This window comes from Azospirillum sp. (assembly GCF_035628975.1).
Classification (GTDB): domain Bacteria; phylum Pseudomonadota; class Alphaproteobacteria; order Azospirillales; family Azospirillaceae; genus Azospirillum.
In genome coordinates this window covers 1-115343 of record NZ_DASPIS010000006.1, presented here as the reverse complement: position 1 = coordinate 115343, position 115343 = coordinate 1, and the positions used below count along the sequence as shown (strand labels likewise).

Here is a 115343-nt window from a genome sequence, read left to right as displayed (position 1 = left end):
ATCAGCATGTTGTTGAAGTCATGGGCGATGCCGCCGGTCAGCTGGCCGACCATCTCCATCTTCTGGGCGTGGGCGAGCTGCCGCTGGGCCTGGCGCGTCTCGGTCACGTCCAGAATGGTGCCGAACAGCTCGGCCGGCTGGCCGTCCTCGTCGCGCACCACCACCGCCTGGTCCAGCAAATGGCGCTCGCTGCCGTCCGGGCAGCGCCAGCGGTATTCGACCGTCGTCAGCCCGGTGTCGTGGATCGACTCCAACTGGCGCAGCACGCGGTTGCGGTCGTCCGGATGAAGCCCCGCTTCCCAGTAGCCGGGATCATCGATGAAGCGGGCGGCCGGACAGCCCAGCACCGACAGCGCCGTGTCGGACAGGTAGCGGAAGGGAATGCCCGGCGTCAGATCCGCGGTGTAGAGCACGATCGGCAGCTGCCCCAGGATCAGCGCCTGCCGCTCCTCCGACCGGCGCAACGCCTGTTCGGCCTGCCGCATCTCGCGCCGCACCCGCTCGTTCTCGTCCAGCAGGCGCTGCTTGGCTTCGACCTCGCGCTTCACCGCCTCCGTCTTGCGGTAGAGGTCGACGAAGACCGACACCTTGCATTTCAGGATGTGCGGATCGACCGGCTTGAACATGTAATCCACGGCGCCGCTGGCATAGCCGCGGAAGATGTGCGTCTCGTCCTTGTTGATGGCGGTCAGGAAGATGATGGGGATGTGGCGGGACTTCTCGCGCAGACGGATCAGCTCCGCCGTCTCGTAGCCGTCCATTCCCGGCATATGGACGTCGAGCAGGATCAGCGCGAAGTCCTGCCGCAGCAGGTGCTTCAGCGCCTCTTCCCCCGACCTCGCCAGGACGAGCTGCGCGTTCATGTCCTCCAGCGTCTCGCGCACGGCGAACAGGTTCCGCGGGTCGTCATCGACGATCAGGATCGCCACGTCGGCCTTGTCAAGCTGCGGAGGAACGTCGGTGGTCATGCTTTCCCATCCCGCGGGGGCACCGGCCGCCGGTGCGGGTGTGGCGGCCGGAACGGGTGCGGCCGCAGGCAGCGCCACATCCGGCGGAAGAAGCGTCTGGCGGACGGCGTCCTGGTCGGCGCTGGCCGGCTGGACGCTGGTGGTGCCGAGCAGGCGCGAGCGGCGGACCGCCGGCACCGGGAAAGCGGGCGGCGGCACGAACGGCCCGCGCCGCGCCACCCGCGCCGGGCGCAGCTTGCGGCGGGTCATGCCTGAACTCCGCCGCGCAGCTGCGGCCTGCCGCCCTTGGCGGTCCAGATCCGCAGCAGGGACAGCAGATGGTCGATGTCCACCGGCTTGGCGATATAGTCGGTCGCTCCGGCTTCGATGCACTTGTCGCGGTCGCCCTTCATCGCCTTCGCGGTGACGGCGATCATCGGCAGGCCGCGGAACTCGTCGATGCTGCGGATCGTGCGCATGGTTTCGTAGCCGTCCATTTCCGGCATCATGATGTCGACCAGCACCACGTCGACGCCAGGGTCGGCGCGCAGCCGTTCGATCCCCTCGCGACCGCTTTCGGCATGCAGGACCTCGATCCTGTGGGCCTCCATCACGCTGGCGAGCGAGAAGATGTTGCGGATGTCGTCGTCGATCACCAGCACCCGCTTCCCGGCCAGCGACGGATCATGCTGGCGCAGGTCCAGGATGCTGCGCCGCTTGTCGTCGGGCAGCTTGTCGACGGCACGGTGCAGGAACAGCGCGGTCTCGTCGAGCAGGCCGGCGGGCGACCGGGCGCTCTTCAGCACCACGGTCTCGGCCAGCCGGCGCAGCCGCGCCTCGTCCTCCACCGTAATGTCGGGGGCGACATAGACCACCACCGGCATCCAGGCGAGCGTGTCGCGGGTGCGCAGCCATTCCACCAGTTCGAAATCGGCGGCGGAGGGGCCGGGCAGCGCCGGGCTGGACAGATCCAGCACCATGCAGTCGAAGCGGTCGGCCGACAGCGCCGCCATCGCCGCTTCGATGGAGGTGACGGTGTGGGTCTCCACGTCGCCGTTGCCGATCAGGGCGGCGACGGCGCCCGGCTGCGGATTGTCCTTCTCCACCACCAGCAGCTTGCGGTGATCGCGTTCCTTGAAGCTCTTCACCCGGTTCAGGGCGTCGAAGATCGCCTCGCGCTCCACCGGCTTCTCCGAATAATCGAAGGCGCCCATCGACAGGCCGCGCCGCCGCTCGTCCTTGGCGGAGATGACGTGGACCGGGATGTGGCGGGTCTGCGGGTCGCGCTTCAGCAGGTCCAGCAGGGCCCAGCCGTCCATGTCCGGCAGCCCGATGTCGAGCAGCACGGCGTCCGGCCGGTATTTGCGCGCCAGCGGCAGCGCCGCCGCCCCGCCGGCCGACAGAACCGTGCGGAAGCCCTTCTCCCGCGCCAGATCGATCAGGATGGAGGCGAAGGTGGCGTCGTCCTCCACGATCAGCACCACCGGCTCGCCAGCGCGGATGCGTTCGCGGTCGTCGCCGGCCGGCTGCATCTCCAGCAGGGCGAGCCCTTCCTGCGGGCCGGACGCCACCACCGGGCGGGTGCCCGCCTCCGGCCGCTTGGTCAGCAGGCCGGCGGGCGCCAGCGCGGTGCTGGCAGCGGCGACCAGCGGGTTGGCGGTTTCCTCCGCGACGTCGTAGCTGCGCGGAACATAGAGCGTGAAGGCGCTGCCCTTGCCGGGCGTGCTGGTCACCCGGATCTCGCCGCCCAGCAGACGGGCGATTTCGCGGCTGATCGACAGGCCGAGGCCGGTGCCGCCGTATTTGCGGCTGGTGGTGCCGTCGGCCTGCTGGAACGCCTCGAAGATGATGCGCTGCTTGTCCTCGGGGATGCCGATGCCGGTGTCGACCACGGTGAAGGCCAGCACCGACGACGCCGCGTTCAGCGTCGGGTGCGCGGCGCTCCAGCCCTCCGTCGCCGGGGCGACGCGGAAGGTGATGCCGCCGGCGTCCGTGAACTTGAAGGCGTTGGACAGCAGGTTGTTCAGCACCTGGGCCAGCCGCTTCTCGTCGGTCTGGATGCTGGCGGGCAGCGTCTGGTCCATCTCGATGGTGAAGGCCAGCTTCTTTTCCTGCGCCACCTGCGAGAAGGTGCGCTCCACATGGTTGCGCAGGTCGCCCAGCACGACCTCGCCGATCTCCAGCGTGACGGTGCCGGATTCGATCTTCGACAGGTCGAGGATGTCGTTGATCAGGCCCAGCAGGTCGGAGCCGGCGGAGTGGATGGTGCGGGCGAACTCCACCTGGCGGTCGGAGAGGTTGGTGTCGGGGTTGTCGGCCAGCAGCTTGGACAGGATCAGCAGGCTGTTCAGCGGCGTGCGCAGCTCGTGGCTCATGTTCGCCAGGAACTGCGACTTGTACTTGGAGGTCAGGGCGAGCTGTTCGGCCTTCTCCTCCAGCGCCGCCTTGGCGAGCACGACCTCGCGGTTCTTGCGCTCCACCTCGATGTTCTGCTTCTCCAGCTGCTCGGCTTTTTCCTCCAGCGCTTCGTTGGTGGTGGTCAGCTTCTCCTGCTGGGCCTTCAGCAGCTCTTCCGACTTGCGCAGCGAGGCGGCCTGCTGTTCCAGCCGCTCGTTGGTGGTCTTCAGCTCTTCCTGCTGGCTCTGCAGTTCGGTGGTCAGGCGCTGCGACTGCTTCAGCAGCCCTTCGGTGCGCATGTTGGCAGCGATGGTGTTCAGAACGATGCCGATGCTCTCGGTCAGCTGCTCCAGGAAGCTCTGGTGCGTTTCGCTGAACCGGCCGAAGCTCGCCAGCTCGATCACCGCCTTCACGTCGTCTTCGAACAGCACCGGCAGGACGATGATGTTCAGCGGCGGCGCCTCGCCCAGGCCGGAACTGATGGAGACATAGTCGCGCGGCACGTTGGTCAGCAGGATGCGCTTCTTTTCATAGGCGCACTGCCCGACCAGACCTTCCTTCATGTGGAAGCGGTTGGACAGGTTCTTGCGCTCCTTCAGCGCGTAGGAGGCGACCAGTTCCAGCAGCGGTTCGTCGCGGTCGCGGGTGGCGACATAGAAGACGCCGTGCTGCGCGTTCACCAGCGGCGCGATCTCCGACAGGATCATGTTGGAGACGGTGACCAGATCGCGTTCGCCCTGCAGCATGCGGGTGAATTTGGCGAGGTTGGTCTTCAGCCAATCCTGCTCCGCATTCTTCAGCGTCGTGTCGCGAAGATTGCGGATCATCTCGTTGATGTTGTCCTTCAGCGCCGCGACCTCGCCCATCGCCTCGACGGTGATGGAGCGGGTCAGGTCGCCCTTGGTCACCGCGGTGGCGACCTCGGCGATGGCACGCACCTGGGTGGTCAGGTTCGCGGCCAGCTGGTTCACGTTCTCGGTCAGGTCCTTCCACAGGCCGGCGGCGCCCGGCACGCGGGCCTGACCGCCCAGCTTGCCTTCGATGCCCACTTCGCGCGCCACGTTGGTGACCTGATCGGCGAAGGTCGCCAGCGTGTCGATCATGCCGTTGATGGTGTTGGCGAGTGCCGCGATCTCGCCCTTGGCGTCCACCGCCAGCTTGCGCTTCAGGTCGCCGTCGGCGACCGCGGTGACGACGCTGGCGATGCCGCGCACCTGACCGGTCAGGTTGGCCGCCATCATGTTCACATTGTCGGTCAGGTCCTTCCAGGTACCGCCGACACCTTCCACCTTCGCCTGACCGCCCAGCTTGCCTTCGGAACCCACCTCGCGCGCCACGCGCGTCACTTCCGAGGCGAAGCTGTTCAACTGGTCCACCATGGTGTTGATGGTGGATTTCAGTTCGAAGATCTCGCCCTTCACGTCGACGGTGATCTTCTTCGACAGGTCGCCCTTCGCGACCGCGGTGGTGACTTCGGCGATGTTTCGCACCTGACCGGTCAGGTTGGCCGCCATCATGTTCACGTTGTCGGTCAGGTCCTTCCAGGTGCCGGCAACGCCCTTCACCTGCGCCTGACCGCCCAGCTTGCCCTCGATGCCCACCTCGCGCGCCACGCGGGCGACTTCGGAGGCGAAGCTGTTGAGCTGGTCCACCATGGTGTTGATGGTGGATTTCAGCTCAAGGATTTCGCCCTTCACGTCGACGGTGATCTTCTTCGACAAGTCGCCGTTGGCGACCGCCGTCGTCACTTCCGCGATGTTTCGCACCTGACCCGTCAGGTTCGTCGCCATCGCGTTCACATTGTCGGTCAGGTCCTTCCAGGTGCCGGCAACGCCCTTCACCTGTGCCTGACCGCCCAGCTTGCCTTCGGAACCCACCTCGCGCGCAACGCGCGTCACTTCGGACGCGAAGCTGTTCAGCTGGTCCACCATGGTGTTGATGGTGGACTTCAACTCCAGAATCTCGCCCTTCACGTCGACGGTGATCTTCTTCGACAAGTCGCCATTGGCGACCGCCGTCGTCACCTCTGCGATGTTTCGCACCTGCCCTGTGAGGTTGGTGGCCATCGCGTTCACGCTGTCGGTGAGGTCCTTCCAGGTGCCGCCGACACCCTTCACCTGCGCCTGACCGCCGAGCTTGCCCTCCGAGCCCACCTCGCGCGCCACGCGTGTCACTTCCGAGGCGAAGCTGTTCAGCTGGTCCACCATGGTGTTGATGGTGTTCTTCAGCTCAAGGATTTCGCCCTTCACCGGCACGGTGATCTTCTTCGACAAGTCGCCGTTGGCGACCGCCGTCGTCACGTCGGCGATGTTGCGGACCTGACCGGTCAGGTTCGCCGCCATCAAATTCACGCTGTCTGTGAGATCCTTCCAGGTGCCGCCGACGCCCTCCACCCGCGCCTGACCGCCGAGCTTGCCCTCCGAGCCCACCTCGCGCGCCACGCGCGTCACTTCCGAAGCAAAACTGTTCAGCTGGTCCACCATGGTGTTGATGGTGGATTTCAGTTCAAGGATTTCGCCCTTCACGTCGACGGTGATCTTCTTCGACAGGTCCCCCGTCGCGACGGCGGTGGTCACGTCGGCGATGTTGCGGACCTGACCGGTCAGGTTGGCCGCCATCATGTTCACACTGTCGGTGAGGTCCTTCCAGGTGCCGCCGACGCCCTCGACCTTCGCCTGACCGCCCAGCTTTCCTTCGGAACCCACCTCGCGCGCCACGCGCGTCACTTCCGACGCGAAGCTGTTCAGCTGGTCCACCATGGTGTTGATGGTGGATTTCAGCTCCAGAATCTCGCCCTTCACGTCGACGGTGATCTTCTTCGACAGGTCGCCCTTCGCGACCGCCGTCGTCACTTCGGCGATGTTGCGGACCTGACCGGTCAGGTTGGCCGCCATCATGTTCACGTTGTCGGTCAGATCCTTCCAGGTGCCGCCGACACCCTCGACCTTCGCCTGCCCGCCGAGCTTTCCTTCGGAACCCACCTCGCGCGCCACGCGCGTCACTTCGGAGGCGAAGCTGTTCAGCTGGTCCACCATGGTGTTGATGGTGGATTTCAGCTCCAGAATCTCGCCCTTCACGTCGACGGTGATCTTCTTCGACAGGTCGCCCTTCGCGACCGCCGTCGTCACCTCCGCGATGTTGCGCACCTGACCGGTCAGGTTGGCGGCCATCACGTTGACGTTCTCCGTCAGATCCTTCCAGGTGCCGGCGACGCCCTTCACCTGGGCCTGACCGCCCAGCTTGCCCTCGATGCCGACTTCGCGCGCGACGCGCGTCAGTTCGGTGGTGACGGTGACCAGCTGGTCCACCATGGTGTTGACGTTGCGGGCGGTGCGCAGGAATTCGCCCTGCAGCGGACGGCCTTCGATCTCCAGCGCCATGGTCTTGGACAGGTCGCCCTTTGCGACGGCACCGATCACGCGCGCAATTTCCGTCGTCGGCTGGATCATGTCGCCGACCAGCGTGTTGATGCTGTCGACGCAGGTTTCCCATCCGCCGGATGCGTTGTTCAGCTTGGCACGCTGGCTGATGCGGCCTTCCTTGCCGATGGCGACGCTGAGCCGGCTGACCTCCGTGGTCATGTTCTGGTTCAGCTCGACCACGTCGTTGAAGGCGGCGGCGATCTCGCCGTCCATGCCCGTCAGGTCGAGCGGCAGCCGCACGGAGAAATCGCCCTTGCGCAGTTGACGCAAGGCCATCAGCAGAACCTTCGGATCCAACGCGTCCGCCGTCTCCACCATCGCCGTCATGCCGTTCCCCATTAGCGCGCCGGCCCACCATGGACCGCATTCCGCCACAGCAATGGACCGCCCCGGCACCATCCCGGAGTACGATCCAGTAAATGCAACCCGTCTCAGCCAGAAAACCGAATACCCGCAGCAAGCCTGCGCGCGCCCGAGCCTGAGCCGGCGAGTGACCGCGCAGTCCTACATCCCCGCACGATGAAGTAAAGGCGATTCCGGTCAATTTAGCCTTTCGTAGGAAATCCGACTTCCGGCGTAGCGACCATGCCTATGACTTAGGATGGAGGTTGCAGTTTCTTCAGCTTGGCTGCGTTACTCACGCGATTTACCACAGAACAAGACAACCTTCGCTTTAAACGGCGAAATTTCATTCGCTGACACAGGCCATCGACGCCACGAAGTTGCCCACCGGAAAAGCCCTGCTCAACCATCGTATAAGGGCCGGAACGATTCGGTGACCGACCTCGTTATGGATCCGAACCACAGCGGGATCATTCGGCACGGAGCCATCTCCCGCAGGGCGAGACCAATTCGACTGTCGTCACAGCCCGGGGCTTGACCATGATTCTCTGGACGATTCCCATGCAGGCATCGATGTACTGCATGCTTTCCTGGATGCGCGCCTGCAGCAGCGGCGCAACCCTGGCCCACTCCTTTGCCGGACTGCCGGCGCTCGGCCCACCCAGGCCGGCGGCGGACGTGCTGCCCTTCCCGGTGCGGCGGGTGGCTCGCGGCGGCGGCCTCGGCGGTCCCGCCATCGTGATCCCGCTCGGCCGGCGCTGAAGCGTTTTCATCGACCGCTCACGCAATCGTGTAGAGAGCGTGATTTGCCGGCGGCCTGCCGCAGACCTATGGTTACTGGCAGGAATGGTCCGTTCGGGAGAGGTCGATGCTGTTCAAATTCCCCGCCCCCTCGCAGGCCCGCGAGGACGAGGTGACTCCGCGGGACCTGTTTCTCACCCGCCGCAGCCTGATGGCCGGCGGTGCCGCGGCGATGGCACTGGGCAGCCTGCCGGTGTGGAGCGGCAACGCCTTGGCAGCGTCCTTCCAGGTGCCGACCACGATCAAGCCGGCCGATCCGAAGTTCGACCCGACCACGCCGATGAAGTCGGCCACGACCTACAACAACTTCTATGAGTTCGGCACCGGCAAGGATGATCCCGCCGACAATGCCGGCACGCTGAAGACAAGGCCCTGGGAGATCGCCATCGGCGGCGAGGTCGCCAAGCCGATGACCATCGGCATCGAAGACCTGCTGAAATTCCCGATGGAGGAGCGCATCTACCGCCTGCGCTGCGTTGAGGGCTGGTCGATGGTGATCCCCTGGGTCGGCTTCTCCCTGGCCGAACTGCTGAAGCGGGTGGAACCGACCGGCAACGCCAAATACGTCGCCTTCCAGACCCTGAACGACCCCAAGCAGATGCCGGGCCTGCGCTCCTGGGTGCTGGACTGGCCCTACACCGAAGGGCTGCGGCTGGACGAGGCGATGCACCCGCTCACCATGCTGGCCGTCGGCATGTATGGCGAGGTTCTGCCCAACCAGAACGGCGCGCCGATCCGGCTGGTGGTGCCGTGGAAGTACGGCTTCAAGTCGATCAAGTCGATCGTCAGGATCACGCTGGTGAAGGACCAGCCGCCGACCGCCTGGAACAAGTTGCAGCCGCGCGAATACGGCTTCTACTCCAACGTCAACCCCGAGGTCGACCATCCGCGCTGGAGCCAGGCGACCGAGCGGCGCGTCGGCGAATTCTCCCGCCGCAAGACCCTGCCCTTCAACGGCTATGGCGAGGAGGTCGCGTCGCTCTATGCCGGGATGGACCTGAAGGCGAACTACTGACCATGGCCGACCCTGCATCCGCCGCCGGCGGCGTCGATCTGCGCGCCGCCGCCAACGCTGCGCTCGCGTCGCGTTGGGCCAAACCCGCAGTCTTCATCCTCTGCCTCGTCCCGCTGGCCTGGACCGTCCGGCTCGCCTACACCGGCGAGCTGGGGGCGGAGCCGGTGCTGGAAAGCGTCAAGGCCAGCGGCTTGTGGGCCTTGCGCTTCCTGCTGATCGCCCTGGCGCTGACGCCGCTGCGCATGCTGACGGGGGTGGCTGGGCTGGCGCGCTTCCGGCGGATGCTGGGGCTGTTCGCCTTCTTCTACGCCACCGTCCACCTGTCCACCTATGTCGGGCTGGACCAGTTCTTCGACTGGGCGGCGATCTGGAAGGACATCGTCAAGCGGCCCTACATCACGGTCGGGATGGGCGCCTTCCTGATCCTGACGGCGCTGGCCGCGACCTCCACCGACGGCATGGTGAAACGGCTGGGCGGCAGGCGGTGGCGCGCCCTGCACCGGTGCGTGTTCGTCGCCGGACTGGCCGCCTGCCTGCACTTCGTCATGCTGGTGAAGGGCTGGCAGACGGCGCCGCTGGTCTATGCGCTGATCTGCATCGGGCTGCTGGCCTTCCGCCGCTGGCCGATCCGGCTTGGACGCCGGAAGGAGCCGCGGATCGGAACGGGACCGGTCAGAACACGGCCCGCAGCAGCCCCACGGTCCGCCGAAGCGCCAGAACCGCGCTTTCCGGATGGAAGCTCCCCCGCTCGTCGCAGTTGAAGCCATGGCCGGCCGGGTAGACATGCACCGGCAGCCACGGATAGCGTGACCGCACGCCCTCCGCCACCGACAGCGGGATGGCATGGTCCTGGTCGCCGAAATGCAGCAGGGTCGGCACCCGCGGGGCGCTGTCCAGCGTCTTGCCGATATCGCCGCCGTAATAGCCGACGGCGGCCCGCACCGGCAGGATCGCCGCCGAGGCCCAGGCGATGCTGCCGCCCCAGCAATAGCCGACGATGGCAGCAGCCCCGTCACCGCCCAGATGGGCCAGCGCCGCCGCGACGTCCTGTAGCGCGTCCGCCGTCGGCACCGCTCCCTTCAGCGCGATGCCCCGCTGGATGCCGGCCTCGTCATAGGGCAGTTCCACCCCGCGTTCGGCACGATCGAACAGATCCGGCGCCACGGTGGTGAATCCCTGCTGGGCGAAGCCGTCGCACACGCTGCGGATATGGTGGTTGATGCCGAAAATCTCCGGCGCCACGATCAGGCGCCCGATCTCCTCGCCCTTGGCCGGTGCGCGATAGGCGCGAAGCCGATGGCCGTCCGCGGCCTGGAGTTCGATCCAGCCCGCCGTTGCGTCATTCATGTCCCGAACCCTTCGTCTTGCGAGACCGTCCATGCGGTCATTGCCGCCAATCATAAGAGGCGCGGTCCGAAGGGCAACTGGCGACAGGGCAGCGCTGAAGCTCGCATGTCATATATGCCCTTCCGTTGGGATTATTGCTTCGTCATCGTATGGATTACCACCAGTGATGGCGGGCTCTCAACGACGAGGTCGACCGTGCGCAGATTCGCTTTTCTCGCCGTTTTCGCCGCCCTGGCCGGCGCGGCCGCTTCCGCCCAGGCCGCGGACACCTACAAGTTCAATCTCCACAACAAATCGTCCGAGTACGTCATCAACGGTTTCCGCACCTTCGAAGGCGGGGCGTGGAGCAAGAACTGGATCGACTTCAAGTTGAAGCCCGGCGAATCCGCCGAGATGGACTGGGGCAGCGACGAAGGAAACTGCGTCGTTCCGTTCAAGGTCGATTGGGTCGGCTATGAATCGGAAAAGTTCAGCGTCGACTGGTGCAAGGTGAAGAACGTCTACATGAAGGATCAGGGCTTCAGCTTCGACTAACGGCTGATGGGCGCCGCGGCCGGCCGCGGTGCCCCTCCGGCTTCCGGGCTATTCTGGTCAACCGGCTGGCCCAGTAGTTTCGCCAATTGCAGGAATTGTGCGGCCAGAGGATTTGTCTTACGCCAGATCATGCCGATGGTCCGCGACGGTTGCGGGTCCTTGAAGCGGACCACCGACACCGTGCCGGAGCCGGTCTCCATATCGACAGCCATCTCCGGGACCAGCGTCACGCCCATTCCGGCCCTGACCATCTGGACGAGCGTGGAGAATGAATTCGCCTCCAGCGCCTTGCGTGGCGACGAGGACGGCATGTTGCAGAAGGACAGGGCCTGGTTGCGGAAGCAATGCCCCTCCTCCAGCAGAAGCAGCCGCATCTCGCGCAGCATTTCTCCGCTTGGCACCGGCTTCCCCGCTTCCTCGGCCGGCCGGACCAGCAGGAAATCCTCCGTGAACAGCACCGCCTCGGTCAAGGACGGCTCGAACACGGGCAATGCGGTGATCGCGGCGTCAAGCCGCCCCTCGGCGAGCTCTTCGATCAGCTTCGACGTCAGCGCCTCACGCACCTCGATCTCGACATGCGGGTGTTCCCGTTTGACGACCGCGATCACCGCCGGCAGCAGATAGGGTGCGATCGTGGGGATCATGCCGATGCGCAACCGGCCGCTGATCCGGTTCTTCGACAGCCGTGCAAGCTCCCCCAACTGATCGACGGAATGCAGGATGTCGCGGACGCGCAGCGACGCCTCCTGCCCGAAAGCCGTCAGCCGCACGCTCCTGCTGCCCCGCTCGACGAGTGCGGCCCCCAATGCCTCTTCCAGTTCCTTGATCTGCATCGACAGGGCCGGCTGTGAAACGGCACAGGCGGCTGCCGCACGCCCGAAATGGGCGTGATGCGCCAGCGCATCGAAATAGCGAAGCTGCCGGAGAGTCACGGAACCGGGAATCATAAGATCACCTTATCGCAGCGATCAACAAAGACCATTTTACCTGATCATTGGCCAGACATACAGTTTTGCTTTGAAGCAAACTTGCCGCCCTGTGAATGCCGAGACGTGAACCCATAAGCGTTGCAGGAGGAAACGATGGACGCGAGGACCGACGATAGCGCAGGCAAATGTCCATTTACCGGGGGTGGAAACGGAGGCGGAAGCGGTGGCCGCAGCCACAGGAATCGCGACTGGTGGCCGAACGCCCTCGATCTCGAGATGCTTCACCGCAATTCGCCGCTATCCGACCCGATGGGCAGGGACTTCGACTATGCCAAGGAATTCCAGTCACTTGATCTCGATGCGGTGATCAAGGATCTGAACGCCCTGATGACGGACTCCCAGGATTGGTGGCCTGCGGATTTCGGCCATTACGGCGGGTTGATGATCCGCATGGCGTGGCACAGCGCCGGCACCTACCGCATCACCGACGGCCGCGGCGGCGCCGGCACCGGCCAGCAGCGCTTCGCGCCGCTCAACTCCTGGCCGGACAACGCCAATCTCGACAAGGCGCGCCGCCTGCTCTGGCCGATCAAGCAGAAATACGGGCGCAAGCTGTCCTGGGCCGACCTGATGGTCCTGGCCGGCAACGTCGCTTTGGAATCGATGGGCTTCAAGACATTCGGCTTTGCCGGCGGCCGCGTGGATGCGTGGGAGCCGGAGGAGCTGTTCTGGGGTCCGGAAGGAACCTGGCTCGGCGACGAGCGCTACAGCGGCGAACGCCAGCTCGCCGATCCGCTGGGCGCGGTGCAGATGGGGCTCATCTACGTCAATCCGGAGGGGCCGAACGGCAATCCGGACCCGGTGGCGGCGGCCAAGGACATCCGCGAAACCTTCTACCGCATGGCGATGAATGATGAGGAGACCGTCGCGCTGATCGCCGGCGGCCACACCTTCGGCAAGACGCACGGCGCCGGCGACCCCTCCTTCATGGGTCCGGAACCGGAAGCCGGAGCGCTGGAGGACCAGGGCCTCGGCTGGAAATCCAAGCACGGAACGGGGTATGGAGCCGACGCCATCACCGGCGGCCCGGAAGTGATCTGGTCCCAGACGCCGACGACATGGAGCAATCACTTCTTCGACAACCTCTTCAAATTCGAATGGGAACTGACCAAGAGCCCGGCCGGTGCGTGGCAATGGCAGGCGAAAGATGCGGAGCCTTCGATCCCGGGCCCCTGCCCCGGATCGGCAAAGCGCCTGCCCACGATGCTGACGACCGACCTGTCGCTGCGCTTCGACCCGATTTATGAGAAGATCTCCCGGCGGTTCTACGAGAATCCGGACCAGTTCGCCGATGCCTTCGCCCGTGCCTGGTTCAAGCTGACCCACCGCGACATGGGGCCGGTGGTGCGCTATCTCGGTCCGCTCGTTCCGAAAGAGACGCTGATCTGGCAGGATCCGATCCCGCCGGTCGATCATGCGCTGGTCGACGATGCCGACATTGCGGCGCTCAAGGCGCGGATCCTCTCCTCCGGCCTTTCGGTTTCGCAGCTGGTCTCGGCGGCCTGGGCGTCGGCCTCCACCTTCCGCGGGTCCGACAAGCGCGGCGGCGCCAACGGTGCGCGCATCCGCCTCGCCCCACAGAAGGATTGGGAGGTGAACGAGCCGGCGCAACTCCAGACCGTGCTGCAGACGCTGGAGGCCATCCAGACCGACTTCAACGCCTCCGCCGGCGGCGGCAAGAGGATCTCACTCGCCGACCTGATCGTCCTTGCCGGCGGTACAGCGATCGAAAAGGCGGCACAGGATGCCGGCCTGACCCTGCAGGTCCCGTTCTCCCCCGGACGCATGGACGCATCGCAGGACCAGACCGATGTCGATTCCTTCGCGGCGCTCGAACCGCGGGCCGACGGCTTCCGCAACTATATCCACAGCAGGAAGCAGCAGTTCATGATTCCGGAGGAGGCCATGGTGGACCGGGCGGCACTGCTGCGGCTGACCGGGCCGGAGATGACCGTTCTTGTCGGCGGGCTGCGCGTGCTCGGCGCCAATTCCGGCGGCTCCAGGCACGGTGTTCTGACCGAGCGGCCGGAGACGCTGACGAACGACTTCTTCGTCAACCTGCTCGACATGGCCACGGAATGGCAGCCCCCGAACGCCGACGGCATCTATGAAGGGCGGGACCGCAAGACCGGGGAGAGCAGATGGACGGCCACCCGCGTCGACCTGATCTTCGGATCGCATTCACAGCTCCGGGCCTTCGCGGAGGTCTATGCGTGCGGCGATTCCCACGAGAAGTTCGCGAAGGACTTCGTTGCCGCCTGGACGAAGGTCATGAACGCCGACCGCTTCGATCTCGCCAGGCCTAAGCACTGACGTGTCTGGGGAGGCGGCCCGCCGAATGGCGGGCCGCCTCCTGGATATCCGGCCATCTTGAACTCGGGAGGGCATGCCCACAGCCGGAAACAATAAAGGAAAAGGGAGATTCGATCATGAACGACCGCGACATACAGACCGATCGCGACTGGCTGATGTTCATCGAGAAGGACATCGATGTTCTCGATCAGCAGATCTACCACGCGACATGGACGATCAGGCAGTCGCAAACAGCCCTTGAACGACTGTCGGCCGCGCGAGACTCGCTCCTCACCCAGGCGCAGGAGATTCTGGACCGTCTAGACGGGAAGCCGACGGCCTAGACATCGTCCAGCCGGCTGGCGCCCCCGGGTGCGGAGGCGCCTTTCACGGGCCGACGTCACGCGGCGTTCCGATCGGCTTTCGCGTACTGGGGCGCCGGATCCCCGGCTTTCCGCGACACGAGGCGCAAAAGCAGGGCGCCGGCGGTCGCGGAGAGAAGCGAACCGGTGAAGACACCGACCTTGACCGCATCGCCGAGTTCGGGCGACGTGGGGAAGGCCAAGGCTCCGATGAACAGGCTCATGGTGAAGCCGATGCCGCACAGCAGGGAAACGCCGAAAAGCTGCGCCGTGTTCGCATTGGCCGGCATGTCGGCGAACCCCAGGCGAATGGTGAGCCAGGCGGTTCCGAACACGCCGACCATCTTCCCCAGGAACAGGCCGAGCGCAATCCCCAGCGGGAGAGAGCCCGTCAGGATCGACGCGTCCATGCCGGCGAAGGACACGCCGGCATTCGCGAAGCCGAAGACGGGGACGATCAGGTAGGCCACCCAGCCGTGGATGCCGTGCTCCAGCCGGTGCAGCGGGGAGTGCATGTCGTCCGGCTTGCCCGGCGCGGGGCGAAGCGGAATCGTCAGCGCAAGGGTAACGCCCGCCAGCGTCGCATGGACGCCCGACAGGAGAACAGCACCCCACAGGCCCGCGCCGAGGATGAGGTAGGGCCAGAGCGTCTGGACGCCGAAGCGGTTCAAGGCGATCAGCGCCGCCAGGATGAGCGCCGCCGCACCCAGGGCCGGAATCGACAGGTCGGCGGTGTAGAACAGGGCGATGATGATGACGGCGCCGAGATCGTCGATGATGGCCAGGGCCGTCAGGAAGATCTTGAGGGAGGTCGGCACGCGCGGCCCAAGGAGCGACAGGACGCCCAGGGCAAAGGCGATGTCCGTCGCCGCCGGAATGGCCCAGCCGCGGATCGTTTCCGGATCGCTGCTGTTGAAGGCCACATAGATGAGGGCGGGCACCACCATGCCGCCAGCCGCCGCCACGCCCGGCAGAATCCGGCGCGACCATGAAGAGAGTTGCCCATCAAGCATCTCCCGCTTGATCTCCAGCCCGACCAGCAGGAAGAAGACCGCCATCAGTCCGTCATTGACCCAATGCCCGATGCTCAGCCCCAAGACATAGCTGTGCAGCGTGTCGAAATAGACTCCCGACAGGGGAGAATTCGCAACGATCAGGGCGAGCGCCGCGGCGACCATCAGAAGAATACCGCCCGACGCTTCGCTTTTCATGAATTCCCTGAAAATGGAAATTGGGCGCCGAAGAGAGGGTTGCGTCTTTTCCACCATGGAATTCCGTCCTTATACGATTTCTATCAGAGCTGCTCCATGCCTGCCATTTTGCCGCAGACAGCGTTTCTCCGACTATATGGGCCTGCGATCACGAAAAACAGGGTGTGGCGCCCTGAAATGCTGGCTCCAGAGCGTCACAAGCCGGGTTTCTACACGGCCTTGGGATCAGGTCAGGAATTATGGTCGGCAAGTACAGCACCGGCGAGAGGACCAGCGCCATCTCCGGGGCGACCCGGACCACCAAGAGCTCCGGCAGCGCTGGATTATGGGCGCTCTCGGAAGCGCTTATGGTTCCATCCGGATCAGACGCGGTCCTTCACCGCCCCGATCAGGAATTCCTTGTTGCCCTCCGGCCCGGTGATCGGGCTTTCGGTGATGTCCAGCACACGCCAGCCCGGCCTTGCGTCCAGCCAGGTGCGGATGCGGTCGCAGACCTCCCCGTGCAGTTCCGGTTCGCGCACCACGCCGCCCTTGCCGACGCGGCCTTTCCCGACCTCGAACTGCGGCTTGATCAGGGCGACCAGCCGGCCACCGGGCACGACCAGATCCAATGCGGCCGGCAGCACGATTTCCAGCCCGATGAAGCTGGCGTCGCACACGACGAGGTCGATCGGGTCGGGGATTTCGGCCGTGGTTAAATGGCGGGCGTTGGTCTTCTCCAGCACCACCACGCGCGGATCGTTTCGCAGCTTCCAGGCCAGCTGTCCGTGGCCGACATCGACGGCATAGACCTTGGCTGCGCCGCGGCTCAGCAGCACGTCGGTGAAGCCGCCGGTGGAGGCGCCGACATCGACCGCGGTCAGGCCGGCGGGATCGATGGCGAAGACGTCCAACCCTTTCACCAGCTTCAGCCCACCCCGCGATACCCAGGGATGATCCTGCCCCTTGACCGCCAGAGGGGCTTCCGCCGCGATCAGGTCGCCGGCCTTGTCGATGCGCTTGGTGTCGGAATAGACCAGCCCGGCCAGGATCAGCGCCTGCGCCTTGGCCCGGCTTTCCGCCAGCCCGCGCTCCACCAGCGCCACATCCGCCCTTATCCGTGCCATGCCGTCAGCCCTTCGCTCATGCCCTTTGCCGGCGCATTCCTGACGCGGAACGGCCGGAAGGGCAAGCCCCGGGGACCGGATTCGTCAGGCGGCGGGGAAGTCGACGGTCACACGGGTGCCATAGGGGCTGCTGTCCGCGGTCAGCTTGCCGCGCAGTTGGCCGACGAAGGCACGGACCACCTTCAGCCCCAGCGTGGCTGCACGGGTGATGTCCAGCCCGGCCGGCAGGCCGGTGCCGCGGTCGGAGATCTCCAGGCGGACGGTACCGTCGCCGGCTCGGCCGAGCCGCACATCGATGGTACCGGGCGCCCCGGCCGGAAAGGCGTGGCGTGCGGCGTTGCCGACCAGTTCGCTGACGATCAGGCTGAAGGGGATGATGGAATCCACCGGCATCTCCGTCGCCTCCGCGGCAACCTGGATGCGGTGGGCGCCGGGAAGCGTCGCCTCCAACTCCTGGCAGAGTTCGCGCAGATGCGGCGCCATGTCGACGGTGCCGGCGCGCAATGCGCCGTGGGTGCGCTGGTGGGCCTGGGTGACGATGCCGACACGGCCGCCGGCGCTCTGAAGGGCGCGGCGGACCTCGGGATCCTTGCTTGATAGCGTCTGCAGGGTCAGCAGGCTGGAGACGAGCTGCAGCGTGTTCTTCAGCCGATGGCTGACGTCGCGCAGGCGCCGGTCATGCTCGGCGACCGACTCCGGCGTCTCATCCGCAGTGACGATCAGGGCCCGGACGACACCGTTGAGGCCCAGCATCGGGGTGACGCGCACATCCCAGAACCGTTCGCCGTCAGGCGCGCGGTCGCTCGCGGCCCGGCTGCGCTGCGGCCGGCCGCTGTTGCGCGCTTCCGCCAGCAGCGCCGGGGACAGGGCGGGAAAGCTGTCCGTCATACCGGAGCCCGCAACCACTCCCAGGGCGCGGAAGGCGGCGTTGGCGAAGCTGCAGCAGTCGCCCTCCCCCTCCACCAGGGCGGTCGGGGTCGGCGTCTGGTCCAACAGGCAACGCAGCAGCGCCGGATCGTCGATGCCGGAGCCGCTGGCTTCCGCCGCCCGTCCCGCGCCGGGATCCGTCCCGAACTCCGCGTTCCGGTACGCCGTGACCGCCATGATGTGCGCCATCGCTCCTGATCCCGTAGCCGTCCCGCATGCTGCCGACGCATCCACCGTTACGGAGGAGCTACCATTCCAGCCCGGGCAGTGTAAGGCGTCGCTCGTGCTCGGCACCAGTCCAACAACCCGAAACTTCCCTAGACAAATGGCATTACGACATTCGGGTGGTTTCGGGTGGAATTGCGGTCTGGAGTGGCCGCCTGGAGAGGGGATCAGGCTCGTGCCGCTGCGCTCTCGATACCCAGAGCCTGCAGCGCGGTACGGACGATGTGCTGGGCGGTGAGGCCGGCCGTCTCATACTGCTTGGCCGGTGAATCGTGGTCGAGATAGAGGTCGGGCAGAACCATCGGACGGATCTTCAGACCGCCGTCCAGCAGGCCCGCCGTCGCCAGGAACTGCAGCACGAAGCTGCCGAAGCCGCCGACCGATCCCTCCTCGATCGTGATCAGCACCTCATGCTCGAGCGCGAGGCGGCGGACCAGATCCTCGTCCAGCGGCTTGGCGAAGCGGGCGTCGGCCAGCGTGGTCGACAAGCCGCGCGCCGCCAGCTCCGACGCCGCACGCCGGGCCTCGCCCAGCCGGGTGCCATAGCTGAGGATGGCGATCTTGGTCCCTTCCTGCAGGATGCGGCCCTTGCCGATCGGCAGGATGCTGCCGCGGTCGGGCAGTTCCAGACCGACCCCCTCCCCGCGCGGATAGCGCAGGGCGGAGGCGCGGTCGTCGATGGCGGCCTGGGTCGCCACCATGTGCATCAGTTCCAGCTCGTCCGCCGCCGCCATCATCACGATGTCGGGCAGGCAGCCGAGATAGGCGGTGTCGAAGGACCCGGCATGGGTCGCCCCGTCCGCCCCCACCAGACCGGCGCGGTCGAGCGCGAAGCGCACGGGCAGATGCTGCAGCACCACGTCATGGATGACCTGATCGTAGGCACGCTGCAGGAAGGTGGAATAGATGGCGCAGAAGGGCTTGAACCCCTCCGTCGCCATGCCCGCGGCGAAGGTCACCGCATGCTGTTCGGCGATGCCGACGTCGAAACAGCGGTCGGGGAAGCGCTCCCCGAACATGTCCAGCCCGGTGCCGGACGGCATGGCGGCGGTGATGCCGACGATGGTCGGGTCGGCCGCTGCCTCCGCGATCAGGCTCTGGGCGAAGACGCGGGTGTAGGTGGGAGCGTTGGACTTCGGCTTGGACTGGGTGCCGGTCACCACGTCGAACTTGGCGACGGCGTGCAGTTTGTCGGCCGACTCCTCCGCCGGGCCGTAGCCCTTGCCCTTCTTGGTGACGACATGGATCAGCACCGGCTTGTCGTCGTCGGCGTCGCGGACGTTCTGCAGCACCGGCAGCAGATGGTCCAGATTGTGGCCGTCGATCGGGCCGATGTAGTAGAAGCCCAGCTCCTCGAACAGGGTGCCGCCGGTGACCATGCCGCGGGCGTACTCCTCCGCCCGGCGGGCGGCGTTGCGCAGCGGGCGCGGCAGCTGGTCGGCGATCTCCTTCGCCAAGTGGCGCAGGGACAGATAGGGCTTGGAGGAAATCAGCCGCGACAGATAGGCGCTCATCGCGCCCACCGGCGGGGCGATGGACATGTCGTTGTCGTTGAGGATGACGATCAGCCGCGACTTGGTGGAGGCGGCGTTGTTCATCGCCTCATAGGCCATGCCGGCGCTCATCGAGCCGTCGCCGATCACGGCGATGACGTTGCGCTGCTCCCCCTTGATCTTGCTGGCGACGGCCATGCCGAGCCCGGCGGAGATGGAGGTCGAGCTGTGGCCGGCACCGAACGGGTCGTACTCGCTCTCCGACCGTTTGGTGAAGCCGCTCAAGCCCCCGCCCATGCGCAGCGTGCGGATGCGGTCGCGCCGCCCGGTGAGGATCTTGTGCGGATAGCACTGGTGCCCGACGTCCCAGATCAGCCGGTCATAGGGCGTGTCGAACACGTAATGGAGGGCCACCGTCAGCTCCACCACCCCAAGCCCGGCACCGAGATGGCCGCCGGTCACCGATACGGCGTCCACGGTCTCGGTGCGCAACTCGTCTGCGAACTGGCGGAGCTGCTCGGGCTTCAGGGCCCGCAGCTTGGCTGGCGTCGGACAAAGGTCGAGCAGCGGAGTCTTGGTGGCAGTCACGTCGTGATGGTCCTCAAGCTCTGGTCAGGCGCGGCGCGCGACGACGAAGTCGGCGACCGCCTTCAACATATCGGCACGCCCATCGAAAATGTCCAAGTGCTGCGACGCCTGATTGGCAAGCATTTCCGCCTGGGCACGGGCACGGTCGCGGCCGAGGATCGACACGAAGGTCGCCTTGCCGGCCTGGGCGTCGCGGCCGACAGTCTTGCCGGTCTCCTCCGCCGTGCCTTCCACGTCCAGCAGATCGTCGACGATCTGGAAGGCGAGCCCGAGGTCGTGGGCGTAGGCGCGGAGCGCCGTGCGCTGCGGCGGATTGGCCTTGCCCAGGATGCCGCCGGCCTCGCAGGAAAAGGCGATCATCTCGCCGGTCTTCATGCGCTGCAGCCGGGTGGTGGTGCCGAGGTCGAAGGTCTCATGCTCGGCAATCAGGTCCAGCATCTGGCCGCCGACCATGCCGTGGCCGCCGGACGCCTTGGCCAGCGCCGTCACCAGCTGGCAGCGGATGTTGGGGTCCTCGTGCGTCGCCGGATCCGCCAGCACCTCGAAGGCGAAGGTCAGCAGCCCGTCGCCGGCCAGGATGGCGGTCGCCTCGTCGAACTGGCGGTGGCAGGTCGGACGCCCGCGCCGCAGCTCGCCATCGTCCATCGCCGGCAGGTCGTCGTGGATCAGGGAATAGCTGTGGACCATCTCGACGGCCGCGGCGGCACGGATGGCGCAGTCCGGGTTGACGCCGAAAAGGGCGGAGGACTGCATCACCAGGAAGGGGCGCAGCCGCTTGCCGCCGTTCAGGCAGCCATAGCGCATGGCGTCGAACACCCGCGCCTCGGCCAGGTCGGTGGTCGGCAGCAATGCGTTGATCTTGAGCTCGACCGCCTCGGCGATGTCGGCCAGCGCGGCTTTGAACTCGGTCTGGGAAATGGTCTGCACGTCAGTCGATCCGGGCGGGTTCGGTGCCGAGGGAGCCGTCGGCGCTCACGGTGATGCGGTCGATCTTGGCCTGCGCCTCGCGCAGCTTCATCTCGCAATGGCGCTTCAGCGCCGTGCCCCGCTCGTAGGAGGAGATGGCGTCGTCGAGCTTGCCGCGCCCTTCCTCGAGCTGGCGGACGATCCGCTCCAGTTCGGCGAGCGCATCCTCGAAGCTGAGGGCGGCGATGTCGGGCGGAATGGCGGCGCCTGAAACAGGGGGCGAAGACGTCGTGGAAGGGGGCATGTGGGGCAGAACCATCGATGGGACCTCAAGCCCGCGAAGGTATGCCCCGCCCACGTCCGGCGCAAGGCCCGAGGCACTCCGCTACCCCGGCCATTGCGGCCTATGTGCGGCCTATGCGTTCGGGCAGCCCCTCCCCCTTTCGGGAGAATGGGGCGCCCGCCCAATAGGAACGCCGCCGGTCAGCAGTACATCAGTTCGCGCACATGGGCGGCGCTGGCGGAGGCAAGGGCGCGCAGGTTGTAGCCCCCCTCCAGCACCGAGACGATGCGCGCCCCGCAATGGGTGCGGGCCAGTTCGCCCAGCTTGCGGGTGGCCCAGACGAAATCGTCGTCGATCAGGTGCAGACCGGCCAGCGGATCGCGCGAATGGGCATCGAATCCGGCAGAGATGATCAGCAGGTCCGGCTTGAAATGGTCGATGGCCGGCAGGATGACGTGGGTCATGGCATGCCGGAACTCCGGCGATCCCGCCATGGCCGGCAGCGGCGCGTTGACGCAGTTGCCATACTCGCCCTTTTCACCCGCATCCCCCGTACCGGGATAGAGCGGCGACTGGTGGGTCGAGCAATAGAGCATGTCCGGGTCGTGCTGCAGGATGTCCTGCGTGCCGTTGCCGTGGTGGACGTCGAAATCCATCACCGCCACACGCTGCAGTCCGTGCGCGGCGCGGGCGTGATAGGCACCGACCGCGGCGTTGTTGAACAGGCAGAAGCCCATCGCCTTGTCCCGCTCCGCATGGTGGCCGGGAGGGCGCACGGCGCAGAAGGCGTTGCGCGACTGGCCGGTCGCCACCGCGTCGACCGCGGCGCAGACCGCGCCGGCCGCACGCAACGCCGCCTCCCCCGACCCGGGCGAGACCACCGTGTCGGCATCGACGCCGGCATGCTCCACCTCGGGGATCAGCGACAGCACGCGGTCGATGTGCGACTGCGGGTGTGCGCGCAGGAGCTGTTCCACCGTGGCGCACGGCGCCTCCTGCCGTTCCAGCATATGGAACTCCTCCGTCTCCAGCGCGGCGAGCACGGCGCGCAGGCGGTCGGAGCATTCGGGATGACCGAGACCCGTGTCGTGCTCCAGGCACGCCGGGTGGGTGAACAGGGTGGTGAACATCGATTTTTCGGTCGTTATCGTTGGTTTTCGGGCGGCGTTCGCAGCGTTTCCGAAAACCATTCTTCCCGGATCGCTAATGAAAGTACAGGCTGAATCCAGGACGATTCGTCACAGCCCACTTTCGGGAGCCGGGGCAATCCGTGACACGATACGATGGTAACGGCAACGATGGGGCGACGGATCGATGGGCCGACAGGAACGGCGGGCAGGAATCACGCCGTCCGTTCAATGACGAAGCGGAGGATGCCGCCCTCCTCCCCGACCGACAGCAGGCGGTTGCCGGTCGCCTCGCAGAAGGCGGGGAAGTCCTTGCGGGCGCCGGGATCGGTCGCCTCCACGGTCAGGGTGTCGCCGACGGCGATGGCCCTGATCGCCTTGCGGGCGCGCAGGACGGGAAGCGGGCATTGCAAGCCCTTGGTATCCAACGGATGATCGATCATGAACGAAATGCTATCCCACCTGAAAACCGGTGTCATCGGCCGATGATGGACATGGAGCGTCGGACTGACGAACGCAACCACCGGATGTCTCATCCTTCCGCCTATTGTTCCGTTATGCGAGAAAAAAGCGCTGATCGGCGGTAATGGCAACGCCCAAGTCGGCACGGTGACAATCAGTGCCAGCGTCGGAATGACGGAATCCCACAGGTGGACAATTCCCGTGCGGTACGAATATACTAGGATACGAGCATTTTTCTTTGCCGGGCCGCATAACGACAGCCCGGTTGTAAAACGAATCGGAACGGACAGGGCAACGGGAAAGCGATGAAGATCGAGGATTTGCAGGCAAACGCCCGCCGGGCGAGCGCCCTGCTGAAGGCGATGTGCAATGAGCGGCGCCTTCTCATCCTGTGCCACCTGAGCCAGGGCGAACGGTCGGTGGGCGAGCTGGAGGATCTGGTCGGGCTCAGCCAGTCGGCGCTGTCGCAGCATCTGGCCCGGCTGCGCAACGACAATCTGGTCCGCACACGGCGCAGCGCCCAGAACATCTACTACTCGCTGAACGGGCACGAGGCGCAGACGATCATGACGACGCTGCACGGCCTCTACTGCACTACGGCGGAGAATGCGGCCGACGGCCGCGACGGCGACTCCGCCAACGAGACTGCCAACGATCCCGGCAGCGACTGCTCCGACCTGCGTGCGGCCGCAGCCGGCTGAACAGCCGGACGGCACACCCTCATGAGGGGCGCAAGCCTCAGTCGCGCGCCAGCAGCGCCGCGGCCGCCAGCGCCACCCATCCCAGCATGAAGCTCCATCCTCCGGCTGGCGCCGTCATCGGCACCGGCAACGGCCCGACCGTGGCCAGCGCATAGAGCGTGCCGCAAAACAGCAGGATTCCGGCACAGAACAGCCACCCCGCGACCCGCAGGGCCAGCTTTCCACCCGCCCGGCCGCTCAGCCGGCCGGCAAGCGCCACCAGAAGCACCAGCGCCAGCGCATGCGCCATCTGATACATCCCGGCGGTGCGGAACCACTCCTGTGCCTGCGGCTGGCCCGCAAGTCCGTGGCTGGCATAGGCCCCGGCGGCGACCGCGACGGCGCCGTTCAGCGCAGCGAAGACGATCCAGATGCGGTCGGTCACTCCCACGGACGTTCTTCCCTTCCTTCCGATCACCACCGGCCCACGGGCGGTGCTATCCTGACGCCTGTCTACACGCAGGGCGCCCGCACGGGCAAGAAACGACCATGACCACGATCCCCTCCCCCGCTACCCCGCTCGTCAGCATCATCACGCCCACGTGGCAGCGGGAGGATTTCCTGCCCCGCCTGCATGCCTGCATCAAGGCGCAGACCCATCCCGAGATCGAATGGCTGGTGTTCGACGACAGTCCACGCCCGTCGGCCTATCTCAAACCGCTGGCGAACCCGCGGCTGAAGTATCTCTACTCCCCCAGCCGCTACGCGATCGGCGAGAAGCGCAACATCCTTGCCGAACATTCCAAGGGTTCCGTGATCGTCCACATGGACGACGACGATTTCTATGCGCCCACCTATGTGGAGCGGATGCTGGACCGGCTGGAGCAAGGCTACGATCTGGTGAAGCTGTCCGGCTGGTTCCTCTACAGCGCGCAGCACCGCCGGTTCGGCTATTGGGATACCGCGCAAGGCGGTTCACACCATCGCTGGGGACGGCAGGGCTGCAGCTATGTCGAGGCGCCGGACGCACCACCCTCCCCGGAGAATCTGGACGGTTACGGCTTCTCCTACGCCTACCGCGGTGCGGTCTGGGAAGCGGAGCGCTTTCCTGCGGTGAATGCCTGCGAGGATGCGCCGTTCGTGAAGGCCGCGCGCGAACGCTTCCGCGTCGGCATATTCCCGGATGCGGAAGGGCTATGCCTGCACACGCTGCACGCCCGCAGCACCAGCCTATGCCTGCCGCAGTACGAGCTTCCGCCGGTGCTGATGGAGCGCCTGTTCGGGCCGGACGTGGCGGCCTACACCTGAACGTCGAGGAACATGCCGCGGCGGTAGTTGCGCGGCAGGGTCAGCACCCCGTTGACCACCAGGGCTGCCAGTTCGCGCAGGCTCGGGATGCGCTGCCGCCCCTGCGGGACGATTCCGTCGGCCCGCGCACGCGCACCGGCCGCGGGAACCCGCCCGCCGCCGGGGTCGGGGCGGATCGGCTCGTTCGAACGATCACCAGTGCGTCGGGTCTCTACCATGTGCGCCTATTTACCATAAATGCGGCAGATGGGGAAGAGGGGGGGCTTTGCCGTCGTGGCACAGCCCCCCCCTACCGGTCTCAGGTTTCGGGCCAATGGTGGACGAAGCCCGCCTCCCGCTCCAACAGCCGTCCCAGGCGGATCAGGCGCCGCTCCTCGCCCGGCCGGGCGATCAGCTGGATGCCGAAGGGCAAATCCTCCCCGCCGACCGGCCCACCCACTGGCAGGGTCAGCACGGGGAATCCCACCAGCGTGATGATGGCGGTGACGCCGAGATAATCGAGGATGGTCTCCACCGGCCGGCCGTCGATCTCCGTCACCTCGCCCTCTGCGTTCGGCCAGGGCAGCACGCCGCAGGCCGGTGCCGCCAGCACGTCGATGTCCTCGAACAGCGCCACGAAGCGGCGGTAGAGAGCGGTGCGGGCGGCCTGCGCCTCCAGATAGGCATCGGCGGTGATGCCGGCGCCGGCCTCGATGTTCCAGCGGATGGTGTCGGTCAGGTCAGCGCCATGCTTCGCCAGCATCGGCCCGAAGGCGTGACGGGTCTGCGCGGCGCGCAGCGTGCGGAAGGTCGCCATGGCGTCGCCGCAGTCGGGGTGGCGGCGCGCCACCGGCCCGACGGTCCGCTCCAGCCGATCGACCGCCGCGGCGAAGCGCTCGCGCACGGCCTGGGACACCGTGGCCACGCCGAAATCGGCGGTGGCGCCCAGCCGCGACTCCGAGCCGTCATCCCGGTCGCCGAACAGGGAGGTCGGGTCACGCAGGTCGCTGCCGGCCATCGCCGACAGCAGCAGCGCGCAGTCCGCGGTGTCGCGTGCGAGGACGCCGTGGGTCGCCAGCGTGTCCCAGCCCAGCGCGCGGCCCGGTGCCGGGATCAGCCCCGGTGTCGGCCTGATCGAGGCGATGCCGCAGAAGCTCGCCGGAACCCGCACAGATCCGCCGAAATCGGTGCCGTGCGCCAGCGGCGCCATGCCGACGGCCACCGCCACCGCCGATCCGCCGCTTGACCCGCCGGAGGTCAGAACGGGATCGACGGGGTTGCAGGTCGGCCCATACAGGCGGTTGCGGCAGACGGCGCCGAAGCCGAATTCCGGCGTGTTGGTCTTGCCGATGACGATGCCGCCCGCCGCCTCGATCCGCGCGACGGCGATGTCGCTGGTGGACGGCACATGATCGGCATAGAGCGCCGAGCCGTAGGTGGTGCGGATGCCGGCGGTGTCGGTCAGGTCCTTCACCGCCACCGGCAGCCCGTGCAGCGGCCCCACCGGTGCCGGGGCTGCGTCCAGCGCCTCGGCACGGGTCAGCGCCTCGTCGGCGGCCACAGTGATGAAGGCGGACAGTGCCGGCTCCATCGCCGCGATGCGCGCCAGATGCGCCTCAACTGCCTCCCGCGCCGACAGTTCCCGCCGCGCCAGTCTTGCCGCCAGGCCGGCGGCACTTTCCCGCCACAGGGCGCTTCGTCCTTCGCTCACTGCATCCTCCCGTTTCCGGCCCGAACCGTAGCGCGAAACCGGTGGTATGCGAAACAATGCCGAGCGCCGTCAGCGCTGGCTGCCGGCCGATGCGCGGCAGTCGTTCAGGATGTTGCCGACGGTCACCCGTTCCCGCTCATCCATGGTGAGGCCCCAGCGTGCCTTCACCAGGATCCAGTCGGCGACATAGAGGCAGATGCCGTCGCGCTTCGGCGGCAGCCAGTCCTCCGGCCCCTTGGAGCCCTTGGCGCGGTTCGCCTCCCGGCCGGAGACCAGCAGAGTCAGCGGATCGCTGGTGTCGTTGGCGTAGGCAGCGCGGCGTTCCCGGCTCCAGTCGTAGCCGCCGCTGGCATAGGCCTCCTGCAGCGGCACCCGGTGGTCGATGTCGACCATCTGCGGATCGGTGAAGCGCTCTCCGGTGTAGGGGTCGAGCCAGTCGCCGGACTTCACGCTGCACCCCTTGGCGTCGAGCGTCGCCGGGCGGCGCGAGTCGCGGATCAGAACCTTTTCGCGCGCATTCAGGCAGCCGCCCTCCAGCGCCAGCCAGTGCGGCCATTCCGAGCGTTCGTAGCCGCGGCCCCGTTCGGGCTCCACCCGGATGGAGTCGAGCCGGCGGGTCACCTCGGCATAATCGATCCGGTCGGATGCACGGGCGATGATCGGCGGCGGCGGTTCGGCGGTCTCCTGCTTGCGCGGCTGGCGGGGGCGCTGCGTCTCCTGACCCAGCAGACCGTCGAGCGTTCCCGGCGGCAGGATATGCAGCCGCTCCGCCAGCGCGACGGCAGCGAGCACGGCGAGGACGACGAACAGGCCCCGCAGGGTCAGGGAGCGGCGGCGGGCCACGTCAGCGCACCCAGGACCGATCCCCTCTCCCCCCCGGGGAGAGGGTTAGGGTGAGGGGGGTCCGATGGCCGAACGCATGTCGCGGCGCATCCCCCTCACCCCGACCCTCTCCCCGGCCCTCTCCCCAGGAGGGAGAGGGGGATTCCGTCGCCGCCCTCGTCATGCTCTGCTCACCTGAATCTTCCGTCCCCCTCATACTCCGGTAGCGGTCCCGACCTCAAGGCATGCGGCCGGTCAGGGTGGCGCTCAGCCCCTGGAGAAGGCCGACCTGACAGACGGTGTCGAAGATGGAGCGCATCAGCGACGGGTCGCCGATCGACACGCGGATGTCGCCGGCCCGCGGTTCCGAGTGGCGGCGGCGGACCTGGCTGCCGCACAACTCCTGCAGGACGTCCAGCAGCATCACCAGCGAGGTCGCGCGGCCGGTACAGAGGTTGAACACCTGCGCGCCGGCGAAACGCCGCTCCATCGCCAGCGCCAGGATGCGCACCACATCGCCGACGAAGACGAAGTCGCGGACCTGCTGGCCGTCGCCGTGGATCTCCACATCCTCGCCGCGCGCCACCCGGCGGGCGAAGATGGAGATCACGCCGCTGTAGGGCGACATCGGATCCTGCCGCGGTCCATAGACGTTGAAGAAGCGGAAGCCGACCGTCGGCACCCCCTGGATCGACCATGCGACGCGGGCATGCATCTCGCAGCCCAGCTTGTCCACGCCATAGGCGGACAGCGGACGCGGAAGCTCGTCCTCCTTCAGCGGCGTGTTGGTGTTGTCGCCGTAGATGGCGGCGGACGAGGCGTAGACCACGGGGATCGGGCCGCCGCGCTTGGCATCGCGCGCCGCCTCGAACACGGTGACGGTGCCCAGCAGGTTGGTGCGGTGGGTCTCCGCCCACAGCTCCCGCGATTTCTGCACGGAGGCGACGGCGGCGAGGTGGAAGACGCCGTCCACCCCTTCGCCATCGTCGCCGGCCATCGCCTCGCGCACCGCATCTGGATCGGCCACGTCGCCCACCACCAGCTTCGCCGCCTCCGGCTTGTTGTCCAGCCGGCCGCTCGACAGGTTGTCGAGGATCGTCACCCGATGCCCGTCGGCCAGCAGCCGGTCGGCCAGATGCGAGCCGATGAAACCGCAGCCGCCGGTGATGAGGTAGTGCGCCATGGTCCGTCCAAGCCCTTCCTTCGTTGTGACCGGCCCCGCCGCAGCGCAGCAGAGCCGCCGGAATTCCCACCCTAAGGGTCGGGACACAACCGCAGGATCGCCAGCCCATCTTCGGGATAGGGCTGCGCCTCAACCGGAGATCCGCGCCGCCCGTTCGGCGACTCAGGGGGCGAATCGGCCCCGCTTCGGCCACTGCGGTTTCCGGATAGGCGCGATCGATGGTTCAACAGGGTTATCCACCACCTTGTCCACGGTTCTGTGGATAACCATGGTCAAGCTTGCCAGCCCGCATGCCGCGTCGGGCCGGACACACTGGTGCAGAAATGCTGCTGTGTACGTATGGTTCCTTGGCCGGATCCTTTGCTGCACAGCACAAAAACGCTCAACGCAAAAGGCCCCGCTGTGGCATTCACGCCACGGCGGGGCTCAGGATCCGAGTCGGACAGGCCTGTGGACTAAGGCCCGGCTTACGCTTCGTGCTTTGCTGCGCGCTGCATCAGGCCTGCTTGGGGCCGAGCATCTCCGCCTTGACGGTGGCGAAGGCCCAGTCGAGCCAGGGCAACACTGCCTCCATATCGTCGTTCTCCACCGTCGCCCCGCCCCACAGACGCAGGCCTGGAGGGGCGTCGCGATAGGAACCGGCGTCGAAGGCGGCCTCCTCCTTCTCCAGAAGCGCAGTCAGCTTCTTGGCGAAGGTGGCCTGGGCTTCCTCCGACAGGGCGGTCACCTCCGGATCGGTGAAGCGCAGGCAGATGGAGGTGCAGGAGCGGGTCGCGGTTTCCTTGGCGAGGAAGCCGGCCCAGCTGCTGGCCTCCGCCCACTCCGCGACGATGCGCAGGTTCTGTTCCGACCGGCGGATCAACTGGGTCAGGCCGCCAACCGACAAGGCCCAGCGCAGGCTGTCGATCGCATCCTCGACGCAGAGCATCGACGGCGTGTTGATGGTGTCGCCTTCGAAAATGCCGTCGATCAGCTTGCCGTTCTTGGTCAGGCGGAAGATCTTCGGCAGCGGCCGGTCGGGCTGGAAGCTCTCCAGGCGCTCCACCGCGCGCGGGCTCAGCACCAGCATGCCGTGCGCCGCCTCGCCGCCCAGCACCTTCTGCCAGGACCAGGTGGCGACGTCGATCTTGTTCCAGGGCATCGCCATGGCGAAGGCCGAGGAGGTGGCGTCGCAGATGGTCAGGCCTTCGCGGTCGTCCGCGATCCAGTCGCCGTCGGGCACGCGGACGCCGGCGGTGGTGCCGTTCCAGGTGAAGACCACGTCGCGGCTGAAATCGACCGCCGACAGGTCCGGCAGTTCGCCATAGGGGGCGATCAGGTTGCGGACGTCCGGCAGCTTCAGCTGCTTGGCGACATCCGTCACCCATTCCTTGCCGAAGCTTTCCCAGGCCAGCATGTCGACGCCGCGGGCGCCCAGCATCGACCACAGCGCCATTTCCACCGCACCGGTGTCGGAGGCCGGGACGATGCCGATGCGGTAGTCGCCGGGGATGGCCAGAACCGCGCGGGTGAGGTCGATGACCTCCTTCAGCTTGGCCTTGCCCGGCTTGGAGCGGTGGGAGCGGCCGAGCAGCGCGCCATCCAGCGCATCGAGCGACCAGCCCGGTCGCTTCGCGCACGGACCCGAGGAGAAGAGCGGATTGTTGGGGCGGCGGCTGGGCTGGCTGATCTTCATGGGCGGACTTCCTGTCCCGGAACGGGAATGTGCGGAGGTCCGGACCTTAAAAGCTGCGCCCCCGCCCGTCAATCGACGGGCAGCGACCCCCAGCCACACCGGATGCGCAGCCCTGCCGACACCTCTGCCCGTCGACTACTTCGTGCGGCCGATCTTGCCGTTGCGGTAGGTCCAGGCGGCTTCACCGCCGCCTGCCGGCTGCGGCATCGAGACGGTCAGCATGTCGTTGTCGATGGTGACCTGGGCGGCGTCGCTGCAGGAGCCGAAGGGATAGGAGACCACCGGCTGCGGCCCGCCGACCTCGAGGATGCGGAAGCGGGTCGGGCAGTCCTTGGCGCCGGTGTCTGCCTGGAACAGGGCGATCCAGCGGTCTTTCAGGGAATAGGCGCCGACGAAGGACAGCATGTCGCTCTCCTTGTCCTCGAAGACCGGCTTGTCGTTGACCGAGACCTGCGTGTGCTTCGGCCCGATGTCGGTCATCGTCAGAATCGTGTTGCCGAGCGCCGCCATCAGGCGGGGCTCCGCCGCGCCGGCGGAGGTGGCGATCAGAAGGCTTCCCGCCACCGCGGCACACACACTAAGAACCCGCAAAGGCCGTCTCCCTGGCTGCTGCGCCCCGGCGGGGCGGCTGTCCGAACCGGGCGCACCATAATGCGGCACGCGCCCGGCCGGAAGCCGTCCTTTTTCGCCGGTGGAGGCCGGCCGCCCGATCAGCGGATGTTGACGCTGAAGCCGAATCCGGGGGCGACGGGTGCCGGCGCATAGATGACCGGCGGCGGCGGCGCATAGATCACCCGCGGCGGCGGGGGCGGAGCGTAGATGACCGGCGGCGGGGCATAATAGACGTCGCGCTCGCGCCAATGCCTGTGGTGATGGCGGGGACGATCCCAGCGGCGCCACTCCGGGCCGCCACGGCCGGGACCATACCATTCGCGGCCGTGATCGCCGCGCCCGCGCCAGCCGTCATGCGCTTCCGCTTGGCTGACGGTCACGCCCAGCATCGATCCGGCGACCAGAGCGCCCAGAACCACGGCTTTCAATCCAAACCCAAAACGGCCAGTCATTCCGGCGTCCTCCTGGTGTCGGGAAGCGGTTGTTCCCCTTTGATCGGATGAACGCGAAGGCCCCCGCTTTCATTCCACCTCTGCGAAAAAGATTTCTTCCTACGACCTTGGTCGGAGCGGTCAGACCCGGCTGTCGGCGAAGCCGGGGCGCGGGCGCGGCGGAGTGAACAGCCCAGGTGCCTGATACACGGGCTGGTCGGCGGGCCTGCCGAAGTGATAACCCTGGGCCAGTTCGAAGCCCCAGGCGTTGAGCTGCGCCGCCTGATCGGGGGTTTCCACCATCTCGGCGATCACCTGCACGCGGACTTCCCGGCACAGCCCCACCATGGCCCTCAGAATGGCGTCGTCGCGCGGACTGCCGCCCAGCCGCTTCACATAGCTGCCGTCGATCTTCACGAAATCGACCGGCAGCGCCTGGATATAGGGGAAGGAGGCGGCACCGGCGCCGAAATCGTCCAGACAGATGCGGTGCCCGGCGCGGCGCAGATCCTCCAGGATGCGGGCGGCGCGCGGCAGGTCGGTCAAGCCGGTCGACTCCGTCACCTCCACAAGCAGGCGGGACCGCAGCGCCGGATTGCGGGCGACCAGTTGCTGGAAGGCGACGACGAAGATGTCGCTGCCCAGCGACGCCGCCGACATGTTGACGGCGATCTGCAGGCCGGGATCGGCGGCCAGAACCTCCAGCGCCTTCTCGCAGACCAGCAGGTCGACGTCATGGACCATGCCCACCTGCTCGGCGAAGGCGATGGTCGGGCCGGGGGCGCCGTTGGGAAAACGGGCCAGCGCTTCGTAATGGTGCAGCCCGCGGGTGGCGAGCGAGACGATGGGCTGGAACTGCAGCTTCAGCCGGTCGTCGGTCAGGGTGGAGCGCAGGCTGGTCACCCGCGTCACCGTCTGGTCGACCAGCAGCTTCACCGCGTCATGCATGGTGGCGATGTCGAAGCCGGTGCCATCCTCGGCGAAGCTCTTCACCGTGAACATCAGCACGCGCCCGGCATCCTCCCGGCTGAGGCCGGGCGCCGCCATGTCGAGCGTCAGGTTCTCCGAAGCCACGGGCAGGCCGTCCGGCAGCAGGCCGGCTCCGGTCACCGCGATCTCGCTCGCCAGCGCGCCGGCCGATACGTCGCTGCCATGGACGAGGCCGAAGCGGTCCTCCCCCAGCCGGGTCGCCAGCGTGTCGTCGGCGGCGTGGACGCGCAGCAGCGCCCCCACCTCCCCCAGCAGGCGCAATGTCAATTCGGGTCCGAGCCGCGACTTCACCTCGCCGAAATCGGCGATCTTGATCAGCGTCAGCTTCGGCGGCGCGTTGCCGACATGGACGCCGAACCGCTCGCCCAACTGCGCCTGGAAGGCGTCGGGGTCGAGAAGCCCGGTCTCCGCATCGCGGGCCGGCTGCGTCGTGCTGCCGGCGCCGCTCTCCGACCGCGTGAGCGTCAGTTGCACGTTCGGGGAACGGCCCAGCCGGTAGCCGGACAGATTGGCTTGGACGCCGCCGGCAAGCTCGACGGCACGCGGCTGCAGCCGGCGGTTGGACCCGGCGGTGCGCAGCAGGCGCCGCACCAGCCCGCGGTCGCCGGCCGCCACCACCCGGTCGATGGGCTGGCCGATCAGCTCCGTGTCCGTGATGCCCAGAAGATTCTGCAAGGCCCCGGCGGCAAATCCGATGGTCCCGCGCGCATCCACCTCGATCAGCACGTCCGCGTTGGCGAACGCGAAGCCAAGGAAGCGTGCGACGTCCGATGTCATGGGGCCTCGACAGGGATCGCTGTGGGACAGGCGGTTTCCGACGCATCATATCGCCGGGAGCGAAATAATGTGTCTACTTAAGGTTCGCACCCTAAACGTAAAGGAAACCCTACCACTATCTAAATTTCGCGGAGCCTGTCACCGGAAGCGCGGATGTGTTGCGGCGGTCGGAACCAGCCGGATGGTCATTCTCGGCCGTAACCGCCGCAGTGGCGCTACAGGATGCACACAACTCAGAGCGATAATAAGTCTCTGGAATAAAAGGAACTTTTCGTCATCCCCGCGAAGGCGGGGATCCAGGAAGCTCCGCAATGAAGCGGCTGAAACGGCTGGATTCCCGCCTTCGCGGGAATGACGGCCAAGAAACGCTCATGATCAGAGCCGATGCCAAGCAGTTCAAACGCAGGGCTTCTCTCAGACAAGCGCCGCCCACAATCCGCCGGCGTCTCAGGCCGGAACCATGCTTTTGCCGAGGAAGGCTTCGAACTGGTCGACCGGCAGCGGCCGGCTGATCAGGAAGCCCTGGATGCGGGTGCAGCGCTGCTGGCGCAGCATGTCGGCCTGCTCCTGCGTCTCCACCCCTTCGGCGATGGTGTCGAAGCCCAGGCTTTCGGCGAGGTTCACGATGGTGCCGACGATGGCCGGATCGGTGGTGGACTTGACGATGTCGCGGACGAAGCTGCGGTCGATCTTCAGCGTGTCGATGGGGAAGCGCTTCAGATAGGCCAGCGAGGAATAGCCGGTGCCGAAATCGTCGATGGACAGGCGGACGCCGATGTCCTTCAGCCCGTTCAGGATGGTCACCGCCTTTTCGATGTCGCCGATCATGGCGCCCTCGGTCAGTTCCAGTTCCAGCCGGCCGGGCGGGATGCCGGCCGACTCCACCACGCTGCGGACGAAGCCCACGAGGCGGGCGTCCTGGAACTGGCGCGGCGACAGGTTGACCGAGACGGAGGGGATCGGCAGGTCGCGCCTTATCCAATCGGCCAGCCGGCGGCAGGATTCGATCAGCGTCCAGGCGCCGATTTCCCAGATCAGGCCGGTTTCCTCGGCCAGCGGGATGAACTCCGCCGGGCTGACCATGCCGCGGATCGGGTGGCGCCAGCGGATCAGCGCCTCCGCCCCGATGGTGCGGTTGCCGGCAAGGTCGATCTTCGGCTGGAAATGCAACTCGAACTCGCCGCCGCCGCTGGCGCGGCGCAGGTCGCTCTCCAGCCCCAGCGTGAAGCCCGACCGCTCGCGCATCCCGCCGTCATAGAAGACGTATTTGTGCTCCGGGTTGCGCTTGGCGTGATACATGGCGAGGTCGGCGTTGCGCAGAAGCTGGTCCGCCGTCTCGCCGTCGTCGGGATAGAAGGCGATGCCGATGGACGCACCGCAGAAAAGCTCCTGATTGTGGACGGCGAAGGGCTCGTCCATCGAATAGAGCACCTTTTCCACCAGCCGGGCGCCGGCAGAGCGGTCGGCGGCGTCGGGTGCGACGATCAGGAACTCGTCCCCGCCCAGCCGGCCGACGGTGTCGGTCATGCGGGTGCAGTTGCGCAGGCGCCGCGCCACCAGCTTCAGCAACTCGTCGCCGGCATGGTGGCCCAGCGTGTCGTTGACCTGCTTGAAGCGGTTGAGGTCGAGGAAGGCGACCGCGACCTTGCTCTTGCTGCGCTGGGCGCGGACGATCGCCTCCTCCAGCCGCTCGCAGACCAGCCAGCGGTTGGGCAGGTCGGTCAGCCGGTCGAAGCTGGCCTGATAGCGGATCTGGTGTTCCTGCGACTTGCGCTGGCTGATGTCGGCGATGGTGAGGACGTAATGTTCCAGCACGCCGTTCGGCGCCCGGACCGACGTCACCGACAGGGCGGCGGCGAAGGCGTCGCCGGAATGGCGGAAGCTGGTGACCTCCCCCTGCCAGCGGCCGGACTGGCGGGCGGTGGTCCAGATGGCGTCGATGAAGTCGCGCTCGTGCGAGCCGGGGGCGAAGAGGACCAGCGGCCGGCGCAGCAGTTCCTCCCGCTGGAAGCCGGTCATGATCTCGTAGGCCGGGTTGATCGCCTGGACGGTCAGTTCCGGATCGACGATCAGGATGCCGTCGGCGACGCTGTCGAACACGGTGGCGAGCAGCCGGATCTTCTCCTCGTGCTGCTTGCGTTCGGTGATGTCCTGAACGGTGCCTTCGTAATAGCGGATGCGGCCGTCGGTATCGCGCACGCAACGCGCGCTCTCCGAAATCCATATGATGGATCCGTCGCGGCGGAAGACGCGCGCCTCGAAACTGTGGACGCGGTCCTGGCGGGCCATCAGCTCGGCGAAGGCCTCCCGCTTGCCGGGATCGACGTAGAGCTGGCAGGCGATGTCGGTGAGGTTGGCGATCAGGTCTTCCGGCGACGCGTAGCCATAGATGTCGGCAAGCGCCGGATTGACCCGAAGGTATCGCCCGTCGACAGTGGTCTGATAAATGCCCTCGACGGCATTTTCGAAGATGCTGCGGTACTGCTCTTCCGTCTCGTGACTCATTGCACGCGCCTCATCCGACGCCAATCCCGAACCGCCTGGAAACAACATAAGCGTACAACTCAAACAACGATTGTGGAATCTCCACCTTTCCGCAATGCGGCAAAGTAGACGTCGGCCCGACAACGCCCGTCAAGCGTCATCGGTCATACTGTGGCATAGTACGAAGGGAAAATATAACAAAAAGGTAACCCATCCTGTCCAATGAGCGCGGGTCTTGCCGATGCAAGGAGGCAAGCCGTTGATCGGTAAAGATCATTTGTACTCACTATATTGAAAAACTGAAAGACTTGGTCCCGAGGAGGGGATGGCGCCCCCTGCCCTACGATCACAGTCATTCCTATGCGAATGGCTGATTTTTACTCACCACCGCACAGTGTTTGAGCAATCGCCACAGCCGGCGTCGGCATCGACAATCCACCCGGCTGTGGAAATCGCTCCATTTCCGCGCATTCGGCGGACTGGCATGCCCCGTGCAGGGTTGTCGGCGGCAAGCCAACGGCGGCTTGACCAGCGCGAGGCCAAAGGCTCGGCTCGCACCCAAAACCACACGCAACGCGTCTGCCATTCCCTGGCCCCCGCACCGGACCGGTGCCGCGCGGGCCGGACCCGACGCTGCTTGCCGTTCCTTCAGCACATGTTCCAAGGGGACTTGTCATGTCGTATTTGGTGCCCTCCGAGTTCGTCACCAAAATGGTGGATGCCGGCGAATCCAAGATTTTCATGTCCACCCGCGACACGGTCATCCGGGCCTTCATGGCGGGTGCGATCCTGGCGCTCGCAGCGGTCTTCGCCGTCACGGTCACGGTCCAGACGGGGTTCCCGATCATCGGCGCCATCCTGTTCCCGGTCGGCTTCTGCATGCTGTATCTGCTGGGCTTCGATCTGCTGACGGGCGTGTTCGTGCTGACGCCGCTGGCGCTGATCGACAAGCGGCCCGGCGTGACCGTCGGCGGCATCCTGCGCAACTGGGGGCTGGTCTTCCTCGGCAACTTCCTGGGCGCGCTGACGGTGGCGGTGATGATGTCGATCGTCTTCACCTACGGCTTCTCCACCCCGCCGGACAAGGTCGGCTCGGTCATCTCGCACATCGGGGAGAACCGGACGCTGGGCTACGCGCAGTATGGCGCCGCCGGCATGCTGACCATCTTCCTGCGCGGCGTGCTGTGCAACTGGATGGTCTCCACCGGCGTGGTGGGGGCGATGATCTCCACCTCCGTCAGCGGCAAGGTGATCGCCATGTGGATGCCGATCATGCTGTTCTTCGGCATGACCTTCGAGCATTCGGTGGTGAACATGTTCCTGTTCCCGTCGGCGATGCTGATGGGCGGCAACTTCTCGGTCATGGACTACATGATCTGGAACGAGCTGCCGACGGTGCTCGGCAATCTCGTCGGCGGGCTGGCCTTCACCGGCCTGACGCTCTACGCCACCCATGTCCGCACCGCGCCGAAGCGCCGCCTTCAGCAGACCGGTCTGCAGCCGGCCGAGTAAGGCCCCTCTTCCAGCTTTTGAAACGACCCCGGTCCGGTTCGGGCCGGGGTTTTCGTGACGGGGCCGGCATCGTGAAAGAGTTGCGAATCTCCATCGGCCAATGGTCCGACAAGGGGCGGAAGAACGCCAACCAGGACTTTCACGGCGCCTTGATCCCGGTGGCGCCGCTGTTGGGAATGAAGGGCATCGCCGTTGCGCTGGCCGACGGCATCAGCAGCAGCCCGGTCAGCCACATCGCCAGCGAATCCGCGGTGAAGAGTTTCCTGACCGACTATTACTGCACGCCGGAAAGCTGGTCGGTGAAGACGGCGGGGCAGCGCGTGCTGACCGCGACCAACTCCTGGCTTCACGCCCAGAACCGGCGCAGCGAATACCGCTACGATCAGGACCGCGGCTATGCCTGCACGCTGAGCGCGCTCGTGCTGAAATCGGCCACGGCGCACCTGTTCCATGTCGGCGATTCCCGCATCTACCGCATCGCCGGCCGGTCGCTGGAACAGTTGACCACCGATCACCGGGTGGCCGTCTCGTCGGAGGTCAGCTATCTCGGCCGGGCGATGGGCGTGGCGCCGCATCTGGAGATCGACTACCGCGAGGTGGCGGTGGAGCCGGGAGACGTCTTCCTGCTGGCGACCGACGGCGTCTACGAGCATATCGATGCCGATTTTTTAATCAGCACGATCGCCGAAAACCCGGACGATCTGGACCGGGCGGCGCGACTCGCGGTCGAGGAGGCGCTGCGGCGCGGCAGTCCGGACAACCTGACGATCCAGATCCTGCGCATCGATGCCGTGCCCGATCCGGATGCCGGCGACCTGTTCCACCGCCTGTCCGACCTTCCGCTGCCGCCCCTGCTGGAGCCGCGGGCGGAGTTCGAGGGGTACCGGATCCTGCGGGAGTTGCACGCCAGCAGCCGCAGCCACGTCTATCTGGCCCAGGATGGGGAGCGCGGCCCGGCGGTGGTGCTGAAGGTCCCGGCCATCGACCGGCGCGACGACCGCGCGCACCTGCGCCGCTTCCTGATGGAGGAATGGATCGCCCGGCGGGTGAACAGCCCCCATGTCCTGAAGCCGCCGCCGCAAAGCCGTCCGCGCCGTCACCTTTATATCGCGACCGAGTATATCGAGGGGCAGACGCTGACCCAGTGGATGCGCGACCATCCCAGCCCCGACCTGCCCACCGTGCGCGCCATCGTCGAGCAGATCGGCAAGGGGCTGCAGGCCTTCCACCGGCTGGAGATGCTGCACCAGGACCTGCGGCCCGACAACGTGATGATCGACCGCACCGGAACCGTGAAGATCGTCGATTTCGGCTCCGTTCTGGTGCCCGGCATCCTGGAGACCATGCCCGATGCCGACCGCGGCGAAATCCTGGGCACCGTGCAGTACACGGCGCCGGAATATTTCCTGGGGGAAGGCGGGACGCCCGCGTCGGATCTCTATGCGCTGGGGGTGATCGCCTACCAGATGCTGACCGGCCGCCTGCCCTATGGCGGCGATGCGGCGACGGCCACCACGCGGGCGCGCCAGCGCAAGCTCGTCTACCGCACCGCCCTGCACGACGAGCGGGACATTCCCGTATGGCTGGACGGGGTGCTGCGCAAGGCGGTCCATCCGGACCCGGCCAAGCGCCATCAGGAATTGTCGGAGTTCCTGTTCGACCTGCGCCACCCGCGCAAGCATGGCCAGGGCGCACGGCACCGGCCGCTAATCGACCGCAACCCGCTGGCCTTCTGGCAGGGGCTGTCGGCGCTGCTGGCGCTTGCCGTGCTGGTCCTGTTGGCCGGCCGCCCGTAACCGGGGCGGCCCGGCCGAAGGCCAGTTAATGCCCTTGGGTCAATGACCGTGGGCGACCTTGGCGCCTTCCTTCAGCTTGTAGATGCGCGAGCAGTAGGGGCATTCCACCTGCCCTTCGCGATCCAGCGTCAGGTAGACCAGCGGATGGCCCAGCGCGCCGCCGCCGCCGTCGCACCCGACGGTCGAGGTTTCAACAAGGATCGTCTCGGTCGGCTGCATGGCAGTCATCCTCTGTTTTGACAGGCGCGCCGGTTCACGCCATCGTGGACACGCCCGCTGTCCGGGCCCCCGTTCAGGGTTCCGCGCGCGCGGGCCGGATGATACCCATCGCGCGCCGCGGATCAACGGGGGAAACCACCGGATCGCCGGGCTTTTTCGCCAACCGCAATCATCATGGTTCAGGATCAATGGCCGCGCCCACCGATACCCCCACGCCCGTCTCGCTCCCGGCCAACGCGGTGGAGCTGCGCGGCCTGACCAAGATCTACCAGCCGACCGGCAAGGCCGGGCCGAAGCATGCGCTGAAGGGCATCGACCTCGCCATTCCGCGCGGATCGCTGTTCGGGCTGCTCGGCCCCAACGGCGCCGGCAAGTCGACGATGATCAACATCCTCGCCGGGCTGGTGAACAAGACCGGCGGCACCGCCAGCATCTGGGGCCACGAGGTGTCGGAGCAGCCGCGCCGCGCCCGCGCCTCCATCGGCGTGGTGCCGCAGGAGCTGAACATGGATCCCTTCTTCACCCCGCGCGAAATGCTGGAGCTTCAGGCCGGCCTCTACGGCGTGCCGAAGAAGGAGCGCCGGACGGAGGAACTGCTGGACGCCGTCGGGCTGGCCGACAAGGCCGATGCCCATGCCCGCTCCCTGTCCGGTGGCATGAAGCGCCGGCTGATGGTGGCGAAGGCGATGGTGCACACCCCGCCGGTGCTGATCCTGGACGAGCCGACCGCCGGCGTCGACGTGGAGCTGCGCCGCCAACTCTGGGACTATGTGCGCACGCTGAACAAGTCCGGCACCACCGTGCTGCTGACCACCCACTACCTTCAGGAGGCGGAGGAGTTGTGCGACACCATCGCCATCATCAACCATGGGCAGGTGGTGGCCTGCGAACCGAAGCGGACCCTGCTGCGCCGTGTCGACAACAAGGCGCTGTGCCTGACGCTGGAGCGCGACCTGTCCGCCGCCCCGCCCTCGCTGGAAGGCTACACGGTTGAGTTGCCGGAGCCGCGGCGGATGGTCGTCCGCTACCAGCCCAGCCGGCAGCGCGCGGGCGCCATCCTGTCGGCGCTGGCCGCATCGGGCATCGGGATCATCGATGTCACGACCGAGGAATCGGATCTGGAGGATATATTCCTCCAACTGACGGGTGGTGCACACGGCAACACAGGGGTAGTCCATGCGGCGTAGCGGATTGGCGGCTGTTCTCGGGTTGGGACTTCTGCTTGGCGGCTGTGCCGCGAATTTCCAGCCGATGGGGACGGCCGTCGTCCAGCCGCAGTTGAATGACAAGGTGCTAATCGCCGCCGACGGCTTCGAGTTGCCGATGCGGTCCTGGCTTCCGGCCGGGGGCCACGTGCGGGCCGCCGTGGTGGCCCTGCACGGCTACAACGACTATTCCAACGCCTTCGACGGCGCCGGCCGCGAATTCGCCACGGCCGGCATCGCCACCTACGCCTACGACCAGCGCGGCTTCGGCGCCACCCGCGACCGCGGCGTGTGGGCCGGCACGCCGACCCTGGTCAGCGACGCCGGCACCGCGGTGGAGATGGTGCGCAAGCGCCATCCCGGCGTGCCGGTCTACCTGATGGGCGAAAGCATGGGTGGAGCTGTGGTGCTCACATCCATGACCGGTCCCACCCCGCCCAAGGTCGACGGCACCATCCTTGTGGCTCCCGCGGTCTGGGGCCGGCAGGCGATGGGCTTCTTCCCGCGCGCCGCCCTGTGGGTCACCTACAATCTGGTGCCCGGCATGGTGGTGCACCCGCCGCGCGACATGAACATCAAGCCCTCCGACAACATCGAGATGCTGCGGGCGCTGGGCCGCGACCCGCTGGTCATCAAGGGCTCGCGCGTCGATGCGCTGGAGGGGCTGACCGACCTGATGGGGGCCGCGCTCGACGCCTGCCAGCAGTTGCAGACGCCGTCGCTGGTACTCTACGGCGCGCATGAGGAGGTGCTGCCGACGCGGCCGGTGGAGCGTGCGCTGAAGGACTTCGAGGCCGGCGGCCGGCACGTCGTCGCGGTCTATCCCGACGGCTATCACATGCTGCTGCGCGACCTGAAGGGCGGGCTGGTGGTGAACGACATCGTCGCCTGGATCGGCAACCCGAAGATGCCGCTGGCGAGCGGCGCCGACCGCGCCCCGCGGGCTCTGCTTGCCGCCAAGTGAGAGGCTGTGGGACAAAGCTGCGACATGGTGACATGCTCCGATAGAATGTTCGGGCAATCGGCCGTCGCCACCATGCCTAGGCACCTCGGTCAGCGCATTGGAAACGCTAATATTATCTGATCCGCCTATCCGAAGGATGCCCCGGCACCATTCGGCTTTGCAGCCAAAGGTATAGTACCCGTTAGGACCAAAGCAACTCTGCCCCTTCCGGCGGTTGAGGGATAAGGTACCGCGCAGGCGGACACCGAATGTCCCCGTTGGGAGGAACCATGCACAGCGTCGAATCCCAGGTTACCCCGTCCGGTGCGGCCCGCGCCGGCGCCACGACGACTGCCCAGACGACCATGACTTCTACCCTGGATGTTCAGGTTATCGCCGACCGTTACGGTTGGACGACGCCAATGGCGCGCTGGTGGATGGCCTTCGCCGCCTCTTCCGTGGGCCACAAGCCGGACACCATGATCGCCTTCCTCGACAAGACCGTTGGCGGCGTGACGATGATCCGCCGCCGCTGATCGGTGGGTGGAGCGAACTGGAAAGAACGGCCCTTCGGGGCCGTTTTTTGTTGAAGGTCTTGCGGCGGTTGCCCCCTCCCCATCCCTCCCCCGCCCTCGGCCGGCCGTAGGCCGGTCCGATCGCGGGAGAGGGGGTAGGAGCTTTGCGGGAGAGTTGCGGCAGTCCCCTCTCCCGCGCAAGCGGGGGAGGGTTAGGGAGGGGGCAACCGCCGCCAGAACCCTCACACCCCCGGCGGCACGATCCGCCAGATCGCCGCGGGGTTGCGGTGGGGGTCCAGCCAGACATGCTGGAACTTGCCGATCCAAGTGAAGCGGTGGCCGCTGAACAGATCCTCCACCTGGACATGGGCGCCGTCGGGCAGGCCCAGTTCCCACAGCGGCACCTCGATGGTCCCGCCATGGCCGTTGTGGGGGTCGAGGTTCACCGCGATCAGGATCACATTGTCCTTGGCCGCCGTCATCTTGCCGTAGAGCAGGATGTTGTCGTCGAAGGCGTTGTAGAAGCGCAGGTTGGTGAACTGCTGCAGCGCCGGGTTCTCGCGGCGGATGCGGTTGATGGCGGTGACGTAGTCGCGGATGTTGCCGGGCTGGTTCCAATCCCAGTGGCGGACCTCGTACTTCTCTGAATGGTTGTATTCCTCCTTGCCGGGATAGGCTTCCGCCTCGCACAGCAGGTAGGGACCGTACAGGCCGTAGACGCCGGCCAGCGTCGCCGCCAGCACCGCCCGCATCATGTGCGCCGGCCGCCCGCCCTGCGTCAGGATCTTCGGCAGGATGTCGGGGGTGTTGGCGAAGAAGTTGGGGCGCATGTACTCCTTCGATTCACCCTGCGTCAGTTCGGTCAGATACTCGGTCAGTTCCGGCTTGGTGTTGCGCCAGGTGAAGTAGCTGTAGGATTGGGTGAAGCCGACCTTGGCCAATCGCTTCATCAGCTTCGGACGGGTGAAGGCCTCGGCCAGGAACAAGGCGTCGGGATAGCGGTCCTGCACCTCGCGGATCATCCATTCCCAGAAGGGGAAGGGCTTGGTGTGCGGGTTGTCGACGCGGAAGATGCGCACACCCTCCTTGCACCACATCAGAACCACGTCGCGCAGCGCGTACCACAGGTCCGGGTAGGACTGGCGGTAGAAGCTGACATTGACGATGTCCTGGTACTTCTTCGGCGGATTCTCGGCGTAGCGGATGGTGCCGTCCGGCCGCCAGTAGAACCAGTGCGGATGTTCCTTCACCCAGGGATGGTCGGGGGAGCATTGGACTGCGAAATCCAGCGCGATCTCGATGCCGTGCCGCTTGGCCTCGCGCACCAACCGGCGGAAGCCGTCGAAATCGCCGATCATCGGGTCGATGGCGTCGTGCCCGCCCTCCTCCGCGCCGATGGCATAGGGCACGCCGGGATCGTCGGGGCCGGGGTTCAGCGTGTTGTTCCTGCCCTTGCGGAAGGCACGGCCGATGGGGTGGATCGGCGGGAAATACAGCACGTCGAATCCCATGTCGCGCACCATGGGCAGCAGGTTCACCACGTCGTCGAACGTGCCGGGACGCGACGGATCGGGCGAGGCTGACCGCGGGAAGATCTCGAACCATGCCGAATAGGCGCCGGCAGTGCGGTCGACATAGACCTCCAGCTCGCGCACATAGCGGGACTTGTACTGCCGCTCGCCATAGAGCGCCATGACCCGGCGCGGCTCGTCCGACAGTGCGTAGTCGATGGCCTCGCGGCCGGCCAGCGACTGCATCCGCTCGATGACCGCCTCAAGCGCGGCGCGCCCGTCACCATGGTTCAGGTCCAGCGCCTGCTCGACGAAGCGGCGGCCCTCCACCAGTTCCAGGTCGACGACCATGCCGGCATCGACCTTCTTCTTGAAGTCGGCGCGCCAGCTTTCCCAGACGTCGCGCCAGGCTTCGATGCTGTAGGTGTAGCGGGCGTTGCGGGTCAGCGGCACCCGGCCGACCCAGCGGTCGTTCTCGTGGAAGCGCATCGGCGCTTCGCTCCACTCGTCATCGCCATCCGCCTTGTACATGACGGAGGCGGCGAGGACGAAGGTGCCGTCGGTGTAGATGTCGGCCCACACCTCCATCAGGTCGCCGACCGCCCGCTTTATGGGGAAGCGGCCGCCGTCCAGCTCCGGATAGACGTTCTCAATGGTCATGCGGCCGGCCGCGATGGAATCCATCCACTCCCGCTCCTCCACGTCGTGGAGTTCGACCGGGTGGCTGCGGGCGGCGCGGGCACGGAAGACGCGCAGTTCCATCGGGCGCAGCATCATCGGCGCGCCGGGTTCCATCGGCAGCGGATCGGCCTCCGGCGTCACATCCTCGAACGCCTCATAGGTGCCGCCGGTGGCGGCCAGGATCGGGCCGACGTCCAGCGTGTGCGGCCGGTTCTCGTCCGGATTCAGCACCAGGATGGCGCAGCCGTCGGGCTGGTCGAGCGCGGCGCCGTCCACCTGCCGGATCAGCCCGAGCACCGGGCTGTGGGGGGAGGTCACGCGGCGCTGCGGACCTTCGACGTTCAGGGCGGGGGTTGCGGCCTTCATCGCATTGACGGCACCGATGAAGCCGGTCAGGTCCAGCTTCGGCTGTTCCCAGTCGGCGGGGCTGCTGCGCACCACGTCCAGCTTGCGGGTGAAGCCGTATTCATAGCCGACCGGCATCAACACGCCGGTGGAGAAGCTGGCGGCGAACAGGTAATGCATCTTCAACTGGGCGGCGAGCCGCACCGCGTCCTGGCTGCCGACCTCCGCCGCCAGTCGGTCGGTGTCGTGGCTTTCCGGGAAGGCGATGGACGGCGCGATCCAGCGGAACTCGTCATACTGGTCCAGCAGCCAGTCTGCCTTGAAGTCCCACCATTTGGCGCTGTTGAACAGGAAATCGAAGCCGGCACCGCACAGCTCGCGCACCTGTTCCACCGTGCAGCCCAGCGTCTCGGCGAAGAACTTCACCTCCGGATTTACGGCGTGGGCGGCGTCGATCAGGCTCTTCCACACCTCGGCCGGGACCTGATAGGCGGCGTCGCAGCGGAAGCCCTTCACGCCCAGCCCGATGTAATGTCGCAGATAGTCGGACCAGTAGCCGATCAGCCCGGCGCGCGAGTCCGCCCGGTCGTAATCCAGCGAGGCGAGGTCGCCCCACACCGTGACATGCGCCGTGTTGTTGGGATCGACTGCGCCCGGGCGATGCAGGTCGCCATCCGCGCCGCGCTTGTACCAGTCGGGGTGGCGGTCGACCAGCAGCGCATCGCGGGAGGTATGGTTGATGACGAAGTCCATCATCACCGACTGGCCGTGCGCCCCGGCATCGGCCGTAAAGCGGCGCAGCAGCTCGTCGTCGCTTTCGTGCGATCCGCCGCGGAGCGCGTCGTGCAGCCGGTAGGGGTCCTTGACGGCATAAAGGCTGCCGGAGAATCCCGGCTGGTGGATCGGGTTCAGGAAGATCCAGTCGAATCCCATCCCCTGGATCCGCGGCAGGTGCCCGGCCCAATCGCGCACGGGACCAGCCAGGGTCGGAAACAGGTTGTAGATGCGCGGTCCGGCGATGCTCATGGAACCCCCTTACTTGGCCTGCTTCTCCGTTGACAGCCCGCCGGTCCCGTTGTGGGATCAACCGTACGGGTTGTACTCCTCTCCCCAGCGGAGGCACCCGGACCGGCGCCACGGCCGGCACATGCCCCCGCCGGACAACCCGGCGGGGCGGTGAAGGTTCCGCCCGCCGCGCGCGACACACCAACCGAACCCACCAGAACAGGATGCCCCGCATGGCCGAGAAGCCCGGCAAGGTCGCGAAGATCCGCCTCGGTAAACTGGACCAGAACACGACGAGGTACGACAGCGCGGAAGAATACGACCGCCGACTCGGCAAGCTGCAGAAGGAACTGCTGCGCATCCAGCAGACCTATTGGCATGAAAAGCGTCGGGCCATCGTGGTCTTCGAAGGCTGGGATGCCGCCGGCAAGGGCGGGGCAATTCGCCGCATGACCGAGCCGCTCGACCCACGCGGCTTCCATGTCTGGCCGATCTCCGCCCCGACGGCGGACGAGCAGAGCAAGCACTATCTCTATCGCTTCTGGACCAAGCTGCCGGGCGCCGGCACCTTCGCCATCTTCGACCGGTCCTGGTACGGCCGCGTCCTGGTGGAGCGGGTGGAGAAGTTCGCGACCAAGGACCAGTGGCGGCGCGCCTATGACGAGATCAACGAGTTCGAACGGCTGCTGACCGACGACGGCGTGCGCATCGTCAAGCTGTTCCTGCACATCACCCCGGAAGAACAGTTGGAGCGCTTCCGCGAGCGGATGAAGAACCCCTACAAGCGCTGGAAGCTGACGGAGGAGGATCTGCGCAACCGCGCCAAATGGGACGACTACGTCAAGGCGGCGGAGGCGATGTTCGACCGCACCTCCCCCCCCCACGCGCCCTGGCATGCGGTGGAGGCGAACTCCAAATGGCATGCCCGCATCAAGGTGCTCGAGACGGTCACCGCCGCCCTGAAGGAGGGCGTCAACATCGCCCCGCCCCCGGTCGACAGCAACGTCGCCAGGATGGCCGCGGAGGTCCTGGGCATCCACCCCGACCTTGCGGGCGTGGACGGGCAGAACGGGTAGGATACAGAACGGGTAGCCGCCCGAACGGCGGTGGATGCTGGCTTTACAGGTTGGAAAGCGCCAGATCCACCGCGGCCTCGGCGTGGATGGCCGTGGTGTCGTAGAGCGGCACCCGGCTGTCTTCCGGACGGACAAGAAGCATGATCTCCGTGCAGCCGAGGATCACCGCCTCCGCCCCACGCTCGACGAGGCGTGCGATCACGCCGCGGTAGGCCTCCCGCGATGCCTCCTCGATGCAGCCCTGGACCAGTTCGTCGTAGATCACCCGGTGCACGGTGGCGCGGTCCGCATCGTCAGGGACCAGGACCTCCAGCCCATGCTTCTGCACGAGGCGGCCCTTGTAGAAGTCCTGTTCCATCGTGAAGGCGGTGCCCAGCAGGCCGACGCGCCGCAGGCCGGCGGCGCGGATGCGCTCCGCTGTGGGGTCCGCGATGTGCAGCAACGGCAGGCCGATGGCCGCCTGCACCTGATCGGCCATGCGGTGCATGGTGTTGGTGCAGATGACGACGAAGTCGGCCCCTCCCCGCTCCAGCCGCCGGGCGGCGTCGATCATCAGGGCCGTCGCGTCGTCCCAGCGGCCGGCATGCTGGAGCGCCTCGACCTCGGCGAAGTCGAAGGACCACATCAGACAGCGAGCGGAGTGCAGCCCGCCCAAGCGGTCGCGAACCCGCTCGTTGATGATGCGGTAATATTCGGCCGAGCTTTCCCAGCTCATGCCCCCGATGAGGCCGATGACTTTCTGCGACACGCTGTTCCGCTCCGCAACCGACGACGTCACCGGACCTTGCCTGCGACGGAGGAGGCTTGCAACGGGCTGAAGGGTGGTCTTGCCGTACGCAACCGTCCCGGCGGTCAGTAGGCGCCCAGCGAACGGGCGATGGCGGTGAATTCCTCCGCCACCCAGCCTTCGCGCTCGATCAGGTATCCCATCAGCTGCTTCAGTGCCGCTTCGCAAGCCTCCGCACGCTCGGCCTCGGACAGGCCGGCGCCGGCCAGACGGGCGACGACGTCATCAACGACCTGTTGGGCCTTGCTGGAATCGGCTTGGCTCATGACGGGGAACAACCTGAGGGTGGTGTCGGCGATTTGCTGCGGGACCATGGGGGCGGCCTTCATGCTGGACGCGTTGCCTGCCCTGATAATGGGCTTACAACCACTGCGCGGGAAGGCGCGATTTAGCACTTAAATGAAATAAATTTAGGCAGCATTTGATACAAGTCGTTTCAGTGCCGCCCCACAGGTGCCGAACGGCCGCCACGTACACCGCGCGGCGCCGATCCGACACAGCTCGACAGAATATGTCACCACATATCAGTAGCAATAATCGCTGCTTGTACCTAAAATTGCGCCAATTCAGCAGCGCCCGTGAACGCCATGGCCGGCCGCCCCAACCGCAGCGCCTCCCTTCAGACCGTCCCGCTTCACGCTGCCGAACCCGATCCGGCGGCCGTGAGCCTCGACAAGGTCAAGGCGATCCTGGCCCCGCTCGACCGCGCGCAGAAATCCAAACTGTTCGAACTGGTGCAGGCCGGGCATCTGGAAGACGACCAGATGACGGTCGAGATCGGCCGCCTGATCGTCGCCATGCTGAACGGCCCGCGCACCGAACATGCCCGCCGCATCTGGACCGGCTGGTTCGATCCGGTGATGCTGCGCACCGATGCGCTGATGCTGGCGGAAACGCGGCCGCCCGGCTGCATGCATGTGGTCGATGCCAGCGCCTGGTGGTTCGCCCTGCTGCCGCACCTGCGCGAACTGGCCGGCCGGGTGCAAACCGACATCGCCGCGCGAGCCAGCGAGCATCCGCTCGATGCCGTCCTCGCCTCCCCCGCCGCTGCGGACTGGGCGGAGGAGCTTCGCGTCCGTTCCCTTGCGGTTCTGCGCCAGCGCGGCGGGGCCGGCACGCTGCTGGCGACAGCCAATGCCGAGCGGATCACCCTGCTGCGCAAGCGCGGCCTGGCCAGCGTGGCGCCGCTGTCGATGGGCGATCTGACCATGCTGGACGCGATGCTGGAGCACGCGCCGCTGTGGCGCGGCGCGGTGCGCCCGCGCGACACCATCGGCATCCTTCACGCCGTGTCGGAGATGGCGCAGCATGCCGGAACGCCGGATGGCGCCCTGTTCTACGCCCTGTCCCTGGTGAACGGGTCGCGCGATCCCGACCAGGCGCTGGCGCTCTACGGCCTGTTCCCGAACTCGCCCCTGGTGGAGGCGGCGGTGGGCCATGTCCAGTTCGCCTGGCAATGCCTGCGCCAGAAGCTGGAGGATCTCCATCTCGGCCGCGCTGCCCCGCCGCAGCTGACCGCGGGCGAGACGGTGGACCGACTGCAGGAACGGGCCTTCCGCTGGTACGACGCGCTGCAGAGTTTCGGGGTGGAGCGCGGCGGCCGGAACTGGGCCGCGGTGTCCGCCGCCGTCGGCCGCGTCACCGGTCTGGTGGAGGGAGAGGTGGTGCCGGTGCTGAGCCATCGCCTGCTGACCCTCAACGCCAGCGCGTCGGCCCGCCCGCTGATCGAACCGGTGCGCTTCATCAACGGCTTCAATCACCGGCTGCGCCGCCGCGGCATCGCCGCCTCGACCAACCCCTGGCTGACCGCCATCGGCGAGCATCTGGCCGGCCTGTTCCGCCAGATCGGCAGCTATGGGCGCGACGACGCGCTGTCCGCCATGGCCGAGCTGTGCGAGTTGGCGGAGGAGACCGGCTACCCCATCGAGATCACCGCCATCGACAAGACGCTGCTGGCCATCGTCGAGCGGGCGCTGCGCGACGGGCGCGAACTCAACGCCGGGGAAAGCCGGCTGATCGAGCGGGTGGTGACCGTCGCGACGGAAGAGCGGCGCAAATGCCGCTGGTGGGTGTCGGGCGAACTGGTCAGCCTGCTGGACGCCGCCCAACAGCGTGGGATCGGCCCCATCGCCTCATAAGGGCAGCGTCGTCAGGTACGGTGCGGATCAGGACTGCAGCTTGATTCCCGCCCGAACGGTGGCAAGCGCCAGCTGGGTGCGGTTGCGCACGCCCAGCCGCTGCATCACCGTGCGCAGATGCACCTTGATCGTCCCCTCCAGCACGCCCAGGGCACGGGCGATCTCCTTGTTCGACTGACCTTCCAGCAGCAGCCGCAGCACCTCGCGCTGGCGGTCGGTCAGGCCGTTGACGGCGTCGATCTCGGTCTTCACCGGCGCCGATGCGGCCATGGCGATGCGCACCGGTCGGCCGTCGCGCGCTCCCGGCGGCGCCGGGGCGAAGATGCCGCCGTCCAGCACGATGGGAAGCGCCTGGTCCAGCACCACCCCTTCACAGCCCTTGTGGACGAAGCCGCGGGCGCCGGCACGGATGCAGGACGCGATGACGGTGCCGTCGGTCGCCCCCGACACCACGATCAGCGGCACATCGCCCGCCGCCTCCAGCATATCGGCAAGGCCGCTGTGCTCGTCGCTGTCGCCCATCTGCAAGTCGTAGAGAATGGCGGTGAGGTCGCTTTCGGCCTTGACCTTGCGCATCGCCTCGGCCAGCGATCCCGCCTCCACGATCACGGCTCCCTCATAGCGCTGCCTCAGAGCCAGCGACAATCCGTATCGGACAAGGGCATGGTCGTCGACGATCAGGAATTTGAAGGGATCGTCGGACGGGACCCGGCGGTCGGACACCAGTTCCAGTTCCGCAGAGCCATGGACATGCTGTGCATGATGATCCACGTTTGTTCCCTTTCATTCATCCAAAATGCCGACACCCGCTGGACAACCGAGGGGCGTAGCAACCTCAGTGCCAACAGATGTACAGGATGGACCTTTCCTTCTGCGAACCTAAAGGTGCATAGGGATAGGAACTACTCAAACCGAAGGTGACAAGCCGAAGGAGGCAGTACCGGTTCCGGGCACTCTCGCTTCAGCTGGCCTGTCCTGCGCGTGACCGGCCACGGCTGGTACTGTGCTTCGGGGCAAGTGGAACAGTCACCGAAAAGACGGACCCCCGCCCAGGCCATGACCGCACACCGATCCGATGGTTCAACTGCTTGGCCAGCCGTGCCACGATCGCAAGGCCAAGCCCCACCCCGCGCGTCTGGTTCCGGTCGCGGTTGTCGAGCTGCCGGAACTCCTCGAAAATGGCCCTCAGGCTGTTCTCGGCGATGCCGGGGCCGGTATCCCAAACTTCGATGCGCAGGTGCCTGCCGCCTTCCGCAGCATGGCACTGGCGGCAACCCAGCAGAATACCGCCGGTGGTGGTGTATTTCAGCGCATTAGCGACGAGATTCCGCAGGATGCGCTCCAGAAGCTGGGCGTCGCTGGACACGGTCGCGGTGCAGGGCATCACACGCAACCGGAGCCCACGCATCTCCGCCTGAAGCATGAACTCGCCTTTGATGACGTCCAGCATGACTGCGATCGGCACCGGCTCGATCGTCGGATCCAGTGCACCGGCGTCGAGCCTCGCGGTATCCAGCATACCGTCCAGCAGGGTGCGGATTGAGACATGCGAAGCTAACAGCCCGCCGAGAATCGGACGTTCGGCTTCGCCTATACGATGGCGCAGCACATCCAGGAACAGCCCCATCGACATCACCGGCTGGCGCAGGTCGTGGCTGGCCGAGGCGAGCAGTTGAAGCTTGTCGGCGTCCGCGGCCCGCAAACGGCGAAGTTCCTCGTTGGAGCGGGCCAGATGCACATTGGTCACAGCCAATTCGCTTTGCTGCCGCCCGATCAGGTCATTCGCCTTGGTCAGGTGCCTTTCCAGCGTCTGGATGCGCGTCTGCGCCTGTTCCAGTTCATCCGAATCACGCCGGAGAACGGCGTGCGAAGGGTTCTCCTTCAGGTGTTCGGCAACACAGATGAAATGCTCGGTCTCACCCGTCGGCCCGATCAGCGGGGTGATGACCAGGGCACACAGATAATCGGTACCGTCCTTGCGGCGGTTGGTCAGCGTGGCGCGGCAGAAATCACTTTCGTGCAAGTCGCGCCTGATCGTCGCCACCACCCCCCGATCGGTGCGGGAGCATTGCAAAAGGCGAGGCGACCGGCCGATCACCTCGTCTGCCCGGTAGCCTGTAAGGCGGGTGAAAGCGCGGTTCACGTAGCGGATGGTGGGACCGGGTGCCGTCAGTTCGCAGTCCGTCACGATGACCGCATGGTCGAGCCGATCCCAGATCGGCTGGACGATCAACGGCTTAGCTTTCACAGCACGGCCGGCCTTCAGTCCATGCGTGTCCGACATGCCACCACGCTCCTTCCGAACCGATGTCGGTCGACGGTGCACCAGGCGTTCAGCTTAAGCCAACGTATATTGAAATATCCAAACCATTCATGTGAACTAAAGTTTCTACGTTGATCCGGCGGCCATGCCGGTCCATCGCCTCCACCCCATCGGTTCGGCGGGAGCCTGGGTTTTCAGAATGACACGGAGCAGACGGCGTAGCAGTTGCACCGGCAGGCCGATGTCGAGGTCCAGGAACAACTCGCCCGTCACCTCCTCCTTCCGCAGTCCGGAAATCTCCTATGGGCCGACCTGAGAACTCACGAGCACGGCGTGGCCGGGAATCGAAACGCCGGGAGCCGGGCCGCATTGCCCGGCCCCCGGCACCCGGCTGGTCAGCGCTTGGCTTCGGCGGGCGCCCCGGCTTCCTGGCGCGTCAGGAAGGTTTCGGTGACCTGCGGCAGGCGCTGCTCCAGCCAGGAGGCCATCTCGATCTCCTCGTCCAGGCTCTGCTGCAGCGTGCGGGCGATCTCCGGCTCGCCGGCCCGGTTGGCGGCGGCGATCAAGGCGCGGTAGTTGGCGATCTCGAAATGCTCGAAGGCATAGTTGAAGATGCCGGCCTTCACGATCTCGTCGTCGGCGAACACGCCCGACAGCGACTGCGCATTGCCGATCAGCATGCCGACGCCGGTCTTGATCGAGGAGGTGCTGCTGCCGAGCGACTGCAGGCACTGGCTCAGGCGTTCCGCCTGACGGTTGGAAACGTCGATATGCTCCTGGGCCTTCGCCAGCATCTCCGGATAGTTCTTGATGCGGTCGACCTGACGCTCAAGCATCTCGACCGCCTGGCTTTCCATGGCGTGGGCGTCGCGCAGCCACGCGATCAGGTTGTCTTTGGCGTTGGGCATGAATGGTTCTCCACTGACCTGAGGATTCTATTCCGGGGGTTCTTCCCTGGAGGCCACCGCGACCATTGCGGGGGCCTGTCCCCCTTGCCAACAGGACCGGACCGGCTCCATTGCGCCCGGTCCCTGCTCAACGGGGAGGATATGCCATCAGGGTAGCGTGGGCTTCGGGGTGCGGAGGCTCCGTCCGTCCGGCGGCACTGCGGAACCTGTCGTCACCCGTCCGGTTGGACTTAACCGGGAGGCCGGCGGCCACGCCGCCCCAAAGATCATGCCCGGCCTGACCTTAAGACCAATCCGCTGAAAGACCCGCGCCATGAGCATCGACGGACTGTCGGACGACGAGAACACCCCGCATTACGACAAGCCCGCCGGCGGCTGGGGCTCGGTCGGCTCCATGGCCCGGATCATGGGGGAGGAGCGGCCGACCCCCGCCGTGCTCGACACGCTGCGCCGGCAGAACAAGCCCGGCGGCTTCATGTGCGTATCCTGCGCCTGGGGCAAGCCGGCCGAACCGCACACCTTCGAGTTCTGCGAGAACGGCGCCAAGGCGACGATCTGGGAGCTGACCAGCCGGCGCTGCACGCCCGACTTCTTCGCCCAACATTCGGTCAGCGAACTCAAGGGCTGGAAGGATCACGACCTGGAGCAGCAGGGACGGCTGACCCATCCCATGCGCTACGACCGCGCCACCGACCGCTATGTGCCCTGCAGCTGGGAGGAAGCCTTCGCCGCCATCGGTGCGGAACTGCGCGCCCTCGATCCGGAGCAGGCGGTCTTCTACGCCTCCGGCCGCGCAAGCCTGGAGACCTCCTACCTCTATGCGCTGTTCGCGCGGCTGTACGGGCACAACAACCTGCCCGACAGCTCCAACATGTGCCACGAGACGACCTCTGTCGGCCTGAAGAAGGTGATCGGATCGCCGGTCGGCACCTGCGTGCTGGACGATTTCGACAGCTGCAACGCCATCTTCTTCTTCGGCCAGAACACCGGCTCCAACAGCCCGCGCCTTCTCCACCCGCTGCAGCAGGCGGTCAAGCGCGGCGCGAAGATCGTCACCTTCAACCCCGTGCGGGAAAAGGGGCTGGAGAGCTTCCGCAATCCGCAGAGCCCGCTGGAGATGCTGACCGGCAAGGACACGCAAATCTCGACGCTCTATTTCCAGGTCAAGGCCGGCGGCGACATCGCCGCGATCATCGGCCTGATCAAGCATGTGCTGGCCGCCGAGGATGCGCGCTGGTCCAGCCAGAAGCGGCATGTCGTCGACCCGGACTTCATCGCGCAGCACACCGTCGGCTTCGACGAGATGAAGGCGCGGGTGGAGGCCGTCGGCTGGGACGAGATCGAACGGGAATCCGGCCTGACACGCGAAGACCTGAAGCAGGCCGCCGACATCTACATCGAGGCCGACCGCTCCATCGCCATGTACGGCATGGGCCTGACCCAGCATGTGCGCGGCTCCGAAACGCTCGCCGCACTGGTGAACCTGTGGCTGCTGAAGGGCAACATCGGGCGCGACGGCACCGGCGTCTCGCCGGTCCGCGGCCATTCCAACGTCCAGGGTCAGCGCACCGTCGGCATCTCCGAAAAGCCGGAACTGGTGCCGCTCGACCGGCTGGCCGGACAGTTCGGCTTCGAGCCGCCGCGCAAGGAGGGGCTGAACACCGTCAAGGCCTGCGAGAAGATCCTGTCGGGCGAGGTCAAGGCCTTCATCGGGCTGGGCGGCAACTTCGTCCGCGCCATTCCGGAACGCGACCGGATGGAAGCGGCATGGCCCCGCATGCGCCTGACCGTCCAGATCGCGACCAAGCTGAACCGCAGCCACCTGATCAACGGCGAGGTCGCCTTCCTGCTGCCCTGCCTCGGCCGCTCGGAAGAGGATTTGCAGGAAAGCGGCGCCCAGGCGGTGACGATGGAGGACAGCCTGAGCTGCATCCACGGCTCGCTCGGCAACAACACGCCGGCCAGCCCCGACCTGAAATCGGAGGTCGCCATCGTCGCCGGCATGGCCAAGGCGACCCTGCCGCCGAACCCGAAGGTGAAATGGGACGAATGGGTGGCCGACTATCGCCGCATCCGCGCCCTGATCGAAGAAACCTATCCCCAGGAATTCCACCGCTTCAACGAACGGGTCTTCACGCCAGGCGGCTTCTACCGCGGCAATCCCGCGCGCGAACGGATCTGGAAAACCCCGTCGGGCAAGGCCCACTTCACCCCGCCGGGGCACCTGCGCGCGATCGGGTTCGAAGATGCGCCGGGCCGCTTCCGGCTGATCACCATGCGCTCCAACGACCAGTTCAACACCACGATCTACGGCTATTCCGACCGGCTGCGCGGGATCGAGGGCACGCGCGACGTGCTGCTGATGAACCCGGCCGACATCGCCGCGGCCGGTCTGTCGGAGGGGCAGGTGGTCGGGCTTGTCGGCGATGCCGGCGACGGCGTCGACCGCCGGGTCGACGGGCTGACGGTCACGCCCTTCCTGCTGCCGCGCGGCTGCATCGGCTCCTATTATCCGGAAATGAACCCGCTGATCCCGCTCTGGTACCATGACGAGGCCTCGGAGACCCCCGCCGCCAAGGGCGTTCCGGTTCGCATCGTCACCGACCCGCCGGCACGCCCCTGACCGGACAAGCGCTGGTTCAAACCATCGAGTCCAGCTCCCGGCGCCGGGAGTCCGACAGGCCGAGGCGGGCGGCGAGGTAGGCCAGATACTGGCGGTCGACCTCGCTGCCGCCGCGCACCGCCAGTTCGGAAGCGAGATAGACCTGCTCCGCCGTGTCGGGATCGCGTACCTCGCGGACGATGTCGTCCATCGGGCGCGGGGACCGCAACTCCGCCTCGACGATCCGCCGGTCCTCCAGATCGGCCTGGGCGGCGTCCAGGCTGTCGAGGATGCGGCGCTGCTCATCGGGCGATATCCGGCCATCCGCATTCGCCGCGGCGATCATGGCGCGGATCAGCAGAAGCGCCTTGGCATCGCCAAGATCGGGTTCCGGCGTACCGCCGCGCAGCACCCCGGCCAGACGATCGCCGAGACCACCGGCCGCACCGCCGCCCAAGACGCTGCCGCCCATGGCACCGCCCCCTATGGCACCGCCAAACATCCCACCCAACCCCAACCGGCCGAGGATACCCCCCAGCGGACCGCTGGCAGCGGGAGGAGGAGGCCGCGATCCGGTCGGCGCCGGCTTCTGGCTGTCCTGATAAGCGCGGTAAGCGAGATAAGCCAGCGAGGCGAGCCCCGCCTTCTGAAGCAGCCCCGAACCATGGCCGCCCGCCAATCCGCCGGCCAGCCCGCCCATCCCTGCGGCCGGTCCATGGGCAATTCCATGCGGACCACCATAGCCGTGGCCGTAGAAGTGCTTCTTTTTCTTCTTGCCCTTCTTGCCGAGGAGCAGAGGCATCGCAGCGGCAAAGGCCGGCCCCCGGCCCGTGCGGCCGGCAAGCCCGTTGGCCAGGATGACGCCGAGGACTTTGCTCAGATTGCTCATCGTTCCCTTCCTCGTTGGGGTTCAAGGGCTGACGCAGGAAAGACCAAGCCCGACCAAGGCCGGGAGCTCCTTAGTGGGAGCCCCTGATCGGAAGCCCCTGGCCGGGAGCCGTAGACATGGGGTCGTTCCAGGCCATTGAAACCCGCAACGTCTCAAGAATGACGAGTTCCTCCATCCAGGGCGGCCCGCCCGCTCGCAAGACAGCGCCACAATCGGCAAGATTGCGGGGGCAGGATTGGGCCTTTGCCGAACGGGGCCTCCCTAACGGACAGGCTTCAGGTCGAGGGGTGCCTCATGTCAGGCCGCGCGGATCTCCGCCAGAAATGCCTCGAGTTCATGCTTCAGCAAGTCAGCGTCGGCAGCCAAGGCGTCGGCCGACTGCATGACCTGCCTGGCGGCTATTCCGCTCTCCTGCTCAGCCTTTCGGATGTCGACCACGCTGCGTGAAACGTCATTGGTTCCGACCGCCGCCTGCTGAGCATTGCAGCTGATTTCGTCGGTTGCCGCACTTTGCTGCCCGACCGAGGCCGCCATCTCGGCGGCCGATTGGTCGATGTGCTGGATTTGGCCGATGATCGCGCGCATCCCTTCCACTGTCCGGTCGGACGCGGCTTTCACGGTGCTGATCTGCTGCCCGATCTGCTCGGTCATCGCATGCGTCTGGCTGGCCAGATTCTTGACTTCGCTCGCGACGACGGCAAAGCCTTTGCCGGCCTCACCGGCGCGCGCTGCCTCGATGGTGGCGTTCAGCGCCAGCAGATTGGTCTGCGAGGCGACCGCATTGATGGATGCGACGACCTGGTCCACCTGCTCGATGGCGGTCGACAATGCGTCCATATGACTGCGGGCCTGCTCCGCCCGTTCGGCGGTCGTCTTCGACCGCTGGGCCGCCTGCGCCACCCGTCCCGACAGATCGCGGATCGCCGTCGACATCTCCTCGGCGGCGGATGCGACGGCCTGGACATTGACCGACGCCTGTTCGGAGGCCGAAGCCACCGACGTGCACTCCTGCTCGGCCTTCTGGACCGCCATGGACAGGTGCGATGCAGTTTCCTGAAAGCCCTTGGCGGACTGGCCGAGCTGGTCGACGATGCGGCCGACCCGGCTCTCGAACCGGCTCGCCAGATCGAACACCGCTTCCCGCTTTTCCGCGGACGCCTGGGCGGCGACGCTGCGGCGCTCCTGCTCCATCTGCCGGTTGCGCAGGATGTTCTCCTTGAAGACCTCGAGCGTGCGCGCCATGCCGCCGATCTCATCCCGCCGCCCGCGTTCCGGCACCTCGGCATCCAGATCCTGCTCCGCCAGCCGCAGCATGACCCCATGCACGCGCGACAGCGGGCGCGTCACGCTGCGCGCGACCGCCCAACCCAGCAGCAGGGCCAGCGCCGACAGCCCGGCGACCACCAGTCCGAACACGGTCATCATGCCGAGGAAGGCGGAGCGCAGGTCGTCGGTGTAGACGCCGGTGCCGATGACCCAGTCCCACGGCTTGAAATGGATCGAATAGGCCAGCTTTTCGTAGGTCGGCCCCTTCGGATCGTTGGGCCGCGGCCATTCGTAGGTCACGAATTCCGGAACCGGCGTCAGGGCGCCGCGCACCGCCTCGCGAATGACATAGACGCCGTTGCGGTCGCGGATTTCGGCACCGCTCTTGCCGATCAGCGCCGGGTTGGCATGCATGACGTTGATGATCTGCGAGGTCCAGATCCACAGATACTCTCCGTCGGCATAGCGCATGGCGCCGATCGCCGTCCTCGCGCGCTCCTTGGCGTCCTCCTCGCTCATCACGCCGTCCTGCGCCAGCTTATGGAAGCGGGCGGCGATGCTGCCGCCGCTCTCGGCGATGAAGCGGACGCTGTTCATCCGCTGCTCGACCAGCGCACGGTTGACGAAATGGCCGCCGACCGCCGCCACCAGTCCGGCGGCGATGATCGACAGCGAGGCGAGAAATCCGATGCGCCACCGCAACGGCAGCTCCGACAAACGCATGATTTGAGTCTTCCCTCTTTCCGGCCTGCTCCAGCGGGGCCGAACCGACGTTACGAGCCGCGGCCTGCGCCAACGATTGTGCTGGTGACCGCTTCGACGGTGCCATGGTCCGCCGAATGGACCCGGTTCACCTCGTTGAACGCGGCGATCCGGGCATGGCTGACATGGCTGAACTGTTCCGCCGCCCGCAGGGCGAGGGCCCGCCCGTCGGGGGCGTCGGCGACCGCGATGCGCAGGGTGACGGACACCTCGACAATCTCTGCCATACTACCATCCTGCAACAGGGTACAAATGGTCGCGGAGCCGCCACCATGCTGGTGGGATCGGCGGCGGCTCCGCCTCTTGCCGGGGTCGATCTCTTGGATCAGCCGCGCTCGACGCAGAGGGCGACGCCCATGCCGCCGCCGATGCAAAGGGTGGCGAGACCCTTGCGGGCATCACGCCGGGCCATCTCATGCAGCAGGCTGACCAGGATGCGCGCGCCCGAGGCGCCGATGGGATGGCCGAGCGCGATGGCGCCGCCATTGACGTTCACCCGCGCCTCGTCCCAGCCCATCCCGGCATTGACCGCCAGAGCCTGCGCCGCGAAGGCCTCGTTCGCCTCGATCAGGTCGAGCTCGTCCACCGACCAGCCGGCCTTCTGCAGAGCCAATTTCGAGGCCGGGATCGGCCCGGTGCCCATGATGGCCGGATCGACGCCCGCCGTCGCCCAGGAGGCGATGCGCGCCAGCGGCGTCACCCCGCGCCGCTTGGCATTCTCCGCCGTCATCAGCACCAACGCCGCCGCCCCGTCATTGAGGCCGGAGGCGTTGCCGGCGGTCACCGTGCCGTCCTTGGCGAAGGCCGGGCGCAGCTTGGCCAGCGCCTCCAGCGTCGTGCCGTGCTTGGGATACTCGTCGCTGTCCACCACGGTGTCGCCCTTGCGGCCCTTGATGGTGACCGGCACGATCTCGTCCCGGAAGCGGCCGGCCTTCTGCGCCGCTTCCGCCTTCTGCTGCGAGGCCAGCGCGAACAGGTCCTGCCGCTCGCGGCTGAGATCGCAGGCGCGGGCGACATTCTCGGCGGTGGTTCCCATGTGGTAGCCGTGGAAAGCCTCCCACAGCCCGTCCCTGATCATGCTGTCGAGCATCTCGGCCGTGCCCATCTTGGTGCCGTTGCGCAGATGCATGACGTGGGGCGACAGGCTCATGTTCTCCTGGCCGCCGACCACCATCACCTCGGCGTCGCCGCAGCGGATCGCCTGCCAGCCGAGCGCTACGGAGCGCAGGCCCGAGCCGCAGACCTGATTGATGCCGAAAGCGGTCTTCTCGACCGGAATGCCGGCCTTGACCGCAGCCTGGCGGGCGGGGTTCTGGCCCTGGCCGGCGGTCAGCACCTGGCCCAGGATCACCTCGCTCACCTCGGCGGCGTCGGTGTGGGCGCGCGACAGCGCCTCGCGGATCGCGGCGGCGCCGAGCTCATGGGCGGGGACGGCGGCCAGCGCGCCGTTGAAGCTGCCGATGGCGGTGCGGACCGCGCTGGCGATGACGATCTCGGTCATGGAGGACTCCTCCGGAACATTGTGTCTTGCAGGAAGGAAGGCCGCCGCGTCCGTTCGGGAGCGCGGCGGCCGGTTGGTCGCAAAGGGTCAGAAGTAAAGGCCGATCAGGAAGATGGGCAGGGTGATGACCAGCGCCGTCGCGCAGTAACCCATGATGTCGCGCACCCCCAGCCCGGCGATGGCGAGCGCCGGCAGCGCCCAGAAGGGCTGGGCCATGTTCATCCACTCCTCGCCATAGGCGATGGCCATGGCGGCCTTGCCGAGATCGACGCCGAGCTGCTGGGCCGCCGGCATGATGAAGGGACCCTGCACCACCCAGTGGCCGCCGCCCGACGGGACGGCGAAGTTGATCAGGCCCGACGACAGGAATGCCAGGACCGGGAAGGTCTCCTTGTTGGCGATGTCGACGAACAGGTTGGTGATCAGACCGCCCAGGCCGGAATGCTCCATCATGATCTGGATGCCGGCATAGAAGGGGAACTGCACCATGATGCCGGCGGTGCCGCGGGCGGCGTTGGCGACGGCGCGAGCATAGGCCATCGGCGTGCCGTGCAGGATCAGGCCGGCCACCAGCATGATCAGGTTGACCGTGTTGATGTTGAGGTCGAAGCCCTTGGCCTGGAAGTGCAGGAACAGGTAGCCGATGCCGAGCGCCGCGACGACGAAGCCGAGGATGCGGCTCTCCTCCAGCTTTTCGGCCGGGCTGGCGTCGGGGCCGAGCACGCGCTTGGTCGAGGGTTCCGGCTTCAGCAGGGCCGGGTCGACCGCCACCACCTCATGCGGCTTCGGGTGCATCATCCAGCAGATCAGCGGCAGGACGACGATCAGCGCCAACGTGATGCCGACATTGTAGGTGGTGAAGATGGTGTCGGCGATCGGGATCAGGCCGACCGTCTTCTCCATCGGGTTGCCCTTGGTCGCGGCGACCAGCGGCACCGAGGCGGAGAAGCCGCCATGCCACGTCATGAAGCCGATATAGGCCGACGCGATCAGCAGACGGTAGTCCGATTTCGGGATGCGGCGCGCCACCTCGCGGGCGAACATGGCGCCGACGACGAGGCCGAAGCCCCAGTTGACGACGTTGGTGACGGCGGCGGCGAAGCAGACCAGCATGACGCCCTGGGCCGGCGTCCTGGCGATGGAGGCCACCCGGCCCATCACGTTGCGCACCGGCTCGGAACTGGCCAGCGCATGGCCGGTGACCAGCACCAGCGCCATCTGCATCGAGAAGGCCAGCAGGTTCCAGAATCCGTTGCCCCACATGCGCACCAGATCGACCGGCCCGCTCGGCGTCAGCCACCAGGCGAAGCCGAAGGTCAGCACGGTCAGGATGATGGCGAAGATCAGTGGGTCGGGCAGATAGCGGCTGACCAGCCAGGTCAGGGCGCGGGAAATCGGCGTGATCGGGTTGAAGCGGACGCTGGCGTCCGGCGCCGGCGGGGGGGCTGTGGTGACGCTCATGGTGGGTCTCCGGCACGAGGGGGGCGTTCCCGCGCCACCGGGCACGACGGCCGGGCGGCGCGGGGACAGCGGCTCCCCAATGCTCACGATGCTTGGATGGCGACGGTCAGGCTGCGACCGGCATGGTTGGTACGGCGGACGGGACGATCAGCTCGGCGCCGGTCTGGGCCAGCACCTCGGCGACCGCGACGCCGGGAGCGACCTCCCGCAGCACCAGCCCCTTGTCCGTCGGCTCGATCACCGCCAGTTCGGTGACGATCAGGTCGACCCGCCGCACCGAGGTCAGCGGCAGCTCGCAACGCTTGACGATCTTGGGCGTGCCCTTGGCGCTGTGCTGCATGGCGACGATCACCCGCTTGGCGCCGGAGACCAGATCCATCGCACCGCCCATGCCGGGAACCATCTTGCCGGGCACCATCCAGTTGGCGAGCCGGCCCTCCTCGTCGATCTGCAGGCCGCCCAGCACGGTCACGTCCAGATGCCCGCCGCGGATCAGCCCGAAGGACATCGCGCTGTCGAAGGAGGCGGCCCCCGGAACGGCGCCGATCGGGCTGCCGCCGGCATCGCTAAGATCCTCGTTCTCCGCCCCCGGCTCGGGCACCGGTGCCATGCCGATGATCCCATTCTCCGACTGGAAGAAGACGTTGACGCCGGCCGGCAGATGGGCGGCGACCATAGTGGGCAGGCCGATGCCGAGATTCACCAGGTTGCCCGGCCGCAGTTCCAGCGCGACGCGCTTGGCGATCAGGGTTTTCTCATCCATGGCGATGCTCCTTGGCGACCAGGCAGTCGACCAGCACATTCGGGGTGACGACGCTGTCGGGCGGAATGACGCCCACCGGCACGATGTCCTCGGCCTCGACGATCACCGTTCCGGCGGCCATCGCCATCAGCGGATTGAAGTTGCGCGCGGTCAGCGCGTATTCGAGATTCCCCAGGTAATCGGCCCGCTTGGCGGCGATCAGGGCAAAGTCGGCCTTCAGCGCGGTTTCCAGCAGATAAACGGTGCCGTCCAGCTCGATGCGCTGCTTGCCCTCCTCCACCACCGTGCCGACGCCGGTCGGGGTCAGCACGCCGCCGAGGCCGAAGCCGCCGGCCCGCACCCGCTCGGCCAGCGTACCCTGCGGCACCAACTCCACCTCCGTCTCCCCGGCGATCATCTGGCGCTGGGTTTCGGGGTTGGTGCCGATGTGGCTGGCGATCACCTTGCGCACCGCCTTGGCGGCAATCAGCCGACCGATTCCCACGGCGGGTCGGGCGGTGTCGTTGGCGATCACGGTCAGGCCGCGCTTGTTCTGGCGCAGCAACTCGTCGATCAGGTGGGGCGGCGTGCCGACTCCCATGAACCCGCCGATCATCAAAACCGCGCCATCGGGAATCATGGCGACGGTGTCTTCCAGCTTTCGCACTTTACTCATTCGACGTCTCCCTTGGACGTCGGGGCGCAGCAGGGCATTCCCGCCGCGACCCCGCGGGCGCGGAGCCCGCTCCCCGGTCCGAAGCGGGACCGGAAAGACGAACCGCACGCTCATTCTTGGTTTCATAGCGCTGCGATCGGAAGGCCTGCGACCCCCACGCCGTTGCATGGGATGGTCGGGGCCAACCGGCATACCCACATATTTGCAATGGATGTGCCAGCCTGCGGGGCCATCGCCGATAGCGTGGAATCCAAGACCTCGGGCCACGGAGCGGGTCAGGCAGCGTGCGGAATCGTTGAGAACCGGCGCCATCGGGTGCGCAACTTTGTGCGTGCTGCGCAAAATTTTGCGCAGCGATGACGGAGCCCTGCCCTGTTCAGGAAATGGCGTATTCCTGGAGCTTGTAGAGCAGCGAACGACGGCTGATCCCAAGCTCCAGCGCGGTCTTCATGCGGTTGCCGTCGTTGCGGGCCAGCGCCTCGGCCACCACGCGCGCTTCGAAGCGGCTGACCTGTTCGCGCAGGGCACCACCGCCGGCAACGGACGCTGAGGCCTCGATCCCGGCCACGGGATCGGCATCGTCCACACGGCCGGCGATCTGTTCCGGAAGATCCTCCGCGACGATCATCGCGCCGGTGCTCATCACCACGGCACGTTCCATGGCATTGGACAGCTCGCGGATGTTGCCCGGCCAACGGTAGGCCAGCAGGCGCTCCATCGCCTGCTCGTCGATGCCGCCGACCTCGATCCGGTTCTCGGCGGCGAAGCGCTGCAGGAAGTGGGTGGCGAGCAGGCGGATATCCTCCGGCCGCTCGCGCAACGGCACCGTCTTCAGCGTCACGACGTTCAGACGGAAATAGAGATCCTGCCGGAACAGCCCCTGCCGGACCATCTCCTCCAGATTCCGGTTGGTGGCGACGACGACGCGCACGTCCGTGCGCACCAACTCGGTTCCGCCGACCCGCTCGAACTCGCGCTCCTGCAGGACGCGCAGCAGCTTCACCTGCAGGCTGGGAGAAATGTCGCCGATCTCGTCGAGGAACAGGGTGCCGTGCTCGGCCTGTTCGAACCGGCCGCGGCGGCGTGCCTGCGCACCGGTGAAGGCGCCCTTCTCATGGCCGAAGAACTCGCTTTCCAGCAGCCCTTCCGGCACCGCGGCGCAGTTGACCTTGACGAAGGGTCCGGCATTGCGCGGGCTGTTGTAGTGGATGGCCGCCGCCACCAGTTCCTTGCCGGTGCCGCTCTCGCCGGTCACCAGCACGGTCGCGTTGCTCTTGGCGACCTTGGCGATGGTCTGCAGAAGCTCGCTCATGCGCGGACTGGCGGTCAGGATGCGGTCGGTGTGATAGCTGCTGGACAGCTCGCGGTGCAGGGTCGCGATGTCGTCGCGCATCCGGCGCATCTGCAACGCCCGCCCGACCTGCAGCTGGATCTCCGCGATGTCGAAGGGCTTGATGACGTAGTCGAAGGCACCGTCCTTGATCGCCTGGACCGCCGATCCGACCTCGGCGAAGGCAGTCATCAGAATCACCGCGGTGGAGCGGTCGAGCTTCCGGATCTCCGCCAGCGCCTGCAGCCCGGTCATCCGCGGCATGCGGACATCCATCAGCACCACGGCATGCCGTTGCGCCGCGAAGGCGGCGACGGCCTCCACGCCGTCGGCGGCGGTGGTCACCGACAGCCCGTCACGCGACAGAACCGCCGCGAGCATCTCGCGGATCGCCTCATCGTCATCCACCACCAGGACGGCAGGCGCCGGCGTGGTCTGCACGGTCGGAAACGGGGTCGTCATACGTCAACCGTTTGGCTGTGAACGAAGGGAATCCGCAAGGTCACCGTGGTGCCGGCCCCCGGCACGCTGGCAATGGCGATGGTTCCGTGGTGAGCATCCACGATCCGATGTGCCATCGCCAGCCCCAGTCCGGTCCCCTGGGGTTTGGTCGAGAAGAAGGGATCGAACACCTTGTCGAGGTTTTCCGGCGCGATCCCGTCGCCGTCATCGGCCACTGTGACGACGGCCTCTCCCCGGTCCTGAGTCACGGCCGCCGTGGCGATGGTGATTTCCCCGGTCTCGGAGGTCGCCTGGATCGCGTTGATGATCAGGTTGAGCATGACCTGCTTCAGCGCCTCGCCATCGGCTTCGACCAGAGGCAGGTCGGGGGAAAGATGCAGGGCGATGCGCGCGTTTGACTTGCGCCCCGCCAGCAGCGACACCTCGCGAATGAGATCGTTCAGTTGCACCGGGTGGAAGGCCGGCGGGCGGGGCCGGCCGAACTCCAGCAATTCGGTGACGAGGCGGTTCAGGCTGTCGACCTGTCGCACGATCAGCGGGGCATAGCGCTGCCATTCCGCGACATCGTCCGAGCTTTCGAGGAACTGCATGAAGCCGCGGATCGAGGTCAAAGGATTGCGCACCTCATGGGCGAGACCGGCGACCAGTTCGCCGAGCGCGGCCAACCGGTCGGCGCGCATGATCTGGGTGCGGAGCCGCTGCTGCTCGGTCAGATCCCTCAGCACCACGACCGCGCCGATCGCATCCCCGCGGCTGTTGCGCAGAAGGCTGCTCGACACCGTGAGATGAAGCGTCTGCCTGGTCCCCGGAAAATCCAGCGTCACGCCGACATGGTGCCGGCCGGTCTTCAGCGTGTCGAGCAGCGGGCTGGCGAAACGGCCCTCCGGTTTGAACAGCGATTCGTAGGGCCGGCCGATCACGTCGGCCGCCGTGATCCCCAGCATCGCTTCGGCCGCCGGGTTCAACGCGGTGACCTGTCCGGCCCAATCGACGGCGATCACGCCGTCGGCGATGCTGTGCAGGATGTTCTCGGTCAGCGATCTGGCGTCCAGCAGGGCACGGGCCATGGCGTTGACCTCGACCGCGATGGCGCCGACTTCGCCCGGCGGCGGTTGGATCGGCTCTCCAAGATCGCTGCGCATGCGGAGCAAGCCGTCGATAATCTGCCTGATGTCGCGGCCGACCCCGCGCGCCAGCAGTTGCGTCAGCGCAAGTCCGAGCAGGATCCCCCCGATGCTGACCGTCAGAACCGCACGGTCCATGGCCGCCGTTTGCCGCTCCACATCATCGGAAAGCTCATTGGCCCAGATATAGCCGATCACGGCACCGTCACGGACGATGGGCAGCATCGCATTCATGATGAAGCCGCGCACCTGCCGACCGCTTTCGACCGATTGCTTCCCGCCTTCCAGCACATGCCAGCCCGGATGCTCCGGCGGTATGCTGGCGCCGACCGTCGCGGCGTAATCCCGGCTGGGTCCATAGGTGATGATGGCGTTGAGCGCCCTGCTGTAATAGCCGACACCCACGCCCGGGTTCGCCTCGGCGATCATGTCGGTGAAGGGAGTCAAACGACGTGAGAGCGCCCGGACGGCAGCGCTCCGGTCGCTGGTTTCGACGCCCATATCGGCCAGAAGAGGATCGAAGCCGGGACCGAGATGCACGTCAAGCAGGCGCGTCAGACCGAAGAGCTTTTCCGACTTTTCGTGAACCAGCGCCTGCCGCCCTTCCCGTTCCAACAGGTAGCCGGTCAGCGAAATGGGCAGAACCACCACGGCAAGGGAAAACAGGAGCAACTTGCCGCGCAGGGTGCTTGGCAGAGAATGGCTTATCCAGTCCAGGGGCCGCATGACGCCCACTCCTTTCGACCGGGCGAGGTCTTACTCCCGTCCGTCATCGCGGCCATAGCAGAATTGCGGCAGGTGAGGAAAGGAGGAACGCCGCTCTTGAGCCGCGATTGCAAACCGGCCCGACGATACCGGCCACTTCCGTGCAACGGTGGCTCCTGCGAAAAACACTGTTTCGGCGCGGGGGCATTTTGGGCAGGATTGCCCTAACGCTTTGGCGAAACAAGAGGAAGAACCGATGATCGGGACGGTGGCTGGGTTGGATGAACTGACGGCGGAGATGACGGCATGGCGGCGCGATCTGCACGCCCATCCGGAAACCGCCTTCGAGGAGCAGCGGACCAGCGACTTCGTTGCGGAAAAGCTGACCTCCTTCGGGTTGGAGGTGCATCGCGGCCTCGCCAAGACCGGAGTGGTCGGGATCCTGCGCAATGGCGACGGACCCACGGTCGGCTTCCGCGCCGATATGGATGCGCTGCACATCCACGAAGAAACCAACCTGCCCCACAGCTCGCGCAATCCGGGCCGCATGCATGCCTGCGGGCATGACGGGCACACGGCGATGCTGCTGGGCGCGGCGCGCTACCTGACCGAAAACCCCGACACCTTCCAAGGCACCATCGCTTTCATCTTCCAGCCGGCGGAGGAGAATGAGGGCGGCGGCCGCGTGATGGTGGAGGAAGGGCTGTTCGACCGCTTCCCCGTCGAAAAGGTCTTCGGCATGCACAATTGGCCGGGGTTGGAGGTCGGCCGCATCGCCCTGCGGCCGGGCCCGCTGATGGCTGCCTACGATATCTTCGAACTGACCTTGACCGGCAAGGGCACCCACGCGGGCATGCCGCATATGGGAACCGACACGATCATGGTCGGCAGCCAGATCGTGTCCGCCTTCCAGACCATCGCCAGCCGCAGCGTCCATCCCATCGATTCGGCGGTCGTCAGCGTCACGCAATTCCACGCAGGTGATACGTGGAATGTCCTGCCGGCCACCGCCGTGCTGCGCGGAACCGTCCGGACCTTCCGACCGGAGGTACAGGATCTGGTGCAACGCCGCATGGGCGAAGTGGCGACCGCCATCGCCGGCGGATTCGGAGTCGAGGCCAATCTGCGTTACGAGCGGCGCTATCCCCCCACCACCAACAGCGCCGCAGAGACGGAATTGGCCCGGCGGGCGGCGGCACTCACGGTCGGAGAGAATCAGCTCGATCTCGATCCGATGCCCAGCATGGGGGCGGAGGACTTCTCCTTCATGCTGCAAAAGCGCCCCGGCTGCTACGTCTGGGTTGGTGCGGGGCCATCGGACCAGGGGCGGAATTTGCACAGCCCGCACTATGATTTCAACGATGCGGTGCTGCCGATCGGCACCAGCTATTGGGTACGGCTTGCGGAAACCGTCCTGCCGAAATGATCCAAACCACGTACAAGCGGCTCCAATTCCCAAGCCGCGGGCATGACATGAAAAAATTTCCGCGGAAAAATCTTGGGAATTGCGTACGTGTGCCCATTGCCCCATAGTTCGGAGGGAAATGAACGGCCCTCATCCCGAAAGGAATAGGGCCCAATGGGCTTTAGCTGAACGGGGCGGGTGTTACGTGGCGAATCAAGCGGCGAACCAGGCGGCAGGCCAAGCGCAGGATCTTCCAGGCCGGGGCGGCATCTGGCAACGCCCGGACTCCCTGTGGGAGGCCACCGCCCCGCCGCCGCCGGCCCTGCCGGTGTTGCAGGACAGCGTCCAGGCCGACGTGCTGGTGATCGGCGGCGGCTTCACCGGCCTGTCCGCCGGCCTGCACGCGGCGGAGGCCGGCAAACGCGTGGTGGTGCTGGAGGCGTCCGAACTGGGCCGGGGCGCTTCCGGCCGCAACAACGGTCAGGTCATCCCGACCTTGACCCGTCCCGACCCTGCCAACCTCATCGATCGCTTCGGTTGGGAAACCGGGGAGCGCTTCGTCGGGCTGATCCGCGACAGCGCTTCCACCTTGTTCGATCTGGTGCGCCGCCTGGGCATCGATTGTGCCGCCGAGCAGACCGGCTGGGTCCAGCCGGTCCATTCGCCGGGCCGCATCAAGATCGCCGAGCGTCGGGCAACGCAATGGGGCAAATTCGGCGCCGATGTCGAGCTGCTCGACCGCGCCGCCGTCTCCGCCATCCTCGGCACCGATGCCTATTTCGGCGGCTGGATGAACAGGACCGGTGGGCACATCAACCCGCTGGCGCTGGTGCGCGGGCTTGCCGCCAAGGTGGTCGCGGCCGGGGCGGCGGTCTATGTCAACTCCCCCGCAGTGTCGGTGGAGCGCCGCGGCGAGTCCTGGGTTGTCCGCACCCCGCAGGGCGTGGTGACCGCCGACGCGCTGGTGCTGGGCACCAACGGCTATGCCGCCGCCGTCTTCCCGGAAATCCGGACGGAGGTGGTGCCGGTCCTGTCCTGGCAGATGGCGACCGCGCCGCTCGGCGACAACATCCGCAAGACCATCCTGCCGGGCCGGCAGGCGATGTCCGACACCCATGGCGACCTGCGCTTCATGCGCTACACCGCCGACAACCGGCTGGTGACCGGCGGCGCGCTGCTGAACCCGGTGAACGGGGCGGAACGGCTGAAGCGCATCGTCGGCACCCGTCTGGCCGGCATGTTCCCGGCGCTGAACGGCATCGCCTTCAATTACGTGTGGAATGGCCGCATCGCCATGACCACCGATTACTTCCCCCGCGTCCACCAGTTGGGTCCGAACGGCTTCGCCTGGGCCGGCTGCAACGGGCGCGGCGTGGCGCTGTCGATCTCGCTGGGACGGGAACTGGCGCGGGCGGCCATCGGCCAGGACCCGAAGGACCTTGCCCTGCCCTTCACACAGCCGACGCCCCTGCCCTTCAATGCTCTGCTGCAACGCATCGGGCCGCTGAAGATCCTGCAATACCGCTGGAACGACGCCCGCGAAGTATAGAGTCCGTCTAGTGCTTATCGAAGCACCAGACGGACTGTAAGCTTATGGTTTTCCCTGTGATTCACGCTTCAAGCGATTCCGCTTGAACCGATCGCACTCTGATCAAGGAGACGGCCGGCATGTCGGACACCCCCGATTACCCCACCCTTCTGCGCAATGCCTACGCGATGCGCGCGGCATCCTACGCCCACATGTTCGACGTGCTGCGCGAGCGCTTCGGCACCGACACCGCGCTGGAGGTCGGCCAGGAGGCCACCCGCCGTCTCGGCGAGGCGATGGGCGTGAAGTATGCGGGCCACGGCCCGGACGACCTGACCGGCCTGTGCCATGCGTTCCTCGACGGCATCCCCAACCGCGACAGCATGTTCGCGCCGGAGATCACGCGGTGCGACGGCGAGGCGCTGGAAATCCACTTCCACCGCTGCCCGCTGAAGGAAGCCTGGCAGACCCAGGGCCGCTCCGACACCGATCTGGAACTGCTCTGCAAGATGGCCGGCGCCATCGACGGCGGACTGTTCGAAGCGGCCGGCTTCGTCTTCAAGGGCGAAACCTGGAAGCCGGGCGACGAGGGCTGTTGCCGGCTGAAGGTCCTGCCGGGTGCCCAGCCTGCCGCCCAGTCCACCGCCAAGTCGGCCGAATAGACGCACATCGCCGCGAAGCCTGCAACGACGTACAAAAAGAGGGTGTCCCCGCCATGAATTTCCGCCGCCTCGCGCTCACGACCCTCACCGCCGCCGGAATCGCCGGTTCGGCCTTCGCCGCCGACACGGTCAAGCTCGGCTATCAGCTGCCGCTGACCGGCGACACCGCGCAGTATGGCCAGGATTTCCGCAAGGCCGCCGAGATCGCGCTGGCCGAATTCAACGCCGCGGGCAAGCCGTTCAAGGTCGAGATCGTCTTCGAGGACAGCCGGTCCGACGCCAAGGAAGGCACCAACATCGCCCGCAAGTTCGTGGACGACAAGGAGATCGTCGGCGTGCTCGGCGACTTCACCTCGGGCGTGTCGATGGCGGCAGCGCAGGTCTACAAGGACGCCGGCATGCCGCAGCTGTCGCAGACCGCCTCGCACCCGGACTATACCAAGATCTCCAAGTACCAGTTCCGCAACATCGCCACCCAGGCACAGGAAGGCCCCTACAACGCCAAATGGATGGCGGCCAAGGGCTTCAAGAAGGTCGCGGTGATCGCCGAGCAGACCGACTGGGGCCAGTCGGTGGTCGGCGGCTATTCCGAAGCCGTGAAGGGCAATGGCGGCACCGTCGTCTTCTCGGAGTTCTTCAACCGTGGCCTGAAGGACTACCGTTCGCTGATCAGCAAGATCGAGCGTGCGAAACCCGACGCGATCTACACCGGCTTCTTCTATGAGGACGGCGCGCAGTTCCTGAGGCAGCTGCAGCAGCTCGGCATCAAGACCCCTGTCTATTCGACCTCGGCCGCCTACAGCCCGAAGCTGATCGAACTGGCCGGCGAGGCGGCGGAGGGCGTGCATCTGACCTCCAACTTCCTGCCGACCGACCCGTCGCCGAACGTCCAGCATTTCGTCGACGAGTGGAAGAAGCGCTCCGACGGAGCCGTCCCCGGCCAGTTCCCGGCCCAGGCCTATGACGCGGTGCGCATCATGCTGGCGGCGGTGGAGAAGGCCCAGCCCAACCCGACCCGCGAGAAGGTGCGCGACGCGCTGGCCCAGACCAGGGACTTCCCCGGCGTGACCGGCAAGACGAGCTTCAGCGCCGACCGCGAGGCCGAAAAGGAACTGGTGAAGGTCGAGGTCAAGGGCGGCGCCTTCGTTCCGGTCGCCGACTGACGATCCGGCAACCGATCTCCAGCGCCCACTCCCCAACGACAGAGCCCGCATGTTCGATCCCTATTATCTCCAGCAGCTTGCCATCGGCCTGTCGCTGGGCATGACCTACGCGCTGATGGCGATCGGCTTCACGCTGATCTTCGGCGTGTTGAACGTCGTCAACTTCGCCCATGGCGAGATCTACACGCTGGGCGCCTTCGCCGGGCTGGTGCTGATCTCGGCCACGGCGCCGCCCATCGTGGCGGTGATCCTGGGCGCGCTGGCGATCGGGGCTCTGGCGGGCTTCTCGCTGGAGCGGATCGCCTTCAAGCCGTTCCGCCGCTTCACCGACGAGGCGTCGCTGAAGTCGCGGGCGATGCGGGAATCGACCCTGCTCTCCTCGCTGGCGGTGTCCATCGTGGTGCGCGAGGCGCTGGAGATCGTCTTCGGTTCGCAGATGCGCTCGGTCCCCTTCGACTACCTGATCAACACGCCGGTGCGCGTCGGCCCGGTGATCCTGGTGACCGGCGACTTCATCATCTTCGGCGTCGCCGCCGCCATGCTGATCGGCCTGCAGTATCTGCTGACCCGAACCCGCGTCGGGCTGGCGATCCGCGCGGTATCGAACAACCCGCTGGGCGCCAAATATGTGGGCATCGACACCGACCGCACCATCATCACGACATTCGTCGTCGGATCGATGATGGGCGCGGCGGCGGGCATCCTGATGGGGCTCTATTACGGCGCCGTGTTCCCGGCCATGGGCTTCACGCCCGGCATCAAGGCCTTCGTCGCCATGGTAATGGGCGGCCTGTCCTCCATCCCCGGTGCGGTGATCTGCGCGCTGATCCTCGGCATTTCGGAAAGCATGGCGACGACCTTCGTCTCGTCGGGCTGGTCGGACATGGTGGCCTACGGCTTCCTGATCCTGACGCTGATCTTCTTCCCCAACGGTTTGTTCGGAGCGCGCCGTGAACGCGTTTGAGACTGTCGCGCCGCCCGATGGCCTGACGCGGCGTAGGAGCCTGCTGGTACCGGTGCTGATCCTGCTGCTGGTCTTCGCGGCGCTTCCGGCTCTGCTGGCCGGCTTCGACAAGGGCTATTTCTACCAGATCGCCAATCTGGCGCTGATCTTCGTCCTGCTGTCGGCCTCCATGCATCTGGTGACGGGGGTGGCCGGGCTGCTGCATCTGGGGCATGCCGCCTTCTATGGCGTCGGCGCCTATACGGCGGCTCTGCTGACCTCCAAGCTGGGACTGGGCTTCACCGTCACGCTGCCGCTGTCCGGGCTGGTGGCGGCGCTGGTCGCCTTCCTGGTGGCGCTGCCGACGATGCGTCTGGTCAGCATCTATTTCGCCGTCGCGACTCTCGCCATCGGGCAGATGCTGTATCTGGTCATGCTGAACTGGGTGGACTTCACCAAGGGTCCCAACGGCATCATCGTCACCAGGGGGTTCGAGCTGTTCGGCATCAGTCTGTCCGGACGTCTGGCCGCCTATTATACGGTGGCTACGGTCGTGGCGCTCTCGGTCGTCGCGATCCACCGGCTCAGCCATTCCTATTACGGCAATGCCCTGCGCTCGATCCGCGAGGATGACCAATGCGCCGACGCCATGGGCGTCAGCACCGTGCGGCTGAAGATGGAGGCCTTCACCCTGTCGGCCTTCTTCGCCGGGGTGGCGGGCAGCCTGTGGGCGCACATGACCGGCTACATCTCGCCGGGCGATTTCAAATTTTCCGAATCCATCCTGATCCTGGCGATGGTGGTGGTCGGCGGCCTGGGCAGCCTGCCGGGGGCGATCATCGGCGCGCTGCTGCTGATCCTGCTGCCGGAAGGGCTGCGCGGCATGGGGGATTTCCGCAACATCATGGTCGGGCTGGTGATGTTCCTGTCCATCCTGCTGCTGCCGAAGGGCCTGCTGGGCGAGGTGTCCGCCCTTCGGCTCGTGCGCAGCCAATTGGGCGCGGCATGGCGCAGCACCGGCCAGGGCAACGGGAAGGGCGAAGGGATCGGCTGGCGATGACCCATCTTCTTGAAATTCGCAACGTCAGCCGCCGCTTCGGCGGCGTGCAGGCGGTCGGCGACGTCACCGCCCATGTCGACGAGGGCGAACTGGTCGGCCTGATCGGACCGAACGGGGCGGGCAAGACCACACTGTTCAACCTGATTTCCGGCTTCACGCCGCTGTCCGGCGGAACGGTCGCCTTCGCCGGCAAGACCATCAGCGGACTGAAGCCCAACCAGGTGGCGCGGCTGGGCATCAGCCGCACCTTCCAGAACCTGCGCGTCTTCCCGAACATGTCGGCCTTCGACAACGTGTCGGTCGGTGCCGTCGGCGCGCTGCCGCAGGGGGCGTTCGGCGCCCTCTTCGGCCCCTTCCACAAGGGCGGCCGGGCCCAATCCGCCGAGATCAGCCGCCGCACCTGGGAAGCGCTGGAGGCGGTCGGCCTGACGCACGCCGCAGCGGAACTGGCGGCCAACCTGCCCTACGGCCAGCGCAAATATCTGGAGATCGCCCGCGCGCTCGCCATGCGGCCGCGTTTCCTGATCCTGGACGAACCGGCCGCCGGGCTGAACGACACCGAAACGCGCGATCTGGCCGCCTTCATCAAGCGGCTGCACGGTCAGGGCCTGACGATCATGCTGGTCGAGCACGACATGACGCTGGTCATGGGCATCTGCCAGCGCATTCTGGTTCTGGCCTCCGGCCGCAAGATCGCCGACGGCACGCCCGACGCGATTCGCAGCGATGCGGCTGTCCTCGAAGCCTATCTTGGGGTGGACGAATGACCGCGCCTCTGCTCTCGATCGCGGACCTGCATGTCGCCATGGGGCCGCAGGAGATCCTGCACGGCGTCCGCCTGGACGTGGCCCAAGGCGCCATCGTGGCGGTGCTCGGCTCGAACGGCGTCGGCAAGACCACGCTGATGCGCACCGTGTCCGGCATTTACAGGGCTCGCCAAGGAAGCATCACCTTCCGCGGCCAGCCGATCACCAACCTGCCGGCCCACCGCATCGTCCAACTTGGCCTGTTGCAGGCGCCGGAAGGGCGGCAGATCTTCTCCAACATGAATGTGCGGGAGAATCTGGTGCTTGGCGGCGGCGACGTCGGGCTGGGCGAGTTGGACCGCGTGCTGACGATGTTCCCGGTGCTGGGTGAACGCCTGCGCCAGAATGCCGGATCGCTGTCCGGCGGCGAGCAGCAGATGCTGTGCATCGCCCGCGCCCTTATGCGCCGTCCGACGCTGCTTCTGCTCGACGAGCCGTCGCTGGGGCTGGCGCCGAAGATCGTCGCACAGATCTTCGATCTGATCGGCCGCATCCGGGCCGAAGGCGTGTCGATCCTGCTGGTCGAGCAGAACGCCCGCGCGGCGCTGCGCATCGCCGACCACGCCGCGGTGTTGGAGGATGGTAGGATCGTGCTGGCCGGTCCGGCCGACCAGTTGCGGGACGACCCGCGCATTGCCGAGGCCTATCTCGGCGGCCATGCCCATTGACGCCACCTGACGCAAGGAAGCCTGTCATGACCCAGTCCATGGGCATTCTGGAACGCCGCCGCATCGAAGCGGAGATCCTGAAGCCGGTCTATGAGGAGATGGTCGCCCGGCTGGGCGAGGCCACGGCTCAGGAAATCCTGGGTGCTGCGATCACCAAGGCGGCCCTGGCCGCCGCCAAATCCTTCGCCGCGACCGAGCCGGAGGGCACCAGCCTGAAGAGCTTCGCCGATCTTCAGCCGCTGTGGACCAAGGACGACGCGTTGCGCCTGGACGTGAAGCGGCAGGACGAGACCCATTTCGACTACAACGTCACCCGCTGCCGTTACGCCGAGATGTACCGGGAAATGGGGCTGGGATCGATCGGACATCTGCTGTCCTGCAACCGCGACGCCGCCTTCTGCACCGGCTACGACCCGCGCATCAAGATGGAGCGGACGCAGACCATCATGCAGGGCGCCGATCACTGCGACTTCCGCTATCGCTTCGAACCGAAGGAGTAGCCGTCCGGATCCGGTAGCTCCTGGCGCATCCGACGACCTCTATCGCTTCAGGTAGGCGACAAGGATCGTCGGGTGGTCGGAAGTGCGGACCGGCCGGCTACAGGACTGACCTGGCCGCCGTCAGGCAGCGCTGGCGCCTTCCCCTGCATGGGAATGCTCGACCTCCAGTACGGCGAGGGTTTTCGCCACTCCCTGACGCGTGAACCATGTGATGGATTGCCCCTCGGCGACGCCGATGAGCGCCGCGCCGATCGGGGTGAGCACCGACACCCGTCCGGCTGCAACGTCCGCCTCCTGCGGATAGACCAGGGTGACGGTCCGCTCCTGCCCTGCCACCTCATCCCGGAATGTCACGCGCGCGTTCATCGTGACCACCGATGGGGCGATTTCGCCGGGACTTACCACGACCGCGCGGTCCAGTTCCGCCGCGAGATAGTCGTGGACATCGGGCACCGTATCGGCGATGGCCTCGGCCAAGCCGGAAAGGCGATCATGATCGATCGCGGTGAGGGTGATGGGCGGAAACTGGCCTGCGGAACGCATCTTGGTTTTCCTGTCATTGCCGGTGATCGCACGCACCAGCGGCGCGGCGCGCCTCCCGGTGGGCGCCTGCTCAGCCGGCGGCAAATCATACTTGGACGCCCGGCCGCCCTGTCTGGGCGATCCGGAACAGTTGTAGTGGATGTTGCGAGTGCTTATGGCCCCGGACGGTCCGGGAGCCTTGCTTCAGGCGACCAGATCCGGGGCGGGCGGGCCTGCGTGGACACGACCGGCGCGCAGAAGAGTGCGGAAATGGCGGAAGGGCGACATCATGATTTTCCGACCATGGCCGGTTTCGCGTTGGACTTCAAGACTTACCCGATCACGGCGGAAAGCTGCGCCGCAGTTCCGCCAGGTCGCGGCACGAATCCCTTCCCGGCTGCGCGATCTGGGCTACTCTGGCGGGGTTGAACGCCACGCATCGGGATGCTCCGCCATGCAGACCGTCTCGCTCATGCCCCGCGTCTTTCTCTCGCATTCGCGGTGGACGGTCCGGTTCCTCGCCGTGGTGCCGCTTTTGCTGCTGGCGCTGCTGTCCACCGCCGCGGCATCGGCCCAGACGGAACCGCCGCAGGCGTCGACCGCCGCGTCCAATTCGAGCACGGCTGCGCCGGCCGTGGCAGTGCCGGGCACGACAGTACCAGGCACCGCCGATGGGATGATGATGACGATGCTCAGCCAGGGACGCGACCGCATGGCGGGGTTCCGCGGCAAGCTCGCCATGCGGCTGGGTGCCACGCCTGAAATTCCTACCGCTATTGCGGCGACCCTGACGGCTCAAAGCCCGACCGGCGAGCCCGGCTATTTCCTGCAGGTCATCGCCCTGTCGCTTGCCCTGATGGCGGCTGGTCACGGGGCGCAGCATCTTGTCTATGAACGGCTGATCGCCCGACGCCTGCTGCCGCGACGCACCGAAGCACGACCGGGCGGCTCGGCGCTGGCCGCCCGCTTCCCCCGTCTGGTGGTCCGCGCAGTGCTGACGTTGGGAGGCATGATCCTCGCCACCCTGATCGGGTTTGGGCTGGTCACCGCGCTTGTCCCGGATCCGACGCCGATGACCGAGAAGACCGTCATCCTCGCCGGCGCCGGCTATCTGCTGGCCTGGGCCATCGCCCTGTTCTGGCGGCTGGTGATGCCGCCCGATGAGGCGACGGACGCTGGGTTGTCTCCGTCAATCCGCCGGCTGCGCAGGGCCATGACCGCCAGCGGCGCCCTCGGCATCGCCCTGATGACCGGCACGATCTGGCTCGAGGCGCTCGGGATGCCCTATGATCCGCACGCGGTGCTGGTCGCGCTGTGCGGCCTGCTGACCGTGCTGGCGACAATCGGCGCGCTGTATGGCAATCGGCAGACGGTCGAGCGTGCGTTCCTCGCCGGCCGGCCGGCGAAGACGGTCGCTCCACTGGAACGGCTGAGCCTGCGCTTGTGGTTTCCGGTGGTGGTGGTCTATTTCGCCTACGCCTGGGGAGCGCTGGTCAACCGTCTCATCCTGGGCTCGCCGACCGAGCTGCCGCTGCTGCTCGGCGCCTACGCGGTGGCCGGGGCGATTCTGGCCGTCTACGCCACCGTCACCTACGCCACCGAATGGCTGTTCCACCAGCGGCGGAGCCTATGGCGGCCGGCCGACGACGGTCAGGACGCGGCACCGGACGGAAGCGCCCACCCCGCGGGCCTCCCGCAACCCACCTCCCTCGACAGCTTTGAGGCGCTGGCCCGGCGGGTGGCCGGCATCCTCGCCGCTGCCGCCGGGGTGGCCGTGACCTTGTCGGTATGGAACATCCCGCGCCTGCACGGCGATGCCGCCGATCGGCTCATCAGCATCATGACGGTCTGCCTGATCGGCTACGTCGCCTACCACAGTGTCCGCATCTGGATCGACCGCCGGATCGCGGACGAGGGGCCGGTGCCCGGCACCATTCCCGGCGACGAAGGGGGCGGCCACGCCTCGGCCAGCCGGCTGGCGACGCTGCTGCCGCTGGTGCGCAACGTCACCTTGCTGTCGATCGTGGGCACGATCCTTCTCAGCGTGCTGATGGACCTTGGCGTCAACATCGCACCGCTGTTCGCCGGGGCGGGGGTTGCTGGCATCGCCATCGGTTTCGGCGCACAGACGCTGATCCGCGACATCTTCTCCGGCGCCTTCTTCCTGATCGACGACGCCTTCCGCAAGGGCGAGTACATCGAGATCGGCTCCATCCGCGGCACGGTGGAGAAGATCTCGGTGCGCTCGATGCAGCTTCGCCACCATCGCGGCCCGCTTCACACCGTTCCCTTCGGCGAGATCCACCAGTTGACCAACTATTCGCGCGACTGGGTGATCATGAAGCTGCCGTTGCGCATCACCTACGACACCGATGTCGAAAAGCTCCGCAAGCACATCAAGCAACTCGGGCAGGCGCTGCTCGACGATCCGGAGTTGGGACCGAAGTTCCTGCAACCGCTGAAGTCGCAGGGCGTCATCCAGATGGAGGATTCGGCGATGATCCTGCGCGTGAAGTTCATGACCCGTCCCGGCGACCAGTGGGATGTCCGCAAGCGGGTATTCCAGGAGATCCACGCCCTGTTCCACCGGGAGGGCATCCGCTTCGCCCACCGCGAGGTGACGGTCCGCTTCGCCGGCGAGGCGACGGCGACCGGCCCCGCCAGTGGTCCGATCGGAGCCCCGGCTGGGGAGGAGGCTCGGACATTGGCCGCCGGCGCCGTCCTGCACACGCTCGACGAGGACGCGTCGGACGCCAAGGCCGGAGCCGATCGCCGCAAGAATGCGCTGTAGACCATGACTTAAACGCAGCACCCGCGCCCTTTACCGCACCGGGTTTGCTGGAGATCGTTTGGTTTGAGGTACATCTCATTGGAAATGTTTTTCGTTTTGGTACAACTTTACGCCTCAGATTCAGGGGGAGGAATGTTGTGGTCGACCGCGTCGTGCTGTCCCCCTGCCCCTCGGGCGCCGGGCTGGAGGCGCAGCTTCATGGCGACCTGCTGGCGATCCTGGAGGCGTGCGCCGAAGCGGACCCGAAACGCCGAAAGCCCGCCTCGTTGGAGGCGGGCTGTCAACCATCTTTGGTTGCGGTGGCAGGATTTGGCCTTTGCCGAACTCACATTCTGCGCTGAGAGACCGCCCCCGCCTCTTCCATCAAGTCAGTCTCCGGCGAATCCGGCACCGCTGCTTGGAATGTGATGGTGAAGAGTGGTAATGGCCTTGAACGGCGTCGGTCGGATCGGAGGCCGAAGTGAGCTCTCCTGCGTTGCCGCCCTACTATCCGCGATCACCGCCTCATTTAATAAAGGCACATGTCAATATCGGATGACTATCGCCTGATATGTACTGATGGGCAATTCAGTTCTATAGGTTATCTGTTTTAGAACCAAGTTAGATCGGATGGTAGAAACAAAATCTATTTTTGACAGTTTTCTTGCTATTAGCTGTTCAAGTTCCTCAACGTCTCGGACAACCACGCGCAGCAGGAAATCGCAGTCGCCTGTCATCCAGTTGCACTCCATTACTTCCGGGATCCTCTCGACAGCATCCCGGAAGCTCTCCAGCGCCGGTTGTGGCTGTTTATCGAGTTTGACTTGGATATAGGCATTGATTTCCAGCCCCATCGCTTTCGGATTCAGGAGGGTGACCCGTCGATCAATGATGCCGATCTGCTCCAGCTTCTTCACTCGCGTGAGGCAGGGTGAAGGAGACAGGTTGATTCTGCCGGCAAGCTCGACATTCGTCAGATTTGCGTCCTTCTGCAACTCGTTGAGGATCTTGATGTCCGTTCGGTCGAGCGTCAGCGTGTTCATCATGATGACTCCCTGTTGTATTCTTGACGGCTTGGCTTGGAACGGAAGCGAAGAACGGCAGGAAATTCCGCGGAACAAACCCATTTGAGTGCAGCGCGCATTCCCTTCTGCCATTCGAACTGTACACACGGCAGAGTGTATCCGAGGCCAACCGGTGGCAGAATCTATCGGATTGCCATTTTATGTCGCGAAACTGTCAAATTCGGACCGAGGTCCGCATGAGATGCACGGAGGCCGCAACATTGCCGAAGAGTGCGTGGATTGGTGCCAAGTGGCCGGAGGCCCCGGCAACCGGGGAAGCTCTCCCGATGCCGTGGGATCCCATTGGACTGCGCATCAGCTTCGCCGCGGTGGATCCCGACGAGTTTGCCCGTCCGCTGGTCTCTTTCCTTGTCCGACGCAATGTGGATGACGACGAACTGCCGATCCACCGGCACCGCAAAGGCCAGCTGGTGGTGGCGGCGGAAGGCTCGGTCATGTGCCGGACGCTCGACGGACTTCGGATCGTCCCGTCCAATGGAGCTGTTTGGATTCCGGGGGAGGTTCCCCACAGCGTTTCCATGTCGAACGAAGGCCGGTCATACTGCGTTTTCATCAATCCGGAGATTTCGCCCCTGCCGGATTCCTGTGCGACATTCTCGATCAGCCCGATGCTGCGCGAGATGATCTTTCACTTGGGCAACCTGCCGCCGCTTTACCCTCCGGAGGGTCCGACCAGCCGTCTGGTCCAGGTCATTCTGGACGAGCTTGCACAGATGAAGGCGGAGCCGCTCCACTTCCCGGTTTCCAACCATCCCAGGATACAGCGCATCGCCGCCCAGCTGTTGGAGGCGCCGGACGACCGCAGAACCATCCGGGATTGGGCGGCGGCAGTCGCGATGAGCGAGCGGACTTTGGCCCGGCTCATCCTGAAACAGACCGGGATGTCGTTCGGCCGGTGGCGCCAGCAACTCCATATCGTGATCGCGGTTCAACGGCTGTCGATGGGCGCCACCGTTCAGGCGATCTCCCAGGAACTGGGATATGATTCTCCGAGCGCCTTCACCGCCATGTTCAGGAAGCACATGGGGCAGCCTCCGCGCCGATACCTGCAGGATCGGTCCAAAGGCGCTACGAACTGATGCTATATCGCGTCGGCCCGGATATTGCCCGGGTGCCGCTGCCGGCTGAACAGGCGCAGCACCCTTCTCATGCCGAAGACCCTCGATCCTGCCTGCCGGGATCGAGGGCCGTCTGCATGTTCGTGGACAGGCGTTGCGTTATCGCGTGGATGCCTGCCGCTGCTTACCATGTCAGCTGACGATATCCCGCCTGATGCTCTTCCGCGCCACCATGAAGGCCGCCGCCGCCAGGACATAGACGAGAGACGTGCTGATCAGCGCCCACCGAATGGCGTCACCGGACCCCATCGTCCGCGCGAGAAGATCGCTGATCAGGCCGACCGACAGCGGTCCGAGGCCAAGCCCGATCAGATTGGCGAAGAACAGGAAGATGGCGGTGGCCGTTGCCCTGGTGCGCGGGCGCACCAGACTTTGTACCGCTGCGAAGATGGGGCCGTAGTAAATGGACTGTAGCATCATCGGCAAACCCATCAGGCAAAGCGCCGCCACGGTGTTCGAGGTGGTGTAAGTCGTGAAAAGCGCGAAGGGCAAGCACAGGGCGGCCGCCGCCGGAATGGTCGCATAGGCGTTCAGGTTGCTGCGCACGCCGCGATCCGTCGCCCAGCCGCCCAGCCAGGTACCGGCGGCTCCGCAGATGCCGACGATCAGACCCAGCACCGTGCCGAGAAAACCGGTGGTGCCCAGTCGGATTCCGGTTAGGTCGTTCAGCCCGACCGCCAGCGCACCCAGCCCTTCCGCGTGATTGCGCAGGAAATGGGAGCTTTGAAAGGCAAGATTGCTGTAAATCCCGAAACTCATGGCCACCATCGCGACAGTGAGCCAGATATAGGTCCGCTTGCTGCCGAGTTCGTCCAGTGCCTCCCTCAGGCTGGGCGCACTTTGCGCCTCGCTGGCAGCGAAGGAGGATTTTCGCGGCTCGGGCAGCGTGAAATAGGCCAGCAGCCCAAGGATGATTCCGGGCACCCCGACCAGCGCGAAAGATGCGCGCCAGCCGAGACTGTCCGCGATCAGGCCGCCGACCACCATCCCGACCAGGGAACCGGCTGGAATGCCCATGGAAAAGAAGGCCAGCGCGGACGCCCGCTTCTCTCTCGTCGTGTAATCGCTGATCAGGGATTGGGATGCCGGCGTGCAGCCGGCTTCGCCGACACCGACACCGACCCTGGCGAGAAACAACTGGGCAAAGGTCTGGGCTACGCCGCAGACCGCTGTGAAAAAGCTCCAGGTGATCGCCGACAGCGCGACGATCCTAACCCGGTTCGCACGCTCCGCCCACCGCGCGATTGGCAAAGCCAGCGTCGCGTAGAAGATGGCGAAGGACAGTCCGGTCAACGACCCCAGCTGCCAGTCGGTAAGACCGAGTTCGCGCTTGATCGGTTCCGCCAGGATGTTGACGATCTGACGGTCGACGAAGTTCAGCATGTAAACGAGGAACAGCATGGTCAGGGCATAGCGTCGATGGTGGATCGATATGCCCATCGGTTTCGGCTGCGGCACCGACACCGTGGTCGTTGCGTCTTCGATCATACGGCAGTCTCCAAAAAGACCGGGCACAGGGGGGCCGGGCCGGTTTCGGTCGGAACGCGGTGTCGGGTAAGTGCGGGGAATGCTTGCAGCCGGCCTGCGGCCCGGCATACGGTCAGCGTTTGACGCCCGTACTGATGAGAAACGCGTCATGGTCGGCGCGCCGGTCGCAGGGGCGGGCCAGGGTCGTCTAAGGTCAGGTTGAAGAGATAGCGGTCCTTGACCGTGCCATCGACTGCAAGCCGGAGGACTTGGCGCCCCTGATTGAACGCACCGTCACAGGACGTCCCTTTGACATCATGGGCGAACGCCGGCCGCGCGGAAACTGTTGTTGGGAGCCGGTTCCGAAGAAGTCAGACCGGCCATAGTGGCAGAAAATTGGGGTCCGGCACCTGGATGATGTGATGATGAGAAGGCAGAGAATCAGCCCTACCGGCCGGATTCAAAATATTCCATTCGCCCGAACTTGCCCGAAGAGTAAATCAGTGGAACTTTGCCCTGATTGTGGTTCTGGTCGACAACGGCACCGATCATAATCGTATGGGTGGCGACTTCCACGGTGTCCTGTAGTCTGCAATCGAAGCTGCAAACGGACTGGAGAAGGACGGGAACCCCGGTAATCATTTCGTCCCATTCGGCAGAGGAAAAACGGGACGCGCCTTTGCTGCCATCCAACGCCGCGAAACGTTCAGCCAATTGGACCTGATCGGCGGAAAGGACATTCCAGGAAAAGGCGCCGGTCCCGAGAATGACGTCGTGAGCCTCGGCACTGCGGTTGATGCAGGCAAGAACCATCGGCGGATCGACGCACAGGGCAACCGCGGCGGTGACGGTCAGTCCACGCCTGTCGGCACCCTGACCCGACGCCACTATCGCGACCGATCCTACGACAGCCCGCAATGCACTTTTGAAAGCGGCCGTCTCCACGTGGTTTGGAACAGGGAAATCGTGTCCTGACATGGCGAACCTCACGCAAGGCAGTGGAATGGCTTGCCGCCGACCCAGGTTGGCACCGCGGGACCGGTCGTTCGGCATCGGTGTTGGACGCGGCGCTACGGAACGGCGAAGGCGACCGGCAGCGTCCGGTGCTCGACGATGTTCAGCCCATAGCCCCTGAGCGCGACCGGGACATGCTGCGAGTTGGACAGGAGGATCATGTCGTGAATACCGAGATCCGCGAGAACCTGGGCGCCGACGCCGTAGTTGCGCAGTTCGGCCTTGTCGACGAGCGGCTCTCCCGCCTTCACCCGAAGAAGCTGTGAGAGCGGGACATCACGGTTGAACAGCACGATCACGCCCCTCCCGTCGGCGGCGATTTCCTGCATGGACCGGGCGACGATGTCCCCGCGCTCGCCAGTCTGGCCGAGCACGTCCGACAGGATGTCCAGCGCGTGCATGCGCACCAGGGTCGGCCTTTCGTCGATCACGCCCTTCACCAGTGCAATCGCTTCCGTCTCGATTGCCTTGATGCGGAAGGTGATGGCGCTCCACTCGCCGCCCCATCGGCTGTCGAACTTCGTGGTGACGACACGCTCGACGTCATGATCGTGGCGGCGGCGGAAGGCGATCAGGTCGCGGATCGTGCCGATCTTGAGCGCGTGACGCTGGGCGAAGGCGACGAGATCGTCGAGGCGGGCCATCGTCCCGTCCTCTTTCAGGATCTCGCAGATCACGCCCGACGGGTTGAGGCCGGCAAGGCGCGCGACATCCACCGCCGCCTCGGTATGGCCGGCACGGACCAGCACGCCCCCGGGCCGTGCCACCAGGGGAAATATGTGGCCCGGCGAGACGATATGGCCGGGGCCCCTGGCCGCGTCGATTGCCACCGCCACGGTCCGCGCGCGGTCCGCCGCGGAGATGCCGGTGGACACCCCCTCGCGCGCTTCGATGGAAACGGTGAAGGCCGTCCCATGGCGGGTGCCGTTTTGCATGCTCATCAATTTCAGACCGAGCTGGTCGACCCGCTCCTTGCCGAGCGCCAGACAGATGAGGCCCCTGCCATGCGACGCCATGAAGTTGATCGCCTCGGGCGTCGCCATCTGCGCCGGGATCACGAGATCGCCTTCGTTCTCCCGATCCTCGTCGTCGACGAGGATGAACATTCGGCCGTTGCGGGCCTCTTCGATGATCTCCGCTGTCGAGGACAGGAATGGATGGCGTGGGGTGCAGGGCAGCATCGTCATGATCTTCCTCCGATCACCGCATCACAGGTTGGACAGCGCCTGACGGATCAGCGAATCCTCGGAGTCGTCGTAGAGCGAATCGATCAGCACCGCGTAACGCTCGTTCAGCACCTTGCGCCGCTTTTTCCGGGTTGCCGTCATGACGCCATTTTCCGCCGACAGCTCTTCGGGAAGGATCCGGAACGACTTTATCTGCTCGACGGGCGCCAGCCTCTGGTTCGCCTTGGCGACCTCCCCCTCGATCAGGTGGATCACCGCTTCCGACGAACAGAAATCCGAATAGTCGTTGAGCGTTTCATTCCGCCCCTTCACCCAGTCGGTCATCGCGATGCGGTCGACCTCGATCAGCGCCACGAGGTATTTCCGCCCGTCGCCGCAAACCACGGCTTCCGAAATGTAGGGGCTTCGCCGCAACTCGTTCTCGATCTGCGCCGGACTGATCGACTTGCCGCCGGAGGTGTTGATGATCTCCTTTCTCCGGTCGATGATAGCCAGCTGGCCATCGGGCCGGACCTCGACGATGTCGCCGGTGTGGAGCCATCCGTCGCGCAGAGCCTCCAGCGTGTCGTCGGGCTTGTTCAGATAGCCCGTGAACAGGCCGGGTCCCGTAACCAGCATTTCGCCATCGCCAGCGATCCTCGTCTTCCAGCGCGGATCGGCAATCGGAATGCCGATGGTTCCGGGCTTCGACCAGTCCCGTATCTGCCCGGTGTTCGCTCCGACCAGTTCGGTCTGCCCATAGACCTCCTTGAGGTTCACCCCCCAGGTCTGCCACAGCTTCACGACGTCCGGCGGCATCGGTGCGGAGGCGGTGTAGGGGTATCTGAGCTGATCGAGCCCGATCTCCGCCAGGAGCGGCAGGAAGACCTGATCGCGGCAGGTCGCGAAAAGCGCCTGGAGAAAGGGATCGTCCGGACCGTCCGCCTGCCGGTCCGCCAGCGCCTTCTGGGCGATGGACATCGCGAAGCGGTAGGATTTCCTGCCGACCGTGGCCGACGCATTGATCCTGCTGACCAGTTCGGCGGCATAGCGCTGGTAGAAGCGCGGCGGCGCCATCCAATAGGTCGGCCTCACGTCGCGGATGGTCGTCGCGAAGTCCGCTCCGGTCTCGCCGAAATAAGGCGTGACCTCGCTGATGAGAGGAAGAACGATCCCCTGCCCGAGCCCCACGACATGGGAGAGGGGAAGATGGACGACCACCCGCTGGGGTTCGCGGAAAAGCGCCGGGCAAAAGCCTCGGATGGTCAGCAGCCCCTCGATCAGCGACCGGTGGGTGAGGATCGCGCCCTTGGGATTGCCGGTCGTGCCGGAGGTGTAGACGATGCTGGCATTGTCTTGCGCCCGCGCCTTGCCGGCCTGCTCGTCGAGCAGCGACGCACAGTCGGACGACGAGGCGGAAAACCGCGGCAGCGAGACGATGGTCTTCGATGACGGGACCGCCGGATCGAAGACCACGATCTTCTTCAGCGCCTCCGCCTGCCGGCTGCGGAGAAGGACGGCGAGTTCCTTCTCTCCGGCGACGAAGGCGAATTTGCTCCTGGAATCCTCCAGGAAATACTCCACCTCCTCCGTCGAAGAGGTGAAATAGATTCCGACCGCAACGCCGCCGGCACAGACCGTCGCCATATAGGCGACCACCCAGTCCTGCGAGATGTCGCCCATGATGGCGACGTGGTCCCCCCTCTCCAGACCATGATCGAGGAGGGCACGCGAAAGCGCCGCGGCGTCCCTGGCGAATTCACCCCAGGTCGTGGCGTGCCACGTGCCGGCACGCTTCTGGAAGAGCGCCACGGCCTCGCCCCTGCCGTCCCGGCGGTCGCGCAGCAGCGACGGCAGCGTCGCGTCATCATGCGCGGCCGGTGGAGGATCGATGGCGGATGAGGCGATCGTGGAGGGGGCAATCGGGGGCAGGACGGGCGGGAAAAAGGAATGCGGCCCGCCCATCTCAATTGCCGCCTTCTGCAAAGCGTTTGCGCTTCTCGCGGAAGGCGGCGACGGCCTCCTTGCGCTCCGGGCTGTGGAAGGTGAGCATCTCGAGCGCGCCGGCGGTGTCGAGATTCAGGTGCACCTGCTCCTTGATCAGCTTGTTGACGGCATATTTGGTCCAGACGATGGCGTCGCGGGGACCGGAGGCGAGCATCTCGGCGTAGCGGACCGCATGCTCGACGACGGTTCCTTCCGGCACGACCCTGTTGATCATGCCGGCCGCAGCTGCGTCCGCCGCCGAAATGAAGTCCCCGGTCATCAGATAATGCTTCGCCCGGACCGGCCCCAGAAGGAGCGGCCAGATCACCGCACCGCCGTCCCCGGCGACGACGCCGGCCGTCACATGCGTGTCGGCGAAGCGGGCACCGGGCTCGGCGAAGACGACATCGCAGAACAGGGCGAGCGTAGCGCCCAGCCCGACGGCGACGCCGTTGACCGCGGCGATCAGCGGGCATTCCAGTTCGAGCATGTTGCGGATGAGATGACGCCCGGAACGGGTGGGCGAAATCGGCCCCAGATCGTCATCGAGCGCAGTCTGATCGCCGCCGGAGCAGAAACCGCGACCGGCACCGGTCAGGACGACGGCCTTGACCGCCCGGTCGTTGTCGAGGTCCACGAACAGCTCTTCCAGCGCGGAATGCATCGGCCAGTCGATGGCGTTGAGGATTTCCGGCCGGTTCAGGGTGACGACGGCCACGCCGCTCGGGCGTTTCTCGACGAGCAGGCCCCTATAGGTCTTGTCGGTCATGTGGGACTCTCTTCAGATCGGTCGACAGGGGATCAGGCCGAAGCGTTCACCGTCCGCATCCTGCGGATCTGGTCGAGGATCTCATCGGTCGGACGCACCACATTGTTGCGGTCGTTGAAATGCGGGATGACGTAGCGTCCGACCAGTTCGATGGCCTTCATGATCTCGGCATGCGAAACAGAGTCGATGTGGAATAGGATTTCTTCGGCGCCGGTTTCGATGAAGCGTTCCAACTGGCGGATGACCGTATCCGGGCTGCCGCAAACCAGGCTGGCGGAGTCGTTCAGGAGATAATCCCAGTCGGTGGCCGCGCGCTGGAGCGCTTCCAGCCCCTCCCCCATGTAGGCGTAGTCGTCGGCGATCTTCGCCAGCCGCGGATAGGCATCGGTCGAGATGCGGGCGTACTGCATCAGCGGCTCGGCATAGATGTCCTTCGCCGCCTGATCCGTTTCGGCGATCCCGAGGAACACCGGCATGCCGAGACGCGGACGGTCTAGCGGGCCGTTCGGATCCCGCTGCCAGTTCGACCGGTAGGCTTCGACCATCTTCGCCTGGGCGTCCCAGCCCTGATAGAGCGTGTGGCTGAGGACGGCGAGCCCCTGGCGGGCCGCCCAGACGTGGCTGCGCTCGCTGGTCGCCGCGATGCCCATCAGCGGATAGGGCTTCTGGACCGGCTTCGGCACCAGCATGCGCGGCGGAACCTGATAATGCTTGCCCTCGAAGGTGAAGATGTCCTTGCCGAAGGCTTCGCGGATCAGCGCGATCCCCTCCTCCATCTGCTCGAGGGTTTCCGCGGGCTCCACATTGAAGGCGCGCATGGCGATGGTGGTGTTCGCGCGGCCGCAATACAGCTCCATGCGGCCGTTGGACAGGATGTCGGTGACGGCGGCACGTTCCGCCGTGCGGAGGGCGTGGTTGATCTTCTTGGGCATCAGGGAAACCGCCGGCCTCAGCCGGATGCGGGACGTGACCGCCGCGAGATAGCCATACACGACCTCGGGAGCCGAGCTGGAGATCCCGCCCAAGGCGACATGCTGCTCGGACAGGCTGACGATGTCGAAACCCATCTTCTCGGCAAACACCGCCTCTTCGACAAGCTCATGAAGCCGGCGCGAATAGCTTTGTCCGACCAGAGTTTCCTGCTCGGACCAGAAGCCGAACTTGACTGCCATTTGGTTGCCCTCTCGGGTTTGTTTTGGATGCCTCTTCGGTGATTGGAAGCTTGTCACGAAGCCGGCGGCAGAACCTGCCGAAGATCGGCTTCGCCGACTGTGCGCTCGGAACATTATTTTGTGTAGGAATGACCGGCTGGGTCGTCCTGGGAAAAGCGTTCGACGAGCAGCGAGGCGATGCGCTCGATGCAGTGCCTGCCGATGGTCGCCGAGGAACCGGCGGGGTCGCCGAGAATGCCGTTGGCGCTGACCGCCGCAAGCCCGTCGCGCCACATCAGTTCCAGGTCGCCTTGCGAAAGAAGCCCCAATCTGCCGGCCTCATAGCGCTCGGCGCGCACCCGCTCCGGGTGGATGTCGAGCATCAGCGAGGTTTCGGCGATGTCGGCATGGCCGCCGACCCTGACCGGCTCGCCGCCCGCCTCCTCCACCGCATCGCGCCAGCATTCCAGCCACGCCTTCGCATCGGTGAAGGCGGAGACGCGGCAGGGGGCGGGCACGGCCGACCGCAATCGTGGCAGCATCCTGGCCAATGGCGGAGAATTGCCGACATGGGCAGAGAAGATCAGAATGCGCTCGAAGCCGTGCCCCGCCAGACTGGTGCAGTAGTCCTGGCAGATCATTTCGAATGTGTTCTCCTGAAGCGAGATCGTGCCGGGAAATGCCAGATGGTGGGACGAACAGCCGACCCTGACGGTCGGCGCCACCAGCGCCCCTCCCACGCCCTTCGCCACCAGGATGCCGAGATGGTCCGCATGGTCGGCATCGACGCTGAGGGTCAGGTGCGGTCCATGCTGCTCCACCGCCCCGCAGGGGATGACGATGGTCCGGGTGCCGCCCGCAATGGCGAGGGCGACCTCGGACGAGGTCATGAACTCAAGCCGGAGATGATGGCCGTCAGCCATGCTGCTGCCTCGTCTTGCGTTGGAGGAATCGGTCACGTGCCGCGGCCGTCTCTCCGCGGTTCAGGTACTCCTGCATGTCGCCGAGCGTGCGGGCCTCCAGCTCCTCGTCGGTCATCCGCGGCGCATCGCCGAAGGTCCGTTTGATCGCCGAGAACAGATGCATGTCCTTGAGACGAAGCGTCTCCGCGATGGCACGGGTCCGGTCCTGCAAGTCGCTGAAACCGACGACTTCATCGACGAGGCCCATCGCCTGCGCCTCCTGCGCCGATACGAGTTCCCCGGTATAAAGCAGGTGCTCGGCAGCCCGGCGCCCGAGGCGGTTCATCGCCTGCCGCATACCCTTCGCGGCAGGAAGCAGGCCATGATTGATTTCGGGAAAGCCGAATTTGGCGCTGTCGCTCGCCACGACATGATCCGCAAACAGCACCAGTTCCAGCGCCCCGCCCACCGCATAGCCGTTGACCGCGCACAGCAGCGGGCAGCGATAGTTTTCGAGCGCGACAAGCAGCCGATGGAAGGCGCGCATCCTTGGAACCGCGGCATCCGCATTGATGGTGATTTCGCGAATATCGCCACCGGCACTGAAAAAGCGCTCGCCGGCACCGGTCAGTATCACGGCCGGCGCGTCGGCCTCCGACCCAAACCGGGCGAGGTCGTCTGCCAGCGCCTGGATCAGGTCGAATGAGAGCGCGTTGGCGGGCGGCCTGTCCATGGTCAGCCGGACCAGCGTCGTGGATAAGCGATCCATCCTCAGCATGTTGCATCCTTTCAGGTCGCATCCTTTCAGGTCGCACGGGGTCTCCGTGCCGGCCGAGGTTAGCGCGGCCCCCCCGAGGGGTTCTTCCGAAGACTCCCCGCAAGCACGTCCATGAAAGGATGTTCTGGCGTGACCTGAGTGTTTGACGGCCGAAGATGCCGCGCGCTCCCGCCGCCGGCTACAGCGCGTCGGCGGCGGTTGCGGACTCGATGGCGACGGTCGCCGTCATGCCCGCCGCCAGTTCGACGCCGGGCGGCACCCGGTCGATGTGGATGCGGACCGGTATGCGCTGGGCGTCAATCGTTCTCCGGCGGTGAAAGGGCCACCGACGAGGCCGCTGCCGCTGAGCGTCCCTCTGCTGGCAACGGTCACGGCGCCGGTGATCTCACCGTTCACCTTACCGCCGCCATTCTGGCGATCGCCGATTTGCTGATTTCGGTCGACAGCGCACCGGTGCATCTGGCCGGCGCCTTGGGCCGCCCGGCCTGGGTGATGCTGCCCTTCGTTCCCGACTGGCGCTGGCTTCTGAATCGCGACGATACGCCCTGGTACCCGAGCTTGCGCCTGTTCCGCCAGCCAGCCCGCAACGACTGCGCCCGGCCGCCGGGACGCGGCTGAGCGGGGCAATGGCTCCGGTGTTCAGCGGCCTCTACGGCCTGAACACCGCCGGCACGGCCGGAGCGCTCGACCAACTGTCGGGCAAGCTGCATGCGGACACGCTGGCGGCGAACCTGACCAACCGCCGCCTGTTCGGCCAAGCCGTGGAAGACCGGCTGTCGGCGCTGCGCGGCGGCGCAGCAGGCAATAGCCTGAACATCTCCGGCGGCTCCGGCAATACCGTGGCCATAGGGGCATCGGCTGGGGATGCGAGGGAAACCGGCGGGGTGTGGGGCCGACCGCTGGCGGCTTATGGCCGCACCCGGTCCGACGGCAACGCCGCCGGGACGAGCGAGCGTATCGGCGGCTTCCTGGTCGGCGTCGACCAGGTCTATGAGGACGGCCTGAGCGCAGGTATATCCATGGGTTTCCTGCGCAACCGACTGTCTTCGCAGAACGGGTTTGGCAAAGGCCGTGCGGACAGTTATCAGGCGACCCTCTACGGAAGCTGGGATTTCGGCGGTCCCTATGTCGAAGGATCCGTCGGTTATGGCTATGCCCATTACGACACGGAACGCTTCGTCTCCTTCGGCGGCTTTTCGCAGGGGGCGAACGCCAAGGCCAATGGCCACGACCTGTCGGCGGAACTGGCGGCTGGGCATCGGATGACGACGGGACTTCTGGATGACGCCGTCTGGATCGAACCGCGCATCGGCCTGAGGCTCAACCGCATTACACGCGATTCCTTCAGCGAGGATGGCGGCGTGGCGGCTTTGGGGGTGGATGCATCCACTTGGACCACCGCAATCGCTTGGCAGGGCTCGCCTTCACCGCCGATGCCAGCCGTCCGGGCCGCGACGCGGCGCTGATCGGCACCGACGTCAGCGTCCGGTTGGACGACCGGCTGAGCGCCAGCGTCAGTGTCCAGGACAAGGTACGGGTGCGTGAGAACACCGTCTCTGTCGCTGCAGGATTGGAATGGAAACTGTGACAAGGTCGGTGTGAGAGCTTGTTCGTAGCATTTACGCGCTGACTTCCTGGGGAATGAGCCGCTTCAGACGGTTGGACAGGATGGGAGATGAAGGCGATCTGGACGAAGGCAACGAAATGGTCCTTTGTCCGCTCGACGATCGTGTTCAATCGGCGGTAGCGACTGATCCAGCTGAAGGACCGCTCCACCACCCAGGCGATTTCGGTGGGGATGAACATCCCGTCACGGCCGCGGGCGATCGGCTGGGCGGTGATGCCGAGCGTCTCCCCGGCGTTGGCGAGGCGCTCGCCGCGATAATCGAGATCTCCGATAGCCGGTCCCTGGAAACCGCACCCGGCGATCTCCCGCAGCACCGGCACGATGCCTTTGGTGTCGTGCACGTTGGCTGGCGCAGCATCGATTGCCAGCGGAATGCGGTACTTCTCCTCCGCGAGATGGATCTTGATGCCGCGGATCCTCTTGCCGCCGTCTACGCCGCGGGCAAAACAGCTCCAAGCAGACGGGCAGGTGCGGCTGTCGATCACGGTGGCACTCGGTTCCGCCATATCGCCGCAGGCCAGCCGCCACGTGCGGCGCAGCCGGTCTAGCAGACGCCGCCACAGCCCAAGCCGGGTCCAGCGGGCGAAGAGGGTGTACAGCGTGCCTAAGGGCATGCCGGAAAGCTGGCCGATTGCGCGCCATTGCATGCCACAAAAGCACACGCACCAGATCGCCATGATCGCCTTGCGCAACGCTGCTCCGGTGAGCGCAATGTTCGCCGCCAGCCTGGACCGTTCCGTCAGCAACGGGGATACCTCCTGCGTCTCCACCTCGTTCGAAATTTGGCCGAGGTGGCAGCAGTTCACGAAAACCAGCTCCGGCGTCAGCGACAACAGTTGCTCCAGCATGTCGGCGGTCAGGACCAAGCCGCCGCCCAGAACAATGCCCGTTCGTCCGTCGCGATCGTTGACGACGCCGTGCGCGGCAATGTGGACGACGCTCCAGTCCTGGGCGCAAAGCGCCATGAGCACCCGTTTCGGGCTGGGCTCGTCCACCAGCTCGCTGACTTGGTAGCGCGAAGCCCGCCGAAGCTGACTTCGGTCGAGGATGCGGTGCCGTGCAGGAAAAGCAGGATCCGCTCCGGCGTCGGTCGGGACGTCCGCGATCGCCACGGGCGCAAGGCTGCCGTCGCGATTCCATCGGTAGAGCCCAGGCGCGGCGACGGCATGGTCGTCGACGACGCGGGCGAGCTGCTTTGCCGCCATCCCCGCGGGGTCGACGTCGAAGATCCGAAGAGCCCGGAGCGTCCACGTCACCGCACCGCGTGAGACGCCGCCCAGCGCGTTGCGGCGCGGATAGACCGGCGGAACGGTGGTTACGCCGGGTTCGCCGTCCTAGAGGCCGCCGCGACCGTCCGGCACATCTTTGAACTCGTCTTTCAGCTGGTCGGCGCGGACCCACAGCTTAAGCCCGTTGTCGAGTTCAAGTTCGACGACCGCGTCGTCGTCGACCGGCTGGGTGATGACGGGCGGCGCTTCGCCACGCACCGTCCCGAGGCGGAAGGCGGCTTTCGGCGTGACCTTGATCCCCGTGGTCGGCGTGGCTTCGGGTAAAGTCTCCTGCAGCTCTTGGATCCTCAGTCGAACCATGCCGCCCCCCGGTTAGTGTGTTCTGTTGGCGCACCCGCCGCCCCCCGGCGTCGAAACCGCACGACGCAGAAAATGGCATATTCATATCACAGCACTGAAAAAATGGTAGCGGCCATGGGTCCTGAAATGAATGAGTGTCCACTTGTGCCAAGCAACGACCGAATGATTTCATGATCAACCTTGGTGCCGCGCGTTGCGCGCGTTTCTTCGACCAGGGTGGCGGCCTTTCCAAGGTGCCGTGACACCATGGTGAATACCATACAATGATATGCAATACTCCAGATCCGTTATAACTCACTTTAGGCGTAAAACAATAATCCTTATGGAGTAGAATGATTATGTGAAAACAACCGTTGCAATTTTTTTGTTGCGAGTCATATCGTCGTCTTCAACAGTGTTTGATGGATGGCCGGACGCGATACACAAATCGCCACCGCATACACTGTGCGTGAATTCTCATTACTGCCGATGAATTCTTTTCCAGGGAAGACTTTCCTTCCGGGAGGGGTGCATGGGTGCTATGGCTTGGACCATGGTGTGTCTCATCGTCGCGTTGTTTGCCGTTGTCGTGCTCCGGCAACTGCTCGACCGCTCGATAAACACTCGAGGCCTCGTGTCCGCGAGCAACGGGGTGGCGTACAGCTTCGCCCGACTGCAGCTTTTGCTATCGACCATCTTTGTTTCCGGCGTTCTGCTCATGGAATTGACGAGCGGCTCCGGCTGGGCGGGACAGCACACGTCGGAGGTCGAAACGCTCACGCTTCTGTACGGCGGCAGCACACTCGGCGTCCTGGCCAACAAGACATGGCAGCCCTTCAGACGCATCTGACACGGGCCGAACGAGAAAAGGATCGGCTATGGCAACTGACAGCCAAGTCGTGGTCGACCTTGTGCCGGGGACCATTCAGCCGCTCAAGCTGAACGTGATTGCCACGAGCCGGTTCGGCGAGGGCATACCGCACAAGTCCCAGTCCTTCAGCATCGACGCGTCGGACAGCCGCGACGGCCAGAACCTGCCGGCATCATCGGTGGTGATCGAGTTCGGCCAAGCGGCGCGGTCGGTCTACGTGCCGGCCTCCGGCTGGCTCGGGACCGGCCTGCTCGGCTCGTTGGTCGGCGTCGTGGTGCTTGCCGTGCTGGGCTTCTACGGCGCCATGGTGATCCGCCGCATGTACAACGGCACCATCGATCTGCGCTACCTGATAAGCGAGCCCGACGGCAAGGCGAGCATCTCGCGCTTCCAATTCCTGATCTTCACCTTCGTGGTGGCGGGCAGCCTGCTGGCGGTGACGCTGACGCGGGGCGCCTTCCCGGTCAGCATCCCACAGGAAGTCCTCTGGCTGCTGGGCATCAGCACGCTCGGCTACATCGGCGGCAAGACCGTGCAGGTGCTTGGCGGTGCTCCGGACGCCGTGTCCGGCCCGGCCGGCGGCGGCATGCTGCCGTTCGTGCAGGGCGACCCGAAGAGCGGCGTTCCGACCGTTCCGGGCCACATCGGCATCGCCGCGTCCAGCAGGACGGCCCGCCCATTCCGCGTGACGTCGGGCACCAAGGACTGGTCGCGCTGGACTGAGTTGAGCGGGTTTGCCGGAACCGTCACCTTCACGCTGTCCCATCCGCAGATGAAACCCGGCGAGCTGGATGGCGAGCTGCGCTACACGGGCAAGGACGGCCCGACGACAATCGCCCTGGCGACCGTCACAACCTTCACCACCGATAATCTCATCGGCACCGTCGAGGTCCGGTTCCGCAGCGCCGCCACCGCGGCGGAGGTCAACGGGACGATCACACCCTGATCCGCGGCGCCCTGATCCGCCACACCCGCCGCGCGACGGGCTCGTCACGCGCACCGACACAAACGTACGAACTACAGGGGGAAAACGCCATGTCTGCCGCGGATATCATTCATATCTGCGAAAACGTTTGGGAGGCAAACAAGTCGGACTGCAACGCCTTCGCGAAGGCGGTCGCCTCGCACTACGGGGTGACGCTGACCGGCCGGGCGAACGACATCGTCGATCAGATCAGTTCCCCCGCCAACGGATGGGTGAAGCTGTCGAACGGCGTCGCCGCGCAACAGAAGGCGGCCGAGGGTGCGCTCGTCATCGGCGGCCTGAAAGGAAGCGCGATGACCCCGCCCGAGGAGCATGGCCACGTGGTCGTGGTGGTGGACGGCGACTTGGCCCACGGCGCCTATCCCACCGCGTACTGGGGAAAGCTGAACAGCGTGGGCGCGAAAAGAAAGACCATCAACTGGGCCTGGAAGGCCGGGGACCGCGACAACGTCACCTACGCGTGGCGACGCGTGGAGACCGCGTGAGTGGCCGGCCCCATGCGGGCGCGCGTCTGGGCCTGCTTGGGCGTGCTTGTTCCCTCCGTTGCCGCAGCCGGGTTCGAGCCGGCCACGCCGAGGCCCGGCGCTGCCGGCTGGACCGTCGAGGCGGGCGACCACCTCCTCGATGTCGGCGTTCCCGACGATCCGGCCCATCCGCGCCTGTGGGAGGCCGAACCGCTGGTCATTCGCCATACCGGAGGGTCCTGCCACGTCGGCGGCCTCGGCCCGCTGGCGGCCGTGCACGTCGATGTCTCCGGCGGGCGGGCGCTCGTGACCTCGGTCTCCGGCTCCTACACCCTGCTGGCGACGGTCCGGCTTGCGGACTGCATGGTGCTGGATCGGCTGCCGGCCTTCACCGGGACATTGCAGGTCCAGGATGACGAGGTGGTGACGGCCGCAGCCTGCGAATGCGGCGACGACCATGCCCCGTGCGTGTGCCATGCCGCGCAGGTCGTCTCCGTCACGCCGGAGGGCCGGCTGCTCGACCGTCCCGACGACCCGCGCGTCGAGCGGCTGACGCGCGAGACGCTGGGCGTCGGCTTCACCGGGCGCGCCCTGGTCGACAGCCCCGGCACGCCCCGCGCACGCCTCGTCGCCCCTCTGCACTGAGCACCGACCGCAACGCATTCGCAAGGAGGCTGGCATGACCAGGACGCTGAACGTCGTGCGCGCCCAGGCACCGGACAACCCTTTCCTCCAGATCGACTGCGATGCCGCCGGGCTGCTGCCGGACCGCGCGGTCCGTGTGTCGGCGGTGCGCTTTCCCGGCGCGCCCGGGGGCGTCGCTCCGTTCCTGGAAATTCCCACCAGCCCGACGCGGGTGGACGATTCGGGCATGGGCGGCCAGTCGGTGGTGACTTGGAGCGCCGGCCAACTGGACGGCGCCACCCTGATCCTGCCGCCCGGCGCGACGCTCACCATCCAGGCGCACTGCCCGTGCCCGCTCACCGCCTATGGCAGCGGCGTGTGGGTGGCCGCCGAGCTGGTTGACGCCCGCTACACGACGCGGCCGCCGGAGCCGCCGCAACCGCAGCCCTACGGGATCCGGCTCCTGCGGTACTGGTATCAAGGCCTTGATGGCCACGACCGGCTAGAATGGCGTCGGAGCGACGCAATCGACGAGAGAATCTCGTCACGCGCCTACCTACCGGTGCACCACCGCGAGTTCCCCAGCAAGCTGTCGAACTTGCAGTTTCCACCGCCACCTTACAACGACATCATTTACGGCAAGCGCGCCTGGAACAGCCCGCTTCTAAGCCGGCGCGACACCGAGCGGAGCGCGGACTGGAGCGCGTCGGCCATCGTCCTGGGGCCGCACCGCGACGGCGGTCCCTACAGTTTCTGGTATCAGGGTCCGCAGACCGAGGGCAAGCGCCGGGTTCCCGGCCGGATCGGCGTGTCGTTCCAGCCAAAGATGGCAAAGGACGAGGAGGACGAACTCCGGCTTCCCCTGGCGGCCGACCGCTTCCCGCTGCGCGGTGACGAAACGTTGCGCCTCAGCGGCCGGTTCATGCTGGCGGTGCTGCCGGCGCCTCCGCCGGCCCCCGACGGGGACCGCGAGAACGCGCTGAACCGCACGGAATGGACGGCCGCGCTGCTGTGGACGTCCGACCGGAACCGGCCGGACGGCGATGACGGAACCGTGGTTTCGCCCGGCCGGTTCTGGCGCCGCTGGGTCGAGGCGCTGCATCTGGTCGGCGTCCGCACCTTCCGCGGTGGCCGGCCGATCAGCATGGTGCCGATGCTCGACGAGGCGTTCGACGGCATTCCCGGACGCTGGTGGCTGCGCTACCGCGTCCGCGTCGCGGACGGCGAGCCGATCCGTACGGAGTTCGACGCGCTGGTCGGCCCGGCAGGGACGGTCGCCGTGGACGCCGTCTTCCCGCTGCTGGTCGACCGCGCCGGCGCGCCGCTACGACGCCGGGTGTCGGTCTTCTTCATCGACACCGATCCTTGGTTGCCCCGGCACTGGAACGGCGGGCTGCGCGCGCCCGGCCAAGCCCAGGCGTTGCAGATGCATCTGCGCGACGCCCTGCTCGACGGGACGCTTCCGGCCGGGACGCCTCCGACCGGGGCCGCCGGCGCCCAAACCGTGCATCTCGGCGCCCTCGACCTGCGCTTTCCGGCATCCCCGCCGGACGGGAAGGCGGTGGACGCGACCGGGCGCTGCGTGGTGTCGCTGGCCCCGCGTGGCACCTACCTGGGCGACCGGCCGACGGCGCTGCTCGATCTGCGCTGGCATCTGGCCGTGGAGCACGCCGAGTTCGGCGACCAGGATCCAGAACTCGGAATGGAGGCGCTCACCACCGCCCTCAAGCGCGACCGCCCGATCACCATACCGCTGATGGACGAGCCCCCGATCCAAGGGCCGCTGCTGCTGCGGGTGCGGGAGGCGACGGCGCTCGACACCTCCCGCAGCCTGGAAATGACGCTCGCCGCCGTCGCCGCGCAGCCGAATGTGCCATCGACGCTGGACGCGGTGGTGCTGGACAGCCAGCCCTTCTCCATCGCGCGCGTGGTTGCGGATTTGGAGGCGGCCGATGCCGATGGCGTGGTCGCCGTCTACCGCGAAGCGCAGGATCTGCCCGGATCGTGGGAGCTGAAGACAAGCACCAGCCGCGTCGCCCTCCTGCTTCCGCCCCAGATCGTCGGCGAAACGATGATCAAGGGGGCCGAGGGACTGACGCCGGGCGAACCCTTCGACTTCCGTCTCAGCCCGCCGGCCCGCGTGCTGCTCCGCGGTGCGGAGTTCACCGTGGCGCGCAGCATCGCCCCTTGGAACCTGCGCCGCCTGCTCGGCCCGCAACGCCTGGGCGGGGCGGGCGCGCTGGTCGACGCTCTCGACCTTGAACTGCTGTACGGCATGCCGTTCTTCGCCAAGGATCCGATGGTCCGCTTGGCGGAGATCGAGTCCCTGGTCGGCCGCATGCCGGTCAGCCAGGAGATCCTCGATCTCGCGGACGCCCAGCCGGCCGGCGACGGCGACGCGGAGGCGTTGCGGATCGCGGCGGCGAAGGCGTATCGCCGCTGGTTCACGACGCTGCTCGCGCGTAGCGCCACCTGGCCGGTCTACGCCCGTTTCGGTGACCGCTCCACCATCCTGTTGAAGGATGGCGTGGAGCACCGATTCCGGTCGACGCGCGACTGCGCAGATCCCTTCCAGCCCGACCAGCGCGCCACCGCCCGCAGCGACCAAGGCGCGCCGCCAAGCACGCGCCCGCCGTTGCGCGGCGGGGTGGACTGGGGCTTCGAATCCGAGAAGGTCTACGACGAGGTTCTCAGCACCGCTGCGCGCTCGGTGGAGAGCCGGGTGTCCGGCCTGATGCTGGCGCCGCTCGGCGGCAGCGGCGCGCAGCAGGCGGTGTACGCGGGCGGCAAGTCCATCATCGCGTCGGTGGCCAGCAACGGCCGCGACACGACGATCACCATCGTGCGGGTCGGCCGCATCTCCCGGCTCTACAACACGGCCAAGCACGTCATCGAATATTCCCGCACCATGCGCCGGCCGGAACGCTACAGAGCGGAACAGCCCGACGGTTTCGACGGTCTGGCAGCGCTGCGCAAGGTTCGCGAATACATCCAGATCACCCAGCCGCAACGCGCCTACCCGGATCTCGCGGTCGAGGAGACACCGCCCGGCAGCCTGCTGGAATGCGCGTTCGAGACGATCGAGATCGAGGTCCGCACCCGCTGGGGCTACGATGTTGCCGACGGCTTCATCATGCCGCTGTGGGGGCCGGCGGAGGGGCTGACCCCCGAAGAGCACGCCCGCTTCTACCCGAAACCCCGCATCCTGCTGAAGTTGGCGCGGGCGCCGGAGAAGGGCGGCGGCGGCGTCTGGCAGTCCGCGTCCGATCCGGGCGAGCTGTGCTTCTTCAGCTCGACCCGCCGGGAGGACGGCGGCGACCCGGACCAGTGGCCGTCCTTTCCCGATGTGGACCGGCCGCTGCGCGCCGAGCCCAAGGTGCCGGCCCTCGATGCGATGGCGCCCGGCGACCGATCGGCGACGATGCCGCCGCCGCCGGCGGAACATCCGGGGTTGGAACGCTTCACCATCACGCTGGACCGCGTCGAGGAAGCGGTGGATCTGGTGCATGGCCGGGCCGGGAAGGCGGTGGAAGCGCGGCTGGACAACATCGTGCTGGTGCGCGCCCGACCCGCCCGCCGCGACCCCGGTCCGGTCGAGGCGGACCTCGATTCCGGCGCGGAGGCGATGAGCGTCGGCATCGACCGGCTCGCGCAGATCGACGGCCTGATGCTGCGCGCGCTCGCCGCCAAGCCTGACGCAACCGTCGCCGACGTGGCAGGCGACCTCAACGCCCTGCTCGACAAGGTGCGCGCGAACCTGGAAGCGGTGACCACCATCACGGGGCGCCAGGACGGTCTGAAGCGTGTCATCATCGACTGGAAAGCCGAACAGGCGGCGCTGGCCCAGCGCTGGAACGCGCGCCTCGGCCAGGAGATCGACGAGGCGAAGGCTGCGGTCCTGGAGGAACTCGCCGAAACGGGCGGCGAGGTCGGCCACCTGCGGGCGCGCCTGCGGCGGCTGGCGGAGGAACACTGCACCCGCATGCGCGCGTCGGTGCAGGCGCTGGACTCCGCGCCGGAACGGCTCGTCGTGGCGGTGGACGCCGCGCTGCGCGTGGCGGAACAGCGCCTGGACGAGGCGGACGGCGCCGTTTCGGCCGCCATCGACGGCGAGCTTCGCCGCTGGGAGGCGGAGCTGGGGCGACTCGATGCGGCCAACAAGGCCCTGTTCGTCGCCCGCGTGACGGCCACCCGCAAGGCTCTGCACCAGACCGTGCGCGACGCCGCGCAACGCATGGACGCCGTCCTGGCGCAGATCGAGGGCGGGGTGATCCGCCGCGTGCCACGGCTGGCGAACGTGGTCGCGGGCGGTGGCGTCACCCTCGCCGAAACGGTGCGCCGCTTGCGCACCGATGTGCTCGGCCTTGCCGCCGCGCTGGACACGGAGATCGACGGCCGGCTCGGCGCCCTGGATGAACCGTCCGCCATCGCCACCGTGTTCGAGGCGTTGTGGACAGCCATCGACACTCTGCGGCGGTCCGCGACCGGCTCGGCGACGCGCCTGAAGGAGACGGTCCGGACGACCCTCACCGGCTTCCGCAACCACGTCCTCGGCCTCGCCAAAACCGGCGGCCGCAGCATCGCCGCGCTGCGCGACGATGCCGACGCGCGGATCGAGACGGCCTGCGGGACCCTGCTCGCCGTCATCGACGGGATCGCCGTCCCGGATGACGCGCGACAGGCCGCCCTGGCCTTCTTCGACGCGGTGACCGAGCAGAAGGACACGCTCCTGTCCGAGATCGCGGCGGCGGTCGACGGCGCCGTCGCCGGCGGCATCCTGGGGGACGTTGCCCGCAATGCGGACACCATCGTCAGCGACCTCGCAGGCACCATGGACGAGCTGTCCCAGTACCTCGAGGCGCTGAAAGCCGGAACGGAACGGCTGGATGCCGCGCGCCGGGAATTGACGACGCGCGCCCGCGCGGTGGAGGAGGCATGGCGGCCGGTGACGGCGCTGGTCGAGGAGGCGGTGCGGGCGGAGTACCTGACCAAGGGCACGCTGCCCGAACGGCTCGACAACACCATGCGGATGCTGCGCGCCTTCGGCGACGCCCCGGTGGCGCAGGCCCTTGAGGTGACGCGCGACAAGCTCGGCTATTACCTCGACGCCCTGACCAGCGCGGTCAACGTCACGCCGGCGGCTGCCGTCTTCAACCGGGCCAGCGATCGGACGCTGTCGGCGCTGAGCATCTGCCAGCCGTTCAACGCGCTGGCCGAGCGGCTGGTGCCGGCCGGCCTGAGCGGCATGCGGCTGGGCGACCTGCTGCCGCGCTTCGGCGGCCTCGACCTGTCGCACCTGTTGCCGTCCGTCCCGGTGCCGGACGAGGGACCGCTGCCGAAGTGGATTCAGATCAGTCACGGCTTCGACAAGCACGCCCTGAAGGCGTGGGCGGTCTGCGAGATCCATAAGGACCTGACCGGCAAGCCCAGCCTGTTCGACTTCGGCCCGGTCTCCATGACCATCGGCACGCCGCGCTTCGACGCCCACAGCCGCATCGAGGTGACGGCGAACGGTACGGCGCAGAGCGTGAACGCCGTGCTGGCTGGGGATTGGGCGGTGACGCTGGGCGGTCAGACGGTGCTGACCATCGAGAAGGCACGTCTGGTCTATGACAACTCCGGCAAGCTGACCTTCGATGTCAAGGCGCAGAATTTCCGGCTCGCGCCGGCGCTGGACTTCCTGTCGAATCTGCTGAGCAAGGCGGCGCCCGGCGATTCCGGCGTCATCATCGCCGCGCTGCCCAACGGCGTCGGCGCGCGGATCAACCTGCCCCTGCCCGACCTGACCGCCGGCGCTTTTTCGATCACCGGCCTGCAACTGTCCAGCTACCTGGATTTGCTGATCGACGACGGGTTCACGATCGCCACCGGGCTGTGGCTGGCAAAGCCGACGCGGCCCTTCAACCTCAGCATCCTGTGCCTGGGGGGCGGCGGCTGGTTCGGTGTCGACGTGTTCCACCGGCCGCCCCGCGCGCTGACCACGCGCCTGAGCATCGGCGTTTCGGCGGGGGCGACGCTGGCCATCAACCTCGCGGTGGCGAGCGGCGTCGCCTCGGTGCAGTTCCAGGTCAGCGCCGAGTACAGCACGGACGGCGACGTTACCACCGGACCGGCGATCCGCATCGGCCTGCTCGCCTTCGGAGAGCTGCGCGTGCTGGGGGTCGCCTCCATCTACCTCGCCGTCGGCTTCGACGTGGTCTACGAACCGGACAGCGGTTCGCTCGTCGGCACCGGATGGCTGACCGCATCGATCCGGATCTGCTGGTGCGTGACCATCTCCGTCAGCCGGCAGGTGAACATGACCTTCGCCAAGGGGCGAACCGACCGCAGCGCCGGCGCCGCCAGCGTGCGGGCGGTGTCGACGGAGGACGCGGTTCGCCGCCACCTCGCCACGCTGATCTTCGACGAACTGGAGTAGGACCGATGCCGGCCACCACCTTCCGCGTCGTCGCCAACCTCCTGCCGGTCGGCCCCCTCGTCGACCCGCGGACCGCGGACGCCGTGATCCTCGCCCTTCAGCTCGCCGGGTCGTACGACGCGGAGCCTGCCGATACCGCGTCCTTCGACGAGCTGGCGCCCGCGGCCTGCCCGTGGAACTTCATCGACGACGACGGGGAGCTGATGCTCGCCTTCAACGTCGCGGCCGACGGCAGCGTCGCGGAGCTGCGTCCAAAGCCCGTTCCGCTGCCGCTCGCCGACCGCGGGATCGCCGAACCGCTGGCGCTCCGCTTCGAGCAGCACTATTGCCGGGGCGAGGCGGCCGACCTTGCCGTGGATCTGGCCTATGTGGTGCCCCCAAGCACGCCGGTTCCCACCCCGGTGGAGAGCGAGCGCGAGGTCTACCGCTTGGCGGAGTTGCTGTTCTACCTGTCGACGCTGCCCGGCCAGGTGAGCAACAGCCTGCGGGCGACGCTCTACGTGAAGGTGGATCTCGCCACCCTGCGGCAGCAGGACTGGGATCTCGGCCCGCTGGTCCTGCTGCCCGATCTCGTCCGCCGGAAGGATGGGCAGGTGGTGGAGCGTGCCGAGCCGGTCCTGCCGACGCAGCCCCTGACCGCCGTCGCGACGGTTTTCCCCTATGCACCGCTTGCCGGCCTGGATGTGGTGGTCGAGACCCTGCCGTGCCGGCTCTTCTCCGTGCAGCCGCCGCCGATGAACGGCCTCGACGGCTTTTCCTTCGCCACCTACTGGCTGGACCGGCCGCATCTGCCGGAGGAGAGCTGGCTGGATGCGCTGGACCGCCGGCTGCGCACCGCGCTCGACACGGCGAGCGTGGTGACCAGCGTCAGCTTCACCCAGCCGGCGGGCGACGCCGACCCGGCCACCCTCGACGAAGCCTGGGGCACCGCGGCGCTGGCCAGCCTGCTCGTCGACACGGTGCCGCATCCCGTCACCCCCGAGGAAGGGCCGTTGTTGCAGGATCACGTGACCGGCGCCGCCGCCCGGCTGGCCAAGCTCCTCATCACCACGCAGACGCCGGCTGGGCAAGAGGGGGCCGGGCACACCGAATTCGATGATGCCTCCCCCACCCTGACCGCCGCCTTCAAGCAGCTCTATTGGGAACTGACGCTGGACGACTGGCACGACGCGCTGCTGCGCCACGCCGGCATGCCAACGTCCGGCGGCCCTTCGGCGGCAGGCACGGGCGCTGCGTCGGCACGGCGGCGGTCGCGGCTCGCCGTCGTCAAGCAGGTGCGTGGCGACGCCCGGCTCTACCAGGATCTGCCCTGGCTCTTGTGGCGCATGGCCCTTGCCCGCCCGGCCGCACGCACCGAAGACGCCACCGCGGACGCCGCCGTGACGGCACGGCGGCAGCTCCTGCTGCAGGCACTCGACAGCCTGCCGCAGGCGGCGGCGCGTGCGGCTGTAGCCTTCGGTGTTCCGCTGCCGGAACGTCGCCGCACCCTCCGCCAGCGCCAGCTGCTTTCGGCGATCGGCCAGAACGCGCAACCCTCCGCCGTTGCCCGTTCCGAAACCGTCCAGGCGGTGGTCGTACTGATTGACCGGCTTGGGGATGATCTGAGGCGGCGCGGCATGCCGCCGGGCGAGGACGGCATGATCCTGCCGGTGCTCGGCACACTGGCCCATGTCTACCTCGACCGCATCTGGCCGGCCCCGGAACCCGTTGCGGCCATGGCGGCGACCGCCGATCCGGTGACCGATCTCGACCGCCTGCCGCGCGGCATCCGCATCCTGCTCGGCGAGCCGCAAGCCGAGGAAACGTTGGACGCCGCGCCGGAAGAGGCGCTGCGGCAACTCGCGGGAGTCGGGTTGGCGGTGCGGCGGGGCCGCGCCGGACAAGCGGGAACGCACTGGGGCGAGTGGCGGATCGTCACCAGCGGATCCCTTTGGACGGCGGACGACGAGGCCGGCGGCAAGGTTCAGGCGACCCGTCTGGCCGGCCGGGTGGTGGTGCCGTACCGGCTGGCCCATATCGGCGGCGTGACGCGGCCGGAGATGGTGTACCGGGGCAGCCTTCTCGGCATCGACGATCCGCTGGCCGCCGCGGTCGCCACCTACCGCCTGAGCGAGGCCGGGCCAAGCGGGATTGGGGACGGTCACCTGACCGACGGGCATCAGCTCATCCACTATCGCGAGCCGGAACCGAAAGCCAGGGGGCTGTTCGACGCCATGCGGGCACCGGCGTTGCGCTATGGTGACGTCTACCAGCTCGCGGTGTTCGGCATCGGCAGCGCCGGCGGGCTCCCGCCCGAGATCGCCGACGCCGACACGCCCTTCGAACCCGCCCCGGCCACGGGGTGGAGTCCGCCGCCGTCCGCTGTGGCCGAGGACACCTACCGCCGAACGGTGGCGGTCGGGCCGATCAGCTTCAATCCAGAGACACCGGCGGACGCCGAATTCTGGCCGAAGCCGCCCGCCGGGGTCAGCCCCCGCCTGCACGAAATTCTCCGCGACACGCCGGCCGCAGGGGTCGGCGCGGCCGGCGACCGCCCGCCGCTCGCCTTCCTGACCCCTGGAACGGCCGAATACGACCAGAAACTCAAGAGCAGTTTCCGGTTCCACATCATGGCACCCGGCATCGATCCGCAGACGCTGCGGGAATGGTGCACGCCTCCGCTTCCCACCAATGCGGAGGAGCAGCGGACCGCCGCCGCTGCCGTGGAGCGGCTCGCCCAGGCGCTGATCCAACATTTCGACACCCTGAGCACGGTCGAGACGGCTCCGTCGGCCCCGTTGTGGCGCCTTGCCGGGGACAGCATCCCCCTGCTTGCCGAACCGGCGGTGGTGGCCATCGGCGTGCGCGCTTGGCTGTGGAACGAGAGTATGGGAGATTTCGTCGAGGAGGTGGCCGGCGCGCTGTTCCCGTTGACCTACAGACCGGGAAGCGCCGCTGACCTTCTCAGCTTCACCGCAAATCCGGTGCCGGCGGAGGTCCGTTGCGACCCGGACGCCATGGCGGCGCTGTCCGTCAGGATTGAGCAGGGCACCACGCTGTCGATCGTCGTGGCGCCGGGCCGCATCGCCCGCATCGAATGCCATGCATTGTTGCGTGCCGACGACATGCCGCGCTTCACGGACAAAGCGCGTCGCGCGCTCGGCGTCCTGGAGGACCCGGGCGAGGTGCTGCGTGGCTGGAGGGCGCAAGGCTACGCCGTGCTTCCCGGCTCCACCTTCGCGGTCGAAACAGCGCGGGTGGTGACTGTCGATGCGCACACCCTGTGGAAAGCACTCACGGTGGAGGAAAGAGGCGATTTCATCGAGCTGTCGGTGGCCCGCACCTACAAGAAAGGTCCGCTGTTCGGCCCCGACGCGGCCGAGACGCTGGCTCTTTTTTCCCGCTTCGAGATCGAGGTGGAACGCTGGGTCTGGCGCGGCCAGCCGGTGATCGTGCCGCCATTGATGGGCCGGACGATCGGCGGCACGTTCGGCGAACCGCCTACCGACGCCTACCGCCTGCGCGGCGACGGAAAGCCGATGCCACAGGAGGAGCGCGACAGCTCCCCCGACATCCTGCTGTGGGAGGCGGTCGCCGCCATCGGCGGACGTTTCCTCGGCCGGCCCACCATCGCGGGTCCCTGGCCGCACGGTGCGAACCGCGGTTCCGGTCCCGTCGTGCTGGCCTTGGATCCGCAGGAGAACTTCCGCGGCCGCTCCTACCGGCGCTACGCACTGCGCCTGGAATCGCGCTACAGCGGGGCGCTGAAGAACCCAGCGGCGGGGGTCAGCGGGATGGAGCGGGCGCTGGGGCTGGAGCGCTGGCGGCGCATCGTCACGTCGCACCGCGCCGGGCGGCCGCAGCCGCCGAAGATCCTCGCAATCCTGCCGCTCACCCGGGGATTCGAGGAGTTCCCGGCGAAGGCGCGCAAGAACCTTGCCGCCGCCGCGCCGCAGCTGGTCATCGTCGACGAGATCCCCTACCGCGAACATGGCATCGGCGACGCTCTGCTCGCAACCGTGACGGAAGACCGGGTGAACATGGTTCCCGGTGCGCCATCGTCCGGCGACGCGCCCTGGATGGTCGGTCCGGCGCCCGACTCCTACTGGTCGGCCGACAATGTGGGACCGCTCGACCCGAGCACGATCTTTGCCAGACAATCCGGCGCGCCGCCGGAGCTGCGAATCATGGGACCCTTCGGGCACACCTTCGACACGGCGGACGTCGATCCCGGGATAAACGCGGCGAGCTATGTCGTGCTGCCGCCGGACGGCATCGGGCCGCGATGGTTTGCCGCCGTCGCGTTTTCCCGCGCCGTGCGCACCTGCGTCGCCGACACGCAGAGCGGCGAGTTTCGATACGAGCCGGAAGTCGGTAAGATCAGCGAGCCGACCGCGCCGATGCAGCTGTTCTTCACCGGTGACGCCTTCGCGCTGGCGCCGGGCAATACAGGAGGATCCGGCAGCCTGGCCCCGCCCCGGCTGACGGTGGCGAAACGGCGCATCGACTACGACCCGGCGGCATTCTTTGTCCTCCACCCGACCGCCAGCGCCGAGGGTCTGGCCCGGATTCCCGCCGGGAAGGACCCGGCGGCCGCAACGCACCGCTATTTCCTGCTGCTGACCCAGGTGGTCGCCGACCAAACCGGCGAACCCTTCGACGCTCGTGTCAGCATCGAAGGAAAGCCGGAACGGGCCTTGGCGATTTTCCGCGTCGACCCGGCCACCCATGGAGCCGAGACGGTCGATCCGATCGACGGTCTCGATGCGCTGACGCCCCTGCGCGGACGGTTGCTGGAGGTGGAGTTGAACGGCCGCTACACCATAAAGGCCCATGCCGTGGAAAACCCCTTGCTCCAGGCCCAGCCGCCGGGAATGCGGGAGTTCTGGCGGGCGCTTTTCCCCGGTGGCGACCAGGACAAGAAGGGCCAGTTGCTGGAGGCCAAGCAACTCACGCTCCCGGACGCGCACGGCACCGTGCGCAGGGTGTCGGCCTTTTTCCCGATTGTAACCAAAGCTCCCTGACGAGTCCCGCAACTGCATGCCAAGATATTCAGATAAAAGCTGTGGGCAGCGTAGACCAATCACTTTTTCGAGTTGTGTTCTTTGGTATAGAGTGCGCCCGGTTTTGTAAGGCCGGCATTGAATGCACGCGCCCGCTCAGGAAGGCAACGCCATGGTTCTCATCGATCTGACTGCGCGGCTGGATGTCCGCAAGCTGGACAACAAATCGGAACTGATTCAGCAGCAGGCTCTCGACCGTTTGGCGGGAGTGATCATCAAGCGGCTAGCCGATCCGGCGCTTGCGGCGTCCAGGCCGCCCGACCCGGAGGACATGGACGCGGACGGCAGCAACATCCTGTTCGACCGCCGCCAGGACACGATCGTCATCCATGGCAGCCGCGGCAGCGGCAAGACCACCTTCGTCCGCAACGCCTTCCGCCTGTTCCGGAAGGACGACGCTTACCGCGCGGAGATCGGCGCCAAGGTGGCGATGCTCGGCGTCGTCGATCCGACGCTGATCGAGAACAAGGAAAACACATTCGTCGTCATCCTGAACAAGATCAAAAGGGCGGTGGAGCGGCACCGCAACGTGGTCGGGGACCGGTCACCCGGCGACGACTCTTTCAACGAGTGGCAGAAGAAGCTGCGCTGTCTGGCCCAGGGGCTGGCACTGCTCGACGGGATCGGGCCGGACCGGGCTCTCGGCGACTCCTGGGACGACGTCCAGTACGTGCTGCGCAAGGGGCTGGACAAGGCCGACGCCGGGTCGGAGCTGGAAACGCGCTTCCACGATTTCGTCAAGAGCAGCCTGGACTATATCGGGAAGCAGGCCTTCCTGCTGGCGCTGGACGACATCGACACCGATTTCAAGCGCGGCTGGCCGGTGCTGGAGGTGCTGCGCCGCTACCTGACCTCGCCGCGCTTCATCGTCGTCCTATCGGGCGACATCGATCTTTATTCGCTCCTGGTCCGCGGCAAGCAGTGGGACCAGTTCTCCGAACGGCAGTTGAACCACGACAAGACGCAGGAACCGGGCCTGCGCGAGATGGTCAACCACCTGCAGACGCAATACATGCTCAAGGTTCTGCCGCCGCGCAACCGCATCCCGCTGCTGCCGCTCAGCGGCATGGAAGATGACATTCGTCTCCGGGTTCCCACGAGCACCGACGCGTCCTCCGGCGCCGCCGCGGAGATGACGCTCAAGGCTTGCCTGGAGGTCATGTTCCAAAAGCGGCTCGGGTTGAGCGCCTATGCGCTTGGGAACACGATTGCGATGATTCTGCGGCTGCCGGTGCGGACCGTCGTTCACCTGCTGTCCCTGTACCCGATCGCCGACAAGGATCGCCCCTGGGCGGAGCTGGCGAATGGGCTTCCCCCGATCTTTCTTGACACGCTTTTGCGGTACAACACGTCGATCGACGAGTTGTACCAGTCCGGCGGCAACCGGGCGGTCGGCTATGTGGCGAAATTCCTCACCAAAAACCGGCTGTGGGAAATCGCCCAGGATATGCTGCCCGAGCACACCGAGGACGAGCTCAACACGGCGCTGTTGGCGATCGGGACATGGCTGCGCGGGCAGTGCCTGGACCATCCGGAACTGGGCCTCGAATACATGCTCCGGATTTGCTTCGCGCACGAAATTCTCACCAACAATTTGCTGACGGCAAAGGCGTCCGGTCGGGACACCGCCGACGGGACCGTGCCGGTCGAGGACTTCATCCGCTTCACGGAACTGGAGCGCCACGGATCCAGCCTTGAGGTCGTCCGGCTGTTCGTTGCCGTGATCAATGGCGACAGCAAGGCGGGTTTGCGGCTCGGCACCGTGCAGACCTTGCGCCGCGGCAGCCGGTCGAGCCGACAGACTCTTGCCGCTCTGTACGGCCCAGACGTCGTCAACATCAGCAGAGCTTTATCTGATGCGAGCGGCTTGGCGGAGCGATATCATACCGAAGTATTTAACAGCTGCACGTTATTAGATCTTAACCTTGACACTACTCCACAGAACATCTGGTACAACACCATTGATAGCTTGCAAACGCGCCTGACCTCAGAAACCATGCGCGCCCTCGTCGGCCTGCCGACCTGCCGGGTCCAGAAGAACGGCGAACGGCCGACCTACGTGTCCGTGCATGGCATCATCTCCGCTGTTGCGGAACTGATCCGCCGTGCCGCGAACGGCAACAACGACGGGATCGTCCGCGTCCTGCGCGATTCGGTCAACATCCGCGCCTGCCCCGTTCCGCCCTGGATGTCGAAGAACGCCTCCGCCGCAGCCGAACTTGAGCAGCAGGACGATTCGGAATCGTCGAGCGAAGAGGAGGAGGTTGGCGACATCAGCGCCAGCGTCCTGACACGGACCATTTCGGCCTGGGTAAGCGACGCCAAAAAAGTTGCACCGCCACCACCTTACGTGCTCGCACGCATCTGGGCCCGGTTTCATGTCACCCTCGCCGCGATCGACGACGTGCTGCCGCGACGGGAGCGGTTCCTCGGCAACATCCTGCATCGGCAGATCGTTGCTTTCTTCAACGCCCTGTTGGTCGAGGAAATGATCTATCTGGGCGTGGACGGCATCAACCTCCGAAACCCGGTCACCAGCGACCGCGTGTTTGAGTACAACCTGGAGCGTTTCAAGACGATCAAAGGCGTGCAGCAGCCAAAATTCTTCTGGGCGATCTACCGCTGCCCGCTGTGGTCGGCCTATCTGAAGCTGACAGACGGGAACACCATCGGGCATGACCAGAAGGACGCAGCATTCGGCAATAAGGAAGGCGGTTTGCAAGCGGACTATGAACTCCGCATCCCCAACCATGACCGATTGAGTTTCGCGTTCGACAACCTCCACGACCTCCTCAACTCGGTGCCGGTGGTCGGCGGAGGGTTCCGGGTCGAAGAGGAACGGCCGGAGGAGCCTGCCAAGACGCGCACGGAGAGAGCGTCCCGCGGCAATAAGTCTTGATCAAAACCGGAATACGCACCTTCCATGGAAACCCGTGTCATCCGCCAGCTGTTCAAGGACAGCGCGACGCTGCAGGACTATCTGGGCGGCAACACCCCTTCGGTGGCCGCGATCAAACGGCGCGCGCTCGTGCTGGAGCGGGCGATCGACTATGAGATCCCCGACCATGTCTACCGCAACTGGCGTGACGGCTTGATCGGCGATGTGGACGAGCTGTGGGGCGTGCTGCATGCGGTGCTGGACACCTATGCGAAGCGGTACCTCCGGTTCTGGCGGGACCAGACCTTCGCCGACTTCGACTGTTTCGGCGATTGGCAGAACGAACTGGCGCGCCTGTCGCCGCTGCCCATCATCGCGTTCGGCCTCTACCGGGAATTCGGTGCGCCCGAGCCACGGATCGATCGCGTCGAGGAGTACGCCCGCCGCCACCTGACCCAGTTCGCCCATACGGCCCTCATCACCCCTATGAGCCAGCCGGTGGACGACCTCATCGCGCGCAAAGGCCTCTACGACACCCATCTCCACCTGAACGGCAGCACTGAGGTGGACAAGATTTGGCAGGATGCGCTGTCCAACATCGACATCTTCGTCAGCCATCTCACCTCGGCGCTGGGCGATGGGGAGGCGGCCCCCAACACGCCGGCCGAAATGGTGCAGGAGCTGTACGAGCAGCTGGGCATCCGCCATGGCGCGGCCGATGTGGCGAACCAGTTGCACGCCGCGCGCCGGTTGCGCCTGACGATCGCGCAGCGGCTGTTCGAGGAGCCGTGGCAGCCATGTCAGGTTTCCCTGACCGGCCTCCTTATTCCCTTGGGTGGCCAGCGTCCGGAGGAAGAGTCCGACACCGACCTCCATCCGGTGGAGGACCGCTTCGGTCCCAACGTGGTCCGCGGACGGCTGGCGCAGGAGATCCTGTTCCTGGTGCTGGCCTACCGCCGCCTCGACCGGTTCAAGGAGGAGTGGCTGGCCCGCGCGCTGCACGTCTACCTCCTCGTCCTGAACACCACCTTCGTGCCGTTGTGCGTCCAGCAGGCGGAGCAGTTCGGCTTCGAGCAGTTCCAGAAATTCACCTTCAACGGTGTCCGCTGGCTGTCGGAGGTCGACTACACGGCGCGCTTCCATCAGCTGGCCCGCAACGTGCCGTCCGATCTGGCCTTCGTCGAGGCCCGTTTTGCGCCCCCGGCAGACGGGCCGGCGCTGCACCGGACGCTGCGCAACATCCTCGGCGGCTATGTTCAATACCTGCGGGAGACCGGCGTCCGGGACATCCCCGAAGGCCCGATCGATCTTTCCGACCATGAGGCGCTGAACCCGGCGCGCATGGCCTTGCGGCTCACCGTGCATTTCATCAAGGACAACGAACTGGCCCAAGCCCGTCAGGACTCCGGCTGCCGCTTCGGTCGGCTGCGGTCGGCCATAGCGGCGCGCTGGCGCCATCTGCGGACGGCGGTCGACTCCTTGCCACGGGTACGGCATTACCTGACGGGCATGGATGCGGCGGCGAACGAGCTGCACACCCCGCCGGAGGTTTTCGCGCCGGTCTACCGTGCGGCACGCCGGGCCGGGTTCGTCCACTTCACCTACCATGTGGGCGAGGACTTCGAGCACCTGATCAGCGGCATCCGCGCAGTATACGAAGCGGTGACTTTCCTTAACTTGCGCGAGGGCAACCGGATCGGCCACGGCACCGCGGTGGGTATCGCGCCGGAACTATGGTGCAGCCGGGTTCCGTCCCAGCTTCGCCAGCGCCGCGGCGACCGTCTGGACGATCTGGTGTTCGCCCGCAGCCTGCTCCTGAAAGAGCCGGGCGCGGTCTGCCTCATCACCAGCTTGGAAGACGAGATCCAGAAGCTGTCCCGCGCCATCTACGGCCAGGAATTGGATTGCCATCTGCTGTGGACCGCTTGGCAGCTCCGTCATCTCGACCCGCTTCGCCTGGAGGATCCCAGCGCCGCGTGGTGGGACCATCCAGACGCGGGGAGCCCCAACCGGACCGCACATGGTCGACCGGCCCCGCCCTCGGCATTCACCGCTCCCGCCGAGCGTCATCCGCTGTGGTGGAGCCCGGTCGAAGACGAAAGCCAGGAATGGCAACTCCTGCTGAAGGCGGCGCAGGAGACGCCGGCCGCCTTCGCCCTGTTCCGGCGTTACCACGATCCCGACGTCATCGAACGCAGCCGCATCTATGAACAGGTGAGCCGCGATTGCCTGGATGCACGGCTGCTGCGTTGGCTGCAGGAGTATGTCCTCACGCTCATCGTCGAGCGGCGGGTGGTGATAGAGACGCTGCCGACGAGCAATGTGCGCATTTCCTTCTACAAGGATTTTTCCGAGCACCATGTGCTCCGCTGGCTCGGGCTGAAGTCGAACGGACAACAGCCGCCGGTTAGCGTGGGCACCGACGATCCGGGTATCTTCGCCAGTACCTTGCGCGGCGAGTTCATGCATCTTTACCGGGAGGTGCGGAAGCTCACCACCTCCGACCGCGAAGCGATGGCACGGCTGGAGCATCTGAACGAAACCGGTCGTATCTATCGGTTCAGTTAAGCCGCTGGAGAGTGTCAGGAATGTGGACCGCTTTCAAATCGGAACGATGGACCGGCTTCATGTCGGAATCCCCGGCCGCTTTCATCGGAACCCACAATGTACCTGAGCGGGCCAAGCCTGTCCGCGGCGAAGGTCGGTAGTTTCAAAGGGCTGGGTGCGCCAACCGTCACCATCCTCCCTTGCAGGGTTCCGGGTCATGCTGGCGGTGGTGCTTGTTGAACCGGTGATCTCACCGGTCCGGCGGCACGGGCAGTAACCAATCTGTCCGTACCGCCCTTCCCGATATACTGTGCTACTTCGTCTCAACGAGCCCGGCGAGAGGGAGCCGCTGCTGCTGTTCCGGCTCGTCCGGCGCGCGGGCACCATCCGGCTGCGTCACGTTCGCCACACCCGTCCGGGTGGCGGCCATCGGGGTAACAGGGGCTGCCGCCCGGCTCTTCGGTTTGATGGCCGTCTTCGTCCGGGCTTTCTTCGTGCCCTTGGTCTTGTCGTCCTCGCCGAGATAGTCGCCGAGTGCCGAGGCCGAGATCGCGAAGTCATTGGCGCTCAGCCACTCGGCCAAGCCCCGGAGCGTGGATCCCTGTCGCTGCTTCTCGAGCAGGTCGTCCTTCAGCGCTTTGACCGCCTGCTTGGTGGACAGCTTGCGCTCCGGCGCAGGTGCCTCCTTCAGCTTGCGGCTCAGTTCGTCGATCTGGGTCTGGCAGTACGTGCGCGTCTTGGGCATGACCGTGCCCTCCTCTTCGCTCGCATCCTCGCTCCTCAGAGGATGTTCACCAACCAGTGTACCCCGCCAACCGGTGCGGGAGGAAATCGGACATGAAAATTCCGCCGCCCTGTTGCGCGGACAATTCGATTCTTCCAGGTCCCGATTAGCAGCGGCCCGGAGGTCCGCTCGGGGACTGAGCTGGTCCCCGTTTCCGGGACAGATTTGCGGCTGAAATAAGCTTGGCTCTGGTTCCTGTTATGCCGCCAATCTGATCTGGTTCGGTGTGCCGTCGTAGGCCTCTGCCAGGGTTCTGCCGTCGAGCGCGGAGTGTGGGCGGTCGGCGTTGTAGTAATTGATCCAGCGGCCGATCCCGGCTCTGGCCTCGCTGCCGGTCTCGAAGGCGTGGAGATAGACGCACTCGTACTTCATCGATCGCCACAGCCGTTCGATGAAGACGTTGTCCATCCACCGGCCGCGCCCGTCCATCGATACCCAGATGCCGGCCGCGGTCAAGAGGCCGGTGAAGCGCGGGCTGGTGAACTGGCTGCCCTGATCGGTGTTGAAGATGTCCGGCCGGCCGTGCCGCGCCATCGCCTCATCAACGGCCTCGATGCAGAACTCGACGTCCATGGTGTTCGACAGCCGCCAGCTCAAGACCTTGCGCGTCGCCCAGTCCATCACCGCTACCAGATACAGGAAGCCCCGACGCATCGGAATGTAGGTGATGTCAGCGCACCAGACCTGGTTGGGTCGGTCGATGGTCATGTCACGCAGCAAGTACGGCCAGATCTTGTGCTCGGGATGCGGCACGGTCGTCTTCGGGCGCTGGTAGACCGCCTGCAACCCCATCCGCGCCATCAGGCGGCGAACCCGCTTGCGGTTGACCTTATGGCCGTGCCGGCGCAGATGCCGGGTCATCTGCCGGCTACCCTACCAGGGCTTTTCCAGGAACTGTCCGTCGATCAGCCGCATCAAGTACAGGTTCACGGCCGGTTCGCCCTTGGCCGGCCCGTAGTAGCTGGACCGGCTGATGGAAACCAGCTCGCACTGTCGAGTGATCGACAACTGCGGATGCTCCGGCTCGATCAGTTCCCGCCTCCGGCCGACACTCATCGACCGGAGGCCTTGCGCAAAAAATCGCGCTCCACCACCAACTGGCCGATCATCGCGTGGAGCTTTTCCACCTCCCCCTGATGGCTGGTTTCGGCGGCTTCCGCCTTGCCGGAGAACACACCAGCCATCCCATCCATCGCCTGCTTCTTCCAAGCGTTGATCAGCGTCTGATGCACGCCGTGCTTGGCCACCAGTTGCGACACCGTCAACTCGCCCCGGATCGCCTCCAGCGCCACCTTCGCCTTGAACTCCGCAGAATACCGCTTCCGTTTCCCCGTCATCAAGTCCGTCCTTCCTCGTGGCGAACCAAGCTTATCTGACTGTCCCGGAAACGGGGACCAGCTCACAGTTGTCGATACCTACACGGACGCGGCGATCAGCGGCGCCTGAAGGAGCGCCTGCTCGGCGCCGACGTGGTCGCCGCCTTTATCGAGGAGATGGTCGTGGCGCAACGGCGTGATCAGGCCGAGGCCCGGAACCGGCGCGGCGACCAGGAGCGCGCCCTCGCGGGCATCGACCGGAAGATCGCGTCGATCCTGGAGGCGGTGGAGAACGGGATGTACAGCCCGGCCCTGAAGGAGCGGCTGTCCGCCCTGGAGGCCGAGCGCGCCACGCTCGCCGCCGAGATCGGCGCCCTGGGGACGGAGGCGCCGGAGATGCTGCTGCCGGCCAACCTGCCGGAGCTGTACAGGCGGAAGATCGCTGAGCTCGAGTCCGTGCTCGGCGACGGCGACGAGGGGATGGTCGCGATGGAGATGATCAGGTCCATGGTCGACCGCGTCGTGCTGTCCCCCTGCCCCTCGGGCGCCGGGCTGGAGGCCCAGCTTCATGGCGACCTGCTGGCGATCCTGGAGGCGTGCGCCGAAGCGGACCCGAAACGCCGACAGCCCGCCTCGTTGGAGGCGGGCTGTCAACTGTCGGTGGTTGCGGGGGCAGGATTTGAACCTGCGGCCTTCAGGTTATGAGCCTGACGAGCTACCGGGCTGCTCCACCCCGCGGATGTCTCGGTATGGGGTGATGGATTTCGTGAGGATGCCAGCGTTTATGCTTTGGTTTGACGTCTCTTGAGCCTGAGTGACCTGGCGGCGACCTACTCTCCCACGTCTTAAGACGCAGTACCATTGGCGCGGAGGCTTTTCACGGCCGAGTTCGGGATGGGATCGG

The 115343-nt window shown here is 66.4% G+C and carries 89 protein-coding genes, 1 tRNA gene, 1 rRNA gene and 3 pseudogenes (1 of these 94 running past the window's edge); 39 read left to right on the top strand and 55 right to left on the bottom strand.

Annotated elements, in window-relative coordinates; translation table 11 throughout:
- Both VD964_RS01640 and VD964_RS01635 read right to left on the bottom strand, forming a co-directional pair.
- Positions 1–1217, bottom strand: the 5' portion of a protein-coding gene (locus tag VD964_RS01640; protein ID WP_324864857.1) for a response regulator. It extends 1171 nt beyond the left edge of the window; 1217 of the gene's 2388 nt are visible here — the first part of the coding sequence; the start codon lies at positions 1215–1217; its stop codon lies off the left edge, out of view.
- The gene (locus tag VD964_RS01635; RefSeq protein ID WP_324864855.1) at positions 1214–7093 is read right to left on the bottom strand and encodes a HAMP domain-containing protein; all 5880 of its coding nucleotides are present in this window, start codon (positions 7091–7093) and stop codon (positions 1214–1216) included. Before VD964_RS01635 ends, VD964_RS01640 begins: the two co-directional genes overlap by 4 nt.
- Before the next feature lie 576 nt (positions 7094–7669).
- Between VD964_RS01635 and VD964_RS01630 the strand changes: the two genes are divergently transcribed.
- The 3 genes from VD964_RS01630 to VD964_RS01620 all read left to right on the top strand — a co-directional run bounded on the left by VD964_RS01630 (position 7670) and on the right by VD964_RS01620 (position 9685).
- Entirely contained in the window at positions 7670–7870 is a 201-nt protein-coding gene (locus tag VD964_RS01630; protein ID WP_324864854.1) for a hypothetical protein, read from the top strand.
- Positions 7871–7976: 106 nt separating this feature from the next.
- Positions 7977–8924 (top strand): protein-methionine-sulfoxide reductase catalytic subunit MsrP, encoded by a 948-nt coding sequence (msrP, locus tag VD964_RS01625; RefSeq protein ID WP_324864852.1) that lies wholly within the window; start codon positions 7977–7979, stop codon positions 8922–8924.
- A 2-nt stretch (positions 8925–8926) separates the two neighbouring features.
- The gene (locus tag VD964_RS01620; protein WP_324864850.1) at positions 8927–9685 is read left to right on the top strand and encodes a protein-methionine-sulfoxide reductase heme-binding subunit MsrQ; all 759 of its coding nucleotides are present in this window, start codon (positions 8927–8929) and stop codon (positions 9683–9685) included.
- Here VD964_RS01620 and VD964_RS01615 read toward each other — a convergent pair.
- Positions 9597–10271, bottom strand: a complete 675-nt coding sequence (locus VD964_RS01615; RefSeq protein WP_324864848.1) for a dienelactone hydrolase family protein — start codon at positions 10269–10271, stop codon at positions 9597–9599. The two genes, VD964_RS01620 and VD964_RS01615, sit on opposite strands and share 89 nt — an antisense overlap.
- A 195-nt stretch (positions 10272–10466) precedes the next feature.
- Here VD964_RS01615 and VD964_RS01610 point away from each other — a divergent pair, with 195 nt between their 5' ends.
- The gene (locus tag VD964_RS01610; protein ID WP_324864847.1) at positions 10467–10805 is read left to right on the top strand and encodes a hypothetical protein; all 339 of its coding nucleotides are present in this window, start codon (positions 10467–10469) and stop codon (positions 10803–10805) included.
- On the opposite strand, the gene VD964_RS01605 is transcribed toward VD964_RS01610, so the two are convergent.
- Complete coding sequence (locus VD964_RS01605) at positions 10802–11752, bottom strand: hydrogen peroxide-inducible genes activator (protein ID WP_324864845.1); 951 nt, start codon at positions 11750–11752, stop codon at positions 10802–10804. The two genes, VD964_RS01610 and VD964_RS01605, sit on opposite strands and share 4 nt — an antisense overlap.
- Positions 11753–11887: 135 nt before the next feature.
- On the opposite strand from VD964_RS01605, the gene katG reads away from it, so the two are divergent.
- Together katG and VD964_RS01595 are read left to right on the top strand one after the other, a co-directional pair.
- Positions 11888–14107 carry a catalase/peroxidase HPI gene (gene katG / locus VD964_RS01600; protein ID WP_324864842.1) on the top strand — a complete coding sequence of 740 codons (2220 nt, stop codon included), beginning with the start codon at positions 11888–11890 and terminating at the stop codon, positions 14105–14107.
- 116 nt (positions 14108–14223) lie between these two features.
- Positions 14224–14430, top strand: a complete 207-nt coding sequence (locus VD964_RS01595) for a hypothetical protein (RefSeq protein ID WP_324864840.1) — start codon at positions 14224–14226, stop codon at positions 14428–14430.
- 56 nt (positions 14431–14486) lie between these two features.
- Here the strand turns inward: VD964_RS01595 and nhaA are convergent, their stop codons facing one another.
- From nhaA to VD964_RS01555, 8 genes are all read right to left on the bottom strand, one after another.
- A complete protein-coding gene (gene nhaA / locus VD964_RS01590) occupies positions 14487–15716 on the bottom strand; it encodes a Na+/H+ antiporter NhaA (RefSeq protein ID WP_324864839.1) in 1230 nt (409 codons plus the stop codon).
- A gap of 305 nt (positions 15717–16021) precedes the next feature.
- The gene (locus tag VD964_RS01585) at positions 16022–16765 is read right to left on the bottom strand and encodes a TlyA family RNA methyltransferase (protein ID WP_324864837.1); all 744 of its coding nucleotides are present in this window, start codon (positions 16763–16765) and stop codon (positions 16022–16024) included.
- Positions 16766–16849: 84 nt separating this feature from the next.
- Positions 16850–17881, bottom strand: coding sequence for a sensor histidine kinase (locus VD964_RS01580; RefSeq protein WP_324864835.1), 1032 nt, complete (start codon positions 17879–17881; stop codon positions 16850–16852).
- Positions 17882–18084: 203 nt separating this feature from the next.
- Positions 18085–19998, bottom strand: coding sequence for a 1-deoxy-D-xylulose-5-phosphate synthase (dxs, locus tag VD964_RS01575; RefSeq protein WP_324864833.1), 1914 nt, complete (start codon positions 19996–19998; stop codon positions 18085–18087).
- A gap of 24 nt (positions 19999–20022) precedes the next feature.
- On the bottom strand, positions 20023–20925 hold the full coding sequence (locus VD964_RS01570) for a farnesyl diphosphate synthase (RefSeq protein WP_324864831.1): 903 nt from the start codon (positions 20923–20925) through the stop codon (positions 20023–20025).
- A 1-nt stretch (position 20926) separates the two neighbouring features.
- Positions 20927–21208 carry an exodeoxyribonuclease VII small subunit gene (locus VD964_RS01565; protein ID WP_247883929.1) on the bottom strand — a complete coding sequence of 94 codons (282 nt, stop codon included), beginning with the start codon at positions 21206–21208 and terminating at the stop codon, positions 20927–20929.
- A 179-nt stretch (positions 21209–21387) separates the two neighbouring features.
- Positions 21388–22317, bottom strand: coding sequence for a histone deacetylase family protein (locus VD964_RS01560; RefSeq protein ID WP_111069145.1), 930 nt, complete (start codon positions 22315–22317; stop codon positions 21388–21390).
- A gap of 212 nt (positions 22318–22529) precedes the next feature.
- Positions 22530–22757, bottom strand: a complete 228-nt coding sequence (locus VD964_RS01555; RefSeq protein WP_324864824.1) for a sulfurtransferase TusA family protein — start codon at positions 22755–22757, stop codon at positions 22530–22532.
- Between the two features lie 324 nt (positions 22758–23081).
- On the opposite strand from VD964_RS01555, the gene VD964_RS01550 reads away from it, so the two are divergent.
- Positions 23082–23477 (top strand): metalloregulator ArsR/SmtB family transcription factor, encoded by a 396-nt coding sequence (locus VD964_RS01550; protein ID WP_324864822.1) that lies wholly within the window; start codon positions 23082–23084, stop codon positions 23475–23477.
- A gap of 37 nt (positions 23478–23514) precedes the next feature.
- On the opposite strand, the gene VD964_RS01545 is transcribed toward VD964_RS01550, so the two are convergent.
- Positions 23515–23907 (bottom strand): DUF423 domain-containing protein, encoded by a 393-nt coding sequence (locus VD964_RS01545; RefSeq protein ID WP_324864821.1) that lies wholly within the window; start codon positions 23905–23907, stop codon positions 23515–23517.
- A 98-nt stretch (positions 23908–24005) separates the two neighbouring features.
- Between VD964_RS01545 and VD964_RS01540 the strand changes: the two genes are divergently transcribed.
- Entirely contained in the window at positions 24006–24764 is a 759-nt protein-coding gene (locus VD964_RS01540) for a glycosyltransferase family 2 protein (protein WP_324864819.1), read from the top strand.
- Here VD964_RS01540 and VD964_RS01535 read toward each other — a convergent pair.
- The 9 genes from VD964_RS01535 to VD964_RS01495 form a co-directional block, all read right to left on the bottom strand.
- Positions 24755–24982, bottom strand: a complete 228-nt coding sequence (locus tag VD964_RS01535; protein WP_324864817.1) for a hypothetical protein — start codon at positions 24980–24982, stop codon at positions 24755–24757. The two genes, VD964_RS01540 and VD964_RS01535, sit on opposite strands and share 10 nt — an antisense overlap.
- An 80-nt stretch (positions 24983–25062) precedes the next feature.
- Entirely contained in the window at positions 25063–26454 is a 1392-nt protein-coding gene (locus VD964_RS01530) for an amidase (protein ID WP_324864815.1), read from the bottom strand.
- A gap of 69 nt (positions 26455–26523) precedes the next feature.
- On the bottom strand, positions 26524–27297 hold the full coding sequence (locus VD964_RS01525; protein WP_324864813.1) for an HNH endonuclease family protein: 774 nt from the start codon (positions 27295–27297) through the stop codon (positions 26524–26526).
- 217 nt (positions 27298–27514) lie between these two features.
- Positions 27515–28459 (bottom strand): SDR family NAD(P)-dependent oxidoreductase, encoded by a 945-nt coding sequence (locus VD964_RS01520; RefSeq protein ID WP_324864811.1) that lies wholly within the window; start codon positions 28457–28459, stop codon positions 27515–27517.
- Positions 28460–28955: 496 nt separating this feature from the next.
- Complete coding sequence (locus VD964_RS01515) at positions 28956–30134, bottom strand: phosphoserine transaminase (RefSeq protein ID WP_324864809.1); 1179 nt, start codon at positions 30132–30134, stop codon at positions 28956–28958.
- 135 nt (positions 30135–30269) lie between these two features.
- Positions 30270–30725, bottom strand: a complete 456-nt coding sequence (locus VD964_RS01510) for a hypothetical protein (protein ID WP_324864807.1) — start codon at positions 30723–30725, stop codon at positions 30270–30272.
- A 119-nt stretch (positions 30726–30844) separates the two neighbouring features.
- The gene (locus tag VD964_RS01505; RefSeq protein ID WP_324864805.1) at positions 30845–31198 is read right to left on the bottom strand and encodes a hypothetical protein; all 354 of its coding nucleotides are present in this window, start codon (positions 31196–31198) and stop codon (positions 30845–30847) included.
- A gap of 120 nt (positions 31199–31318) precedes the next feature.
- The gene (locus VD964_RS01500; protein WP_324864803.1) at positions 31319–32944 is read right to left on the bottom strand and encodes an EAL domain-containing protein; all 1626 of its coding nucleotides are present in this window, start codon (positions 32942–32944) and stop codon (positions 31319–31321) included.
- A 447-nt stretch (positions 32945–33391) separates the two neighbouring features.
- On the bottom strand, positions 33392–35449 hold the full coding sequence (locus VD964_RS01495; RefSeq protein ID WP_324864801.1) for a putative bifunctional diguanylate cyclase/phosphodiesterase: 2058 nt from the start codon (positions 35447–35449) through the stop codon (positions 33392–33394).
- Positions 35450–36103: 654 nt separating this feature from the next.
- Between VD964_RS01495 and VD964_RS01490 the strand changes: the two genes are divergently transcribed.
- Entirely contained in the window at positions 36104–36940 is an 837-nt protein-coding gene (locus VD964_RS01490; protein ID WP_149225819.1) for a formate/nitrite transporter family protein, read from the top strand.
- Positions 36941–37011: 71 nt separating this feature from the next.
- Complete coding sequence (locus VD964_RS01485) at positions 37012–38736, top strand: bifunctional protein-serine/threonine kinase/phosphatase (RefSeq protein ID WP_324864799.1); 1725 nt, start codon at positions 37012–37014, stop codon at positions 38734–38736.
- A 39-nt stretch (positions 38737–38775) separates the two neighbouring features.
- Here the strand turns inward: VD964_RS01485 and VD964_RS01480 are convergent, their stop codons facing one another.
- The gene (locus VD964_RS01480) at positions 38776–38964 is read right to left on the bottom strand and encodes a zinc-finger domain-containing protein (RefSeq protein ID WP_149225818.1); all 189 of its coding nucleotides are present in this window, start codon (positions 38962–38964) and stop codon (positions 38776–38778) included.
- Positions 38965–39143: 179 nt separating this feature from the next.
- Here VD964_RS01480 and VD964_RS01475 point away from each other — a divergent pair, with 179 nt between their 5' ends.
- The 3 genes from VD964_RS01475 to VD964_RS01465 all read left to right on the top strand — a co-directional run bounded on the left by VD964_RS01475 (position 39144) and on the right by VD964_RS01465 (position 41639).
- Positions 39144–40142, top strand: coding sequence for an ABC transporter ATP-binding protein (locus VD964_RS01475; RefSeq protein WP_324864793.1), 999 nt, complete (start codon positions 39144–39146; stop codon positions 40140–40142).
- A gap of 4 nt (positions 40143–40146) precedes the next feature.
- On the top strand, positions 40147–41124 hold the full coding sequence (locus tag VD964_RS01470; protein WP_324864791.1) for a lysophospholipase: 978 nt from the start codon (positions 40147–40149) through the stop codon (positions 41122–41124).
- A 269-nt stretch (positions 41125–41393) separates the two neighbouring features.
- Entirely contained in the window at positions 41394–41639 is a 246-nt protein-coding gene (locus VD964_RS01465; protein ID WP_324864789.1) for a hypothetical protein, read from the top strand.
- 221 nt (positions 41640–41860) lie between these two features.
- Here VD964_RS01465 and VD964_RS01460 read toward each other — a convergent pair whose 3' ends face one another.
- Positions 41861–45181 (bottom strand): maltotransferase domain-containing protein, encoded by a 3321-nt coding sequence (locus VD964_RS01460; RefSeq protein ID WP_324864787.1) that lies wholly within the window; start codon positions 45179–45181, stop codon positions 41861–41863.
- A gap of 212 nt (positions 45182–45393) precedes the next feature.
- Between VD964_RS01460 and VD964_RS01455 the strand changes: the two genes are divergently transcribed.
- Positions 45394–46236 carry a polyphosphate kinase gene (locus tag VD964_RS01455; protein WP_324864785.1) on the top strand — a complete coding sequence of 281 codons (843 nt, stop codon included), beginning with the start codon at positions 45394–45396 and terminating at the stop codon, positions 46234–46236.
- Positions 46237–46279: 43 nt separating this feature from the next.
- On the opposite strand, the gene VD964_RS01450 is transcribed toward VD964_RS01455, so the two are convergent.
- Positions 46280–46984, bottom strand: coding sequence for an aspartate/glutamate racemase family protein (locus tag VD964_RS01450; RefSeq protein WP_324864783.1), 705 nt, complete (start codon positions 46982–46984; stop codon positions 46280–46282).
- A 104-nt stretch (positions 46985–47088) separates the two neighbouring features.
- Complete coding sequence (locus tag VD964_RS01445) at positions 47089–47289, bottom strand: hypothetical protein (RefSeq protein WP_324864781.1); 201 nt, start codon at positions 47287–47289, stop codon at positions 47089–47091.
- A gap of 321 nt (positions 47290–47610) precedes the next feature.
- On the opposite strand from VD964_RS01445, the gene VD964_RS01440 reads away from it, so the two are divergent.
- On the top strand, positions 47611–49161 hold the full coding sequence (locus tag VD964_RS01440) for a hypothetical protein (protein ID WP_324864998.1): 1551 nt from the start codon (positions 47611–47613) through the stop codon (positions 49159–49161).
- A gap of 27 nt (positions 49162–49188) precedes the next feature.
- Here the strand turns inward: VD964_RS01440 and VD964_RS01435 are convergent, their stop codons facing one another.
- From VD964_RS01435 to VD964_RS01425, 3 genes are all read right to left on the bottom strand, one after another.
- On the bottom strand, positions 49189–49932 hold the full coding sequence (locus VD964_RS01435) for a response regulator transcription factor (RefSeq protein WP_324864779.1): 744 nt from the start codon (positions 49930–49932) through the stop codon (positions 49189–49191).
- Between the two features lie 190 nt (positions 49933–50122).
- Positions 50123–51445 (bottom strand): PAS domain-containing sensor histidine kinase, encoded by a 1323-nt coding sequence (locus tag VD964_RS01430; RefSeq protein ID WP_324864776.1) that lies wholly within the window; start codon positions 51443–51445, stop codon positions 50123–50125.
- Positions 51446–51819: 374 nt separating this feature from the next.
- Positions 51820–52332 (bottom strand): ferritin-like domain-containing protein, encoded by a 513-nt coding sequence (locus tag VD964_RS01425; RefSeq protein WP_324864774.1) that lies wholly within the window; start codon positions 52330–52332, stop codon positions 51820–51822.
- A 313-nt stretch (positions 52333–52645) separates the two neighbouring features.
- Between VD964_RS01425 and VD964_RS01420 the strand changes: the two genes are divergently transcribed.
- Positions 52646–54955, top strand: coding sequence for an FdhF/YdeP family oxidoreductase (locus tag VD964_RS01420; protein ID WP_324864772.1), 2310 nt, complete (start codon positions 52646–52648; stop codon positions 54953–54955).
- Between the two features lie 16 nt (positions 54956–54971).
- Here the strand turns inward: VD964_RS01420 and VD964_RS01415 are convergent, their stop codons facing one another.
- The 9 genes from VD964_RS01415 to atoS all read right to left on the bottom strand — a co-directional run bounded on the left by VD964_RS01415 (position 54972) and on the right by atoS (position 65873).
- Positions 54972–55823, bottom strand: a complete 852-nt coding sequence (locus VD964_RS01415; protein ID WP_324864770.1) for a tellurite resistance TerB family protein — start codon at positions 55821–55823, stop codon at positions 54972–54974.
- Between the two features lie 297 nt (positions 55824–56120).
- Positions 56121–57812, bottom strand: coding sequence for a methyl-accepting chemotaxis protein (locus tag VD964_RS01410; RefSeq protein WP_324864768.1), 1692 nt, complete (start codon positions 57810–57812; stop codon positions 56121–56123).
- Positions 57813–57862: 50 nt separating this feature from the next.
- Entirely contained in the window at positions 57863–58078 is a 216-nt protein-coding gene (locus VD964_RS01405; RefSeq protein WP_324864767.1) for a hypothetical protein, read from the bottom strand.
- A 98-nt stretch (positions 58079–58176) separates the two neighbouring features.
- The gene (locus tag VD964_RS01400) at positions 58177–59352 is read right to left on the bottom strand and encodes an acetyl-CoA C-acetyltransferase (protein WP_324864765.1); all 1176 of its coding nucleotides are present in this window, start codon (positions 59350–59352) and stop codon (positions 58177–58179) included.
- Between the two features lie 87 nt (positions 59353–59439).
- On the bottom strand, positions 59440–60813 hold the full coding sequence (locus tag VD964_RS01395; RefSeq protein WP_324864763.1) for a TIGR00366 family protein: 1374 nt from the start codon (positions 60811–60813) through the stop codon (positions 59440–59442).
- Positions 60814–60919: 106 nt separating this feature from the next.
- Positions 60920–61576 carry a 3-oxoacid CoA-transferase subunit B gene (locus VD964_RS01390; protein ID WP_324864761.1) on the bottom strand — a complete coding sequence of 219 codons (657 nt, stop codon included), beginning with the start codon at positions 61574–61576 and terminating at the stop codon, positions 60920–60922.
- Positions 61569–62231, bottom strand: coding sequence for a 3-oxoacid CoA-transferase subunit A (locus VD964_RS01385; RefSeq protein WP_324864759.1), 663 nt, complete (start codon positions 62229–62231; stop codon positions 61569–61571). The genes VD964_RS01390 and VD964_RS01385 overlap by 8 nt, the downstream gene beginning before the upstream one ends.
- Positions 62232–62607: 376 nt before the next feature.
- Positions 62608–64023: an acetoacetate metabolism transcriptional regulator AtoC gene (atoC, locus tag VD964_RS01380; protein WP_324864757.1), complete on the bottom strand. Its 1416-nt coding sequence runs from the start codon at positions 64021–64023 to the stop codon at positions 62608–62610.
- Entirely contained in the window at positions 64020–65873 is a 1854-nt protein-coding gene (gene atoS, locus VD964_RS01375; RefSeq protein WP_324864996.1) for a two-component system sensor histidine kinase AtoS, read from the bottom strand. The genes atoC and atoS overlap by 4 nt, the downstream gene beginning before the upstream one ends.
- A 235-nt stretch (positions 65874–66108) precedes the next feature.
- Here atoS and VD964_RS01370 point away from each other — a divergent pair, with 235 nt between their 5' ends.
- The 9 genes from VD964_RS01370 to VD964_RS01330 all read left to right on the top strand — a co-directional run bounded on the left by VD964_RS01370 (position 66109) and on the right by VD964_RS01330 (position 74587).
- Positions 66109–67278: a M20 aminoacylase family protein gene (locus VD964_RS01370; RefSeq protein ID WP_324864755.1), complete on the top strand. Its 1170-nt coding sequence runs from the start codon at positions 66109–66111 to the stop codon at positions 67276–67278.
- A gap of 184 nt (positions 67279–67462) precedes the next feature.
- Positions 67463–68806, top strand: a complete 1344-nt coding sequence (locus VD964_RS01365; RefSeq protein ID WP_324864753.1) for an FAD-binding oxidoreductase — start codon at positions 67463–67465, stop codon at positions 68804–68806.
- Positions 68807–68925: 119 nt separating this feature from the next.
- Complete coding sequence (locus VD964_RS01360) at positions 68926–69447, top strand: L-2-amino-thiazoline-4-carboxylic acid hydrolase (protein WP_324864751.1); 522 nt, start codon at positions 68926–68928, stop codon at positions 69445–69447.
- A 53-nt stretch (positions 69448–69500) separates the two neighbouring features.
- Positions 69501–70610: an ABC transporter substrate-binding protein gene (locus tag VD964_RS01355; protein ID WP_324864749.1), complete on the top strand. Its 1110-nt coding sequence runs from the start codon at positions 69501–69503 to the stop codon at positions 70608–70610.
- A 49-nt stretch (positions 70611–70659) separates the two neighbouring features.
- Complete coding sequence (locus VD964_RS01350) at positions 70660–71574, top strand: branched-chain amino acid ABC transporter permease (RefSeq protein ID WP_109448152.1); 915 nt, start codon at positions 70660–70662, stop codon at positions 71572–71574.
- Complete coding sequence (locus tag VD964_RS01345; protein ID WP_324864745.1) at positions 71561–72613, top strand: branched-chain amino acid ABC transporter permease; 1053 nt, start codon at positions 71561–71563, stop codon at positions 72611–72613. Before VD964_RS01350 ends, VD964_RS01345 begins: the two co-directional genes overlap by 14 nt.
- Positions 72610–73380, top strand: a complete 771-nt coding sequence (locus VD964_RS01340; protein ID WP_324864743.1) for an ABC transporter ATP-binding protein — start codon at positions 72610–72612, stop codon at positions 73378–73380. The genes VD964_RS01345 and VD964_RS01340 overlap by 4 nt, the downstream gene beginning before the upstream one ends.
- Positions 73377–74087, top strand: a complete 711-nt coding sequence (locus VD964_RS01335; RefSeq protein ID WP_324864741.1) for an ABC transporter ATP-binding protein — start codon at positions 73377–73379, stop codon at positions 74085–74087. The genes VD964_RS01340 and VD964_RS01335 overlap by 4 nt, the downstream gene beginning before the upstream one ends.
- 26 nt (positions 74088–74113) lie before the next feature.
- The gene (locus VD964_RS01330; protein WP_324864739.1) at positions 74114–74587 is read left to right on the top strand and encodes an L-2-amino-thiazoline-4-carboxylic acid hydrolase; all 474 of its coding nucleotides are present in this window, start codon (positions 74114–74116) and stop codon (positions 74585–74587) included.
- Positions 74588–74707: 120 nt separating this feature from the next.
- Here the strand turns inward: VD964_RS01330 and rnk are convergent, their stop codons facing one another.
- On the bottom strand, positions 74708–75166 hold the full coding sequence (gene rnk / locus VD964_RS01325) for a nucleoside diphosphate kinase regulator (RefSeq protein ID WP_324864737.1): 459 nt from the start codon (positions 75164–75166) through the stop codon (positions 74708–74710).
- Between the two features lie 397 nt (positions 75167–75563).
- On the opposite strand from rnk, the gene VD964_RS01320 reads away from it, so the two are divergent.
- Both VD964_RS01320 and VD964_RS01315 read left to right on the top strand, forming a co-directional pair.
- Positions 75564–77900: a mechanosensitive ion channel family protein gene (locus tag VD964_RS01320; RefSeq protein WP_324864735.1), complete on the top strand. Its 2337-nt coding sequence runs from the start codon at positions 75564–75566 to the stop codon at positions 77898–77900.
- Between the two features lie 137 nt (positions 77901–78037).
- Complete coding sequence (locus VD964_RS01315; protein WP_324864733.1) at positions 78038–78241, top strand: hypothetical protein; 204 nt, start codon at positions 78038–78040, stop codon at positions 78239–78241.
- Between the two features lie 183 nt (positions 78242–78424).
- On the opposite strand, the gene VD964_RS01310 is transcribed toward VD964_RS01315, so the two are convergent.
- Positions 78425–78925: an Lrp/AsnC family transcriptional regulator gene (locus VD964_RS01310; protein ID WP_324864731.1), complete on the bottom strand. Its 501-nt coding sequence runs from the start codon at positions 78923–78925 to the stop codon at positions 78425–78427.
- Between the two features lie 305 nt (positions 78926–79230).
- Here VD964_RS01310 and VD964_RS01305 point away from each other — a divergent pair, with 305 nt between their 5' ends.
- The gene (locus tag VD964_RS01305) at positions 79231–80043 is read left to right on the top strand and encodes a helix-turn-helix transcriptional regulator (protein WP_324864729.1); all 813 of its coding nucleotides are present in this window, start codon (positions 79231–79233) and stop codon (positions 80041–80043) included.
- Positions 80044–80214: 171 nt separating this feature from the next.
- Here the strand turns inward: VD964_RS01305 and VD964_RS01300 are convergent, their stop codons facing one another.
- From VD964_RS01300 to VD964_RS01265, 8 genes are all read right to left on the bottom strand, one after another.
- Positions 80215–81570: an MFS transporter gene (locus VD964_RS01300; protein WP_324864727.1), complete on the bottom strand. Its 1356-nt coding sequence runs from the start codon at positions 81568–81570 to the stop codon at positions 80215–80217.
- Positions 81571–81996: 426 nt separating this feature from the next.
- Positions 81997–82527 (bottom strand): flavin reductase family protein, encoded by a 531-nt coding sequence (locus VD964_RS01295; RefSeq protein WP_324864726.1) that lies wholly within the window; start codon positions 82525–82527, stop codon positions 81997–81999.
- 92 nt (positions 82528–82619) lie between these two features.
- On the bottom strand, positions 82620–83750 hold the full coding sequence (gene ribB, locus VD964_RS01290) for a 3,4-dihydroxy-2-butanone-4-phosphate synthase (RefSeq protein ID WP_414637088.1): 1131 nt from the start codon (positions 83748–83750) through the stop codon (positions 82620–82622).
- A 21-nt stretch (positions 83751–83771) separates the two neighbouring features.
- Positions 83772–85694 carry an AMP-dependent synthetase/ligase gene (locus VD964_RS01285; protein WP_324864724.1) on the bottom strand — a complete coding sequence of 641 codons (1923 nt, stop codon included), beginning with the start codon at positions 85692–85694 and terminating at the stop codon, positions 83772–83774.
- A 1-nt stretch (position 85695) separates the two neighbouring features.
- Complete coding sequence (locus VD964_RS01280) at positions 85696–86484, bottom strand: enoyl-CoA hydratase/isomerase family protein (protein WP_324864722.1); 789 nt, start codon at positions 86482–86484, stop codon at positions 85696–85698.
- A gap of 32 nt (positions 86485–86516) precedes the next feature.
- Complete coding sequence (locus VD964_RS01275) at positions 86517–87656, bottom strand: LLM class flavin-dependent oxidoreductase (protein ID WP_324864720.1); 1140 nt, start codon at positions 87654–87656, stop codon at positions 86517–86519.
- Positions 87657–87769: 113 nt separating this feature from the next.
- Positions 87770–88558, bottom strand: coding sequence for a creatininase family protein (locus tag VD964_RS01270; protein ID WP_324864718.1), 789 nt, complete (start codon positions 88556–88558; stop codon positions 87770–87772).
- On the bottom strand, positions 88551–89315 hold the full coding sequence (locus VD964_RS01265) for an enoyl-CoA hydratase/isomerase family protein (protein ID WP_324864716.1): 765 nt from the start codon (positions 89313–89315) through the stop codon (positions 88551–88553). The genes VD964_RS01270 and VD964_RS01265 overlap by 8 nt, the downstream gene beginning before the upstream one ends.
- Before the next feature lie 155 nt (positions 89316–89470).
- On the opposite strand from VD964_RS01265, the gene VD964_RS29850 reads away from it, so the two are divergent.
- The 3 genes and pseudogenes from VD964_RS29850 to VD964_RS01250 all read left to right on the top strand — a co-directional run.
- Entirely contained in the window at positions 89471–89632 is a 162-nt protein-coding gene (locus tag VD964_RS29850; protein ID WP_414637089.1) for a hypothetical protein, read from the top strand.
- Between the two features lie 70 nt (positions 89633–89702).
- Positions 89703–89933 (top strand): annotated as a pseudogene (locus VD964_RS01255) (glycosyltransferase family 9 protein); the annotation flags it as partial.
- 8 nt (positions 89934–89941) lie between these two features.
- Positions 89942–90655: pseudogene (locus tag VD964_RS01250) on the top strand (autotransporter outer membrane beta-barrel domain-containing protein); the annotation flags it as partial.
- Positions 90656–90659: 4 nt separating this feature from the next.
- On the opposite strand, the gene VD964_RS01245 reads toward VD964_RS01250, so the two are convergent.
- Positions 90660–92147 (bottom strand): IS5 family transposase, encoded by a 1488-nt coding sequence (locus tag VD964_RS01245; protein WP_324864714.1) that lies wholly within the window; start codon positions 92145–92147, stop codon positions 90660–90662.
- 129 nt (positions 92148–92276) lie between these two features.
- Positions 92277–92531, bottom strand: coding sequence for a hypothetical protein (locus VD964_RS01240; protein WP_324864712.1), 255 nt, complete (start codon positions 92529–92531; stop codon positions 92277–92279).
- 511 nt (positions 92532–93042) lie between these two features.
- On the opposite strand from VD964_RS01240, the gene VD964_RS01235 reads away from it, so the two are divergent.
- From VD964_RS01235 to VD964_RS01200, 8 genes are all read left to right on the top strand, one after another.
- On the top strand, positions 93043–93360 hold the full coding sequence (locus VD964_RS01235) for a hypothetical protein (protein ID WP_324864710.1): 318 nt from the start codon (positions 93043–93045) through the stop codon (positions 93358–93360).
- A 28-nt stretch (positions 93361–93388) separates the two neighbouring features.
- Positions 93389–94327 (top strand): hypothetical protein, encoded by a 939-nt coding sequence (locus VD964_RS01230; protein ID WP_324864708.1) that lies wholly within the window; start codon positions 93389–93391, stop codon positions 94325–94327.
- Positions 94328–94416: 89 nt separating this feature from the next.
- Complete coding sequence (locus VD964_RS01225) at positions 94417–94851, top strand: hypothetical protein (protein WP_324864706.1); 435 nt, start codon at positions 94417–94419, stop codon at positions 94849–94851.
- Positions 94852–95475, top strand: a complete 624-nt coding sequence (locus VD964_RS01220) for a hypothetical protein (RefSeq protein ID WP_324864704.1) — start codon at positions 94852–94854, stop codon at positions 95473–95475.
- A 34-nt stretch (positions 95476–95509) separates the two neighbouring features.
- Complete coding sequence (locus VD964_RS01215; protein WP_324864702.1) at positions 95510–101872, top strand: hypothetical protein; 6363 nt, start codon at positions 95510–95512, stop codon at positions 101870–101872.
- A gap of 5 nt (positions 101873–101877) precedes the next feature.
- Positions 101878–106875, top strand: coding sequence for a hypothetical protein (locus VD964_RS01210; protein ID WP_324864699.1), 4998 nt, complete (start codon positions 101878–101880; stop codon positions 106873–106875).
- Between the two features lie 151 nt (positions 106876–107026).
- Positions 107027–109813 carry an AAA family ATPase gene (locus tag VD964_RS01205; RefSeq protein WP_324864697.1) on the top strand — a complete coding sequence of 929 codons (2787 nt, stop codon included), beginning with the start codon at positions 107027–107029 and terminating at the stop codon, positions 109811–109813.
- Between the two features lie 24 nt (positions 109814–109837).
- The gene (locus VD964_RS01200; protein WP_324864695.1) at positions 109838–112360 is read left to right on the top strand and encodes a hypothetical protein; all 2523 of its coding nucleotides are present in this window, start codon (positions 109838–109840) and stop codon (positions 112358–112360) included.
- 292 nt (positions 112361–112652) lie between these two features.
- Here the strand turns inward: VD964_RS01200 and VD964_RS01195 are convergent, their stop codons facing one another.
- From VD964_RS01195 to rrf, 5 genes and pseudogenes are all read right to left on the bottom strand, one after another.
- On the bottom strand, positions 112653–113084 hold the full coding sequence (locus VD964_RS01195; protein ID WP_324864693.1) for a hypothetical protein: 432 nt from the start codon (positions 113082–113084) through the stop codon (positions 112653–112655).
- A 237-nt stretch (positions 113085–113321) separates the two neighbouring features.
- A pseudogene (locus tag VD964_RS01190) lies at positions 113322–114460 on the bottom strand (IS3 family transposase).
- 78 nt (positions 114461–114538) lie between these two features.
- Complete coding sequence (locus tag VD964_RS01185; RefSeq protein WP_324864691.1) at positions 114539–115009, bottom strand: hypothetical protein; 471 nt, start codon at positions 115007–115009, stop codon at positions 114539–114541.
- A 91-nt stretch (positions 115010–115100) separates the two neighbouring features.
- Positions 115101–115177, bottom strand: a tRNA-Met gene (locus VD964_RS01180).
- 79 nt (positions 115178–115256) lie between these two features.
- Positions 115257–115343: ribosomal RNA gene (rrf, locus tag VD964_RS01175) — 5S ribosomal RNA — on the bottom strand; the annotation flags it as partial.

What these genes read in the sequence shown, in the direction of transcription:
- VD964_RS01505 (WP_324864805.1), bottom strand. Translation starts at nt 31,198, where the DNA reads ATGACTGGCCGTTTTGGGTTTGGATTGAAAGCCGTGGTTCTGGGCGCT.
- VD964_RS01480 (WP_149225818.1), bottom strand. Translation starts at nt 38,964, where the DNA reads ATGACTGCCATGCAGCCGACCGAGACGATCCTTGTTGAAACCTCGACC.
- VD964_RS01490 (WP_149225819.1), top strand. Translation starts at nt 36,104, where the DNA reads ATGTCGTATTTGGTGCCCTCCGAGTTCGTCACCAAAATGGTGGATGCC.
- VD964_RS01330 (WP_324864739.1), top strand. Translation starts at nt 74,114, where the DNA reads ATGACCCAGTCCATGGGCATTCTGGAACGCCGCCGCATCGAAGCGGAG.
- VD964_RS01420 (WP_324864772.1), top strand. Translation starts at nt 52,646, where the DNA reads ATGAGCATCGACGGACTGTCGGACGACGAGAACACCCCGCATTACGAC.
- VD964_RS01565 (WP_247883929.1), bottom strand. Translation starts at nt 21,208, where the DNA reads ATGCCCCCTTCCACGACGTCTTCGCCCCCTGTTTCAGGCGCCGCCATT.
- VD964_RS01350 (WP_109448152.1), top strand. Translation starts at nt 70,660, where the DNA reads ATGTTCGATCCCTATTATCTCCAGCAGCTTGCCATCGGCCTGTCGCTG.
- VD964_RS01230 (WP_324864708.1), top strand. Translation starts at nt 93,389, where the DNA reads ATGGCAACTGACAGCCAAGTCGTGGTCGACCTTGTGCCGGGGACCATT.
- VD964_RS29850 (WP_414637089.1), top strand. Translation starts at nt 89,471, where the DNA reads ATGCCGCGCGCTCCCGCCGCCGGCTACAGCGCGTCGGCGGCGGTTGCG.
- VD964_RS01395 (WP_324864763.1), bottom strand. Translation starts at nt 60,813, where the DNA reads ATGAGCGTCACCACAGCCCCCCCGCCGGCGCCGGACGCCAGCGTCCGC.
- VD964_RS01215 (WP_324864702.1), top strand. Translation starts at nt 95,510, where the DNA reads ATGACCAGGACGCTGAACGTCGTGCGCGCCCAGGCACCGGACAACCCT.
- VD964_RS01310 (WP_324864731.1), bottom strand. Translation starts at nt 78,925, where the DNA reads ATGATGAACACGCTGACGCTCGACCGAACGGACATCAAGATCCTCAAC.
- VD964_RS01410 (WP_324864768.1), bottom strand. Translation starts at nt 57,812, where the DNA reads ATGCGTTTGTCGGAGCTGCCGTTGCGGTGGCGCATCGGATTTCTCGCC.
- VD964_RS01535 (WP_324864817.1), bottom strand. Translation starts at nt 24,982, where the DNA reads ATGGTAGAGACCCGACGCACTGGTGATCGTTCGAACGAGCCGATCCGC.
- VD964_RS01335 (WP_324864741.1), top strand. Translation starts at nt 73,377, where the DNA reads ATGACCGCGCCTCTGCTCTCGATCGCGGACCTGCATGTCGCCATGGGG.
- nhaA (WP_324864839.1), bottom strand. Translation starts at nt 15,716, where the DNA reads ATGGTGGAAAAGACGCAACCCTCTCTTCGGCGCCCAATTTCCATTTTC.
- VD964_RS01385 (WP_324864759.1), bottom strand. Translation starts at nt 62,231, where the DNA reads ATGAGTAAAGTGCGAAAGCTGGAAGACACCGTCGCCATGATTCCCGAT.
- VD964_RS01400 (WP_324864765.1), bottom strand. Translation starts at nt 59,352, where the DNA reads ATGACCGAGATCGTCATCGCCAGCGCGGTCCGCACCGCCATCGGCAGC.
- VD964_RS01295 (WP_324864726.1), bottom strand. Translation starts at nt 82,527, where the DNA reads ATGTCAGGACACGATTTCCCTGTTCCAAACCACGTGGAGACGGCCGCT.
- VD964_RS01320 (WP_324864735.1), top strand. Translation starts at nt 75,564, where the DNA reads ATGCAGACCGTCTCGCTCATGCCCCGCGTCTTTCTCTCGCATTCGCGG.
- VD964_RS01415 (WP_324864770.1), bottom strand. Translation starts at nt 55,823, where the DNA reads ATGAGCAATCTGAGCAAAGTCCTCGGCGTCATCCTGGCCAACGGGCTT.
- VD964_RS01585 (WP_324864837.1), bottom strand. Translation starts at nt 16,765, where the DNA reads ATGGCACGGATAAGGGCGGATGTGGCGCTGGTGGAGCGCGGGCTGGCG.
- VD964_RS01630 (WP_324864854.1), top strand. Translation starts at nt 7,670, where the DNA reads ATGCAGGCATCGATGTACTGCATGCTTTCCTGGATGCGCGCCTGCAGC.
- VD964_RS01495 (WP_324864801.1), bottom strand. Translation starts at nt 35,449, where the DNA reads ATGAGTCACGAGACGGAAGAGCAGTACCGCAGCATCTTCGAAAATGCC.
- VD964_RS01445 (WP_324864781.1), bottom strand. Translation starts at nt 47,289, where the DNA reads ATGAGCCAAGCCGATTCCAGCAAGGCCCAACAGGTCGTTGATGACGTC.
- VD964_RS01430 (WP_324864776.1), bottom strand. Translation starts at nt 51,445, where the DNA reads ATGTCGGACACGCATGGACTGAAGGCCGGCCGTGCTGTGAAAGCTAAG.
- VD964_RS01605 (WP_324864845.1), bottom strand. Translation starts at nt 11,752, where the DNA reads ATGATTCCCGGTTCCGTGACTCTCCGGCAGCTTCGCTATTTCGATGCG.
- VD964_RS01360 (WP_324864751.1), top strand. Translation starts at nt 68,926, where the DNA reads ATGTCGGACACCCCCGATTACCCCACCCTTCTGCGCAATGCCTACGCG.
- VD964_RS01555 (WP_324864824.1), bottom strand. Translation starts at nt 22,757, where the DNA reads ATGATCGATCATCCGTTGGATACCAAGGGCTTGCAATGCCCGCTTCCC.
- VD964_RS01280 (WP_324864722.1), bottom strand. Translation starts at nt 86,484, where the DNA reads ATGACCGACAAGACCTATAGGGGCCTGCTCGTCGAGAAACGCCCGAGC.
- VD964_RS01460 (WP_324864787.1), bottom strand. Translation starts at nt 45,181, where the DNA reads ATGAGCATCGCCGGACCGCGCATCTACAACCTGTTTCCGACCCTGGCT.
- VD964_RS01475 (WP_324864793.1), top strand. Translation starts at nt 39,144, where the DNA reads ATGGCCGCGCCCACCGATACCCCCACGCCCGTCTCGCTCCCGGCCAAC.
- VD964_RS01580 (WP_324864835.1), bottom strand. Translation starts at nt 17,881, where the DNA reads ATGGCGCACATCATGGCGGTCACGGCGTACCGGAACGCGGAGTTCGGG.
- VD964_RS01550 (WP_324864822.1), top strand. Translation starts at nt 23,082, where the DNA reads ATGAAGATCGAGGATTTGCAGGCAAACGCCCGCCGGGCGAGCGCCCTG.
- VD964_RS01340 (WP_324864743.1), top strand. Translation starts at nt 72,610, where the DNA reads ATGACCCATCTTCTTGAAATTCGCAACGTCAGCCGCCGCTTCGGCGGC.
- VD964_RS01210 (WP_324864699.1), top strand. Translation starts at nt 101,878, where the DNA reads ATGCCGGCCACCACCTTCCGCGTCGTCGCCAACCTCCTGCCGGTCGGC.
- VD964_RS01245 (WP_324864714.1), bottom strand. Translation starts at nt 92,147, where the DNA reads ATGGCGGCAAAGCAGCTCGCCCGCGTCGTCGACGACCATGCCGTCGCC.
- VD964_RS01595 (WP_324864840.1), top strand. Translation starts at nt 14,224, where the DNA reads ATGAACGACCGCGACATACAGACCGATCGCGACTGGCTGATGTTCATC.
- VD964_RS01205 (WP_324864697.1), top strand. Translation starts at nt 107,027, where the DNA reads ATGGTTCTCATCGATCTGACTGCGCGGCTGGATGTCCGCAAGCTGGAC.
- VD964_RS01455 (WP_324864785.1), top strand. Translation starts at nt 45,394, where the DNA reads ATGGCCGAGAAGCCCGGCAAGGTCGCGAAGATCCGCCTCGGTAAACTG.
- katG (WP_324864842.1), top strand. Translation starts at nt 11,888, where the DNA reads ATGGACGCGAGGACCGACGATAGCGCAGGCAAATGTCCATTTACCGGG.
- VD964_RS01200 (WP_324864695.1), top strand. Translation starts at nt 109,838, where the DNA reads ATGGAAACCCGTGTCATCCGCCAGCTGTTCAAGGACAGCGCGACGCTG.
- VD964_RS01440 (WP_324864998.1), top strand. Translation starts at nt 47,611, where the DNA reads ATGGCCGGCCGCCCCAACCGCAGCGCCTCCCTTCAGACCGTCCCGCTT.
- VD964_RS01635 (WP_324864855.1), bottom strand. Translation starts at nt 7,093, where the DNA reads ATGACGGCGATGGTGGAGACGGCGGACGCGTTGGATCCGAAGGTTCTG.
- VD964_RS01270 (WP_324864718.1), bottom strand. Translation starts at nt 88,558, where the DNA reads ATGGCTGACGGCCATCATCTCCGGCTTGAGTTCATGACCTCGTCCGAG.
- VD964_RS01560 (WP_111069145.1), bottom strand. Translation starts at nt 22,317, where the DNA reads ATGTTCACCACCCTGTTCACCCACCCGGCGTGCCTGGAGCACGACACG.
- VD964_RS01540 (WP_324864819.1), top strand. Translation starts at nt 24,006, where the DNA reads ATGACCACGATCCCCTCCCCCGCTACCCCGCTCGTCAGCATCATCACG.
- atoS (WP_324864996.1), bottom strand. Translation starts at nt 65,873, where the DNA reads ATGCGGCCCCTGGACTGGATAAGCCATTCTCTGCCAAGCACCCTGCGC.
- VD964_RS01500 (WP_324864803.1), bottom strand. Translation starts at nt 32,944, where the DNA reads ATGACATCGGACGTCGCACGCTTCCTTGGCTTCGCGTTCGCCAACGCG.
- VD964_RS01225 (WP_324864706.1), top strand. Translation starts at nt 94,417, where the DNA reads ATGTCTGCCGCGGATATCATTCATATCTGCGAAAACGTTTGGGAGGCA.
- VD964_RS01465 (WP_324864789.1), top strand. Translation starts at nt 41,394, where the DNA reads ATGCACAGCGTCGAATCCCAGGTTACCCCGTCCGGTGCGGCCCGCGCC.
- VD964_RS01515 (WP_324864809.1), bottom strand. Translation starts at nt 30,134, where the DNA reads ATGAAGATCAGCCAGCCCAGCCGCCGCCCCAACAATCCGCTCTTCTCC.
- VD964_RS01300 (WP_324864727.1), bottom strand. Translation starts at nt 81,570, where the DNA reads ATGATCGAAGACGCAACGACCACGGTGTCGGTGCCGCAGCCGAAACCG.
- VD964_RS01390 (WP_324864761.1), bottom strand. Translation starts at nt 61,576, where the DNA reads ATGGATGAGAAAACCCTGATCGCCAAGCGCGTCGCGCTGGAACTGCGG.
- VD964_RS01405 (WP_324864767.1), bottom strand. Translation starts at nt 58,078, where the DNA reads ATGGCAGAGATTGTCGAGGTGTCCGTCACCCTGCGCATCGCGGTCGCC.
- VD964_RS01275 (WP_324864720.1), bottom strand. Translation starts at nt 87,656, where the DNA reads ATGGCAGTCAAGTTCGGCTTCTGGTCCGAGCAGGAAACTCTGGTCGGA.
- VD964_RS01285 (WP_324864724.1), bottom strand. Translation starts at nt 85,694, where the DNA reads ATGGGCGGGCCGCATTCCTTTTTCCCGCCCGTCCTGCCCCCGATTGCC.
- VD964_RS01425 (WP_324864774.1), bottom strand. Translation starts at nt 52,332, where the DNA reads ATGCCCAACGCCAAAGACAACCTGATCGCGTGGCTGCGCGACGCCCAC.
- ribB (WP_414637088.1), bottom strand. Translation starts at nt 83,750, where the DNA reads ATGACGATGCTGCCCTGCACCCCACGCCATCCATTCCTGTCCTCGACA.
- VD964_RS01370 (WP_324864755.1), top strand. Translation starts at nt 66,109, where the DNA reads ATGATCGGGACGGTGGCTGGGTTGGATGAACTGACGGCGGAGATGACG.
- VD964_RS01240 (WP_324864712.1), bottom strand. Translation starts at nt 92,531, where the DNA reads ATGGTTCGACTGAGGATCCAAGAGCTGCAGGAGACTTTACCCGAAGCC.
- VD964_RS01620 (WP_324864850.1), top strand. Translation starts at nt 8,927, where the DNA reads ATGGCCGACCCTGCATCCGCCGCCGGCGGCGTCGATCTGCGCGCCGCC.
- VD964_RS01195 (WP_324864693.1), bottom strand. Translation starts at nt 113,084, where the DNA reads ATGCCCAAGACGCGCACGTACTGCCAGACCCAGATCGACGAACTGAGC.
- VD964_RS01265 (WP_324864716.1), bottom strand. Translation starts at nt 89,315, where the DNA reads ATGCTGAGGATGGATCGCTTATCCACGACGCTGGTCCGGCTGACCATG.
- VD964_RS01355 (WP_324864749.1), top strand. Translation starts at nt 69,501, where the DNA reads ATGAATTTCCGCCGCCTCGCGCTCACGACCCTCACCGCCGCCGGAATC.
- VD964_RS01235 (WP_324864710.1), top strand. Translation starts at nt 93,043, where the DNA reads ATGGGTGCTATGGCTTGGACCATGGTGTGTCTCATCGTCGCGTTGTTT.
- msrP (WP_324864852.1), top strand. Translation starts at nt 7,977, where the DNA reads ATGCTGTTCAAATTCCCCGCCCCCTCGCAGGCCCGCGAGGACGAGGTG.
- VD964_RS01185 (WP_324864691.1), bottom strand. Translation starts at nt 115,009, where the DNA reads ATGAAGCTGGGCCTCCAGCCCGGCGCCCGAGGGGCAGGGGGACAGCAC.
- VD964_RS01305 (WP_324864729.1), top strand. Translation starts at nt 79,231, where the DNA reads ATGCCGTGGGATCCCATTGGACTGCGCATCAGCTTCGCCGCGGTGGAT.
- VD964_RS01520 (WP_324864811.1), bottom strand. Translation starts at nt 28,459, where the DNA reads ATGGCGCACTACCTCATCACCGGCGGCTGCGGTTTCATCGGCTCGCAT.
- VD964_RS01615 (WP_324864848.1), bottom strand. Translation starts at nt 10,271, where the DNA reads ATGAATGACGCAACGGCGGGCTGGATCGAACTCCAGGCCGCGGACGGC.
- atoC (WP_324864757.1), bottom strand. Translation starts at nt 64,023, where the DNA reads ATGACGACCCCGTTTCCGACCGTGCAGACCACGCCGGCGCCTGCCGTC.